The sequence below is a fragment of the Gaetbulibacter aquiaggeris genome, assembly GCF_044003965.1.
GTDB lineage: Bacteria > Bacteroidota > Bacteroidia > Flavobacteriales > Flavobacteriaceae > Yeosuana > Yeosuana aquiaggeris.
Genome location: NZ_JBAWKC010000001.1, coordinates 173,015 through 288,357, shown reverse-complemented (window position 1 = coordinate 288,357; position 115,343 = coordinate 173,015). Strand labels below are relative to the sequence as shown.

At 34.9% G+C, this 115,343-nt stretch carries 80 protein-coding genes, 1 tRNA gene and 1 pseudogene (2 of these 82 running past the window's edge); 55 read left to right on the top strand and 27 right to left on the bottom strand.

What is annotated here, in order from left to right; all coding sequences use genetic code 11:
* From V8G56_RS01120 to V8G56_RS01075, 10 genes are all read right to left on the bottom strand, one after another.
* Window positions 1-1,285, bottom strand: the 5' portion of a protein-coding gene (locus V8G56_RS01120) for a S41 family peptidase (RefSeq protein ID WP_395436602.1). The gene continues 350 nt to the left of window position 1, outside the view; only the first 1,285 of its 1,635 coding nucleotides appear in the window; its start codon is at window positions 1,283-1,285; its stop codon lies off the left edge, out of view.
* Window positions 1,269-1,673: a ribonuclease P protein component gene (gene rnpA, locus V8G56_RS01115; protein WP_395436601.1), complete on the bottom strand. Its 405-nt coding sequence runs from the start codon at window positions 1,671-1,673 to the stop codon at window positions 1,269-1,271. The genes V8G56_RS01120 and rnpA overlap by 17 nt, the downstream gene beginning before the upstream one ends.
* Before the next feature lie 146 nt (window positions 1,674-1,819).
* Window positions 1,820-2,761, bottom strand: coding sequence for an aldo/keto reductase (locus tag V8G56_RS01110; RefSeq protein WP_395436600.1), 942 nt, complete (start codon window positions 2,759-2,761; stop codon window positions 1,820-1,822).
* Between the two features lie 341 nt (window positions 2,762-3,102).
* Window positions 3,103-3,660 (bottom strand): GNAT family N-acetyltransferase, encoded by a 558-nt coding sequence (locus V8G56_RS01105; protein WP_395436599.1) that lies wholly within the window; start codon window positions 3,658-3,660, stop codon window positions 3,103-3,105.
* A 122-nt stretch (window positions 3,661-3,782) separates the two neighbouring features.
* Window positions 3,783-6,920: a glycosyl hydrolase gene (locus V8G56_RS01100; RefSeq protein WP_395436598.1), complete on the bottom strand. Its 3,138-nt coding sequence runs from the start codon at window positions 6,918-6,920 to the stop codon at window positions 3,783-3,785.
* 629 nt (window positions 6,921-7,549) lie between these two features.
* On the bottom strand, window positions 7,550-8,599 hold the full coding sequence (locus tag V8G56_RS01095; protein WP_395436597.1) for a ligand-binding sensor domain-containing protein: 1,050 nt from the start codon (window positions 8,597-8,599) through the stop codon (window positions 7,550-7,552).
* A 175-nt stretch (window positions 8,600-8,774) separates the two neighbouring features.
* Window positions 8,775-9,488 carry a DUF6090 family protein gene (locus V8G56_RS01090; protein ID WP_395436596.1) on the bottom strand — a complete coding sequence of 238 codons (714 nt, stop codon included), beginning with the start codon at window positions 9,486-9,488 and terminating at the stop codon, window positions 8,775-8,777.
* Window positions 9,489-9,651: 163 nt separating this feature from the next.
* On the bottom strand, window positions 9,652-10,386 hold the full coding sequence (locus V8G56_RS01085; RefSeq protein WP_395436595.1) for a DUF6090 family protein: 735 nt from the start codon (window positions 10,384-10,386) through the stop codon (window positions 9,652-9,654).
* A gap of 749 nt (window positions 10,387-11,135) precedes the next feature.
* Window positions 11,136-12,560, bottom strand: coding sequence for a fasciclin domain-containing protein (locus V8G56_RS01080; protein WP_395436594.1), 1,425 nt, complete (start codon window positions 12,558-12,560; stop codon window positions 11,136-11,138).
* A gap of 416 nt (window positions 12,561-12,976) precedes the next feature.
* On the bottom strand, window positions 12,977-13,699 hold the full coding sequence (locus tag V8G56_RS01075; RefSeq protein WP_395436593.1) for a Crp/Fnr family transcriptional regulator: 723 nt from the start codon (window positions 13,697-13,699) through the stop codon (window positions 12,977-12,979).
* 340 nt (window positions 13,700-14,039) lie between these two features.
* Here V8G56_RS01075 and V8G56_RS01070 point away from each other — a divergent pair, with 340 nt between their 5' ends.
* On the top strand, window positions 14,040-14,606 hold the full coding sequence (locus V8G56_RS01070; protein WP_395436592.1) for a DUF4468 domain-containing protein: 567 nt from the start codon (window positions 14,040-14,042) through the stop codon (window positions 14,604-14,606).
* Window positions 14,607-15,060: 454 nt separating this feature from the next.
* Here V8G56_RS01070 and V8G56_RS01065 read toward each other — a convergent pair whose 3' ends face one another.
* From V8G56_RS01065 to V8G56_RS01055, 3 genes are all read right to left on the bottom strand, one after another.
* Complete coding sequence (locus V8G56_RS01065) at window positions 15,061-15,789, bottom strand: DUF6090 family protein (RefSeq protein WP_395436591.1); 729 nt, start codon at window positions 15,787-15,789, stop codon at window positions 15,061-15,063.
* Between the two features lie 566 nt (window positions 15,790-16,355).
* Window positions 16,356-16,862 (bottom strand): hypothetical protein, encoded by a 507-nt coding sequence (locus V8G56_RS01060; RefSeq protein WP_331629468.1) that lies wholly within the window; start codon window positions 16,860-16,862, stop codon window positions 16,356-16,358.
* Between the two features lie 608 nt (window positions 16,863-17,470).
* Window positions 17,471-17,962: a hypothetical protein gene (locus V8G56_RS01055; RefSeq protein WP_395436590.1), complete on the bottom strand. Its 492-nt coding sequence runs from the start codon at window positions 17,960-17,962 to the stop codon at window positions 17,471-17,473.
* 251 nt (window positions 17,963-18,213) lie between these two features.
* Here V8G56_RS01055 and V8G56_RS01050 point away from each other — a divergent pair, with 251 nt between their 5' ends.
* Window positions 18,214-18,363: a PspC domain-containing protein gene (locus tag V8G56_RS01050; protein WP_395436589.1), complete on the top strand. Its 150-nt coding sequence runs from the start codon at window positions 18,214-18,216 to the stop codon at window positions 18,361-18,363.
* Between the two features lie 96 nt (window positions 18,364-18,459).
* Here V8G56_RS01050 and V8G56_RS01045 read toward each other — a convergent pair whose 3' ends face one another.
* The 4 genes from V8G56_RS01045 to mce all read right to left on the bottom strand — a co-directional run bounded on the left by V8G56_RS01045 (window position 18,460) and on the right by mce (window position 20,762).
* Window positions 18,460-19,449, bottom strand: a complete 990-nt coding sequence (locus V8G56_RS01045; RefSeq protein ID WP_395436588.1) for a hypothetical protein — start codon at window positions 19,447-19,449, stop codon at window positions 18,460-18,462.
* Between the two features lie 119 nt (window positions 19,450-19,568).
* Window positions 19,569-20,204 carry a DUF4870 domain-containing protein gene (locus tag V8G56_RS01040; protein ID WP_395436587.1) on the bottom strand — a complete coding sequence of 212 codons (636 nt, stop codon included), beginning with the start codon at window positions 20,202-20,204 and terminating at the stop codon, window positions 19,569-19,571.
* Between the two features lie 27 nt (window positions 20,205-20,231).
* Window positions 20,232-20,305: transfer RNA gene (locus tag V8G56_RS01035), tRNA-Ile, on the bottom strand.
* A 55-nt stretch (window positions 20,306-20,360) separates the two neighbouring features.
* Entirely contained in the window at window positions 20,361-20,762 is a 402-nt protein-coding gene (gene mce / locus V8G56_RS01030) for a methylmalonyl-CoA epimerase (protein WP_395436586.1), read from the bottom strand.
* A 79-nt stretch (window positions 20,763-20,841) separates the two neighbouring features.
* On the opposite strand from mce, the gene rbfA reads away from it, so the two are divergent.
* Entirely contained in the window at window positions 20,842-21,237 is a 396-nt protein-coding gene (rbfA, locus tag V8G56_RS01025) for a 30S ribosome-binding factor RbfA (protein WP_395436585.1), read from the top strand.
* Between the two features lie 87 nt (window positions 21,238-21,324).
* Window positions 21,325-22,530, top strand: coding sequence for an ABC transporter permease (locus V8G56_RS01020; RefSeq protein ID WP_395436583.1), 1,206 nt, complete (start codon window positions 21,325-21,327; stop codon window positions 22,528-22,530).
* A 20-nt stretch (window positions 22,531-22,550) separates the two neighbouring features.
* On the opposite strand, the gene dusB is transcribed toward V8G56_RS01020, so the two are convergent.
* Complete coding sequence (gene dusB, locus V8G56_RS01015; RefSeq protein ID WP_395436582.1) at window positions 22,551-23,546, bottom strand: tRNA dihydrouridine synthase DusB; 996 nt, start codon at window positions 23,544-23,546, stop codon at window positions 22,551-22,553.
* 62 nt (window positions 23,547-23,608) lie between these two features.
* Entirely contained in the window at window positions 23,609-24,772 is a 1,164-nt protein-coding gene (locus tag V8G56_RS01010; protein ID WP_395436581.1) for a T9SS type A sorting domain-containing protein, read from the bottom strand.
* A gap of 606 nt (window positions 24,773-25,378) precedes the next feature.
* Here V8G56_RS01010 and lepA point away from each other — a divergent pair.
* The 7 genes from lepA (at window position 25,379) to V8G56_RS00975 (ending at window position 38,160) form a co-directional block, all read left to right on the top strand.
* Window positions 25,379-27,175 carry a translation elongation factor 4 gene (gene lepA, locus V8G56_RS01005; RefSeq protein ID WP_395436580.1) on the top strand — a complete coding sequence of 599 codons (1,797 nt, stop codon included), beginning with the start codon at window positions 25,379-25,381 and terminating at the stop codon, window positions 27,173-27,175.
* A 355-nt stretch (window positions 27,176-27,530) separates the two neighbouring features.
* Window positions 27,531-28,733, top strand: coding sequence for a glycogen synthase (gene glgA / locus V8G56_RS01000; protein WP_395436579.1), 1,203 nt, complete (start codon window positions 27,531-27,533; stop codon window positions 28,731-28,733).
* 108 nt (window positions 28,734-28,841) lie between these two features.
* On the top strand, window positions 28,842-30,110 hold the full coding sequence (locus V8G56_RS00995) for a glucose-1-phosphate adenylyltransferase (RefSeq protein ID WP_395436578.1): 1,269 nt from the start codon (window positions 28,842-28,844) through the stop codon (window positions 30,108-30,110).
* 26 nt (window positions 30,111-30,136) lie between these two features.
* Window positions 30,137-32,074, top strand: a complete 1,938-nt coding sequence (locus tag V8G56_RS00990; protein ID WP_395436577.1) for an alpha-1,4-glucan--maltose-1-phosphate maltosyltransferase — start codon at window positions 30,137-30,139, stop codon at window positions 32,072-32,074.
* A 2-nt stretch (window positions 32,075-32,076) separates the two neighbouring features.
* Window positions 32,077-33,708 carry a trehalose synthase gene (locus V8G56_RS00985; RefSeq protein ID WP_395436576.1) on the top strand — a complete coding sequence of 544 codons (1,632 nt, stop codon included), beginning with the start codon at window positions 32,077-32,079 and terminating at the stop codon, window positions 33,706-33,708.
* A 3-nt stretch (window positions 33,709-33,711) separates the two neighbouring features.
* Entirely contained in the window at window positions 33,712-35,622 is a 1,911-nt protein-coding gene (glgB, locus tag V8G56_RS00980) for a 1,4-alpha-glucan branching protein GlgB (RefSeq protein WP_395436575.1), read from the top strand.
* Between the two features lie 135 nt (window positions 35,623-35,757).
* Window positions 35,758-38,160 (top strand): glycoside hydrolase family 31 protein, encoded by a 2,403-nt coding sequence (locus V8G56_RS00975; protein WP_395436574.1) that lies wholly within the window; start codon window positions 35,758-35,760, stop codon window positions 38,158-38,160.
* Between the two features lie 37 nt (window positions 38,161-38,197).
* On the opposite strand, the gene V8G56_RS00970 is transcribed toward V8G56_RS00975, so the two are convergent.
* On the bottom strand, window positions 38,198-40,048 hold the full coding sequence (locus V8G56_RS00970; protein ID WP_395436573.1) for a cation:proton antiporter: 1,851 nt from the start codon (window positions 40,046-40,048) through the stop codon (window positions 38,198-38,200).
* Between the two features lie 57 nt (window positions 40,049-40,105).
* The gene (locus V8G56_RS00965) at window positions 40,106-42,310 is read right to left on the bottom strand and encodes an amino acid permease (protein ID WP_395436572.1); all 2,205 of its coding nucleotides are present in this window, start codon (window positions 42,308-42,310) and stop codon (window positions 40,106-40,108) included.
* A gap of 109 nt (window positions 42,311-42,419) precedes the next feature.
* Here V8G56_RS00965 and V8G56_RS00960 point away from each other — a divergent pair, with 109 nt between their 5' ends.
* From V8G56_RS00960 to V8G56_RS00920, 9 genes and pseudogenes are all read left to right on the top strand, one after another.
* Window positions 42,420-43,280: an MBL fold metallo-hydrolase gene (locus tag V8G56_RS00960; protein ID WP_395436571.1), complete on the top strand. Its 861-nt coding sequence runs from the start codon at window positions 42,420-42,422 to the stop codon at window positions 43,278-43,280.
* A 12-nt stretch (window positions 43,281-43,292) separates the two neighbouring features.
* Window positions 43,293-44,900, top strand: a complete 1,608-nt coding sequence (locus tag V8G56_RS00955; RefSeq protein WP_395436570.1) for a S8 family peptidase — start codon at window positions 43,293-43,295, stop codon at window positions 44,898-44,900.
* Between the two features lie 81 nt (window positions 44,901-44,981).
* A complete protein-coding gene (locus tag V8G56_RS00950) occupies window positions 44,982-46,805 on the top strand; it encodes a M1 family metallopeptidase (RefSeq protein ID WP_395436569.1) in 1,824 nt (607 codons plus the stop codon).
* Between the two features lie 207 nt (window positions 46,806-47,012).
* Window positions 47,013-48,689 carry a hypothetical protein gene (locus V8G56_RS00945; protein ID WP_395436568.1) on the top strand — a complete coding sequence of 559 codons (1,677 nt, stop codon included), beginning with the start codon at window positions 47,013-47,015 and terminating at the stop codon, window positions 48,687-48,689.
* A 148-nt stretch (window positions 48,690-48,837) separates the two neighbouring features.
* Complete coding sequence (locus V8G56_RS00940; protein WP_395436567.1) at window positions 48,838-49,617, top strand: redoxin family protein; 780 nt, start codon at window positions 48,838-48,840, stop codon at window positions 49,615-49,617.
* A gap of 323 nt (window positions 49,618-49,940) precedes the next feature.
* Window positions 49,941-50,312, top strand: coding sequence for a transposase (locus tag V8G56_RS00935; RefSeq protein ID WP_395436566.1), 372 nt, complete (start codon window positions 49,941-49,943; stop codon window positions 50,310-50,312).
* Window positions 50,312-50,974, top strand: a complete 663-nt coding sequence (locus V8G56_RS00930) for an IS3 family transposase (RefSeq protein ID WP_395437592.1) — start codon at window positions 50,312-50,314, stop codon at window positions 50,972-50,974. Before V8G56_RS00935 ends, V8G56_RS00930 begins: the two co-directional genes overlap by 1 nt.
* A gap of 15 nt (window positions 50,975-50,989) precedes the next feature.
* A pseudogene (locus tag V8G56_RS00925) lies at window positions 50,990-51,163 on the top strand (integrase core domain-containing protein); the annotation flags it as partial.
* A 620-nt stretch (window positions 51,164-51,783) separates the two neighbouring features.
* Entirely contained in the window at window positions 51,784-52,074 is a 291-nt protein-coding gene (locus tag V8G56_RS00920) for a DUF2188 domain-containing protein (protein ID WP_395436565.1), read from the top strand.
* A 212-nt stretch (window positions 52,075-52,286) separates the two neighbouring features.
* Here V8G56_RS00920 and V8G56_RS00915 read toward each other — a convergent pair whose 3' ends face one another.
* Window positions 52,287-53,840 (bottom strand): outer membrane protein assembly factor BamB family protein, encoded by a 1,554-nt coding sequence (locus V8G56_RS00915; RefSeq protein WP_395436564.1) that lies wholly within the window; start codon window positions 53,838-53,840, stop codon window positions 52,287-52,289.
* 380 nt (window positions 53,841-54,220) lie between these two features.
* On the opposite strand from V8G56_RS00915, the gene V8G56_RS00910 reads away from it, so the two are divergent.
* On the top strand, window positions 54,221-55,159 hold the full coding sequence (locus tag V8G56_RS00910; protein ID WP_395436562.1) for a TerC/Alx family metal homeostasis membrane protein: 939 nt from the start codon (window positions 54,221-54,223) through the stop codon (window positions 55,157-55,159).
* 559 nt (window positions 55,160-55,718) lie between these two features.
* Window positions 55,719-57,638: a tetratricopeptide repeat protein gene (locus V8G56_RS00905; protein ID WP_395436561.1), complete on the top strand. Its 1,920-nt coding sequence runs from the start codon at window positions 55,719-55,721 to the stop codon at window positions 57,636-57,638.
* Between the two features lie 43 nt (window positions 57,639-57,681).
* On the opposite strand, the gene V8G56_RS00900 is transcribed toward V8G56_RS00905, so the two are convergent.
* From V8G56_RS00900 to V8G56_RS00890, 3 genes are read right to left on the bottom strand one after another with little or no spacing between them, the layout of a single operon-like run.
* Entirely contained in the window at window positions 57,682-59,541 is a 1,860-nt protein-coding gene (locus V8G56_RS00900) for a carbamoyltransferase family protein (protein ID WP_395436560.1), read from the bottom strand.
* Window positions 59,542-59,559: 18 nt separating this feature from the next.
* Window positions 59,560-59,709 carry a DUF5989 family protein gene (locus V8G56_RS00895; RefSeq protein WP_395436559.1) on the bottom strand — a complete coding sequence of 50 codons (150 nt, stop codon included), beginning with the start codon at window positions 59,707-59,709 and terminating at the stop codon, window positions 59,560-59,562.
* 18 nt (window positions 59,710-59,727) lie between these two features.
* Window positions 59,728-60,135 carry an SxtJ family membrane protein gene (locus V8G56_RS00890; RefSeq protein ID WP_395436558.1) on the bottom strand — a complete coding sequence of 136 codons (408 nt, stop codon included), beginning with the start codon at window positions 60,133-60,135 and terminating at the stop codon, window positions 59,728-59,730.
* 207 nt (window positions 60,136-60,342) lie between these two features.
* Between V8G56_RS00890 and V8G56_RS00885 the strand changes: the two genes are divergently transcribed.
* The 3 genes from V8G56_RS00885 to V8G56_RS00875 all read left to right on the top strand — a co-directional run bounded on the left by V8G56_RS00885 (window position 60,343) and on the right by V8G56_RS00875 (window position 65,290).
* Window positions 60,343-61,707, top strand: a complete 1,365-nt coding sequence (locus V8G56_RS00885; RefSeq protein WP_395436557.1) for a CotH kinase family protein — start codon at window positions 60,343-60,345, stop codon at window positions 61,705-61,707.
* A gap of 68 nt (window positions 61,708-61,775) precedes the next feature.
* Window positions 61,776-63,752 carry a protein-disulfide reductase DsbD family protein gene (locus V8G56_RS00880; protein WP_395436556.1) on the top strand — a complete coding sequence of 659 codons (1,977 nt, stop codon included), beginning with the start codon at window positions 61,776-61,778 and terminating at the stop codon, window positions 63,750-63,752.
* Window positions 63,753-63,799: 47 nt separating this feature from the next.
* Complete coding sequence (locus tag V8G56_RS00875; RefSeq protein ID WP_395436555.1) at window positions 63,800-65,290, top strand: aminotransferase class V-fold PLP-dependent enzyme; 1,491 nt, start codon at window positions 63,800-63,802, stop codon at window positions 65,288-65,290.
* On the opposite strand, the gene V8G56_RS00870 is transcribed toward V8G56_RS00875, so the two are convergent.
* Window positions 65,291-65,935, bottom strand: a complete 645-nt coding sequence (locus V8G56_RS00870; RefSeq protein WP_395436554.1) for a class I SAM-dependent DNA methyltransferase — start codon at window positions 65,933-65,935, stop codon at window positions 65,291-65,293. It lies immediately after the preceding gene.
* Between the two features lie 209 nt (window positions 65,936-66,144).
* On the opposite strand from V8G56_RS00870, the gene V8G56_RS00865 reads away from it, so the two are divergent.
* The 22 genes from V8G56_RS00865 to V8G56_RS00760 all read left to right on the top strand — a co-directional run bounded on the left by V8G56_RS00865 (window position 66,145) and on the right by V8G56_RS00760 (window position 108,078).
* Window positions 66,145-68,949, top strand: a complete 2,805-nt coding sequence (locus V8G56_RS00865) for a helix-turn-helix and ligand-binding sensor domain-containing protein (RefSeq protein WP_395436553.1) — start codon at window positions 66,145-66,147, stop codon at window positions 68,947-68,949.
* Between the two features lie 204 nt (window positions 68,950-69,153).
* The gene (locus V8G56_RS00860) at window positions 69,154-72,207 is read left to right on the top strand and encodes a SusC/RagA family TonB-linked outer membrane protein (RefSeq protein ID WP_395436552.1); all 3,054 of its coding nucleotides are present in this window, start codon (window positions 69,154-69,156) and stop codon (window positions 72,205-72,207) included.
* 8 nt (window positions 72,208-72,215) lie between these two features.
* Window positions 72,216-73,742: a RagB/SusD family nutrient uptake outer membrane protein gene (locus tag V8G56_RS00855; protein WP_395436550.1), complete on the top strand. Its 1,527-nt coding sequence runs from the start codon at window positions 72,216-72,218 to the stop codon at window positions 73,740-73,742.
* A gap of 16 nt (window positions 73,743-73,758) precedes the next feature.
* A complete protein-coding gene (locus V8G56_RS00850; protein WP_395436549.1) occupies window positions 73,759-75,780 on the top strand; it encodes a hypothetical protein in 2,022 nt (673 codons plus the stop codon).
* Window positions 75,781-75,805: 25 nt separating this feature from the next.
* A complete protein-coding gene (locus V8G56_RS00845; RefSeq protein ID WP_395436548.1) occupies window positions 75,806-76,681 on the top strand; it encodes a glucan endo-1,3-beta-D-glucosidase in 876 nt (291 codons plus the stop codon).
* A gap of 724 nt (window positions 76,682-77,405) precedes the next feature.
* On the top strand, window positions 77,406-80,630 hold the full coding sequence (locus tag V8G56_RS00840; protein WP_395436547.1) for a glycoside hydrolase family 2 TIM barrel-domain containing protein: 3,225 nt from the start codon (window positions 77,406-77,408) through the stop codon (window positions 80,628-80,630).
* A gap of 7 nt (window positions 80,631-80,637) precedes the next feature.
* A complete protein-coding gene (locus V8G56_RS00835; RefSeq protein ID WP_395436545.1) occupies window positions 80,638-82,059 on the top strand; it encodes an Ig-like domain-containing protein in 1,422 nt (473 codons plus the stop codon).
* A 32-nt stretch (window positions 82,060-82,091) separates the two neighbouring features.
* Window positions 82,092-83,027: a glycoside hydrolase family 16 protein gene (locus tag V8G56_RS00830; protein WP_395436544.1), complete on the top strand. Its 936-nt coding sequence runs from the start codon at window positions 82,092-82,094 to the stop codon at window positions 83,025-83,027.
* Window positions 83,028-83,161: 134 nt separating this feature from the next.
* Complete coding sequence (locus V8G56_RS00825; protein ID WP_395436543.1) at window positions 83,162-84,682, top strand: glycoside hydrolase family 30 protein; 1,521 nt, start codon at window positions 83,162-83,164, stop codon at window positions 84,680-84,682.
* Between the two features lie 18 nt (window positions 84,683-84,700).
* Window positions 84,701-86,239 (top strand): sugar porter family MFS transporter, encoded by a 1,539-nt coding sequence (locus V8G56_RS00820; protein ID WP_395436542.1) that lies wholly within the window; start codon window positions 84,701-84,703, stop codon window positions 86,237-86,239.
* Between the two features lie 8 nt (window positions 86,240-86,247).
* On the top strand, window positions 86,248-87,579 hold the full coding sequence (locus tag V8G56_RS00815; protein ID WP_395436541.1) for a glycoside hydrolase family 2 TIM barrel-domain containing protein: 1,332 nt from the start codon (window positions 86,248-86,250) through the stop codon (window positions 87,577-87,579).
* Between the two features lie 19 nt (window positions 87,580-87,598).
* Window positions 87,599-91,057, top strand: coding sequence for a hypothetical protein (locus V8G56_RS00810; RefSeq protein ID WP_395436540.1), 3,459 nt, complete (start codon window positions 87,599-87,601; stop codon window positions 91,055-91,057).
* 12 nt (window positions 91,058-91,069) lie between these two features.
* The gene (locus V8G56_RS00805) at window positions 91,070-93,358 is read left to right on the top strand and encodes a glycoside hydrolase family 3 N-terminal domain-containing protein (RefSeq protein WP_395436539.1); all 2,289 of its coding nucleotides are present in this window, start codon (window positions 91,070-91,072) and stop codon (window positions 93,356-93,358) included.
* Between the two features lie 111 nt (window positions 93,359-93,469).
* Window positions 93,470-94,657, top strand: a complete 1,188-nt coding sequence (locus V8G56_RS00800) for a glycosyl hydrolase family 17 protein (RefSeq protein ID WP_395436537.1) — start codon at window positions 93,470-93,472, stop codon at window positions 94,655-94,657.
* Between the two features lie 21 nt (window positions 94,658-94,678).
* The gene (locus V8G56_RS00795; protein WP_395436536.1) at window positions 94,679-96,166 is read left to right on the top strand and encodes a glycoside hydrolase family 30 protein; all 1,488 of its coding nucleotides are present in this window, start codon (window positions 94,679-94,681) and stop codon (window positions 96,164-96,166) included.
* A gap of 42 nt (window positions 96,167-96,208) precedes the next feature.
* Window positions 96,209-97,639, top strand: a complete 1,431-nt coding sequence (locus V8G56_RS00790; protein WP_395436535.1) for an MFS transporter — start codon at window positions 96,209-96,211, stop codon at window positions 97,637-97,639.
* 22 nt (window positions 97,640-97,661) lie between these two features.
* Window positions 97,662-98,570 carry a glycoside hydrolase family 17 protein gene (locus V8G56_RS00785; RefSeq protein ID WP_395436534.1) on the top strand — a complete coding sequence of 303 codons (909 nt, stop codon included), beginning with the start codon at window positions 97,662-97,664 and terminating at the stop codon, window positions 98,568-98,570.
* Window positions 98,571-98,803: 233 nt separating this feature from the next.
* Window positions 98,804-99,688 carry a glycoside hydrolase family 17 protein gene (locus V8G56_RS00780; RefSeq protein WP_395436533.1) on the top strand — a complete coding sequence of 295 codons (885 nt, stop codon included), beginning with the start codon at window positions 98,804-98,806 and terminating at the stop codon, window positions 99,686-99,688.
* 175 nt (window positions 99,689-99,863) lie between these two features.
* Entirely contained in the window at window positions 99,864-100,802 is a 939-nt protein-coding gene (locus V8G56_RS00775; protein WP_395436532.1) for a glycosyl hydrolase family 17 protein, read from the top strand.
* 493 nt (window positions 100,803-101,295) lie between these two features.
* Complete coding sequence (locus tag V8G56_RS00770) at window positions 101,296-102,621, top strand: T9SS type A sorting domain-containing protein (RefSeq protein ID WP_395436531.1); 1,326 nt, start codon at window positions 101,296-101,298, stop codon at window positions 102,619-102,621.
* Between the two features lie 128 nt (window positions 102,622-102,749).
* A complete protein-coding gene (locus V8G56_RS00765) occupies window positions 102,750-107,519 on the top strand; it encodes a glycosyl hydrolase (protein WP_395436530.1) in 4,770 nt (1,589 codons plus the stop codon).
* Between the two features lie 364 nt (window positions 107,520-107,883).
* Window positions 107,884-108,078: a PID-CTERM protein-sorting domain-containing protein gene (locus tag V8G56_RS00760; RefSeq protein ID WP_395436529.1), complete on the top strand. Its 195-nt coding sequence runs from the start codon at window positions 107,884-107,886 to the stop codon at window positions 108,076-108,078.
* Here V8G56_RS00760 and V8G56_RS00755 read toward each other — a convergent pair whose 3' ends face one another.
* Window positions 108,079-108,669 (bottom strand): riboflavin synthase, encoded by a 591-nt coding sequence (locus V8G56_RS00755; protein WP_395436528.1) that lies wholly within the window; start codon window positions 108,667-108,669, stop codon window positions 108,079-108,081. It abuts the gene before it with no gap.
* Window positions 108,670-108,734: 65 nt separating this feature from the next.
* Between V8G56_RS00755 and pdxA the strand changes: the two genes are divergently transcribed.
* The 8 genes from pdxA to mtgA all read left to right on the top strand — a co-directional run.
* Window positions 108,735-109,781, top strand: coding sequence for a 4-hydroxythreonine-4-phosphate dehydrogenase PdxA (gene pdxA, locus V8G56_RS00750; RefSeq protein WP_395436527.1), 1,047 nt, complete (start codon window positions 108,735-108,737; stop codon window positions 109,779-109,781).
* A gap of 74 nt (window positions 109,782-109,855) precedes the next feature.
* Window positions 109,856-110,398 (top strand): YceD family protein, encoded by a 543-nt coding sequence (locus tag V8G56_RS00745; protein WP_395436526.1) that lies wholly within the window; start codon window positions 109,856-109,858, stop codon window positions 110,396-110,398.
* A gap of 9 nt (window positions 110,399-110,407) precedes the next feature.
* Window positions 110,408-110,611 (top strand): 50S ribosomal protein L32, encoded by a 204-nt coding sequence (gene rpmF / locus V8G56_RS00740; protein ID WP_331629904.1) that lies wholly within the window; start codon window positions 110,408-110,410, stop codon window positions 110,609-110,611.
* Window positions 110,612-110,790: 179 nt separating this feature from the next.
* Window positions 110,791-111,792 (top strand): beta-ketoacyl-ACP synthase III, encoded by a 1,002-nt coding sequence (locus V8G56_RS00735; RefSeq protein ID WP_395436525.1) that lies wholly within the window; start codon window positions 110,791-110,793, stop codon window positions 111,790-111,792.
* A gap of 23 nt (window positions 111,793-111,815) precedes the next feature.
* Entirely contained in the window at window positions 111,816-112,301 is a 486-nt protein-coding gene (accB, locus tag V8G56_RS00730; RefSeq protein WP_395436524.1) for an acetyl-CoA carboxylase biotin carboxyl carrier protein, read from the top strand.
* An 84-nt stretch (window positions 112,302-112,385) separates the two neighbouring features.
* On the top strand, window positions 112,386-113,738 hold the full coding sequence (gene accC / locus V8G56_RS00725; RefSeq protein WP_395436523.1) for an acetyl-CoA carboxylase biotin carboxylase subunit: 1,353 nt from the start codon (window positions 112,386-112,388) through the stop codon (window positions 113,736-113,738).
* 249 nt (window positions 113,739-113,987) lie between these two features.
* On the top strand, window positions 113,988-115,127 hold the full coding sequence (locus V8G56_RS00720) for a saccharopine dehydrogenase family protein (protein WP_395436522.1): 1,140 nt from the start codon (window positions 113,988-113,990) through the stop codon (window positions 115,125-115,127).
* A 92-nt stretch (window positions 115,128-115,219) separates the two neighbouring features.
* Window positions 115,220-115,343: the 5' end (the start) of a monofunctional biosynthetic peptidoglycan transglycosylase gene (mtgA, locus tag V8G56_RS00715; RefSeq protein WP_395436521.1), read on the top strand. Its footprint extends 575 nt past the window's final position; the window shows 124 of its 699 coding nt (coding positions 1-124); its start codon is at window positions 115,220-115,222; the stop codon falls past the right edge of the window.

Here is a 115,343-nt window from a genome sequence, read left to right as displayed (position 1 = left end):
CCAACTTAAAAGCATCAATATTTTCCACTTTGTTTTTATAGTAGAAATTGGTGGCATAATCAAAAATTAGATTATTATTTTCTATAGCCTTGGTCAACGCCGTATTTTTTGAACTATTCATCTCTTCATCAGGAAACACACCACCACCATCAAAAACTTTACGCCCATTTTTGGTTTTAAACTCATTATAGTTTTCTTGTTTTACACGCACGGCTTCACCTTTTTCATTTCGGTGCCAATAATCTAAAGCCTGAATACATCTGCCAGAGGGCGTATAATAGCGCGAAATGGTAATTTTTATCTGCGTGCCATAAGTTAAAAGTTTAGGGCGTTGCACCAGTCCTTTTCCAAAACTTCTTGAGCCCACAATGACCGCTCGGTCTAAATCCTGTAAAGAACCGGATACAATTTCACTTGCTGAGGCACTATTGCCATCAATTAAAACTACTAAAGGAATCTCTGTATCAATCGGCTCTCTTTGTGTGAAATAGGTGCGATTGTATTTTTTAACTTTAGACTTTGTTGTAACTACCAACTGCCCTTTAGGAACAAACATGTTTACAATATCAATGGCTTCATTAACCAATCCACCAGGGTTTCCTCGCAGGTCCAAAACAAGGCGTTTAGCTCCTTGGGCTTTTAAGTCTCTAACCGCATAACTGGTTTGAGAAGCCGCTTTTTCACTAAACTGACTTAAAACAATATACCCTGTTTTTTCGTTAATCATTGAAAAATGAGGCACGGCTTTTATTTCCACTTCAGCGCGTTTAATAGTGGCTGTTTTTGTATTGCCTTGGCGTTTATAGGTAACCTCAGCCGTTGTTCCCGGTGCTCCTTTTAACAACTCACCAGCATCATCTTTATAGTTTTCCAGGAGGATGTTACCTACTTTTATAATTTCGTCACCCGCTTTTAAACCAGCCTTGTCTGCGGGATAATCTTTATAGGGTTCTACAATAACTAATTTATCATTCAGTGTTCTTACTTTAGCTCCAATTCCAATGTAATCACCGGTATTATTTATACGTGCCGCTTCAACATCCTGTTCATTCATAAAATTAGTATAAGGATCCAAATCCTTTAACATACTTTTTATAGCTGTATCCATTAAATCACCAGGATTGGTGTCGTCAACATAATTCATATTGACCTCTTTAAATAGAGTTGTAAAAATTTCTATTTGTTTCGCTATTTCAAAAAAGTCATTTTGAAAGGCGGTTCCGGTTATAAAAACAGTAACGGCCAATAAAAGGATAACAATCTTTTTTTTAAGAATCTGCTTCATTTTCTAAGGGTGTCATATTTGAGGTTACTTTTGAAAATTTATAAAATAACTGAGCCATTTTATTTTCAAGCTGCATTAACGTTGGTATTTCTTTACCAATATACAAAATCATAAACGCATACGGCGTGGAAATGTTGTCAAAATAATGAGCTTTGTTTAACCTAAAAGCTTCACGCATAAGACGTTTTATTCTGTTTCTATCTACCGCACGCTTAAAATGTTTTTTACTAACTGAAACGCCTGTTTTAAAAAGCACGCCATCATCAAAGGGGGTTGATATGTAAACCAGACGCAAAGGAAAAGCGCTTAACGACTGCCCTTCAGAAAAAAGGGTATCAATGAGTTTTTTGCTTTTTAGCTTTTCTTTTTTATTAAAGGTGAATTTCAATGGCGTTGTTTTTAAAAACCAAAGGTAGTAAAATATAAAAGTTACTTTAAGAAACCGATAATTTTTAGAAGTATTCGTTTAACGGTTTGAATAAGCTGCGTTTGGCAGAATGCAGCGTTTCATTTGTAAATTTTAACTGCTTATGTTTACCACGGAAGGTTGAGCAGCTTTACCTCATTTAGATAAAAATCTTCTAGCTTTTGAAAAAGTTCGTCTGAAATGGGGTTATTTATGCTTTCCACATTACTTTTCAGCTGAGCGATATTTACGTTCCCTGGTATCACTGTAGACACAGCATCATATGCCAAACAAAACGAAATTGCTTTTTGTGCAAGCGATTCTTTTGCCTGGATAATTTCATTTACACGATTTACTAGATGTGCTCTTGTTTGAATATCTTGTCTTGACCAGCGGCTTCTGATATCATTAAAAGTACTTTCAGCAGTGTACTTTCCAGATAACCATCCTGAATCGAGAGGAATTTTAGCAATTATACCAACCTCATTTTCTAGAGCCATAGCAAATGCTTGTGCGGCATCCTGATGTAGGATGTTGAAAAAGGCTTCAATCACTTTAGCGTTTGTAGTATTCATTAACAGCTTCATATCCTTGTATGTGTCTAAAGAGGCTCCATATGCTTTTATTTTGCCCTCTTCAATTAATCGTTCAAGGATCTCGTAATGGGCGTTTTTATTACCGTCTAGATACGCAGTAGGTGGATTATGAATAATGAGCGAATCAACATAATTAACTTGTAACCTTTTAAGGCTACCCTCTAAAGACTCCCGAATATAATCTGAATTAAAATTAGTGGTGCCTGAATCCGTATGTCCGAATTTTGTATTGATGACGATTTTATTTCTATCAATACCCTTAAGCGCTTTACCAAGCCTCTCTTCGCCTGTTCCATGTCCATAATTTGGTGCCGTATCAAAAAAATTGATGCCGTATTCCAATGATTTTTCAACAAGTTCCACCGCCTCCTTTTCTGTCATGCTCTGCCAACCGGAATTATGTCCCAACTGCCATGCACCAAGTCCAATTTCAGAAACCAAAATCGAATCTTTGATGTATTTGTTATATTTCATATTATAATTAATGATTACTTTTTAAAAAGTGGATTAGTAAGTTGTCATATTTTATACATTTTTGAGCCTTGTTTTTTAATAATCTGCTCTATTAAGAAATATGTTATAATTCCACTAATTAAATACTTAAAATCAAAAGTCCGATAAATTTTTGAGAACCCAAAAAATTCATAAATAAAGACATAAATTAAAGTCGCTAGAAGGATCTTATTATTTTTTATCCATATTTGAATAAGCTTTAAATGCCAAATAAAAAAGCATAATCCATGAGGGTTTTCTTAACAATGGAGAGAACTAGTAATTAATTATAGTCATTTTGGTCGTTGTTTTTTCTATTCATTTTAAGGTTTCCTTTGAAGATGTTTCATTTTCTTTCCAGTTAACACTTTTCTTCCCACACATTCAAATCCCAATTTCAGGTACAATTTTTCAGCACCAGGATTTTTTTCACCTACCAATAGACCCAGTGTTTGTTGATTTTCGATTGTGTAAGATTTAATTATGTATTGTAATATTTTAGTTCCTACGCCTTTTCCTTGTTGATTTGGGCTTACCCCAAATGTATCAATATAATATTCACCTTGCTGTGTTTCTTTTTCAGGATTAAAATTTATGTTAAAGTGCTTTTTAATATACTGAACGATGGGCGCTCTCAACGCTTCTAAATTAGCTCCGTCATAAATATTAATAGAGCCCAAAATCTCATTCTTATCTTCAGCTACAAAACAATTTTGAAATGAATACTGATTGTTTTCCTTTTCAACAAAGTACAATAAAAACTCCTTTGCTTTCATCTCATTTTTTATTCCAATAAATTCATACAAAAGATCTTCCATTGCTAAGAATAGATGTTCAGAAATAATGGGGGAATCCTGGGTGTTTGCTTTTCGAATTATCATAATGTTTAATCACCCCCAACCAATGGTCTTAGCTATGGTTTCGTTGTGGAATGGTTGGGCAGAACTATTCCGCCGCAGTGAACAATAGCCGTTGTTGTATACCTCTTTCACATCCGTATTTTCTATTTTGTTTGAAGCGCCCCAATACCATGATCCCAAAGTAGCTTATTATAAGTTGGAATAACATTATTTATAAGTTCTTCTGATATACTTTTTAATACTTCCCATTGCTTGTTAAGCTCAACGAGTCTGTCCTTTGATGCTTGGCTTACTTTGGGTAAACTACTATCATTTTGGTTCATAAGGAAAAGATATTCAGCAGTGAATTTATTCGGGAAATTTTCTACATCGTCATATGCCTTCGATTTGCGCTGAACCATATCTTCATCCCAAGATTTAAGCTTTTGAATGATGGCTTCGCCTTGTGATTTCACCTCGGTATATTTTTTTTCTTTGGGCAATTCCTTTAAGATGAGTGCTATCTTGTTTTGCACTTCTTTTAACTTATTAACTCTCCTATGCATATCTGTGAGATTTGCCTCAGTTTTAGTTGTGAAATCATGAGTTTCTTGGTACTCCTCGTTAGTTATGTTATACAATGGGTTAGGCAGTATATTGAATGGCGCTTCAGATAATTGATCTTCTTGCTTGATGGCAGCCGTATAGGCATTTGGCAATGCCTTGTGACCCTTAAAAGATCCTTCAATATAAGCCGTAGGAACTCCTGGCAAACTGTTATATCTCATGTCCCACACAATACGGTTAAGACCAACTTTATTTGAAAGTAAAGGCTCAGGAGAAGGACCACCAGGATATTTTAAATAATCAGGATTTGCTTGAGAACTAATGGTTCTAACTAAATTTCCGTCTTTGTCTTTAATCACTAAAGTCAATTCTTTATCCTTTGTGGCAGTAGGTAAATAATAGTAAAACACAACACCATTGGCAGGATTAACACCTTGGGAATCATCAGTTCCATTAAATATGTCTGAATTACTATTTAGCTGACTCTCCCAATTTCCTATAACGGCATCTTCTGGTTGAAGTAGCACGAAAGATTTATCATTACCTTCAAACTGTCGTATTAATCCCAAATCATCTAATATCCAAAATGATCGACCCATGGTTGCAATACTTAAGTCGTCATGGCTAACCTTCAAATCAGTAATAGGTGTTATAGGTAAATTCAGCTGAAATGGTTGCCATTGTTTACCCCCATTCCAAGATATGTACATCCCTAATTCTGTTCCGGCAAAAAGCAAGTCTTTTCGCTTAGTATCTTCTCTAACTACTCTAGTATATGCGCCTAATGGAATACCAGTACTGATATTGGTCCATGATTCACCATAGTTTGTTGTTTTATATATTGCAGGAGTATAGTCATTAAATTTAAATCTTGTTGTAGCTATATAAGCAGTTGCCTTATCGTGAGGGGAGACTTCAATAGCGTTAATTAAAGTTTCAGGAAGCCCCTTTGGAGTTACATTTTTCCACGTTTTTCCACCATCTTTGGTTAATTGCAAAACACCATCATCCGTTGCTGTCCAGATGAATCCTTTTTCGTGTGGTGATTCAATAACATAAGTTAATGTACCATAATTTTCGGCTCCTACGGCTTCGTTTGTATAAGGTCCACCACCTTTTCCCTGTTTTTCTTTTTCATTGTTGGATAAATCACGAGAAACCTCTTCCCAGCTGTTACCATTATCTCTAGTGCGCAGCAACAACTGTGCTCCATGATAATAAGTATTTGGCTCGTGTTGCGACCTGATGATTGGAGCATTCCAATTGAATCTGTATTTCATATCCTTAGTCTCTCTGCCCAAATATTGAATAGGAGCAGCCATAATCTGGGTACTGGCATTTGCTTTAGTATCTAGAATTTCAATTGTTCCCAAATAACTACCTCCCAATACGTATCGCGGATTGTCAGGGTCAAAAGCTAAAAAGGCACTTTCCCCACCGGCAGAAGGAGACCAATGATGTTCATCTATACCATTACTTGCAAGAGCAATGCTACTAATTTTTACTGATGAGTTATCTTGTTGGCCTCCATACAGGTTGTAAGGAAACAGATTATCGGTATTCACCCTATAAAACTGCGCAGTAGCCATTCTGTTTTGAGGAGACCATGATTTCGCATAATTATATGATACAGCAGCACCACCGTCATTGGCAATGATCATATTTTTACTGTTGTATGGGTTGATCCAAAGATCATGGTAATCTCCATGTGTGCCGGTTAGTGTAGACCAGGTTTTTCCACCATCAATTGAGCGTTGTGCACTGGCATTGAGTACATATATCTTTTCCTCATCATTAGGATCGATAAACAACTCGATATAGTACCACGCCCTTTGAATGAGACTATGGTCTGAGGAAACTTTAGACCACTTTTTTCCTGCGTTATTTGAGACGAATAATCCACCCAACTCCTTGTCAGAATCACTTTCAACTAAAGCATATACCTTATCCGAATTTGAGCGACTCACGGCAATAGCCATCTTGCCTTTCTCTTCGGGCAAGCCTTCGTGAATTTTATTCCAAGTTTTCCCTCCATCCGCAGTTTTGTAAAGACCGCTTCCGGCACCACCGCTTATAACTTTCCAAGGCAAGCGCTGATGCTCCCACATCGCAGCATACATTACTAAAGGATTATTATGGTCCATTGATAATTCGGCACACCCTGTTAGATTATTTATATAAAGTACTTTGCTCCAGCTGGCGCCACCATCTACTGATTTAAAAATGCCTCTTTCTTCATTGGGGCCATATAATGCTCCTTGTGCTGCTACAAAAAGGATATCCGGGTTTTTAGGGTGTATAACTATTCTTGATATATGCTGAGTCTCTTTTAGTCCTAAATAAAGCCATGTTTTACCTGCATCGTTCGATTTATACACACCATCTCCATAGGATGTCATTACGGCTCTAGGCGCATGCTCACCCATTCCCACATATACCGTATTTGGGTCACTTTCAGAAACGGCTATGGCACCAACCGAACTGGTTTTAAAATAGCCATCCGAAATATTTTTCCAGAGCTGTCCGCCGTCTTCAGTTTTCCAAAGTCCTCCTCCGGTATTTCCCATGTAATATGTCATGGGATCTCCAACTACACCAGATGCAGCAACAGACCTACCTCCTCTAAAAGGGCCAATATTTCTGTATTTGACCGATTTAAAAATAGAATCTATGGATTGTGAGAAGGTTACTGTAGCTATAAAGAATAATAGTAAGGAAAATGTAATTTTTTTCATAGTGTTGATTTTAGGTCTAGTTGGTTTTGTTTTTAACAAAATCAAACTCAAACTTAATAAAAATTATCTAGCCTTTATTCCGGAGGAGTCATAATGTTTGCCAACATGTTCGGGTATGGTCAATTGCGTTGGTATGGAACTAAATTAGTAAACACAAATCGAATAGAAAATCAGACGCAATGAATTATAAACATTGTTGGCTACAGTTATTCTTTTTTTAAACTTTTAAAAAGTCAAAATATTTCCCCATTTTAAAAGAAACATTATTAAAGTTGTAAAACCAATACTATATAATATTGCAGCTTGCCAATATGATAATCTCGTTGGCCAATGTTTCCACATTTTTATACCATATCCTTTTTTAGTATAACCACTAGTCAGCCTCCAAAAGAGAAAAATAAATATTAAGAAAATTAGTATTGCTGTTAATAATATCCATTTTTTTTCCATTTGATAAACTTTTTGTTTTGTTCTTAATTGTTGCCAACGGTTCGGTTATGAGTAGTTGGAGATTTTACGCCCTAAATTTTCAGTATAGCCTGATCTTTATTTTATGTTTATACTTTCGTTTTATCACTTATGTCCCAATTACTTATAGCCATTGTATGCTGTCGCTCTTTTTTCATACCTCATTTTTCAAATTTTTCAAATGTTATACCATTGAATTTATATGCTCCGTTTTCGTGTGTTCCAAGCCAAAGGTCGCCATTGTTGTCTTTGTAAATGCTGAATAAAGTAATGTCTTTTGAGTTATCTTGAACTGCATAATGTGTAATGTTCTTTCCGTCATATTTCCAAACACCATCACGATAGGTTACAAACCACAGATTATTAGCGTTGTCTCTTACTGTTGAAAGATACTCGTCTAAATTGCTGTCCTTTTTTCCATCTAAACCGCCTATGCTTTTGTGTCTTGTGTGAAATTTATTGCTTTTTAATGTTGTGCTGTCGTAAACGCTATAGCGAAATTCTGTGTTGAACCAAAAGTCGCCATTTTTGTCTTCCGTAATTGAACGCACTCCATTTGCCCCTTCGTTGCGAAATTCTGTCACATCTTCTTCTGTAATCCATTTAAAAGATTTCCCATCATATCGACAAACTCCAACAGGGTTGGTACCAAACCAAATGTTTCCTTTTCTGTCTTTATAAATGCTATAGACATCAAATGGATTGGATAAATTTGGTGGGTTTGGGAACTGCAATTCAAATAATGTAATGCCATCATAGCGATATACTTTTCTCATGTTTCCATAAGAATATTTAAACCACATATCTGTGGATTCAAGTTTCCAATTTTCACTGGGAACTGCCTTTAAGGTCGTGAAATCATTTCCATTAAACTTTGATATTGAGGATGTTGCGTTTGCACTTGCAAAGTAAATGTTACCAAATTCATCTTCTTTTATTTCATCAATTCTATTGTTAAGCAAACCGTGTTTTGTTGTGTAATTAACTAATTCATTTCCATCGTATTTATATACTCCTGTTTCCCAACTACCAAACCAATAAGTATTTTTCTTGTCTTGATAAATCACCATAATGCTGTTTCCAAGTTGTTTTACGGTGTCGCCCTTTACAATGTTGTCTGTTTTAACTTGTTGTTTAGTGGTCTGTCCATTACAAGATGTCAATAAAACCAATGCGTTGAAAAATATAAATATATTCAATTTTATTGTCATCTGTTTGAAGTTTGTACTGTCGTCATATAGTTACAGCTAAGGTGTTTGAGTATGATTAGTTGCGAGGTTAAACCCGAAATTTAGCAAATAAAAACCGAATAGAAAATCCGTAAGGATTTTCGTAAGTAGGCGAGTACTAGCAATTAATTATACATGGTGTTAGCCTTTCGTTATTTTAATTAAGCTCTAATTCAATTGCTTTAATTAGTTCAACAATCAAATTTTTAATGTCTTTATAAACTTGAATTATGTAATATCTCATGTCACAGTTTAAGATAATTACTGACTTGAATTCATTATTCTTGGATAATTCATCAGCATTAATTGGTTCATATAAGTTTTCAGAACTTAATCTTAAGTGTTTGGTAATTTGAGGGGTAATTTGCTCATATTGAAATTTTTCATCTCTTACTTCTTCTATGTACCTAATGTAATGATATCCTTCTGAATACAATTTTGTGATTTTTATACGTAAACTATCATTTTTTATAATGTTTAGTCCAATTGATTCTAAATTTTTAAAGGCTGAAGTATTTTTAACAAATACAGTATTTCCTTTTATCCTAGTGTAATATTGGTTTAAAGAATCGTGATAAACGCCATTATTTAAACTTTCAAGTACAATTCGGTTGGCTTTTAACAGTTTTTCATTTTTATTAATATCCCATTTCAGACCTTCTAAATCCGATTCTAAATTCGATTTCATTTCAATCAGAAGACTTGTTTCCTTGCTTAGAAGAATGTTTTTGTCATTCCAATTATTGATTCCTAAAGCGATTAGTATTCCAATGACTACAAGAATAATTTCTCCTATAGCATAAATCAGATACTTACTTAACTTATTTCCAGAGAGTAGATTTTGTCGAATTTTTCTAAAGAATTTTATCATTGTCTATTGGTGGGTCATAAATGAAGGCACAACGTTTATGTGCCTGGAAAGTTGCGTATAAAAATGCAAGAACTTCCCCATTCATAAATATATTAAATTAGAAAAGATGGAACAAAGGAAAAGAACAAAACAAGCAATTTTTTTACACGGTGTTGTGCTTTCGTTATTTTTTGATTTCATTATCAATATCTTCAATTGTTTTTTCGATTTTAGGCAAAGCTAATTTTAGCTGACGTCCAGCACTAAGTCCTCTAAAACTAACTCCAGCAATTAGTTGTAAAAAACCTTGACTTTGAAAAAGGTCTTTTGGAACATTGTTCCATCCTATAGAATTATAACCCCTAGAATCATCGACATAACGTTCACCGAACATCTCTAACATAGATTCGATATTCTTTTGATGATTTCTAGTTATATGCGCAATATTATTTCCTAAGATAGGTAACTCAAAATCATATAAATAGGTAATGTCGTTTCTAAGCTTGTCATTAGATATTTTATCTATCCCAGATGATTTTAATGCTTCGTACGGCCCAGAATTATATTGATAATTTATGCTTCGATTCAACTCGAATACTTTGCCGAGTAATGAGTCATAATACTTTATATTCTTCTTACTTAATTCCATAAAATAATCAGATGTTTCATATAACTCATCAAATGTTTTTATCATTTCTTTGAAGTGGAAAACATCGGTTTTTAAAGATGTGCTTATTTCGGAAAGCATTTTAATTTCATATATTCTGTCTTTTCGAGATTCATTCCAATTGTTAATCTGAAGTGCAATCAAAATTCCAATAACAACCAAAACAATTTCACCAACCGCATACCTCATATATTTTATTGGCTTGTTATCGTCTGCAAGTGTTTTACGGATTTTCCTGAAGAATGGTATCATATGGTTGGTTGGGTTGGTTAACTTCAACAAGTTATAAATATACTAATTACCTGATTTCTAGATCATATCAAATAATATTTCTTTTGTAGTAGCGCTTATTATGCTAAATAATTAGTCTTAACTAAAACAAATGGTTATATATATTTTCTCAGCTTCTTAATTATAAAATATAATATTATTAATTATTTTCTATATAAAGGAAAGATGATTCGACTCCCATTGAAGAGCCCAAATACTTAATTTTTAGCTGTATTATTACAACATGAAAAGAAAAATTATAATATCCATTGTGATAATTGTTTTGGTTGTTTCAATTATCTGTGGTGTGATTTACCTAATGGCAATGGGTCAAATGGCCAGTGCATTTGGTGCGTATTAGACACTTTAGAGCCTATTTAAGACACGTTTAATGCGTTGAAATAAGAGAGAAAAGAGTACCAAATCAAAAAAGAACTTGTCCAATGCATAACAGTTAATGCGAATAATGATCATAGTTATTATAAATAAAGAATTTATTTGCATCAATAGCTATCACTACAGGCTCATATTTGCCTGCTTATAAAAAGCTCTGCGAATTTTCATTTAATGTGTACTTACAAATTTATGTACTTAACTGCGCAACTACTCATCACCTAACGGTTAGACCTCATTTTAACGAAGAGTCAACTTTTATAAAATAAAAATAAAAAAAGCAGGATTGTTATAGCGTAACAATCCTGCTTAAACTTTATTTTATTTAATCAAATAAATTATGGAATCAATACGCTGTCAATCACATGAATCACGCCATTTGTTGCTTGAACATTTAACAGACCTGGTACTAACATCGCATTATCATCAATAGTTAATGTGTCTAGATTCAAATCAAAACTCCCATAGAGAGTTGTTACTGGACCGCTTGACAAATCACTTGAATATACGCGACCTGCTACCACATGGTATAATAAGATTGGTGCTAAATCTTCCGCAGTAAGTCCATTCACAGCATCAATAGCCGCCTCAACAGATGCAACTTTAAAGAAATCCATAAAGGCTTGGTTTGTTGGTGCGAAAACGGTAAAAGGTCCATCATTTGTTAAGGTATCAGCTAAACCAGCCTTAGTTGCTGCTGCTAATAGGACAGAAAATTCTGGATCAAAACTACTTGCTAAATCAACTAAATTGCTTGAAGGTGGAAGTAAAACTTTATCTATAACATGCACAACACCATTTGTTGCCTGCACATTGGCACCAATAACATTTGCGTCATTTATCATTACACCAGAGTCTAAAGTAACATTGACCGCGGCACCATTCAGCGTAGGAACAAATCCATTTGATAGATTTGTACTAAACACAACACCATCAACCACATGGTATAATAAGATTGGTGCTAAATCTTCCGCAGTAAGTCCATTTACAACATCAATAGCCGCCTCAACAGATGCAACTTTAAAGAAATCCATAAAGGCTTGGTTTGTTGGTGCGAAAACAGTGTAGGGCCCATTTTTTGCTAAGGTATCAGCCAAGCCAGCATTGGTTGCTGCTGCTAGCAGAACAGAAAATTCTGGATCAAAACTACTTGCTAGAGCAACTAAATTATTTGTAGGTGGAAATAAAACATCATCAATAGCATGTATCACACCATTTCTGGCTTCCCTATCAGCAATAATTACAGTGGCATTATTTATGGTAACGCCAGAATTAACGTTTACTTCAACGAATGCCCCATTTAAAGTAGGAACAAATCCATTAACGGGTAAGTCTCCACTAAAAATCGTGCCACTAACAACATGATATAATAATATAGAAGTTAAGGTCTCTACGCCTAATTCTGAGACAATATTTTTTTGATTTAACCCATATTTTGCAAATGCAGCATCAGTTGGTGCGAAAACTGTTAACCGTTTTGACGACACTGTACCAGCTAAACCAGTTTGAGCCAAGGCAACATTTAATGTTTTAAATGTTGGTTTTTTAACTTTAGACTTACCAAATTCGGCATCTGTAACAGTAGATTCTGAGCCAAAAGCTTCTAAAACTTCTACAATTGTAGGCTGTAAACCTGTTGTTTCAATAATATCGGTATCTTCAGTGTTACAAGAAATTGTAAACAACGATAGTACAAATAAAAGAAGTGTAGGTAATTTTAAAAAAGAAACTTGGGATTTCGAGAAATTCAAACGTAAATTCATTTTATATTAGTTTAAGAGTTTAACGAAACAAATTTAATTATTTTGTTTAATCTTTTTTATTATTTATTAAACATTTAACTTTTTTTGTTAAATATTTCCAAAAAGTTTACAAGAAATAAAGAGGAAAAGCAAAAAACCTATTTGTACAATTTATGTAGTACTTTGGGTTCATTTTTAGAAATAGCGATATTCTTTCAAGAATAAAAAAGGCTTTTTACAAATTTGTCAATTCATGCATTTCTCACATCAACACGGAACATTGTAAATAATCTCATAAAAAATATTTGTGAATACCCTATTGAAACTATTTAAAACTTCATACTTCTCTTATGGCGCTATGTTCTTCATCATAAACAACCTCAACAAATTATTATATAAATATTGAAGATTATCACAAAATATTTTTGACTGTGATTTTAAAACTTGTCAAAATTACTAATATTAGATAGTGTCTTCTTGCCAATTATTTTAATCTTTCTGTCCTTACAATCAATTAGTTTATCACGCTTAAATTCTGATAATGCGCGAATGACATTCGAAGTGGTCATATTTGACAGTTGTGCCATTTCTGATCGCTTTAAGGGTATATCAATGTACCCATCAAAATCTTCTCCTATGTTTCCTTGTAATAGCAATAAGGTATCAGCCAATCTCGCCCTGAGAGTTTTTTGGGTAAGTGACACCAGCCTTTGATCAGCTCTAACCAAACGCTCTCCAATATAACTGAATAACTCCTTATATACACTTGGACAGTAATCCAATATGTTATAAAAATCTTTATTGGGAATTAGACAAATGCTTACATGGTCCAATGCGACAGCCGAAGATTGATATTTAGAACTGGTGGACAAGGCACGTATACCAAGAGTGTCTGGTGGTGATTTTAAATCAATAATCTGCTCTTTGCCATTATGATCTAATTGGGTGATTTTGACCTTACCTTTTTTTAAACACATAAACCCAATTGGGGAAGCACCTTGTTTGAAAATTAACTCACCCGGTTCATAATTTAATTGATCCATTTGGTCGGATAAGCAACTTAATTCCTCAACATTTAAATGACGGAAAACAAATAAGTTTTTTAGATCACAAGACGTGCATTTAGATTTGATGTTTGGTTTATTGAAGGTCGAATCCACAATTATTGAATTTTAATTTCTAAAAACACTATCCCAAAACAAATAATGTTAACAAATGGGTCTTCTAACGCAATATACTTTCAATAGAAGTATTGATTAATAACTCATTAAGTTACAAAAAATTTTGGTTTTAAATAATTAAATGTTGTGAAGATAAAATTTTATAACATATTCTGATATGTTTTATAACACCTTAAATATTGCCAAGATTTAATAATTTTCTTCTCTCAAATACTCGTGTTCATTTCAATTAAGTGCGGGACTTTTAACAATATACGTGCTACTGATTTAATGCTTATTTGATTTTCAAAATATGTCTTACATTTTAAAAACTATTATCATGAAACACAACTTATTAATTTTCACCCTTTTTATGTGTACTTATACATTTTCACAAAATCAATTTGAAGTTAGCGCTGAATCACCTGTTTTTCCTCCTAAAGAAGTTTTTATAGACATTTCTAATTTATCGGCTGAAGATAACTATGAATTAGTTAAAGATTGGATAAGTGTTAACTTTTATTTAGACGATAATATTATTAGAGAACAAGAATGCAACAATGTCATAACTCTTGTCTCTACGGTCGATGATTTATACATGGATCAGATGCATCTTTTAAAAAATGATTATGATGTAAAGTATGAACTAGCATTTCGATGTCTTGACAATAAGATTTGTATAGAAATTAATGACTTTAAAGTTCATTTTCCAGAAACATTATACTCAGGAGGATGGGAAAATGTTTCTATTAACTATGAAGATCTTTTTAGAAACAACGGAAAAATAAATCTTAAAAAGAAAGAAACATTAGAAAAGTTACAAAACCATCTCAACAAAGTTGTATATGGATTAAAAAACCACATTATATCTTCTAATAACCGCATATCTTTTACTCAAAATAAATGATAACATGGTATTTTGGATATAATTAATGATTATCAAATAGTAATCAAAAGGGGCATAAATGCCCCTTTACATTTCAAAAAAAATAATTGATTACCAATAAAATTATATTCTCTTATCTTCAAGATCCTCTTTCTCCGCTTAATAAAATTTTAATGCCTGTAGATCAATTAGTTATATTTTTTATTTTTAATATTAGCCCACATTTAGTCTACAATACTTATAAAAATCTAAATATTTAGTAAATATAAATTGATTAATCAAGTCTTGAAGCATACTTATCCAGACTATGCCCATATTTAAAACTTCTTACTTCTGTTATGGTGTTATGTTCAGCATCATAAACAACCTCAACAAAGAACTTATCTATGGCATAACAGTTAATGCGAATGTTTTTAGTAATGTAGTTTTGTAAGAAAACACTTGGATTTTAGCTTAGTTCATTGTTGTGCTTTCGTTATTTTTCAACTTCTTGATCAATTAGTGTCAGAATGTGATTCAAAGTTTCCAATAATTCGCGCTCTTCAATCAGTCCGTTTCCTCTATAAGTCAAAAATAAACGCTTAACCATAATTCTAAACTCAGAGTTATCATAACGAGCCTTATGATTCGATCCTTGATTTTTACCATCAACGATAGAACTGGTATTGATATATATACTTCTGATATAATCGTCAAATGTGTTATCGATTTTTTCCTGATCTTCCAATGCATCTTTTATTTGATCTTCTAAAGAAGACAATGAGTACATCAGCTCTTTATTGGAGATATTATTGATCTTTCCTGAGGAAATCAATGAATTCAATATCCCGAGTCTCGGGTCAAAAGTATTGGCGTTCACCATTTTGAAAAATTCATCTCTAAATACACTGTCTGGCATCACTTCAAAAGCGGCTCTGTTATCAAACAGATTACCGAATTTTAAAGCCGTTTCATACGATATCTGATGAAACTTAAGGGCATGTTCAAGCGCTTCTATATTGGAAGCCACTTCACCTCGAAGGTCTTTAAGTGAGCTCTGTTCTTCAATTTTCAGTTTTCTATGTTCATTCCAATTATTGATGGAAAGCGCGATGAGAATTCCAATAATGACGAGCAAGATCTCGCCAACAGCATAAAGCAGATACTTACTGAATTTATTTTCAGAGAGTAATTTTTGTCTAATTTTTCTAAAGAATTTTATCATTGGTTAGCGGTTGGTCATGTTGAAATACAACTTGTTATAAGTAGTCTAATATACTCATTTTATTAATTGAAAAAGATTGGTTAATAAAGTCTTGGAGCATACGTATCAAGACTATGCCGGAAATTTTAACTAACATTTAAAAATCAAAAAACAATTTTTTTTGTTATTAAAAGTATTGGACGTCTGCCTAGAAGGCAGATACTCTATCCAGCTGAGCTACGATGTTTATTAGCATTTTTAATCCTAAAGATTGTTTGTGCAAACAATGTGCAAACCTCAACCTAGTTAATAAATTAAGTTTTGTTTATAAAATCAAAAATAATGATTTAAAATTAGAAATTCGTTTGAATATTTGGAGATAAAACTCCTTTAGAAAGATTACATGACCTTCTTAAGGTTTGATAAACACGTGAATGTGTAGCGTATTTTTTTAAAAATATTAAGCTACTCATGCAGGGAGAAAAGAATAGCTCTTTACATTTTTATCAGAAAAATGTAAAGAGCTATTTAGAGCGTTGGAGAGCAGCTATTTTAGCATAATGTGTTGTTATGAAACAATAATATCATTATCTAATACTAATCTGACCTTTTGTTAAATCGTAATAATTACGAGGATCAAATGGCATTTCTTCTATGAAATCACATAAATTATAAAGTCTGTTAATCGGTAAAAAGGCTATTTGGTCAGATGTATCTATATTGGAAGTCCCATTGTCTTTTAAGAATACTACCAAGGACCTACCAGTTATGTCAATTTCACCCCATCTTCCTTTTTTAACAATGCCTCCTACTTTTGCCATATTTCCTTCAACAATCATACAAGTTATTTCTACATGTATTCCTCCATATTCATCTGGCCACATATCAATTAGCTGTCCTTCTACAGTTCCATCAGCATGCATAATTGCAACTAATGAATAGTTTTTATCACATCCAGGTTCTCCACCCAATGCTTCACAAATGTCATTTCCACCAGCTATAACTTGATGTATAATACCTTTATCGTTTGAGTTAATCTTACTAAGGAATTCTTTATTACTAAGGAATTCTTTTTTTGTGTCATTAGATTGCAATTCCTCACTTGTTACAATTTCTTCATTGCTACAACCGAAAAGGAATAATAATGAAAAGGTAAAAAATATTAATGCTTTTTTCATAATGTAAAAAGTTTTTAGTGATTGATAAATTAAAACTAAAAATTCGGGAAAGTAATCCTCTAACAATATTTTTTAGCTAAAAGGGTGTTTTTTCTCCACATAATCCAATTAAATTATTAAAATTCAGCCGAAATTATCTTTAAATTTAATCACATAAATAGAAAACCTTTTTTGAAATTAGCCCTTTCTTTGAGTAAATAAAATTAATTAAGTTTTATTAGATTCTAATACCTCGAAAAGAATGAGGCAACATAATGTAGGTGAAAAGTATTTAAAAGATTTATGACAATAAGTTTTTAAATACATTACTCATACAGGAAGAAAAATAGCACTTTACAATTTTGGTAGAAATTGTAAAGTGCTATTAAGAACGTTGGAGAGCGGCTATTTTACATAATGGCGTTATGTAAACATAGCTTTGGTATTTAAATAATGCTAATAAGTGGGGTTATAAGGTGTTGTTTTATACACCTAGGGGTGTTTATTGAAGGTGGAATCCTATGCTTAACAGGTAAGAAGAGCTATTATAATCTAAACTCTAAACCAATTGAAACTACATCTCTAGACCCTCCAAAAACTACATCATACACCAAAGAACGCTGAGCAATTACTAAATCTATAGAATCTTTAATACTATATTGTAATTTTGGCACGAAATAAAGCCCTTCATTTATACCAATTCCACCAATTCCAATTGTGCCACCAACATCAAGTCCTATAATAAATCTTTTAGACAAATTAAACCGGGTAGCAGCTGCTATAGGCAAGAAAGAAATATAACCATAAGCTTGGTCACCTGTTTCATTTTCAAAATAATGGGAATACCCAGTTATAATTCCGGCATCAAAAATTTTAGATAGTTTCCATAGGCAGTTTACTTCTGCTGTAAGATTATATGAGAAATGTTCTCTTGTTTCTCCTGTGGGTAATCCGGCACTAATCCCTGCATTAAAATTTTGTGAAAATGCTGCAATGCCAAATAATAAGACAATAGCGGCTAATTTTAAACTTTTCATAATACATTAGCTTTTAGTTCTTATAATATTAGATATTACTCAAAGAATAGGAAATGATTAATGTCATTATAAATTTTAGTAGGGGGATAAACAAATTTAACTGAATCAGAAAAGATTAACAATCAATTTGAGGAGCATACTTATCAAGACTATGACCATATTTAAAACTTCTTACTTCTGTTATAGTGTTATGTTCTGCATCATAGGACAACCTTAATTGTTTATATTTGATTTCTAATTAAAATAAGATTATGATTTTAGGAGTTTCAGAATGGCTAAGCGGTAAATTAGGGTGGAATACTTCTCATATCCGTATTGCTTTTGTATTATCAGTATTATTCTTTGGAGTTGGTATTGGGCTTTATTTAATTTTGTGGATAGTTAAAATGTTTTCAAAATAAGAAAAAAGGGAAGCTAACCAATAACCAGACACCTGATATTCATAGCAAGCTATGAAGGGTTCAGGCATCTGGATCGGTTACAATCATATCAATCATCTAAATTGTGATCAAAAATTCCTTGGTTTTTGTGTCAAGAATGAGGAGACTTTCATTAATAGCTTGATTGCCCATCCAACCACCAATTCGGGTAAATGGGGTTACTAAAGGCTGAAGGAAGGCATACATGTCTACACATGAAACGCGATTCATACGTAGTTGAGCACCTCCAATGGTAAGCGGATAATCGCTGGCTTTACTGTTAATGTAGAATTTATCCTCCCAACTTTTAGCCCCAAACCTTTTTACTGGAGTAGCTATATCTGTATATTTTTCAAAACGGTTTTTGGTCGTGATTAAACCAAAGGCTGAACATCCAGAATCGTACAAAAACTCATACTCCTTTCCATCAACTATAGCGGGTAGCATGACACGACGTCCTGGAAAATCAAAAGTTTGGAATCCATTGAGATCCTGCATCCATTCAGGACGCTCTTCAAAAAACTGTATGGTTTTATTCTTAAAATCAATTGACGTGATCCGATCTACAAGAATATCACTACCAATAGTGCCAATTACAATGTTGGTTTTTGGGTTAAATTCAGCCGAAAAGCTATTCCCATAGTTCGGGTATATCTTTACCATTGATAAGGTAACGGGCTTACCCCCCAAATTTAATTTAATGGATTTCACAAATCGAAATCCATCCTTCTGAACTTCCTCAATATCATAGCCCAAATTTCTCAAAGAAATAAGATCTTTTTCATAGAAGAAAGAGTCAGGTGCACCTGTATCAAATTGCATATTCAGATTGTGTTGAAGGCTGCCAATCTGGACAGGTATTAAAAAACCTGACTGATATTCGATGTGTCCTTCATCCACTTTCTGATGAGTCCAATTAAAATCCATGGGTTGAGATTCATGACTGAGTTCTAAATACGCCGGACTTTCTTTAAAATACTTGTTATTGAATTTTCTAATGCCATAAATCCCAAGAATTAATACAAGAGCTAAAAGGCTTAATAAACTGTAACCGATAATTTTTTTCATGATAATTTAAAATTTTTGAATAAATATTTAATATAATTTCATGAGGCAAAGAAATAAGGAATCTCAGTAATATAGCGGGTTTTCATGCCGCCATTTTTACGACAATTTCAGTTTTAGGTCTAAATAAGACGAAAAGGGAAGTTTAAAAAATCCAAATCCTGATGTTGAATCTTTATGGCAGTACGGATGATCACCACGATATTAAAAAGGTAGGCAAAAAGCAATGCAATCAACATTATTGGAATACCAGGTAATAGTTTTGCAACGGTAAATGGTATTAAGATGAGTAATAGACATAGGAACAATGTGAACAAAATTTGAAAATTAACAACCCGTCGGCCTACCTCGTCTACGAGTTGTGAATCGCGGTTATTCCTCCAGATAATAATAGGGAAAATTAGATTTCCGAATGGAATTCCAAGAAAGGATAAGACCGATAAATTTATCATCTTGATTGTTGTAATTTCAGAATCCCGAGAACGTTTTATATTTAGATATTTAGCCTGTAAGGCCGATGGCTCCATATTGAATTCTTCTGCCAGAGCGTTTAAGGTATAACCTTTAGGGACTTTATTTGTGTTTTCTAAACGCTGAATAGTACGTAAAGACAGGCCGGTTTTGGTGGCTAAATCAGTCTGGGTATAACCTTCTTGTTCTCGTATGGATTTAAGAATACTCACAAAAAAAAGTTTATTTGAACAAATATAATTTAGCTTTTTTGAAAGCTTTATATTTTGAAAATAAAAAAACCCCAAAGAACAAACGTTATTCAGGGTTTTTAGTGGTCCCACCTGGGCTCGAACCAGGGACCACCTGATTATGAGTCAGGTGCTCTAACCAACTGAGCTATAGGACCGAAATTGGCTGCGAATTTAATACTTATTTTATAACTCTACAAGAAATTTATTTGTTTAAATGATTTCTTGACAAAGCTCAATGAGCACTCCATTGGTGGTTTTTGGATGCAAAAAGACAACTAGTTTATTATCAGCTCCTTTTTTGGGTATTTCATTAAGAACTACAAACCCTTCATTCACCAATCTTTTTACTTCTTTTTCAATATCCTCTACATCAAAAGCAATATGGTGAATACCCTCGCCTTTTTTCTCAATAAATTTAGCAATAGGGCTTTCTGGATTTGTTGCTTCCAGTAATTCAATCTTATTAGGTCCAACCTTAAAAAAGGAGGTTTTAACTCCTTCACTTATAACAGCTTCCGTTTTATAATGTGCTTTACCAAAAAGTTTAGCAAACAAAAGGTTTGATGACTCTATGTTTTTAACGGCAATTCCTATGTGTTCAATTTTATTCATTTTAATTCGGTTTAAAGGAAGATACAAATTTTGCAAATCAAAAGTAAGATAATCTTTAAATATCCTCTATTTTTGCACCATGGAAGAAAGTCAAAGACAAAAAAAAATAGCGTCGGTATTACAACGTGATTTAGTGGATGTTTTACAAAATGCTGCCACACAAGGCGGTATGCAGGGGATCCTTATCTCGGTTTCAAAAGTAAAAGTAACGGTTGATTTATCTTTTGCAAAAGTGTATTTAAGCATTTTTCCTAGTGGTAAAGGCAAAGAATTGATTGAGGGCATTAAATCAAACGCACCTCTAATCAAGCATGAAATTGCTCAGCGTACCAAACATCAGTTACGCCGAATGCCAAAACTGGAGTTCTTTATTGATGACTCTTTGGAATATATGGATCAAATTGACCAATCATTAAAAGGCAAAGACAATCCTATTAAAGACCCTAGTATTTTAGACAAACGCAAAAAGTCTTAATTGATGCTTCGTCTGTCAGCCTTTATTTTTACTATGGGTCTGATGGATCATTCTTTTGCTTTCTGTTTTTTCATAATAATATAGATTTTGAATATTTCCTTTTACATAGCAAAACGATATCTGCGCTCTAAAAGCAGCAACAATGCCATAAACTTTATTACCATTATTGCAGGCATAGGAGTTGTTTTAGGTGCCGCCTCACTATTTATTGTTCTGTCTGGATTCGCCGGCTTAAAAGACTTTACACTGCAGTTTTCAAGTATTGTTGACCCCGACTTAAAAGCGGAAACCTCAATTGGAAAGTCCTTTGTTTTAACGAATGATCAAACCAACAAATTAAAAGAATTAAAAGAAGTGGCGCTTTACTCAAAAATAATTGAAGAGCGGGTTATTATTGCTTCTGATGATAAAAATGACATTGTCACCCTTAAAGGTGTTGATGAATCATTTCAAAGTGTTACCAGTATAGATTCTGTTATTGTTCAAGGCGGATGGTTTGAGCAACAAGCCAATCAGGTGGTTGTTGGCTGGGGCGTTTCCAACACCCTTTCCCTTGGGGTTTTAGATTATTCCAAAGTATTAAATATTTATGTTCCAAAACCCGGAAAAGGACAAATAACTTCAACCAATAATGCCTTTAATTCTACAAGAGCTATTAACGTTGGTGTGTTTGATATCAATGAGAAAATCAATGATACTTATGTTTATGGTTCTCTGGATTTAGCGCAGCATTTACTGAATTATGATGAAAATCAGATCACGGGTATAGAATTCAGACTTGCAAGTGGTGCTGATGAAAATACCGCCAAAGAAAAAATACAAACTATATTAGGTAATCATGTCATAATAAAAAACCGGTCTCAGCTTAATGATGCCCTTTATAAAATGCTCAACACTGAAAACCTTGCGGTATATTTAATTTTTACCCTTGTCTTAATTATTGCCTTATTTAATGTGATTGGGTCGATTATTATGATGATTCTTGACAAAAAGAAAACATTAAACACCCTTTTTAACCTTGGGGCGACACTTAAAGACATCAAACGCATTTTCTTTTTTCAAGGAAGTTTAATGACTCTTGTGGGTGGACTGATTGGAATATTGTTGGGTTTTATAATTATTCTGTTGCAAAAATCATTTGCATTAGTGATGATAACTTCTACCCTGCCTTACCCCGTTACTATTAAGTTTGATAACTTCGTGGTTGTATTTCTAACCATTTCAGTGTTAGGAGTTTTAGCCTCAAAAATTGCTTCTGTAAGAATTACTAAAGCTTTAGTGGAAGCCCACTAATTGTTTAATAGGTTTTTCTTTTATTCTGTAAATTGATAATCTGAAAAGTGTTCTAAAACCTCATCAAATGCCGCAAATACATCTGCGGACTGATCACTGGTTACCATTTTGGTGCGATAGTCTTTAAAATGCGGGATGCCTCTGAAATAATTAGTGTAATGCCTTCTGGTTTCAAAAACCCCTAAAGTTTCTCCTTTCCAGTCAATAGCCATTTGTAAATGTCTGCGCGCAGCTTCTACTCTTTCTTCTAAAGAAATGGGTGCTAAATGTTCACCTGTTTTAAAAAAGTGTTTTACTTGTTTAAAAAACCAAGGATTGCCAATACTGGCTCTTCCTATCATGGCCCCATCAAGACCATAAACATCTCTCATTTCCATAGCTCTTTCCGGCGTATCAACATCACCGTTTCCAAAAACAGGAATATGCATTCTAGGATTATTTTTAACCTCAGCAATAGGTTTCCAGTCTGCGCTTCCTTTATACATTTGAGCCCTGGTTCTGCCATGAATAGAAATTGCTTTACAACCAACATCTTGTAGTCTTTCGGCAACCTCAACAATTCTAATAGAATCATGATCCCAACCCAAACGTGTTTTTACAGTAATAGGAATATTGGTGCGCTTTACCATTTCTGCAGTCAATTGTTCCATTAAACACACGTCTTTTAAAATGCCTGCACCTGCGCCTTTACTCACCACTTTTTTAACCGGACAACCAAAATTAATATCAATGATGTCTGGTTTTGATTTTTCAACAATATCAATGGTTTGAAGCATGCTCTCCAGATTTGCTCCAAAAATCTGAATCCCAACAGGACGCTCTTTTTCATAGATATCTAATTTCATAACGCTCTTAGCGGCATTACGTATCAAACCTTCGCTTGAAACAAATTCAGTATACACAACATCAGCTCCTTGCTCTTTACATAGCGCACGAAAAGGAGGATCACTAACGTCTTCCATAGGTGCTAAAAGCAACGGGAAGTCAGGTAGTTCTATGTTATCTATTTTAACCAAGCGTTTGTAATTTGTGGCAAAATTAAGGTTTTTTAAATTAAAATATGTGCGGTAATGGTGGACTAATATTTTAAAACCTTTTTGATAAGGGTCCGTTTATCGGCGGTTGTAATTTTAAACAGATACATACCTGGGCGGAACGCCGTTAAATCGACATTGTCCCTGTTGGTGTGTATCAGGCGCTGCGCCTGCATATTATACACCTCTACCTGAGCGGTTTCAGGCATGTTGATATGCACCATTTCCGCCGTTGGATTTGGATATAAGCTGATAGCCTCGGCATCTACATCGTTCAACGCTAAGGCGGAATCGGAAGTGGTGATTTCAATAAGTTTTCCATCATTAGAGGCTGTAAAGCCCATGTAGGTTTCGCTATAATATTCTGAAGTGACGTAATAGGTGTTTTCATCCCTAAAATCAATCGCTTCGGTTTGTTCTCGGGGGAAACTACTGGAGATGTCATACCGGTTATTATTTCCGGAAAACACATCGTTACCAGTAAAGCCACTACATTCATAAATAAAAGGTTGTAACACATCAAATGTGCTCGTATTCCAGGTATAACCTATTAAAACGACTTTATTGGTTACTGGATTATATGTGCCTCCGTTAATTAAATCGTTAGGGTAGCTAGTATCATAAAGTGTGCTACTTAAAGCGCTTAAGTCAAATGTTCCCGGTGTTTTAGGCACAAGGTAGGCCTGAGCCACGTATGTGTCCCAGTTCTTGCTAATAATCAATAAATTGTTGGCGTCTATAGATATTAGTGATTGGGCATCCCAGGGCGTAGTATCCAAATTCCATATAAAATTCGTTTGATTGGCATAGCTAAAATTAATGGTTTCAGCGCTTACAGAGTTGGAAGCATCATAATCGGCTTTACTAATCTTGTAAATTTTTAAATCCTTTCGGTTACCGTAGTTATTCCCAATGTCGCCTATATAAATATAGTTATCATCCTGAGTAATATCTTCCCAATCCACATTACTGGCATTGGAAATCGTCACCGTTCTGGTAACTACGGATGAGGTTGGATCCATTTCATATAATGCATTAGCGCCGCCACCGTCATTGTGGGTGATGATCTTGTTATTGTAATAGATCACACCGGAGGATTGCGAAACTATGGTGTTATCCAAAGCATATTTTTCAACAACACTGGTAACCTGAGCAAAACCAAATTGTAGGCCTAAGAAAAAAGTAATAAAGCGTAATCCTGTTCTCATGAGGTTGATTATAAAAAAGTTAATAGCCCATTAAAAGTAAAGCATTTTTTATCTCGCTTTACTTTTTTTCGTTGTAAAGCACCTAAAGTCCGTAAAATCCTAAAATGAGTTCTCCAAAAGCGCTCACAGTAAAAAGTAGTGATAGTGAACCGTCAAGAATCAGACTTACACACTACCAAACCCCAGGCCAAGCATAAAAAACAACATTACTGATTAGGGCCACATATTGATACGCCGGTTTAAAAATACCAAAATGCCATAAGAATGAAAACCAAGATAGACGGCCATCAAGGATTTTAGGATATTTTGTTGGTCAATTGCTGTAATCGAAATCCTATATAATATGTCAGGGAAGTAGCGGTATACAACGGCCCCCGGAATAACTACAGCTACTGAAATGAGCAAGTAAATTATAGATCGAATTTCCACTTTGAATTTTAGCATTTCCGTTTAAATGAGTGATATCCATATGTACTAAAGATTTCGATTTCTAAAACCCGCTCATTTTTCTTTAAAAATATTCGTGAAAGCTAGAATAAATTCAATAAATTATTCCAGATAAAATCATCTATATTTGCAAATTAAATCTAGGGTTAGATTGTTTTTATGAAGAATATAAGGAATTTTTGCATTATTGCACATATAGATCACGGAAAGAGCACGCTTGCCGATCGTTTGTTGGACTCCACCGGATCTGTAACAGATAGAGAAAAGCAAGATCAGCTTTTAGACACTATGGACTTAGAGCGCGAACGCGGTATTACCATAAAGTCGCATGCTATTCAAATGGATTATACTTATAAAGGAGAGGAATATGTTTTAAATTTAATTGATACTCCTGGACATGTTGATTTTTCATATGAAGTCTCTCGGTCTATTGCTGCCTGTGAAGGCGCCTTGCTTATTGTGGATGCGGCTCAAAGTATACAGGCTCAAACCATCTCTAATTTATATTTGGCTTTAGAACATGATTTAGAAATTATTCCTGTTCTAAACAAAGTAGATTTGCCCAGTGCGAACCCCGAAGAAGTTACTGATGACATCGTAGATTTATTGGGTTGTGATCCTTCAGATATTATACATGCCAGTGGTAAAACAGGTTATGGTATAGACAATATTCTTGCTGCTGTTATTGAAAGAATTCCGGCGCCAAAAGGAAATGTCGATGAGCCTTTGCAAGCCTTGATTTTTGATTCTGTTTATAATCCTTTTAGGGGTGTTGAAACCTATTTTAGAGTTATCAACGGATCTATCAAAAAGAACCAGCTGGTAAAGTTTATAGCAACCGGTAAGACCTATAATGCCGACGAAGTTGGCACCTTAAGGTTAAAACAATTTCCCAGAGCTGAAATCAAAGCGGGTGATGTTGGGTATTTAATTACTGGTATCAAAGAAGCAAAAGAGGTAAAGGTTGGTGACACCATAACCGATGCAAAAAACCCTACTAAAAATGCAATCTCTGGTTTTGAGGACGTGAAGCCTATGGTATTTGCGGGTATTTATCCTGTTGATACGGATGATTATGAAGAGCTTCGAAATTCTATGGAAAAATTACAACTTAATGATGCGTCATTAGTGTTTCTTCCTGAAAGTTCAGCCGCTTTAGGGTTTGGATTCCGTTGTGGCTTTTTAGGAATGCTTCACATGGAAATCATACAGGAACGCTTAGAGCGTGAGTTTGATATGACCGTTATCACTACTGTCCCTAACGTATCTTATCACGCCTTTACCAGAAAACATCCTGACCAAATCATTGTGGTCAACAACCCAAGTGATCTTCCAGATCCTTCTGGTTTAGACCGCGTTGAAGAGCCTTATATAAAAGCATCCATCATAACAAAATCAGATTTTGTTGGGAACGTCATGTCATTATGTATTGATAAACGCGGAGTTATAACCAATCAAACCTATTTAACTCCAGAACGTGTTGAACTTAATTTTGACATGCCTTTGGCGGAAATTGTATTTGATTTTTATGACCGTTTAAAAACAGTGTCTAAAGGCTATGCTTCTTTTGATTACCATCCAATAGGCATGAAACAATCAAAATTGGTGCGTGTTGACATTCTTTTAAACGCACAGCCTGTTGATGCCTTATCGGCATTAATTCACGCAGATAACGCCCAAAACATTGGTAAAAAAATGTGTGAAAAGTTGAGGGAATTAATCCCTCGTCAGCAATTTGACATCCCTATTCAAGCAGCTATAGGCGCCAAAATTATTTCAAGAGAGACTATTAAGGCTTTGAGAAAAGATGTAACAGCAAAGTGTTATGGTGGTGATATTTCCAGAAAACGAAAACTTTTAGAAAAACAGAAAAAGGGTAAAAAAAGGATGCGCCAGGTAGGTAATGTAGAAATTCCTCAGGAAGCATTTATGGCCGTATTAAAGCTTAATGATTAAGGCCTGGCTAAGCCTTAACAAATAATTCCATTAGGTTTTTATAAAAAAATTCTCCAAGCGCTTCAAACTTATTTGAAGCGCTTTTTTTATTAAATTCTTATACAATTCAAAGCAAAATTTCAAAACAGAATTATTAAAAAAATCGATTTAGATGAAATATTCTTAAAAAAACTCGAATTCTAGAAAATTATCAATAATAGTGTAGCGTTCATGCCTTTGATTTGGAATAATATTTTTAAGTTTATAGGCTTATCATTTTAAGCACAAAGGGATTAAAAACAATGGTTTATAAAACAGGTTGTATTTAAAGTCCTTTGGCTAAATGGAATGCACAAAATAACATTATCAGATTATTATGAAGGTACTTTTTTTTACGAGAGAATTTCCACCTTATGTTTATGGTGGCGCGGGTGTACATGTTGAATATTTAGCCGATGAATTAAGTAAACTCATGGAAGTAGATGTGAGGTGTTTTGGTGACCAGGATTTACAAAACGGAAATTTGACTGTGAAAGGGTTTCCTTATGAAAACGAAGTGTTTAATGACAGTAACTCAAAGCTTAAAGCGGTTTTTCAAACCCTGAGCACTTGTATTCAAATGAACGCAAAAGACAGTCATGCAGATATTGTTCATTGTCATACCTGGTATGCCCAGTTTGCCGGTATAGTGGCTAAACTATGTTATGGCATTCCTCTAGTAATAACAACCCACTCTTTAGAGCCGCTAAGACCATGGAAAAGAGAGCAGTTAGGTCGTGGTTATGATGCCTCTTCATGGGTAGAAAAAACAGCTATTGAAATGGCGGATGCTGTTATTGCGGTATCAAAAGAAACCAAAGACGATGTATTAAAATATTTCAATGTTGATGAAAGCAAAATAAAAGTTATATATAACGGAATTAACCTGCAGGAGTACGTTGTTACAAACGAAACCTCCACTTTAAAAGCCTATGGCATTGACCAAACAAAGCCTTATGTCCTTTTTGTGGGCAGAATTACCAGGCAAAAAGGAATCATTCATCTGGTAAATGCCATAAAATATATCGATCCAGAAACACAGATTGTTTTATGTGCCGGAGCTCCAGATACTGCAGACATTGCAAAAGAAATGGAGGAGAGTGTGGCTGAAGTTAAAAAGACCAGAAAAAATGTAATTTGGATTGATAAAATGCTTGACAAAAAAGAAGTTATTCAGCTGTATTCTCATGCCGATGTGTTTTGCTGTCCGTCAATCTATGAGCCTTTTGGTATTATAAATATTGAAGCCATGGCTTGCAAAACAGCCGTAGTAGCCAGTGCGGTTGGTGGCATTAAGGAAGTTGTTGTTGAAGGTGAAACGGGCATATTAGTGCCTTTAGAACAGCAAAGTACAGCGCCTTTTGAGCCCGTAAATCCAGATAAATTTTCAAGAGATCTTGCAGACGGTATTAACAAATTAACAAGCAATAAGGCGTTGAGAGAAACCATGGCTTTGAACGGCAGAAAACGTGTGGAAGATTATTTTGATTGGACTGCTATTGCCAAACAAGTAGAAAACCTATATGAATCATTAACCTAATACTGTTATCTATAATTAAAATTTTAATTGTAAATTAACGCAATGCGTTCTCTGATTAAAAAACACATTAAAAAGGACATACATTTATAATTTCTTAAATTAACATACATGATTAACGACAAGGTATTAGCCATCATTTTAGGCGGTGGTCAAGGATCAAGACTGCATCCTCTTACACATGAAAGATCAAAACCCGCTGTTCCAATAGCAGGGAAATATAGGCTTGTTGATATTCCTATATCCAATTGTATTAATTCTGATATTAAACGCATGTTTGTGTTAACTCAATTTAATTCAGCTTCCTTAAACAGACACATAAAAGACACCTATCATTTTAGCTTTTTTAGTTCTGCCTTTGTTGATGTACTGGCTGCTGAACAAACACCACATAATAAAACCTGGTTTCAAGGTACTGCAGATGCGGTAAGACAAAGTATGCATCATTTTTTAAGACATGATTTTGATTATGTTTTAATCCTGTCTGGTGATCAATTATATCAAATGGACTATGAATTGATGATTGAGGCTCATATGAAAAATAATGCCGAAATATCAATTGCCACCATTCCTGTAAACGCCAAAGACGCGACTTCCTTTGGTATTTTAAAAGCTGATGATCAAAATGTGGTCACTTCTTTTATAGAAAAACCAAATGCCGATTTATTACCTGAATGGTCGTCAGAAGTAAGTGATGAAATGAAATCTCAAGGTAGAAATTACTTAGCCTCAATGGGTATTTACATATTTAACAGAGAGTTGCTTGTTGAATTAATGAATGATCCAAATACTAATGATTTTGGAAAAGAAATTATTCCTCAAAATATTGAAACGCATAAAACATTAAGTTATCAATATGAAGGTTATTGGACAGATATAGGAAATATAGATTCATTCTTTGAGGCAAATATTGGCTTAACCAATGACATTCCACAATTTGATTTATATAATAAATCAAAGCGTATTTATACAAGAGCCAGAATGTTACCCACGTCAAAAATAGAAGGCACCTTATTAAATAAAGCTGTTATTGCTGAAGGCTGTATTATTAGCGCGGCGAAAATTGAGCGATCTGTTATTGGTATTCGTTCAAGAATTGGTAAAGAGAGTACCATTGTAAACACCTACATGATGGGTAGTGATTCTTACGAAACACTTGAGGAAATTGAAAATTATAAAATTAAAATCCTTATGGGCATTGGTGAGCGCTGCTTCATTAATAATGCCATTGTCGATAAAAACTGTCGAATTGGTGACGATGTTCGAATAAATGGAGGAAGCCATTTGGAAGATAAAGAGACCGATATGTATGTTATAAAAGAAGGCATTGTGGTTATTAAAAAAGGAGCGATCATTCCTGTAGGATACACCATTGAATAATTTATTGACTCAAATCTAAACAAATAATGCAAAATCAAAAAAGGGTTGTCATTGATTATGTTTACCCAAAAATAAATAACGGCGACTTTTATATAAAACGGGTTGTTGGTGAAGTAGTAGCCGTTGATGCGAACGTTCTTGGTGACGGACACGATATTATAGCTGCTTCTGTACTATACAAACATGAATCAGAAAAAAAATGGAGTGAAACCCGGATGAACCTTATTGGTAATGACGAATGGAAAGCCGCATTTACTGTTGAAAAACAAGGTTATTATGCTTATAAGGTTGAAGCTTGGGTTGATTATGCGCTTAACTGGCAACATGGTATTCAAAGAAAGATAGAAGACAATCAACACGTTAAATCTGAATTGCTTGAAGGTATGGAATTCCTAAAAACTACAAGCAAAAAAAGTAATGATGCTGAAAAAAAATATCTTGATAGATTAAAAGAGGTGTTTGAAAATGAACAACACTATCAAGAGGCCATTAAAGAAGCCACCAGTAAAAAACTTCATGATATTTTTACAAAATATCCAGAAAAAAAATTAGCAAACAACTCCAAAGAATACCCAGTTTATGTTGATAGATTAAAAGCAAGGTTTAGTACCTGGTACGAATTTTTCCCGCGCTCAGCATCTCAACAGCCTGGTGTGCATGGCACTTTTAAAGACTGTGAAAGGTTGTTGCCTAAAGTTGCTAAAATGGGTTTTGACACTTTATACTTTCCGCCAATTCACCCAATAGGAGAAGTTAACAGGAAGGGCAAAAACAACACCACAACAGCCTATGAAGGAGACGTAGGTTCTACATGGGGCATAGGTTCTCAATACGGTGGTCATAAAGACATTAACCAGCAATTAGGTTCTATTGAAGATTTTAAAGCTTTAATTAAAAAGGCTAAAGAACTTAATATTGAAATCGCGATGGATTATGCCCTTCAGGCAGCTCCAGACCATCCTTGGGTAAAGGAACATCCGGATTGGTTTAAGTGGCGCCCAGATGGCACCGTTCAATATGCTGAAAATCCACCAAAAAAGTATCAGGATATTTTGCCTATTTACTGGGAAACCAAGGACTATAAAAACCTGTGGCAAGAATGTTTAGACACCTTATTTTATTGGATTGATTGCGGTATCAATGTGTTTAGAGTAGATAATCCACATACGAAACCCTATTATTTCTGGAATTGGATAATAAATGAAGTAAAAGCGAAACACCCTGATGTTTTGTTTTTAGCAGAAGCCTTTACAAGACCAAAAGTAATGCAGCAGTTGGGAAAACAGGGATACACCCAATCTTACACTTATTTTACCTGGAGAAACAACAAACAAGAACTCATAGAATATATTGAAGAATTAACAAAAACGGAGCAACGTGAGTATATGCGTCCAAATTTCTGGCCTAATACGCCGGATATTAACCCATACCACTTACAAGGAGCCAATGAATCAAAATACATTCAACGCTATGTTTTAGCCGCCACATTAAGTTCCAATATAGGAATCTATGGTCCTGTCTTTGAACAAATGATTGATGCTGCCATACCCGGGAAAGAAGAATATTTGAATTCTGAAAAATTTCAGTTATGTTATTATGATTGGTATAAAGAAAATAAGCTCACCACTATTATTACCAAAGTCAATCAATTAAGACATCAAAACGAAGCGCTTCAGCAAACAAATAACATTAAATTCTGTTATATAGAAAATAATAACTTAATGGCTTTTTATAAGTGGAATGATGCTAAAACTAATGAGCTTTTAATTATAATAAGCCTGGATCCTTATTATTCACAACAAGGTTCCGTGAAAGTTCCTTTGAATGATTTAAAAATAAATCAAGAGCGCGCTTATCAAATGCATGATTTAGTAACCGAAAGCGTTTATAATTGGTATAATGAATGGAATTATGTTGAATTACATCCAACGCTGCCTTTTCATATTTTTAAGATCACTAAGTAATCATGTCTAAAAAAAATGACATAAAAACTCCTGCGCCAAAATCATTAAATTTCGATGATAATTGGGAAGATTTATTGGATAATAAAGCTTTTGTTAAAGTTTTTCTGTCAGACGTTTTAGGTGATTATATTTTAAAACAACGCTGGTATGGTGGAAAAGCAAGCGTTATTAAATACATAGAACTAGCCGAATATTTTCGAATTCAGCAATTCGGTGAGGTGTATTATGGTTTAATTCTTGAAATTGATTTTGTTGAAGCCTTTTATCAGCATTATTTTTTGCCAATTGCTTTTGTAACAGATGAAGATTTTGCGCCAAAGGACCGCATTCTTCCCATTAGCATCAAAGGAAACCAAGGTTATATAATTGACGCCACCAATTTAGAATCGTTTAGAAAATTAGTTTTTGAACGTATTCTTACGGCGCTTCCAAAAGACACCACCAAAGTACAATACCAAAAAAGCCGGTTTTTTACAAATGTCTCCTATGAGTCTTCAAGGTTTATGGGCTTAGAACAAAGCAATACTTCTATAATTTACAATGACAAGTATGTTTTAAAGTTTTTCAGACGCCTTTACGCCGATAAAAATCCTGATTTTGAAATGAGCCAGTTTCTATCTGAAAAAAAGGGTTTCAAAAACACTCCTGCTTATTTAGGTTGTATTAATGTAGTAGATTCGGATAATGATAATATCACTATAGGTCTATTACAAGAACTGGTGCCAAATGACGGAGACGCCTGGGACTACATGCTTAAAGAGCTACATAAAGTGTTTTCTAATTTAGAATACAAAAACATTAAAATTGATTCCTTACCCAATACTGCCTTGTTTCAGCGTCTTAATATTCGTGATATACCACCACAAATTATTGACTGGGCCGGCTTAAACTTGTTTTCAAAAATTAAAACCTTAGCAAAGCGCACCGCAGAAATGCATATTGCACTGGGGTCTGAATTTGAAGAAACGGCTTTTACCCCAACCCATTTTAATGATGATTATACGGTTTGGTTAAAGAATAGAATGCTTTACCAATTCCAAAACAGATTAAATACTATTGAAAATAATTTACATAAATTAGACGGTTTAGCCCTGGAATTAGCACATGAGTTTCTCAACAAGAAAAACATCATTAGAAAGCGCTTTGTTACTTTTGACTGGACTAAACTTAAAGGAGAGCGTATTCGTGTTCATGGCGATTATCATTTAGGGCAGGTTTTAGTAAAAGATGATGATTTTTATATTTTAGACTTTGAAGGCGAGCCTGAAAGCACTATCAGAGACAGAAAAGTTAAACAGCCTCCTTTAAAAGATGTTGCCGGGCTGTTTAGATCATTTCATTATGCTATTTATGCTACTATTTTTAACAATATAAACCATTATAAAGCCCCTCAAGAGGATTTGTTTAAAGCGGGCGAAATACTTTATCGCTACATTACAGGTTTATTTTTAGGAACCTATGTTACTGAAACACAAAATGCCAATTTAAATTTAGGCTACAATCAAGAACGTCTATTTATATTAAAATACTGCCTGCTAGAAAAAGCAGTTTATGAATTAGGTTATGAACTTAATTCGCGCCCACAATGGGCTGTCATTCCTTTGAAAGGAATTTCTAATATCATTAATCATTAATACATGGCACAAGTAAAAGCTTACAGTCTGTTTACAGACTTCGACATTAATTTATTCAAAGCAGGAAAACATTATAGACTTTATGAAAAATTCGGGTCTCATCTGGCGACTGTTGATGGTATTGAAGGAACCTATTTTGCGGTTTGGGCACCCAGCGCTAAAAAAGTCTCTGTTATTGGTGATTTTAACTTTTGGATTGAAGGGGAGCATCAATTAAACGTTAGATGGGATGGAAGCGGTATCTGGGAAGGTTTTATTCCCTTTGTAGGTAAAGGGAATACCTATAAATATAAAATTCATAGTCATCATAATGACATAAAAACAGAGAAAGCAGATCCTTATGCAAGACGCTGTGAACATCCACCAAAAACAGCTTCCATTGTTTGGGATGACTCCTATAAATGGAAGGATAAAACCTGGATGAAAAAACGAAAAAAACACAATGCGCTTGATGCACCATACTCTGTTTATGAGGTTCATTTAGGGTCGTGGAAAAAACATCTGGAAGAGGATCGTTTTTTATCCTATTATGAATTGGCAGATGACTTAGTAAGCTATGTCAAAGATATGAATTTTACACATGTTGAATTGATGCCCATTATGGAATTTCCATATGACCCATCTTGGGGTTACCAAATTACGGGTTACTTTGCACCAACTTCAAGGTTTGGATATCCAGAAGAATTTAAATATTTAGTAGATAAACTACATCAAAGCGATATAGGGATTATTTTAGATTGGGTACCTTCTCATTTCCCAGAAGATGCGCACGGTCTTGGCTTTTTTGATGGCTCATCCCTATATGAACATCCAGATAGAAGAAAAGGCTATCATCAGGACTGGAAAAGCTTGATTTTTAACTATGGCCGTAATGAAGTAAAATCATTTTTAATTAGTAACGCTGTGTTTTGGCTAGAACAATATCATGCGGACGGTCTGCGTGTTGATGCGGTAGCCTCTATGTTGTTTTTAGACTACTCCAGAAAAGATGGAGAATGGGAGCCTAATATTTACGGAGGAAGAGAAAACCTTGAAGTCATAGATTTTCTAAAAGAATTAAATGAAGAGGTTTATAAATCTTTTCCAGACGTACAAACCATTGCCGAGGAATCAACAGCGTTTCCTATGGTTTCAAAACCAACGTTTATTGGAGGGCTTGGTTTTGGAATGAAATGGATGATGGGCTGGATGCATGATACTTTAGAATATTTTGCAAAGGATTCCATTTACAGAAAATACCATCAGAATGAAATCACATTCAGTTTAGCCTACGCATTTACTGAAAACTTTATGTTGCCATTATCACATGATGAAGTGGTTTATGGCAAGAAATCAATCTTAGGAAGAATGCCTGGAGATGAATGGCAAAGATTTGCCAATTTACGCTTGCTTTATGGATATATGTTTACACATCCTGGCACCAAATTACTGTTTATGGGTGGTGAGTTTGGACAATCTAGCGAGTGGGATTTTGAAGGTAGTTTAGACTGGAATTTATTAGAATACAAATCCCATAAAACGCTTCAAAATTATTTTAAATCCTTAAACTCTTTTTATAAAACGACGCCGGCATTATTTGAAAAAGCCTTTAGTGGTGAAGGCTTTGAGTGGATAAGTTATGACGATCATCAAAATTCGGTCATTTCTTATATTAGAAAAGGCTATAAAGAAGAAAACAATGTCGTGGTCGTTTGTAATCTTACCCCTAAAGTTCACGAAAAATACCATATAGGTCTTCCTGTAAAAGGAAAACTTTCTGAAGTGTTCAATAGTGATGCTGAAGAATTTGGCGGCAGTGGCGTTTCCAACAAAAAATCCATAACAATAAAGAAACAGCCATGGAATGGTAAAGAATATTCTGCTGAGGTTGTTTTACCTCCTTTAGGCATGTGTGTTTTTAATATAAAACCATAGATTGTTAGAGTTTGATTAATATTTTACCTCTAACATTACAAAATACACAATAAAGCGCCTTTCTTTTTGTAAAAAAAAGGGGCGCTAAATTTATTAAATTTAGTATTTTCGCCTTCTTACTAAATTGCATTATTCATGATATTAAATACTGAATTAGAATATAAAGGGAACCTGTTTCCGTCCAAAATAATTTCATACAAAAAAAACTTAGATACGCTGGCTTTTACTACTGAAAACAATGTGATATTGCATATCACAGTTGTAAGAGATAGTGTTTTAAGATTCAGATATACAACTCGAGGTAATTTTGATAAAGATTTTTCTTATGCCATTACAAAATATGCCAGCAGAGGGTATAATTTCCTTGAGGTTACAGAAGATCCTGATAAGTATATCATCACGACTTCAAAATTAATTTGCCATGTCTCAAAAGCTGACACACGCACAGCTATTTTTGACAGCAAAGATAAATCACTTATATGTGAAGACGAAATTGGGTTTCACTGGGAAGAAAGCTATGAATTTGGTGGGGACATTGTTAAAATGTCAAAAACATCTCATACAGGTGAAGCATATTATGGTTTAGGAGACAAGCCGGTTGATAACAATTTAAAGGGTAAACGCTTTGAAAACTGGGTTACTGATTCTTATGCTTTTGGAAAAGATACCGATCCCATTTATAAAGCCATCCCGTTTTATACTGGTCTTTTACAAAACAAAAATGCCTACGGAATCTTTTTTGATAACACCTTTCGTTCTTTCTTCGATTTTTGCCATGAACGTAGAAATATAACTAGTTTTTGGGCTCAAGGCGGTGAAATGAACTATTACTTTTTTTATGGTCCTGACATGTCTGAAGTGGTTACAAACTATACAGACTTAACAGGAAGACCTCATGAAATGCCCGCATTATGGACTTTAGGATATCATCAGTGTAAATGGAGTTACTATCCAGAATCTAACGTTAAAGCCATTGCCGCAAAGTTCAGAAAATTAAAAATTCCTTGTGATGCCATTTATTTAGACATTGATTATATGGAAGGCTTTAGGTGCTTTACCTGGAATAAAGAATACTTTCCAGACCCTAAGAGAATGGTAAAAGAATTGGCTGATGACGGATTTAAAACCATTGTTATTATTGATCCAGGGATTAAAATTGACGATGATTATAGTGTGTTTAAAGAAGGTCTGGATAAGGACTATTTCTGTAAACGAGCTGATGGCCCTTATATGAAAGGAAAGGTTTGGCCTGGAGAATGTTATTTTCCAGACTTCACAAACCCAGAAGTTCGTGAATGGTGGTCAGACTTATTTAAAGAACTTGTCGAAGATATAGGTGTTAAAGGGGTGTGGAATGATATGAATGAGCCGGCCGTTATGGATGTGCCAGGGAAAACTTTCCCAAATGATGTAAGGCACGAATATGATGGAAACAGATGTAGCCACAGAAAAGCTCATAATATTTATGGCATGCAAATGGCCAGGGCCACCTACCAAGGTTTGAAAAAATTCTCTTACCCTAAGAGGCCTTTTGTCATCACACGTGCAGCATATTCTGGAACACAACGTTATACCTCTACCTGGACAGGAGATAATGTGGCCACATGGGAACATTTAAGTATTGCTAATATACAGGCACAACGCATGTGTATGTCCGGCTACTCTTTTGTGGGTTCTGATATTGGAGGTTTTGCAGAGCAACCAAACGGCGAATTGTATGCGCGCTGGATTCAGTTGGGTGTTTTTCATCCGTTTTGTAGAACGCATTCATCGGGGGATCATGGTGATCAAGAGCCTTGGGCTTTTGGCACTAACATAACCAATGTGGTTAGAAAATTTATTGAATTAAGGTATGAATTACTGCCTTATTTATATACTGCTTTTTGGAGGTATGCTAATGAAGGTATTCCAATATTAAAATCTTTAGTCTTATTTGATCAACAAGACCCACATACGCACTACAGAAATGACGAATTTGTCTTTGGTGAAAAAATATTGATATGCCCAATATTAGAACCAAATGCTAAAGGCCGAAGAATGTACTTACCCGTTGGAAATTGGTATAATTTCTGGACAGATGAAGTAGTTGAAGGCGGACAAGAATTATGGGTAGATGCTGATTTAGACTCAATGCCCATTTTTATTAAAGAAGGCGCTATTATTCCAAAATACCCGGTACAACAATATGTAGGAGAAAAGGAAATTGAAGAAGTTGTGCTTGATATTTACTTCAAAAGAGGAAAAGAAACTTCTCAAATTTATGATGATGCCCATGATGGGTATGATTATATTAAAGGAAGGTACAGTCTTAGGGACTTAACACTCATTGGTAAGGAAAATGAATTAATCATTCAACAGTACAAATCTGGGAAATATACTGCTCCTTATGAAACATTTAAACTCAGATTACATGGATTGCCATTTAAAGTAACCAAGTTAGAAATTGATAAAGAAGGGTTTATCTGTGAGGATATAAAAGACAACGGAGAGACTACTTTAATTATCAGCAAAGACTTTACAGAAATTCATATTAAATAATCTTAACGTTATTTAATCTATAAATGACCCCTAGGTTTTAATTTAACTTAGGGGTTTTTATTTCATTAATTCGTTTTCCTAAATACACGAACTTATAGCCTTTTTCCACTTTACTAATCGCTTTGTTATAAGAAGAAATAATTTCTAATACCCCTCTTTTATCTTTAACTAAAAGCGGAATTCTATCTGGGTCGGCATTAGTGATCTCAATTAACTCTTCATAATGCGCTCTGTCTTTAATTTCAATTTCGTGAATTTTAGGATATTTACGAGCTACTTCTGTTAGTTGAATGAAATCATCGGTGTGCGAAAACAAACCTTCTTTAGGAGTGTTTTCTTCTGGACCATTCATTTCTTCGACGGTAATTAACCTAAAGGAACCGTTTTCTCCAAATTGTGCTTGAAACTTGCTAATTGCATATTTATTAATGTCGGCACTGCCTGTTAAAGCCATTAAAAAACCCACGTCATTAAGCTCAATATTATCCTCTAATGTATCAGAATAAATATCAACATTAATCGCTTCTAAATCTAGTTCTTGTGCTAATTTTATATTGGTTTGGTTGCTGTCTATTAAGACTACATGTCGTCCATTATCTTCCAAATATCTGCCAATTAATCTAGAAAATTGAGAGGCTCCAACAATTAAAATACCTTCCGATCTCACAAGAAAAACACCTATTAATTTAGCAAAAGGTCTGGCTGTTGTTGCGTTAAGTAAAACCGTCCCCAGAACAATCATAAATACCAAGGGCGTGATATATTGTGCATCAACTATCCCTTTTTTAGCAAGTGTTAAACCAAATAAAGAGGCAATCCCTGCTGCCACGATTCCTCTTGGGCCAACCCAACTAATAAAAAGCTTTTCATTAAATTTTAGTGTTGACTTGTGTGTGCTAATAAATACGCCTAAAGGACGTATTAAAAAAACCACTAAAGCAAACAATATAACCGCATTCCAATTATAAATTAAGAATAAATCATCAATATTAATATTCGCTGCAAGGAGAATGAATAAAATAGAGATTAGTAAAACACTTAATGATTCCTTAAAATAAAGCAGTTCCTTTAAATAAGGCGATTTGGAGTTTCCTAATACCATACCCATAACCACAACTGCCAGCAAACCCGATTCATGAGCAAAGACGTCAGACAAAACAAAAACACCTAAAACAGCAGCTAAAGCAAATACATTCAATAGATAGTGTGGTATTAACTTTTTGTTGATGGAAAAATTCAAGGCATGTGCAAAAGTAAATCCGAATGTAGAACCGAACAATACAATCTTACCAAATTCTATTAATGCCGTTTTTGTAAACTCGCCTCCAGCTTCAACACTAATAAATTCAAAAACAAGTACGGCAACCAAGGCTCCGATAGGGTCTATTAAAATACCTTCCCATTTTAAAACTGCCGACACATCCTTTTTTAGTGGTATATTTCTTAAAATAGGTGTAATTACTGTTGGGCCAGTAACGATTATCAAGGCCGCAAATAAAAAACAGATTTCCCAGCTTAAATAGAATACATAATGCGCGGCAATTGCTGCACCAAAAAAAGTAACTAAAGAACCTATTGTAATGAGCTTTGTAATAATTGGGCCTACATTTTTTATCTCTCCCAGCTTTAGTGTCAAACCCCCTTCAAATAAAATAATACTGATGGCAAGGGATACAAAATAAAATAAGCTTTCTCCTGGAAAAAGCCCTTCATTTCCGTCCCAAATAGGTTGAATCCATTTGGTCCCGTCAGCCGACAAGTATTCAGAAGCAACAGGCCCTACTAATAAGCCAATAAGGATTAAAGGTAAAATGGCTGGTATTTTCAATTTCCAAGCGACCCATTGGGCTAAAATTCCTAAAATAACAATACCCGCTAATGCTAACATAAATCTTTTTTTGCTTGTTTTGAGTAAAGGTAAATAAGAATAACTAAAATAAATAATTTAGTTATCTTTCATGGTAAGTCTTAATACAGAACAAGCTGATTTTTCTGTAAATTTATCTTTACCTGTTCCAAAAAGCACATTAATCCAATTATCTTTTTGAGGCGTTCCAAGGATTAGTAAGTCATACCCTGCGGAGGTTTTAGAAATCGCATTGATAGAATCATCAGATTTTAAAATAATCAAATCAGTTTTAGAGATCGATTTATTTAATATAATAGATGAGCTCTCTTCTATTTTAGTAATGTCGTCCTTAGTAAAATGTGCTGGAACAACATGAAGTAGTGTTAAAGACGCCCCATAAAATTGAGAAATACGGTCTGCTATAGCAATAAAATTTTTGTCTTTTCTTCCCGGGCGAAGCGCTATTAATACTTTACCAATATGCCTGACCCCGTTATCTTTAAACAAAGCAAAATCAGAATTGATATTTGTAACCAGCCAGCCAATGGGGTTTCTTACAAATATCCCGCTGTGGGCCTTGCCATTCCATCCCATGACCAACCAATCGCAATTAGTTTGATTACTCAATTCGTCAATGGTTTCAGAAATATCATGTGTTACAACGGCTTCAAAATCTATATCTAAATTTTTGGCCTTTGCTAAGCCCGAAATTCTTCTGGCCAACGAATGAATTTTAGGGTTGTCGTCCATAAAAGCGTCTAAATACGTTTGATTTGGAACCTCAGTAATGTTAATCGCTTGTATTTGTAATCTTCTATTAATTGCGGCGCCTATCTCAACAAGCATCTCAGGTGAATTTTCATTCCCTAACAAGGCCACAACAGCACCAGCGTCTGACACTAATTTACCATCTAAAACACCTTCATTTAAACTATTAATTACCGTTAAGTTTTTCTTTTCTTTATTCTTTCTTTTATATAATAAATATAAAGCTGGCCGGTGGCCATATTTTCTTAAAACCCCGGTTCTACGTGTTTTGTTTCCGAAATTAAAATAGATGGCAACACCTATAATAAAAATGGCTATTATTGATAAAAAGGGCAACCATCCCAATAGAACAAGTAGTATAATGCCACTAATAATTCCGAAAATCTGAACAAAAGGATACAATGGCGACCTGAATGGTGGATTGTACCACTGGGCAGATGTTTCTCTTAAAACCACAACAGCGGCATTTACCAGTATAAACATCATCACCATAAAGGCACTTGCTAGCTTGGCTATTTTTTCAACATCTAAAAACAGTATAACCAAAGCCATAGTCACGCAGGTCAATATTATTGTTGACGTTGGTGTTAAATATTTAGAATGGATCTTACTCATAAATGAAGGTAAGAGCTTATGTCTGGCCATAGCAAATGGAAACCTCGAGGCAGCTAAAACCCCAGAATTTGCCATAGATATTAGTGTAATAACACCTATTACTGCCGCGGCGTAACCTACATATTGGCCGCCCAAAATATTGGCAATGGTATAGATGGGTTTTATATCCTTTTCTAAGGCCTCTAAGGGAATATTTCCCACCAAAATAAAAGCAATAGAAACGTAAATAGTGGTCATGATAAACAAAGACAAAATCATAGCCCGAGGAAGGTTTTTATCCGGATTTTTAATTTCGCCCGCAATAGCTGCTACTTTTGTTACTCCAGCATATGAAATATAAACAAAGGCCACGGTAGACATAAGTCCCGTCTGGCCATTTATTAAAAACGGCTTTAAAAAAACAGTGTTTACTTTTGGTAGACCAAAAAAAAGGATTAAGGTTAGGCAGGTCAGACTCAATGTTACAATTACAATTTGCACTTTCCCTACCTTTTTTACACCAAAAATGTTTAAAAGTAAAATCAAGCCAAGAAAAAATACGGCCACTATTCTGGTAAGGTCTGGGTCTATACTTATTAGTATTGATAAATAAGCGCCGAAGCCAACCAAAGCAAAAGAACTTTTGAGTAACAATGAAAGCCAAAGGCCTATACCCGCAACTGTTCCTAAAATTGGGCCAAACGCACGTTCAATATATACATACGTTCCTCCGGATGAGGGCATGGCTGTTGCCAATTCTGATTTAGAAAGCGCAGCAGGTAAAATACAAAGAGCTGCAATTAAATAGGCCAACCAAACAGAGGAACCTGTTTTTGCGGCAGCCAACCCTGGTAGTACAAAAATACCACTTCCAAGCATCCCGCCAATACTTATTGCTATAACAGTGATTAACGATAAGCTGCGTTCTAATTTTTTCAAATCTTAATATTTAGCAACTAAATTAGGCTTTTTTTTATAAGCCTAAAAATCACAATAAATTCTTAACAATTAGCGCTTATTCTAGCTGTTTTACTAATTTTGTGTACTTATGAATTTATACCCCATTAATTCAGGAAATTTTAAGCTTGATGGCGGCGCCATGTTTGGCGTTGTTCCAAAATCTTTGTGGCAAAAAACCAATCCGGCTGATGCCAATAACATGATTGATTTAACAGCGCGCTGTTTATTAATTGAAGATGACAATCAACTGGTACTTATTGACACAGGAATGGGCAACAAGCAATCCTCTAAATTTTTTGGCTATTACTATTTATGGGGTAATAATACTTTAGAAAAATCCTTAAAACAATTTGGTTTTCACCCTAATGACATAACCGATGTGTTTATGACGCATTTGCACTTTGATCATTGCGGCGGAAGCATTCAATGGAATGCTGATAAAACAGGTTATGAGCCCGCTTTTAAAAATGCCCATTTCTGGAGCAATAAAGATCATTGGGCCTGGGCCACTCAACCTAACAAGCGTGAAAAAGCTTCTTTTTTAAAAGAAAACATCTTACCAATGGAAGAAAGTGGTCAGCTTAAATTCACTTCTATCCCTAAAGGAGATACTCTGTTTGACTCTGAGCTTGGCTTTGATGTTTTTTTTGCTAATGGGCATACAGATAAGCAAATGATTCCTATGATAAAATATAAAGGAAAGACCATTTGTTTTATGGCTGATTTATTACCAACCTTAGGGCATCTGCCGCTTCCATTTGTAATGGGTTATGATACCAGACCCTTATTAACGCTTGATGAAAAGGAAATCTTTTTAAACCGTGCTGCTGATAACAACTATTTTTTGTTTTTAGAACATGATGCTCATAATGAAATTATTACCGTACAGCGCACTGAAAAAGGCGTGCGGCTTAAAGATATTTATACAACTTCTGAAATTTTTAATTAATATTTAACTCAAATGAAATCGTTCAAACCCCTATTCTTATCGGCGTTACTAACGTCTTTATTATTTAGTTGTGGAAGCACAGCTATTATTTCAACACCAATAGAAAATATTGATAGTTCCCCTTTAAAAACAGCTGAATTAACGCTTGCAGAAAAACACAATTGGGGACATTTAGACCTTTTAAAAGACACCATTCCAGGAATGAGCGTTGATAAAGCTTACACTGAAATTATAAAAACTAAAAAGGGCAAAAAAGTCATCGTAGCTGTAATAGATTCAGGTATTGATATTGACCATGAAGATTTAAACGAAGTTATTTGGACTAACAAAGGAGAAATTCCAAACAATGGTATTGATGATGACAAAAACGGTTATGTTGATGATGTTCACGGATGGAATTTTCTGGGAGATGGTTACGATGAGCAATTAGAATATGTACGCATTTTGGCAAGTGGTGATACAAGCAATCCAGAGTATGAAAAAGCTAATGCGGAATATGAAAAAGAATACCAACTATGGTCGGGCAGAAAAATGCAATATGATCAAATTTATCAACGGATAAAAAGTGCTGACGAAGCGCTTTCTAATCACTTAAATAAAAAGGATTACACAAAAGAAGATGTTCAAGGGATAAAAACAGACGACCAAGAAGTAACTCAAGCAGTACAGATGATGAACTATATGTATAGTAATGGTTTAGATTCTATTAAAGATGCCTATGAAGAAATTGAGGGTGGTTTAGAAAGTATTAATGATCGTCTAAATTATAATTTAAATAAAGATTTTAAAGGGCGTATTAACGGAGACAACCCTGATGATATGAGCACTAAATATTATGGCAATGGAAATGTGAAACCTGTAAAGAAAAGTGAGAGCCACGGAACACATGTTGCAGGTATAATTGCCGCTGAGAGAAATAATGGTTTAGGCGCTAATGGTGTAGCAAACAATGTTGAAATCATGGCAGTTCGTACCGTTCCTAATGGTGATGAATATGATAAAGACGTTGCTTTAGCTATTCGTTATGCGGTTGATAACGGTGCTAAAATAATTAATGCCAGTTTTGGTAAATATTATTCACCTTATAGTGACTGGGTAAGAGAAGCTATTACCTATGCTGGTAAACATGATGTACTATTTGTAAATGCTGCCGGAAATGAAGGTGAAGATTTAGATGCTGTGGCTATTTATCCAAATGATCAAGTTGATAATGGCCCAGAAGTGTCTGATACTTTTATAACTGTTGGAGCTTTAGAACCAAAATACGGCTCTAATATGGTGGCTGGTTTTTCAAATTACGGAAAAATAAATGTTGATGTCTTTGCTCCGGGAGCAAAAGTATATTCAACAACGCCAGAAAATGAATATGATACTAAAGGGGGGACTTCAATGGCTGCTCCTGCTGTTGCTGGTGTAGCGGCTTTAATACGCTCTTATTATCCAGGTTTAACAGCAGCCCAAGTTAAGCGTGTTTTAATGGATTCTGGTTTGGTTGTACAAACGAAAGTGGTTGCCGGAGGCGACACTAATAACGTGAAACCATTTGCAGATTTAACCAAATCCGGCAAAATGGTAAATGCCTACAATGCCTTAATTATGGCCTCTCAAATGGCTAAATAAAAACCTAAACAAATAACAAAAAGGGGAATTATCCCCTTTTTGTTTTAAATAAACATTCATAATAAAAAGAAATCTTACTTTATGAAACGATACTTTTTTACCCTGCTTGCTATAACGTTTACCGCGTTTTGTAATGCCTTTAGCAGCATAAACCAACCCATTAAAACCATTCAAGATCCCAGTTATTGGCAACAACACGTTGACTATACTATGGCGGTTGATATGGATGTAAAGACCTATCAATACAACGGAACACAGCGCTTAGTTTACACCAATAATTCTCATGATATATTAAACCGTGTGTATTACCATTTGTTTTTTAATGCCTTTCAGCCCGGCAGTGAAATGGATGTGCGTTCTTTAACAATTGCAGATCCTGACCCAAGAGTCAAAGACCGCATTAGTAAATTGGCGCCGGAAGATATCGGGTTTTTGAAAGTGACTTCCTTAAAACAAAACGGGGAGGATTTACAATATGAAACGGTTGGGACTATTTTAGAAGTCAATTTAGCAACCCCTATTCAACCGGGAGAACAAGTAACTTTTGATATGGTTTTTAATGGCCAGGTGCCTTTACAAATTCGTCGTGCAGGTAAAAACAATCAAGAAGGGGTAGCTTTATCAATGGCGCAATGGTATCCTAAATTGGCTGAATATGATTTTGAAGGCTGGCATGCCGACCCTTATATAGGTAGAGAATTTTTTGGTGTTTGGGGAAATTTTGATGTAAGCATCACCATTGATAAAAATTATACTATTGGCGGAAGCGGATACCTGCAGAACCCAGAAGAAATTGGCCATGGTTACACACAAGAAAAAATAAAAAAGACTAAAGGAGATAAATTAACCTGGCACTTTTTGGCTCCTAATGTTCATGATTTTACCTGGGCCGCAGACCCCAATTATGCGCATGATACGCTGCAGGTTCCTGATGGCCCCTTATTACACTTTTTCTACAAAAACACCATGTCTAAAGAGAACTTAGACAACTGGAAAAATGTACAGTCAAAAACCGTTGAATTGATGCAGTATTACAGTTCAAATGTAGGAATGTATCCATATAATCAATACTCGGTTATTCAAGGGGGTGATGGCGGTATGGAATATGCCATGTGTACCCTTATTACTGGCGAAGGCAGTTTTAATAGTTTATTTGGCGTCATTGCTCATGAAATGGCCCATACCTGGTTTCAGTTTTTACTGGCATCCAATGAGTCAAAACATGAATGGATGGATGAAGGGTTTACAAGCTACATGAGTGATTTAGCTGAAGACTTTGTCCTAAACAAAAACCTGGAAAACCCTACAAAAGGCGCCTATAGAGCTTATATTTATTTAGCAAAATCCGGTAAAGAACAGCCCCTTACCACACATGCAGACCGCTATGCCTACAATCAGGCCTATGGCATTTCGGCATATTCAAAAGGAGAAGTGTTTTTAGCGCAATTAAGCTATATCATTGGTGCTGAAAACTTAAAAGCAACTATAAAGAAATATTTTGAAGATTTTAAATTTACACATCCAAAACCTTTAGATATTATCCGCACGGCGGAAAAAGTGTCTGGTTTAGAACTTGACTGGTATTTAATAGATTTTGGGCAAACCACCAACACGATTGACTATGGTGTAAAGGCTGTTGAAGACAATAAAATTACTTTAGAGCGTATTGGTTTAATGCCTATGCCTATTGACCTAACAGTAACCTATACCGATGGCGGTACTGAAAATTTTTATATTCCATTACAAATGATGCGCGGTGAAAAACCAACCTCAGCAACCCTTATTTCTGACTGGGCCTGGGCCTACCCAACTTATACTTTTACAGTTTCAAAACCTGTTGCACGTGTACAGATTGACCCGAAAGAAGCTATGGCAGATATTAATAAAGCAAACAACTCAAAATAATTCAGTAACTTATATATTGCATAACAAAGCCTTTTAGAATTTACTAAAAGGCTTTGTTGCTTTTATACGTTTTTAAATAATTGTATTTCAAAAGCAGAATGCTATATTTGAGTATATATAATGCAGATATAGTTAATAACTATATCCAACTGTTAACCTTCATTGTAGCCAGAATTAAAATTATTTATAAAAAAACACTAAAGTCAAATGAAAATAACCACCGTCATTCTTCCTCTTTTTTTAACGCTCTTTATGAGCTGTCAAACTGACAATAAAGAAAAAACCACAGCGACCCACAATAAAACAGAAAATTTCACATCTAAGGAGTATCCAGCCTTGGTTGCCTTATTTAAAGAATGGAGAACATTTGAAAAACCACCACTCCTCGACGGAGCCCCTGATTATACAAATGAAACCTTTGAAAAGCGTTGGTCAAAATTTAAAGAATTACAGTTAGGATTACAATCCATTGACACCACAAATTGGCCTGTAGAAAACCAAGTGGATTGGATGATTGTTTGGGCTGAAATGAATGGGTATGATTTTAACCATCGTATTTTAAAACCTTGGGCGCGAGATCCTGCTTTTTATAAATCGGTTTGGGCCTATAGAAGCGATGTGCCCGCCCATGAAGGTCCAACCCATCATGGTACAACAGAACTATGGACTTATACGTTTCCTTTATCAACAGAAGAAAGAACTAGATTTTTAACTGACTTAAAAGTAATCGTACCACTCAATAACCAAGCAAAGAAAAATTTAACAGGAAATGCAAGGGATTTATGGATTACCGGTATTAGAGATATTCAATACCAAAGTGTGGAACTTAACGATCTAAAAAAACAAGCTAGCATAAAAGATGATGTAGCTTTAGTTTCAGTAATTGACGAAGCCATAGCCTCAACAAATGATCTTGTTTCTTGGTTGCAGGCTCAATCCAAATCAAAAACGGGTTCATCAGGAATCGGCAAAGACAATTATAATTGGTATTTACAAAATGTACATCTAGTTCCATTATCATGGGATGATGAAGTGATGATTCTAAAACGCGAGCTCGCACGTGCTTGGACTTCTTTAAAATTAGAAGAACACAGAAACAGAAATCTACCAGAGTTGGTTGATGCAGGCTCACTTGAGGCCTATAGTAAAATGGCAGATGAGGCAGCTAAAAGCTTGATTACCTTTTTAGATCAGGAAGAAATCGTTACTGTAAAACCCTATTTCGATCCTGCATTACGTGAGCATTTAGGTGAATTTATTCCCAAAGAGGAAAGAAATTTTTTCACTATAGGTGAGCATTACGACCCTAGGCCTTTATATTCCCACTTTTACCATTGGTTTGAATTAGCGCGTATGGATAATGAGCCACATAAGAGTGAAATAAGAAAAGGCCCATTATTATATAACATTTTCGATTCAAGAAATGAAGGGACAGCAACAGCTGTTGAAGAAATGTTTATGCAAGCGGGTTTGTACGATGATAGCCCAAGAACCAAAGAGATTGTTTATATAATGATTGCTCAGCGTGCAGCAAGAGGTTTAGGGTCGTTATACGCGCATGCTAATGAGATGACCATGGAAGAAGCTGGTGCTATTCACAGCGAATACACACCTCGTGGTTGGATGAAAACCGAGAAAGAGCTACTCGTTTTTGAGCAGCATTTGTATTTACGTCAACCAGGATATGGAACGAGTTATATCACGGGTAAATATTTACTGGAAAATACATTGGCTGATTATGCCAGATTACAAGAATTACAGGGCAAGTCATTTGTTTTAAAAGACTTTTTTGACACCCTAAATGGAATCGGGAATATCCCTATTTCATTGGTTAATTGGCAAATAACTGGCTCAAATAATCATTTGAAAATCATTAATAATTAAAAAAGGGTAAGAAATAATAAACGATAGGTTAACAAGATGTATAGGTCATAACCTTCCTTTGGTCGGCAACGCCCCATACACAAAAACGTTAGAGTTAATTAATGATAAACATTGAATAAATAACTAACATTTTCCAAAAGAAAACACTATGAAAAAGCTAAAAAATATACTCCGTGGAATTATGGCTTTAGCAGCCTTTGCAGTTATGCTACCGTGTACCTCACAAGTTCCCACAAATGAAAAGCAGAAGATGGGCCTCTTAATGGCAGACTCCGTTAAAAACTATGTAACGGTGATGTCTTGGGAGCACAAACGCGAACTTTACATTGCGGATGGAATGCCTGAGGCTAAGGCGGATTCCTTGATCGCGAAGGGTCTAGCGTTCCTATCAGTAATGGATCGCACTGCGGGTGATGACCGCATTGGTATTAAAGCACCACCATTCAAGTTTGACGGATGGCTCAATTCCATACCGCTTACTTTGGAAGATCTTAAAGGGCATGTTGTGCTGGTTCGTTGGTTTACCGACACCTGTCCCTACTGTGCAAGTAGTACCCCTGCACTTCGCCAGTTGTACGAGGAATACACAGACAAAGGCCTTAAAATGATTGGGGTTTTCCATCCTAAGGCCGGAAGAGATGACTCATTGGACATACCGCGTGTGGAGCGTGTGGTGGAAGCCAGAGATTTTAAGTTTCCTATTGCGATTGATTGGGATTGGCGCAATAAAACACTAAAGGACTGGTGGTTAACAGGCCCTAAGCGACCAGCTACATCGGTGACATTCATCTTAGATAGGTCCGGGGTAATACAATTCATTCATCCCGGCATGGAATATCATGAAGACAACGGCTCAGAGCTGCACACAATGTGCGTGAGTGACATGGGTCGTATTCGAGCCGCAATAGAGAGGCTCATCGCTGAATAAATCGTCAGCGGTGACAGCTTTTACATTCTTGGTGGAACCATCAAGCCTGTCGGTCCAAACATACCCCTGCGCGGATATAGAATCAATTACACTTTGACGTTGGTTGGGGTGGAAGTGAGTATAAGGAACTAACAAAAATAACTACCTCTAACACCGTGTAAAAAAATTGCTTGTTTTGTTCTTTTCCTTTGTTCCATCTTTTCTAATTTAATATATTTATGAATGGGAAAGTTCTTGCATTTTTATACGCAACTTTCCAGGCACATAAACGTTGTGCCTTCATTTGACCCGTCCTGAAATAAGGCTACATAATTTTAAACATTATGTATAGAAATGACAAAGTAATCAGACGGTATTCAGAACCTTTTAAACTGAAAATTTTAGAAGAAATTACAACAGGAAAACTAAACAAAAATCAACTAGGTAAACTCTATGGTATTGCGCCTACCACCATTAATGAATGGATTAGAAAGTATAACCGTAAAGACCTAATGAACACCAGAGTAAAAGTGGAAACAAAAGACGAAATAACTCGAATTAAAGAACTTCAAAAAGAGATTGAACAGCTTAAAAAGCTACTCTTAAAAAAGGATTTAGATGCCTTGGTATTAGATTCATATCTTGAAGTAGCTGCTGAAGATCTAGGCTACAAATCTGTTGCTGAACTAAAAAAAAAGCTAAGTATAAAGCCTTAATAAAAGCCAAAGAAAAAGCTAAGGGATTTGCTTCTTTAACTACTATAACCAATTGTTTTGGGCATAAACGCAATGCTTTCTATAAGTATAAAAATAGAGCCGATAAGCGGTTAAAACAAGAACAACATATTATTGAGATAGTTAAGAAAAGACGCAAGTCCCTGCCTAGAGAAGGCGTGCGTAAACTCACAAAATCACTAGATGACGACTTTATTAAAGCTAACCTTAAAGTTGGTAGAGATACTTTATTTAATGTCCTTAGAAAACATCAAATGCTAACACTTAGAAAGAAATATAGTTCTAGAACAACGAACTCATACCATCGATTTTATAAGTATAACAATATCATAAAAGATGTTGAAGTTACTAGACCTAACCAGGTTTGGGTCTCTGATATTACCTATATCAGAACTGTAAAAGGGTTTTGTTATCTAGCACTCATTACAGACATGTATTCTAGAAAGATTGTGGGTTATGACCTTAGTGATAGTCTAGAACTAAACGGATGTGTGAGAGCACTTAAAAAAGCTTTATACCAAGCTAAAAACACAAAAGGACTCATTCACCATTCAGATAGAGGTATTCAATATTGCAGCAATGTATATACACAAATCCTGAAAAGAAATAAGGTAGAAATCAGTATGACTGAAGAAAATCATTGATATGAAAATGCCCTAGCAGAAAGGGTTAACGGGATTCTTAAAGATGAATTTTATCTTGATCAAACCTTTACTAGCATGGAGCACGCGAAAAGAGCCACAAAAAATGCAGTTAATTTATACAATGAAATAAGATTACATTTATCTTTAGATTTTAAAACACCGAATATGGTATATAAATTAACAGCGTAAAATCAATTTTAACCTGTAGCCATATTTCAGGACTAGATATTAAGAACAAAACAAAAAGTTTATCAAATGGAAAAAAAATGGATATTATTAACAGCAATACTAATTTTCTTAATATTTATTTTTCTCTTTTGGAGGCTGACTAGTGGTTATACTAAAAAAGGATATGGTATAAAAATGTGGAAACATTGGCCAACGAGATTATCATATTGGCAAGCTGCAATATTATATAGTATTGGTTTTACAACTTTAATAATGTTTCTTTTAAAATGGGGAAATATTTTGACTTTTTAAAAGTTTAAAAAAAGAATAACTGTAGCCAACAAAGAACTGAGTTAAAAAGCAATGCGGATATGAGAAGTGTTCCACCCTAATTTACCATTTAGATATTCTGAAACTCCTAAAATCATAATTTTATTTTAATTAATTTTAAATCAAATATAAACAATTAAGGTTGTTCTGTGATGCAGTCTACTCAAGTTAGTTGTGCAAGTGTTGTTCAATAAGGGTTAGTTTGGAGATGGAGAACTTTAAGGGAAGTTATTTGAGTTAGATGAAGTAGGTTAGGTCGCTAAACAATTATTAAGAAAAATAGTATTTTAGAGATTCAAAAGAATTAATAAATGGCAAAAAGCAACAACTCACAGTCTTGGTTAGGTATTCTAATAGAGTTACTTGAAGCTTTTTTTAAAAGTTCACGCAGTACTTCACGCCCTAGAACCTGGAATCAACATGTGGTCCCTTATGAGGATGGTTGGGCGGTACGCCGTGAAGGTAATAAACAGATTACATCAAAACATATAAAACAAAGTACCGCTATTAAAAAAGCCAAGGTGTTGGCTAAAAAATACAAAGCAAATTTAATCATCCACCGAGAGGATGGAACTATTAGAGACCATGTTGATTTTGATTAGGGAAAACTTACTCGATTAAGTATAGGAATATGACACATTACTAAAGACATTAGAGTCAACTGTTATGCCATAGATAAGTTCTTATTAAGTTTGTATTTCATTATTTTATTTCTGAAAGCACTTTTTTGGCATTACCAAATACTGAGACTCATCTTGACAGATTCTTTATGAGATATCGCTTGGGTAACGTAAATAACCCCGTTTTAAAGTCCTTATAAAATACCTAAGTCATTTATAGCTATTTCAATCAAGCTTTCACCATCTATTGAATATAATTTGTCCTCAAAAATATAAAGGTAATTAGGGACTTTAATCCTAGCAATTATGTGATTGTCTTTATCAGAAATTATTGTTTCTTCACGGAAACCTTTTGAATAGAGTTTATAATCTTTAAAATCATTATAATAAAAGTATAGATCGCTTATATTATAATGATACCCAACTTTAAATTGGTCGTCTAATTCTAATATTATGCTTTTCGTGGTTTGAACGAAATGTTTAGTTGTATCTGATAACACTAAATTCGATAAGACGGAGTCTTCTTTTTTAAAGATAATTCGACTTCGAACAAAAATATTCAATTCCCCTAAATCAGCTAGATCAATAGGTTTTTCTTCAAATTCATTCATATTAGACAGAGATAACTTTAAGATTTTATCTTTTAATACAAGAAACAAATTATCTTCTATTACTTTATAATCCATAATAAAATTATCATCGGTACCAATCGATTTTGAATATTCTTTTTTGCCTGTTTCAGTATTTAAAACTAAAATAAAAGGATCACCGAAATTAATTTGTTTGTTACCAAAATTGGCATATCCACGGTTTACCAAATAGATCATACCGTCCTTTAAAAAAATGGAAGACTTACTGGTCGTCTTTTCATCCAATGGATAAGTCCAACTCACTTCCCCGCTATTCTTATTTATTTTCGATAATTTTTCTTTTGAAGCAAAATAAACAAAGTTACTATCAAGTAGCACGTTAGAAGCGACATCTCGCACTAAATTAGGCCCTGAGGAGGTAACAACAACACCTGTCATAAATCCGACGACCACTCCTGCTGCATTTTTAGCAATTGTTTCTGTATAGTCCTTTTTCCCGGTAACGGTATTATAGTCCCAACCCATTCCATTTTTAATATTAAGTGAATGCAATCCTGCTGCAGCAATCAAAAGGGTAGAATCGTTCATTCTAATAATTTTATTCCAGCCATATTCTCTGCTTAAATCTCGTTGCCATAAAACATTTCCATTATTTAAGTCGACTCCTTGTATTTTGTTTTTTTCGTTTTTTATGTATTGAACACCAATATTATTTTCTTCATTTATGTAATAAACATCATTTTTATCGTTCCATAGCTCAATGCCAGTTTCATTGTTTATATATTGAATTTTATTATTACGGGAAAGCCTAATAAGACTGCCTATTTGATTTACATCATTGATGGAATAATCAATTTTTTTTGACCATTTTATCCCAGATGAGCGCAAATTAAAAACAATGATTTGACCCTGTAGAGATAATACTTTTCCATTTTTGCTTAATTTTCTTAATTGTAAAGTTATATTACCCGTAGCCGAGTCCAAATAACGCTTATAGATATGGTTAGGGAATTGGTATTCCTTTGCCAAAATATCTTGTTGTGTCAGTAAATTTTGACCAATAATCTTTTGGTTTTGAATTACTTTTATGTCTGACGATTGCCCTATAAGTTCCAAACTCATCAGAGCAATAAGACTAATAATTATTTGTGTTTTCATGTTAAAATTATTTATAAATTGATTAAAACATAAATTGGTTTGTTACTTTAACAAGTCTATTAAATTTACGATAATAAATTTAATTTAATTGCATGTTATTAAGACATTTAACCTAAGGTTTATGCCATTTAAAATATTCTCATAAACAGTCTAATTCTATTTTAAATTAGTAAAACTATAGTCAAATAATTTTGAAAAGACGAGTATTTTTGTGTTTGGTAGAGATTGAAATGACATATAGTAATTAACCTACCAAAACGACCTTATACAAGTTTAATAACTAATTAAATATTTAATATATTAGTGTTATAGTGCGGATATAGTTAATATCTATATCTACTTGTTGGCAACAAGCTAAAAAAGAACACTTATAGAAAAATATGGGCAATATTACACCTTGGATTATTTTAATAAGCTATGTACTTGTACTTCTGTTAATTGATTTCTTCATATTGCATAAAAAGAATCGAGACACATCGGTAAAACGAGCTATTTTTGAAACTATTTTCTTTATTACTAATGCTTTAATATTCTCTGGTTTTATTTATTGGTTTTATAATATTTCTCTTGTTGACAATGTAAATAACCTTGAACCAGCTCAAGCAGTAGTAAAATACTTGACAGGCTACATTATTGAATTATCCTTAAGTGTCGATAATCTATTCGTGATTGCAATCATTTTTACTTCTTTTAAAATTCCAAGACAATATCAACACAATTTGCTTTTCCTTGGAATTCTCGGAGCAATCGTATTTCGCGCAATTTTAATAAGCGTTGGACTTATTTTAATAAATAGAGTCCACGGAATGAACATTGTTTTTGGATTATTTCTTTTGTTTACAGCCTTAAAAATGTTGAAAAAAGAAGCAGAACATAAAGAAGTTAAAGAACCGAAAGGGATTATAAAATTATTTCGATTCAGCAATGAGTTGCATGACGGAAAATACATTACCAAAGTTAATGGAAAAACAGTCTTTACGGCACTTTTTGGAGCGCTGATAACAATAGAATTAACTGACTTACTATTTGCATTAGATAGTATTCCAGCTATTTTTGCGGTTACGACAGACCCTTTTATTGTGTTTAGCTCAAATATATTTGCCGTGATGGGTTTGAGATCACTTTACTTTTTCCTATCAAAGATGTTAGAGAAATTTGTTTATTTGAAGTACAGTGTTTTTGCTATACTTTTATTTGTTTCACTTAAATTGATGACGGCTAGCTTGACTGAAATTCCTGAATGGTTTTCTCTACTATTTATCGGAATTTCACTAGCTATTGGAATTTACATATCAACAATTAATATAAAATCAAAATAAAGGCAGTTGCCACACCGTGTAAAAATAATTGCTTGGTTCTAGTCTACTCGGAAAATCCATAGGATTTTCCTCTGGTTCGTTCCATTTTTAGTAAGTTAGTTGCTTAAACACGCTACTATCCTTACACAAACACGTTGTGCTTCATTATGACCCGTCCTTGAAAAATTACAATTGAGAAAGAACACACAGAGATATAAGGCTTTTTTATGCAATTAATTTGCATATTAAATGGCTGGCCTTGGGTTGACTTGATTTTATTTCTTTTATTATGGGAAATATGAAACTGGAATTTTCTTCTGAGATAAATATTTTATTACTACATCAAAAATGATTTGTTCGATTGATATCTAAGACACGCTTTCAACTTCCTTCCTGTCCTTTTTGGGGTGTTGTTTAATATTTGTAATTTTGCTTTTATGCTGAGATTAGTCATATAGAATAGACTTGTTGTCTGCAAAAAAAATTACTTAAAAATGTTTGACCGCAAAAAGGCATACATGTTTTGCAACAGCTTAGTGGCTGTGTTGATTCTCTGTGCATTGCTCCCAAAAGATTGCTTATGAAGACCGATTTTTTAAAGAATCTTGCATTGGGCTTTGGTGTTGCCTTCTTATTCTTCATCCTGATGGAGTTGATTCTAATGACAGCCGGAGTGAAATCTCTTTACGAGCGCACCGATCCCGCAGTTGGATTCGCTGGCTATGCGCCACTGTTTGTCAAGCATACGCAGCCTAACGGAGAGGAAATCTATAGTACCGCGGCCAACAAGATGCAGTGGTTCAACATGCAGAGCTTTCCGGCTAAAAAGGCTAAAAATGTTACCAGAGTCTTCTGTATAGGTGGGTCGACAACTTACGGTCGCCCATACGACGACCGCACCTCGTTTTCCGGCTGGCTACGCCGCTTCCTTCCGGCTGTTGACTCTACTCGTAACTGGGAAGTCATTAACGCGGGTGGCATTAGTTACGCGAGTTATCGCGCAGCCCGGCTTATGGAGGAACTTGCAGATTATGAACCAGATTTATTCATTGTTTATTCGGGGCACAACGAGTTCCTTGAATCACGGACATACAACAAGCTTCTGAAAGTACCCAAGTTTTTACGCAGTCTTGCGGTATTGGCCTCAAGGACACGGATATATAGTCTGCTTTCGGACTTTATTAACAAAAGTGACGCTGTTCTTCCTACGGAGGTTACAGCCTTGCTTGACCATTCTGTTGGCCCAGATGATTACCACAGGGATGACAAGAAACGTGATGCCATACTTGACGATTTTAAAACCAGCCTGTTTCGTATGACCTATATTAGCGAGCAGGCCAAAGCCAAGTTGATATTTGTTACGCCTGCATCAAACATTGGAGACTTTTCTCCTTTCAAATCAGAGCCCAGTAACAATCTGAGCGCTGATGAGGTAAGTGAGGTTGACGATCTTAAGCAAACTGTGACTAAGGCTTTAGGCGAGGGCAATCAAGAACACGCAGAGGCGATTGCCCGAGAAGCGCTGGCTATTGATGGCCGTGACCCCGAATTGCTTTACTTGCAGGCACAGGCTTTTTTAGCCCTCGGAAGGATAGATGACGCACGAAGTGCTTTCATACAGAGCAGGGACGAGGACGTTTGTCCTTTGCGGGCCTTAACTCCAGTCCGCGGGATTGTAACCGATGTTGCACAATCAAAAAACGCAGGATTTGTGGACTTCGCACAAATCGTTAACGAAAACTCGCCTAACGGAATTCCCGGATCAGAATTGTTCTTAGACCATGTGCATCCAACAATTGATGGTAACCAAATGCTAGCGCTGGCCATTGTTAAGGAGATGTTGCAGGAGAGAATGCTCACTCAGACAGGCACTTGGAATGAAGATATAATTGCTGATATCAGTAATGAGCTGAAAAACAGTTTGGATAAAAAAACCCATGCTATCGCACTCAGGAACCTATCAAAAGTGTTAATGTGGGGCGGAAAGAATGAGGAGGCCAAACGTCTTGTCGATCGTGCAGCATCTATGATTCCCGAGGACAGTGAATCACAGGCTCAAGAAGGGATTCTACTCTGGCGAGCAGGAGACAAGGAAAAAGCAATAGTTCATTTTCGGGAGGCCGCACGCTTAGCCCCATGGAACGCCATCATCCATCATAAATTAGGGGTGCTATTGTCAGAACTTAGTCGTATGAACGAAGCGGAAATAGAGTTGGAAGAGGCCGTCCGTCTGGACCCCAAACTACCCAATTTACATTACGATTTAGGAATTGTGCTGCATGCGCTTGGGAAGAATAAACAAGCAGAATCTGCTTACCGGAGGGCCCTCAAGATGAATCCCAACCATGCCGAAGCTTATAATAATCTGGGGACTATATTCGGGCAGAGCGGAAACCATAGGGCAGCTTCTGAGATGTTTGCCGAGGCTTTACAACTTGATTCTGACTATGAGGCCGCAGCTGCTAATCTTGCACGTGCACGCAATGCTCTTGGCCAATAATCAAAAAAGGAAAAGTAATAAACGGAATATCATATATTATGACTCAATCCAATTTGAATTGCTCTTTCCAATTAGAATCATTAATTAATTTTTCCTGTTGATTCTTATCAAATAAGTAATTGCCAATGACCAGAAAATCCATTTCTGTTCGCATAAAACATCTGAATCCGTCATCAGGATTGCAAACAATGGGCTCCCCACGAACGTTAAAACTTGTATTTACAATAACGCCGTAACCAGTTTGTTTTTTAAATGCATTTATTAAATTCCAATATTTTGGATTTGTATTTTTATTCACACTCTGTATTCTGGCTGAAAAATCAATATGTGTAATTGCAGGGACATCAGAACGTAGATGATATAATCTCTCATAGAGCTCCATTTCGCTATACCCTGCAGGCAAAGGTTTTAATCTTTCCTCTTTTACAGGGATAACATGCAACATATAGGGAGAAGGAGAATCCATAACAAAATAATCTTGGGTGTCTTCTTCTAATACTGTTGGTGCAAATGGCCTGAAGCCTTCCCGGTATTTAATTTTTAGATTCATTTTCTTTTGCATTTCAGGATTTCTAGCATCTCCAAGAATACTTCTATTACCCAGAGCCCTGGGCCCAAATTCCATTCGTCCCTGAAACCACCCGATCACATTTCCTTCAGAAATTTTTTCTGCAACCACTTCTGTTAACTCATTAAAATGTTCAAAATATTTGTATTGAGCATTATGCTTTCTGATAATCCCTAAAATGTCTTTATTATTAAATTCAGGGCCTAAATAAGCCCCTTTCATGCCGTCGGGTTTGTTATTTACATGTCTTTTCTCTCCTTTCCATAAATGCCAACCCAGATACGCAGCCCCTAATGCCCCACCGGCATCACCCGCAGCCGGTTGTATCCATATGTCTTTAAATAATTTTGATTCCAATAATTTGCCGTTAGCAACACTATTTAATGCAACCCCACCAGCCATAACCAAGTAATCACTGTTAGTTAACTTTTTCGCGGTTTTTGCAAGTTTTAAAACGATCTCTTCGGTAATTTGTTGAATTGCCAAAGCCATATTCATGTATTCCTGTGAAATCTCTGACTCCGCATTTCTGGGAGGAATTCCAAATAAACGCGTCCATTTTTTATCCGCTGTCATTTTTAAGCCGGTGGCGTATTTGAAATACTTCATATTAAGCAAAACAGATCCGTCTTCTCGTATATCAACCATTTCACCTAATATTTTCTCTTTATAGTTTTTTGTTTGTTGAGAATTAGGATTTCCATAAGGAGCCAACCCCATTAACTTATATTCTCCACTATTGACCCTAAACCCGATATATTGTGTAAAAGCAGAATATAACAATCCTACAGAATGAGGAAAATGTAATTCGCTAATTATTTTAATAGTATGATCATTTCCATATCCAATAGCGGTTGTTGCCCATTCTCCAACACCATCAATGGTTAAAATGGCAGCCTCTTTAAAAGGAGAAGGATAAAAGGCACTGGCAGCATGTGATAAATGATGTTCGGGAAATAAAATTGGTATTTTTTTATCACCTAAATGCTTTAGCTCGTCTCTGAGCATCTTTTTCATAAAAAGCTTTTCCTTGATCCAAACAGGAACCGCTGAAAGAAAACTTATTAAGCCTTTTGGGGCAAATGCATGATAGGTTTCAAGTAACCTTTCAAATTTAATATAGGGTTTGTCATAAAATGAAATAGCTGTCAAATCATTATAATCTATTCCGGCTTCACTTAAAACGTATTTTGCAGCATTTATAGGGAATGAAGAGTCATGCTTTTTTCTGGTAAAGCGTTCTTCATGCGCTGCTGCAATTATTTCTCCATCAATAATTATAGCTGCTGCACTATCGTGGTAATAAGCTGAAATGCCTAGAATAGCTGTTGACATAATTCCAAAATTAAAAGTTTAAAATATGGAATAAATAAATGGAGCTATGGCTGAACCACTTGTTAATACGATTAATACTCCAAATACTAATAACACAATAATGATTGGTAATAACCAAAATTTTTTGCGGGCTTTTAAAAAGGCCCAGAGGTCTCTTAAGAATTCCATGATTAAAATTTTATTATATTAATAAGGGTTTTCAATATCTTCTGATACAAAAGTATGATTTCGTGTCTGCATTACAGAGGTCTTACCTTTTTTAAATTGAGATAATTGTAATGAATCTTTACCGAGGAGTCTTCTGAATACGCCTACTGGAATAACCAAAATAAAGTATATAATGCTTAATATGATTTTTGAGACAATGGTTCCTAATAATTGTGATAAGCCAAGCCAAATAATTGCAAATGGATAATAAAACATTGGGAATGTCATATTCATAATCAAAACAGGAATGGCTATTTTATAATAAAGATTATTATGTGAAAACAATCCAATTAACAGTAATAGAAGCACTGCGGCCATACCCGTATCGGCAGCCTGTTTCGTTGAAATTGTTCGAGGGAAATAACCCCATAGATCTTTTTTTTTCATATTACATTTGTTTCAATCCTATATTAATCTAGGGGTATCCATATTATCTGTCTAAGATAGTAAATCTTTAAGGGTCGTTAATGATATATTTACTCTATAGGCTCATATTTTCGTTGTTTTAACCGAATGATGACCTAACAATAAATTAACTGCAAATTTAGATACTAGTGAAAATTGAAATATCTTTATAGTTTAAACAAAATGATTATGAAAACGTTACTTAGGTTTATTTTCATTGGGTTTCTTTTGGCAGGTTTTTATACTTGTAATAAAGAAAACCCTTCAATAGATGAAGAAAATCTGCCCATTGCTAAAGTTGAATTGCCTCAAATTAACATAATCACTAATGGTGTAGAAATTGTAGATGAGCCTAAAATTACAGCGGGAATGCTTGTTTCTGCTGATGATGTTATTGATTTTTCAGGAATCATAGGTATTGAAATCAGAGGGTCTTCGTCACAAATGTTCCCTAAAAAACAATACGGAGTGGAAACACGGGATGAAGCGGGTGACGGCCTTGACGTCTCTATACTTGGTTTTCCCGAAGAAGAAGACTGGATTTTATATGCGCCATATAGCGATAAGTCCTTAATAAGAAATATTCTTATTTATGATTTATCAAGAGACATAAACCGATATGCAAGCAGAGCTAAGTTTGCAGAAGTAAGTATTAACGGGTCGTACAACGGCCTATATGTTTTTATGGAAAAACTCAAAAGAGATTCGAACCGAATAAATATTAATAAATTAAATGTGGATGAAAATAGCGGAGAAGATCTTACGGGAGGTTATATTTTAAAAATTGATAAAGCCTCTGGATTTGATGAAACACTATATACCTCAAATAATTCAATAACTTCAAAATATGCTCCTAATAACGCTTTGTTAAACCAAAAAATATACTTCAATTACGACACGCCTAAAGAGGAAGACATTACCCCTGAGCAAAAAGAGTATATAACGAATTACATGAATATTTTTGAAGATGCTTTAGCTGGAGAAAATTATACTGACCCCAATGAAGGCTATTCAAAATATATAGACACCAATAGTTTTATAGACTTTTTTCTGCTTAATGAATTATCAAATAACGTGGATGGGTATAGATTAAGTACTTGGCTTACAAAAGATAAAAACGAAAAACTTAAAATGGGCCCAATATGGGATTTCAACTTAGCTTTTGGAAACGCTAATTATTGTGGAGGCGGAGAAACTAATGTTTGGGCATATAAGTTTAATGGGCGTTGTTCCAATGATTTTTGGCAGATACCATTTTGGTGGGATCGCTTACTTACAGACCCTGCATTTATTGTTCAAGTGCAGGCGCGCTGGCAGGAATTGCGCAGCGGAGCATTTTCAAATCAAGCCATATCAAATAAAATAGATAGTTATACGGAAATGCTTAATACTTCTGGTGCTGTGGAAGCAAATTTTCAAAAATGGCCAGTTCTAAATGAATATGTTTGGCCAAATAATTATGTAGGAAATTCTTATCCTGCAGAAATCAATTATATTAAAAATTGGATTGATCAAAGATTGTTATGGCTTGACACAGAAATTATGGCATTATAATAAAACTGTCTTAAATTATTCTATTTGACAGCTTAAACCTTTATTTTTGATCCATTAATGAGTAAATAATGAAAAAAGTAACCTTATTTATTGCACTTTTAACAATTTGGTTAGGACAAGCCCAAATTTTAGAACCGGTTAAATGGTCAACCTCCGTTGAAAAAGTTTCAGATTCCGAATATAAATTAATTTCAAAAGCTACTATTGAATCAGGCTGGCATTTGTATTCACAAAATGTGCCGGAAGACGGCCCAATTCCAACATCATTTGTATATGATGATTTTAACGGAGCCTTTAAGTTTATAGACAATACATCAGAAGAAACAGGACAAACAATAGACGATCCTGTTTTTCAAATGAAAATTAAATTTTTTGAAAAATCAGCTATTTTCATTCAAAAAGTGGAAGTTTTAGGAGAAGAAACTGTGGTTAATGGTTTAGTAGAGTTCATGGTGTGCGACGATAGTAGGTGTTTGCCTCCAACGGAGGTTGAGTTGGTTTTTAATTTATCAGAATCCAAAAATGCCATAACTACCAGTACTGATGAGCAAAATATAAAATCTGATACTATAGAATCATCATCAACCCAAAACGAATCACAAAAAGGTCTTTGGGGGATTTTCTTTATAGCTTTTCTGTCGGGTTTTGCCGCTTTGTTAACGCCCTGTGTGTTTCCGATGATACCCATGACCGTAAGTTTTTTCACCAAACAAAGTAAAACGAAGGCCGCTGGCATAAAAAATGCCATTATTTATGGAATTTCTATTATTGTGATTTATGTGCTTTTAGGTACAGCGGTTACCGCTGTTTTTGGTGCCGATGCTTTAAATGCATTAGCTACGAATGTATGGTTTAATATCATCTTCTTTTTATTATTAGTTGTTTTTGCAGTATCCTTTTTGGGTGCTTTTGAAATTATGTTACCAAACTCATGGGCCAATAAAGTGGATTCAAAGGCAGATAGAGGCGGACTTATTGGGATTTTCTTTATGGCACTGGCATTAGCAATTGTATCATTTTCATGTACAGGTCCCATTGTTGGAACTTTGTTAGTGCAAGCGGCCTCAAAAGGAGGATTAGCTCCTATTATTGGGATGCTAGGCTTTTCACTGGCCATTGCGCTACCCTTTGCATTATTTGCGGCGTTCCCGGGTTGGTTAAATTCATTGCCAAAATCAGGAGGCTGGTTAAATACAGTAAAAGTGGTATTAGGTTTTTTAGAATTAGCCCTGGCTTTTAAATTCCTTTCACAAGCAGATTTGGTTTTACAAACACATATTTTAGAACGAGAAGTTTTTCTAGCCATCTGGATTGCTATTTTCGGGACTTTAGCTTTGTATCTTTTTGGAAAACTTCAATTACCGCATGATGCGCCATTAACTCATATTTCTGTTGGAAGACTTAGTTTAGGTCTCATAGTTTTATCATTTACTATTTACATGATTCCGGGGCTCTGGGGCGCACCATTAAATCTTATAAGCGCTTTTCCACCACCACAAAACTATAGTGAGTCTCCATACGGAGTGGGATTTTCAAAAGTTGGTGAAGCAAGTTCACAGTCCAATACCAATCACGATAATTTACCGGAAGGGGCCCACCTGTTGGCTCCTCACGACATTTTAGCCTTTAATGACTATGACAAAGGCCTGGCCTATGCCAAACAAGTTGGAAAACCTGTAATGATTGATTTTACCGGATGGGCTTGTGTAAATTGCAGAAAAATGGAACAAAAGGTGTGGCCTGATCCAAATGTTTTAAATATTTTAAAAAATGAGCTGGTGCTGATTTCTCTTTATGTTGATGACAAACGAAAACTTGAAGCGGATGACGTTGTAGAATCAAAACTAAAAGAAGGCAAGCAGTTAAAATATATTGGACAAAAATGGAGTGAGTTACAAACGCTTAAATATAAAGCCAATTCACAACCATTTTATGTGTTGATGGACCACAATGAGGAAAACCTTATTGATCCTATTGCTTATACGCCTAATGTTGATGATTATTATAACTGGTTAACAGAAGGTATTTCTAATTTTAATGATTAAAGAAATTATTAAGGAAACATCTTTTTTAGAAAAAATATGAACAGGTAATGGTTAATGAAAAAGAAAATAACACCAGTCTTGAGACTTATTTTTCCACTTTTAGAGATAACATTGTTGGCGTCGATCAAGAGTTTGAATCTCCATATGGTAAGAAAAAGATCATTTATGCTGACTGGACGGCGAGCGGCAGGTTGTATAGGCCTATTGAAGATAAATTATTAAATGAAATTGGTCCTTTTGTTGCCAACACGCATACCGAAACCTCTATAACAGGGTCGGCCATGACCACGGCGTATCATGATGCCAGAAACATTATTAAAAAACACGTCAACGCTTCTAAAGATGATGTATTAATAACCGTTGGAACAGGTATGACGGGCGCCATTAATAAATTCCAGCGGATTCTTGGGATTAGGCTGAATGAAAACCTGAAAGACCATACCCAAGTGCCTGATGAAAAAAGACCAATTATATTTGTGTCTCATATGGAACACCATTCTAATCAAACGTCTTGGTTAGAAACGATTGCTAAAGTTGAAGTCATCCAATCAAATGAAGAAGGATTGCCGTGTTTAAAAAATCTGGAAGATTTATTGGAGAAATATCAACATGTACCTTTAAAAATGGCAGCTATTACAGGCTGTTCTAATGTCACGGGAATCAGAACAAATTATCACCAAATAGCCAAAATAATGCATCAAAATAATGGCCTTTGCTTTGTAGATTTTGCCTGTTCTGCGCCGTATGTTGATATTGATATGCACCCAGAAGATGAAGAGCAATATTTAGATGCTATTACCTTTTCACCACACAAATTTTTAGGCGGGCCTGGTTCCTCAGGGGTTTTAATTTTCAACAAAAAACTGTATAAAAATTTGGTGCCAGACAATCCTGGAGGTGGAACCGTATCGTATACAAACCCATGGGGGAATCATGACTATATTGATGATATAGAAACCAGAGAAGATGGCGGAACCCCAGGGTTTTTACAAGCTATAAAAATTGCTCTGGCTATTAGGCTTAAGGAGCAAATGGGGGTACAAAATATTTTAGACAGAGAGCATGAACTCAATGCCATTATTTTTAAAAAACTTTCTAACATCCAGAATCTAACAATTCTTGCGCCAGAGCATACTGAAAGGTTAGGCGTGTTTTCTTTCTTTATTGAAGATGCCCATTATAATTTAGTGGTCAAACTTTTAAATGACCGATTTGGCGTCCAAACCAGAGGCGGTTGCTCTTGTGCAGGTACTTATGGTCATTATTTACTGCACGTAGATCAGCTTACCTCCAGAGCCATTGAACAAAAAATACTGGAAGGCTGTTTAATGGAACGCCCGGGATGGATTAGAATGTCTATTCATCCAACAATGACCAATGCCGAAATAGAATTTATTTGTGAGGCTATAAAAGAGGTGGCCAAAAACTTTAAGGAGTGGCAAAAGGATTACAGCTATGATTCTATAAAAAACGAATTTATACACAAAGGAAACCATAACATTGAGCAGAAAATTGTTGGTGATTGGTTTAACATGTAATTAGCTTTCAGAGATTTTGCTCACTATTATGATGGTATGAATTTCTTCCGTATGATCAATTTTAATATAATGTTTGTGAATGAGATGCTCTGTTTTAAAACAATTTGCTTTAAGAGTTTCTTGCAACAGGTCTAAAGGATGATAATAAAAGTACATTTTATCACCATTACTACCAACCTGATACCCCGATTGATTATAGTCACCTTCTACAAAACTCAAGTAAAGGATGCCTGTTTTTTTTAGCAGGTTTTTACAGTGAGCAATTAAATTTATTAAGTCAGATTGTGACAAATAAGGTATACAAAAACCACAAATAATGCCAGTATATTCCTTTTTCAAACGGGATATTTCTCTTATATCCATTGTAAGAAATTCTGCTGACGGACTATTTCTATTAGCTAATTCAATCATATTTGAAGACACATCAATAGCTGTAATTTGTAATTCAGGATTTTTTGTTAGCAGATATTTACAAATGTTTCCTGGGCCACAACCAAGATCAATAATATTTAACCCTTGTTGTTTTTTTACCAAACTTAAAAATTTATCATAAGTATCATTGTACAAGTCTAGGTGCATAAACTTGTCTTGATAAAGCGGCGCCAATTTATTCCATGTTTTAAAAGTCTCTTGGTATCTATCCACAATAATGGTTTTTATTATAAATTTAATTCATTTTACAATAGGGTTTATTTCGTAACCCCTTTGTTTTTTATAATTGATATGATGTAGTGGTGTGATATATCTGGTTTATGAACCATACAAATGATGGTTATTTTTTAAAAATACCTTGTTTTTCATATATTTAAATTATATTAGTAACTTAACATTATAGCTTATTAACCAATACTATTATGAATAGGTTTTTTTTGTTTGTAACCTTTATGTTGCTTGTGTTTTTTGAATCACCTGCTCAAGAAACGCCCCCAATAGAAATATTTACGCCCAAAGATTATGGTGCAGAAAATCAAAATTGGGGCATTTCACAATCAAAGGATAAAAACATATACATAGCAAATAACAAAGGATTGTTGGAGTATAATGGAGCCGCCTGGAAATTGTATGATTCTCCAAATGAAACTATTATGAGGTCGGTTAACGTGATTGATGATATCATATATACGGGTTGCTATAGAGAATTTGGGTATTGGAAAAAGAATGATTTTGGAACCTTAAACTATACCTCATTATCTCAAAGATTAAACATTTCGTTTTTAGATGATGAGGAGATCTGGAACATTATTGATGTTGATGAATGGGTATTGTTTCAATCTTTAAAAAGAATATATATTTATAATAAAAGGGAAAATAATTATTCTGTTATTGATTCCAACACCACTATCTATAAAATCTTTAAAGTTAACGGAAGTATTTATTATCAAAAAACTAAAGACGGGATCTATAAAATTGAAAACGGTAAATCTACTTTAGTTATAGATGATAATGTAGTAAAAGAAAATTTACTTGTTAATATGTTTTATCATTTAGGGCAATTATTGATTGAGACGGAAGACAATGGTTTTTATTTTTTTGAAAATGATACTCTTAAAAAATGGGAAATTCCGGCCAACAATGTCATTTCAAGTGTCAGTGTTTATAGAAGTGTTCAATTAAGTGATAACAGTTTTATTTTAGGAACGATTGCTGATGGGATTTTTCATTTATTGCCTAATGGAGAGCTAGATTATCAAATTAACAACTTTAATGGCTTAAGTAACAATACGGTTCAATCTATTTACGAAGATTTAGAAAGCAATATTTGGCTTGGATTAAATAATGGTATCAATTGTGTTAATATTAATTCACCGTTTAGTATTTATAATGAGATAAATGGAAAAATTGGAACAGTCTATGCCTCTTCGGTTTTTAATGATATGTTGTATCTGGGAACCAATCAAGGATTGTTTTATAGGCCCTCAATTTCAAAGTCCGAATTTAAATTTATTGAAGGGACACAAGGACAAGTGTGGTGTTTGGTTCAATATGATAATGCCTTGTTTTGTGGACACAATTCAGGAACCTTTATAGTTAATGGAAATAAAGTTAAATTGATTTCAGATATTCAAGGTGCCTGGAATATGATCCCGATAGAGGGCAATCCAAATATCATGTTGCAAGGCAATTATGACGGGTTATATGTTATTGAAAAGAAAAATAATGAGTGGAAACTCAGAAATAAAATTCGGGGCTTTGATATTTCTAGTAAATTTTTTGAAATGGTTGATACTAACCAGTTTCTGGTGAATCACGAATATAAGGGAGTTTTTAAAATTAAGTTAGATAAAGAACTAATAAATGTTTTGGAAGTCTCAAAGGACACGTCAGTTGAAAAGGGTATAACATCAAGTCTTATTAATTATAACAACCATATTTATTACGCGTATAAAGAAGGCGTTTTTAAATATAATAATGATAAGCAAACCTTTTTGAAGGATACCTTATTGAGTAATTTAGTAGATGAGGTTGAGTATTCTACTGGGAAACTTGTTTACGATAAAGAAAGGAACAAACTTTGGGGTTTTTCTTCCAGAAATTTAAATTTTATTGCGCCAGGTAAATTAAGTAGTACTCCAAAAGTCAGGAATATTCCGTTCTCAAAAGTTTTACCTAGAGGACTGACTGGCTATGAAAATATATCCTATTTACAGGATCAAAAATATTTAATAGGTGCCTCTTCCGGATATGTCATACTTGATTTGGATAAGATTCAGGAAAAAACGTATAAGGTTAATATTTGTTCGGTAACAATAAGCGATTTGGATTCTAATCTGGAGAGTGTAAAAATCGCTGAAGAAGGCAAATTTGATAACAACTTTAACAATGTAGAATTCACTTTTAGCGTCCCTGAATTTGATAAATATTTAGACACAGAATATCAATATCAATTGGAAGGTATTGATACCCATTGGAGTCCATGGTCTAAAGATTCAAACGCTACGTTTAAATATTTGCCATTTGGAAACTACACGTTTAATGTAAGAGCAAAAACCGGAAATACTCTTTCCAGTAATATAGCCTCCTTTAATTTTAAAATTGAAAGACCATGGTTTTTATCAAACACAATGATATTTATTTATATCATAGCGTTATGGTTATTTTCATTAATTGTTCACAATGTTTACAAACGTTACTATAAGAAGCAAAGGGAAAAATTGTTATTTAAAACCCAGCAACAATTAGAGCTGAAGGAATTAGAAAACCAGAAACAGCTTATGAAGTTTAATAATGATAAGTTACGTCAAGACATAGAGACTAAGAACAGAGAATTAGGAATTTCAACAATGAGTTTGATAAAGAAGAATGAATTTTTAAATAATATAAAAAAGGAATTAAAAAACGCAGAGGATTCCAAAAACCTAAAGCATGTGGTTAAAATCATTGATAAAAATTTAAACAATTCTGATGATTGGAATTTATTTGAAGAGGCTTTTAACAATGCTGATAAAGATTTCTTAAAAAAGATTAAAAATAACCATTCTACTCTTACTTCAAATGATTTAAGGCTTTGCGCTTATCTTAGGCTTAATTTATCATCAAAAGAGATTGCCCCACTTTTAAATATATCACCAAGAAGTGTTGAGGTTAAACGCTATCGTTTGCGCAAAAAGATGGGCTTATCGCATGAAGATAGTCTTTCAGATTATATTTTAGAAATATAAAGGACAAAACAGTCTCTTTTTACCTATACATTACCACAACAAACCTCTTTATTGATTTATATACAATTTCTTGGAAGGACTGTTATTGTTAACGTTATGTTAATTAAGCTATTTTTTAAACCGTGTATGTTTTTTGTTGAGGTGTTTTATATATTTCTTTTGTTAATGATTTATAAATTTATCTAAACCTTAAATTATTATTTTATGAGACATACGCTCTTTAAATTTCTTGCTTTATTTTGTATGGCATATACCAGTGCTCAAAATGTAGACATAAGCGGGACTGTTCAGGACGAAAGTGGAATACCTATTCCTGGAGTTAATATAATTGTAAAAAACACGTCTAGAGGATCAGTTTCTGATTTTGATGGTAATTTTACAGTAACAGGTGTTGAAATAGGTTCAACGCTTACCTTTAGTTACATTGGTTACATTACAAAAGAACTGGTTATAGCGAATAGCAATAATGTATCCGTGACATTGCAAGAGGACATTGCTAAGCTTGATGAAGTAGTTGTTATTGGTTATGGTACTCAAACCAAAAAGGAAATTACGGGCGCGGTCAGTGTTGTTTCAAGCGAAAGTATTGAGGCATTAAATCCAACAAGAATTGAACAGGCATTGCAGGGCCAGGTTGCAGGGGTTAATATTACCACTCAGTCTGGAACTCCAGGTGGAGCTTCAACTATTAGTATAAGAGGGGTTTCAACTAACGGTGATAACAGACCTTTAATTTTAGTTGATGGAAACATTATTGAAGACCTCAGCGTTTTAAACCCAAATGACATTGAAAGTATGAATATACTTAAAGATGCTACTGCGGGTATATATGGTGTTAGAGCAGCAAATGGTGTTATTCTGATCACAACAAAAAAAGGACGCAGAGAAATGCCAATTACTGTTGAGTATAATGCTTACGGAGGGTTTCAACAAACCACTCGTAAAATTCCTGTTTTAAATGCCACAGAATATGCTGCTATTGTTAATGAAGCTTATGCGGCTGGAGGAAATACACCTCCTTTTACAGATTTGTCAAGTTTAGGAAAGGGAACAGATTGGCAGGATTTATTATTTGAAGATGCACCAACTCAAAATCACAATATTCTTTTTAGAGGAGGTGGAAAAAACTCTACATATTCTTACAGTGGTTCTTTTTTAACACAAGACGGGATTGTGGGCGGATCAAAGTCTAATTTTACGCGTTTTACGAATAATGCTAGCTATAGTTTAGAATTTCTTAAGAATTTTAAATTTACTACGGGTCTTACATTAATGAGGACTAACAAAAGAAACCTACCGGAAAATTCAAATTCTTCACTGCTTTCTAATGCTATTAATATGGCACCTACCTTTACGGTTTATGATGAAAACGGAGACTATACATTAGCAGAAGGCTTAGGAGGTGAAGTTATAAACCCTTTAGCTCAAATAGATGACACTTTCAATAGAGGCAAAGTTATGAAGTTAAGCGGAAACGCAGGATTATCTTATAAATTTCTTGATCATTTTACGGCCCTATCGAGTATTCAGTGGAATTATGCAGAGGTAGCAGGTAAAATTTTTGAACCTATCGCGTATTTTGGTAGTGGAAAAAACAGTAACGTTTCAAGAAGTAGTGTTAGAGAGACTTTAGATTATTATAAAGATTACACATTTGATGCCACTATTAGTTACGAAAACCAATTTAATGATGTACACAATATAAGTGCTGTTTTAGGTACTTCCGTAGTAAAATCTACTGGAGAATTTATGGGAGCTACTGGATATGATATTATAGACAATAGGTTTGAAAATGCGAGCATTGAGCTAGCAAGTGATGTTGAATTAGATAGTAGGTTCACAGGAAGAAATGGGTTTTTTGATACTAGATTATTGTCCTATTTTGGTAGACTACAATATAATTATGATGGAAAGTATTTGATATCAGCAGTAGTAAGACGTGATGGATCCACAGCATTTGGACCAGAAAACCGTTTTGCTATATTACCTTCAGGTTCTATTGGATGGATAGCCTCTGATGAAAACTTTTTAAAAGACAGTAATTTTATTAATTTCTTAAAGATAAGAGCTTCTTACGGAATTCTTGGTAATGATAGAATTCCAGGGTACAGATATATTTCCCTCCTTAATGGAGAAGGCACTTATATCTTTGACGACGAGGAACTTATTGGTAAAGCCAGTGGTGGTATTGCTAACCCAGAGATAAAATGGGAAAAGCAAAAAACTTTTGATATTGGTTTAGATATGAGATTTTTAGATAACAAACTGGATATCACTGCAGATTATTTCAAAAGAAGAACGGATGATTTACTAGTAATCCCTCAAGTTTCAGGTTTACTAGGTACAGGAGGGCCACCGGTTGTTAACGGAGGTGAAGTAGAGAATGAAGGTCTGGAATTTGCCATTGGTTACTCAGATAACTTTAGCGAAAACTTTAAGTTTAGTATTAAATACAATGTAACCTATCTTAGGAATGAGGTGTTATCTGTAAATACAGATACAGGTTTTTTAACTGGAGGAGAATTTGGTATAAGCCAACCTACTCCATCTAGAATGGAAGCCGGATTCCCGATGGGATATTTTTATGGGTATCAAACAGCTGGAATTTTTCAAAATCAAGCAGAGATTGATGCCTCACCAATTGGAGATATAGTCCCACAGCCTGGTGATATAAAATATGTGGATCAGCTAACGGTTGACACTAATAACGACGGTATTCCAGACGCTACTGATGGAGTTATTACTTTAGCCGACAGAGTCAATTTAGGTAATCCAATACCAGACGCCACGATGGGTCTTAACATCTCTTTAGATTACAAGAATTTTGATTTTGGGGCTTTTGTATTTGCGTCAATAGGAAATGAAATTGTACGTAATTATGAGCGAGGTCAACAGAAAACAAACAGAACAATCTCATATTTAGACCGTTGGACTGGAGAAGGAACAAGCAACACGTTCCCAAGAGTTACAAATGGGGCTACACCTAATGGTTTATTCTCAGATTTTTATGTTGAAGATGGTTCTTTTGTACGATTACAAAATGTACAATTAGGATATACCTTCTCAGATAAATTACTCGAAGATTTGAATATTAGCAGATTACGCCTTTATGTTTCAGCAAGTAATTTATTTACACTTACTGAATATAAAGGATATGATCCTACAGGCTCTACTGGTGCGCCTATAGGAGGTGGAATAGACCAAGGGTTTTATCCTAGTGCTAAAACATTTTTATTAGGAATTAACTTAAAATTTTAATAAGTATTATGAAAAATTTAAAAACTAAAAATATCTTGATATTATTTGCTTTTATCGCGATGTTTTCTTGTGCTGATGATTTTATTGATGTGCCTTCACTGGATGAAAACTCAGAGGATTTTTTCAATTCAGAGGAGCAATATCAAGAGGCTTTAATTGCCGCATATGATTATTTACAGGCAACCGCTCAACAAGTTCAAGTAGGTGAAATAGCTTCAGATAACACGCTGGCCGGTGGAGAAAGCGCTACAGATACACCTGGTATACAAGAAATTGACGACATGATTCATACACCGGTAAATCCTATATTAAGAAATATCTGGACCTGGATGTATACAGGGGTAAATCGTACTAATTATATTATGGAGTTTCAGAATAAGATAGAAGATTTCCCTGGTAAAACGAGTGTTTTGGCTCAGACAAGATTTTTAAGAGCTTTCTATTATTTTGAATTGGTAAAATGGTTTGGAGATGTGCCATTAGTACTTGATAAACGAATGAAATTTGGCGATCAATTTAATGTAGACAGAACACCAAGAGATTTAATTTACAAACAAATTGTAGATGATTTAAGTTATGCGGTAGCAAACCTTCCATATACGCAAAGTCAAACAGGAAGAATTACAAAAGGTGCTGCAGAAGCGCTTTTAGGTAAAGCTTATTTATACTGGGCAGAGCAACCTTGGTCTAAAATTGAATTATCCGAATTGTCTGATAGCGAAAAATTTTCTAAAGCGGCTACAGCTTTGGAGAATGTCATAAATAACGGACCTTACCAGCTATTACCTTCTGCTACGGCCCCATTAATGTGGGAAAACGATTATGAGAATAATATTGAATCCGTTTTTGAAATTCAATACTCTGATGTTGATGGAGGTTCTTATGGTTGTTTCGAATGTCTTGAAGGGAATTACGCGGTTGGTTTTAATGGCCCAAGAGGCTATGTAGGGCCTGTGTTTGATTTTGGATATAGTTTTAATGTTCCTACTCAAGATGTGGTAGATGCTTTTGAAGATGGCGATATCCGTTTAGACTATTCTATTTTGGATATGCAGAAGTGGCTTAGTGAAAACCCAACAGCCTCTTATGATGCAGACGCTGGTTATGAACAAACCGGCTATTTTAACAGAAAATATATTGCACGCTTGGGAGATAAGAACATTCCGGATGCAGCGCTTACAAACCCTAATAACTACAGAGCCATAAGGTATGCTGATGTGTTATTAATGGCTGCTGAAGCTTTAAATAGAGGCAGTATCAGTGACGATAGAGCAAGAGGCTATTTAAATGAGGTACGAAATAGAGCTACCCTTGCAAATGTAATAACTTCAGGAGCTAATTTAACAAATGACATTTATAAAGAACGTCGTGTTGAATTGGTAGGAGAAGGACATCGTTTCTTTGATCTGGTAAGAACAGGAAAAGCAGCTGGAACCATTCCGGATTTTCAAGCTGGAAAACATGAGTTGTTCCCGATACCTATTGAAGAAATAGAATTGTCTGGAAATAGATGGCAACAAAATCCTGGATACTAAATTTAAAAAAAGAACTATGAGAACATTAAAATATTTATTAAGTTACAGTTTGGCCTTGTTTGTACTTTTTAGTTGTACAGAGGACGAAAATAATTTAGATTTTTTGACCACAGCACGAGCCCCTTCAGAAGTATCTGCTTTTTTTCAGATAACGCCGGATAATTCAGGGCATGTAACCATTGTCCCTAATGCTATTGGGGCTGTGTCATATAGCGTTACACTTGGAGATGATGCTATTACAGAACCTGTTGTGGTTGCACAAGGAGAGAGTATAGAACACATTTATGCAGAAGGAACATATCCTGTTACTATTGAAGCCACAGGATTAACTGGGTTAAAAAATAAAGTAACACAACAATTAGTTGTTTCATTCCGTACACCTGAGAATTTGGCTATAACCGCTAGTATAGATGATTCAAATCCTTTTAAAGTAAATGTTTCTGCCACGGCTGATTTTGCAGCATCTTTTGAGGTGTATTTTGATACTTCAAATCCAGATGAAGAACCAACACCATTAATGTTAGATGGCACTGTAAGCTTTATATATCCTGCCGTAGGCGATTATACTATAAAAGTAGTGGCCTTAAGTGGCGGAACAGAAACTTCTGAACTTACTGAAGTAGTAACAATTTCTTCACCCGTAGAATTACCAATCGATTTTGAAGTTTTTGATGCGAGTAAGTTTATTGGATTTGGCGGGGCTTCTGCATCTGTAGTAGATAACCCAGATACAAATGGGAATATTTCTGCTAAAGTAGGTCAAATAATCAAAGACGGCCCAGAACCATGGGCAGGAGATGTAATTATTTTATCTGCACCTATTGATTTGAGCACCAAAAAGATTATTAAGTTAGATGTATGGTCTCCTCGTCCCGGAGGAAAGCTAACGTTTAAATTGGAAAATTTAGATGATAACACCATTGCTCTTGAGAAAGAAGTCACTTTAATTGGAAATAGTGCATGGGAAGAAGTGCTAATTGATTTCAGTGATATTGATGTGACAAAAACCTATCAAAAACTGGTTTGGTTCTTTGATATCGGTACAGTTGGTACAGGAGGTTCAGACTGGACATTTTATGTAGATAACATAAAACAAGTGGCTCCAAGTTCAGGACCAACAGTCTTTCCCTTAAATTTTGAGGCACCATTTCAATTAAGTTCTTTTGATGGCGGTGAAATTTCTGTGATAGCAAATCCTGATACTAATGGAAATCCTTCAAGTATGGTTGCTAAAATGGTAAAAGGAGCAGGACAAGTTTGGGCAGGCTCCAAAATCACTTTGGATTCACCATTTGTTTTAGGAGCAACGGAGTCAATAACCGTAAAAGTATGGTCTCCAAGAGTGGGATTGAAGTTATTAATGAAATTTGAAGATGCGGTGCCGTGGCCGGCAGTTAGTGGAACGGCAGAAATAACCGCCACAACAACAGTGGCTAACGCTTGGGAAGAATTAACTTTTGTTTTTCCTAGCATAGATACCGCTATAGATTGGTACAATATGGTGTTGATTATGGACAATGGTACGGTAGGAGATGGTTCAGCAGATTTCACTATATATGTTGATGATATCTCTACAAATCCAACTTTAGATTTTGAACCAAAGTACGCATTAAGTTCTTTTGATGGTGGTGAGATTTCTGTGATTGCAAACCCTGATACTAATGGTAACCCATCAAGTATGGTTGCTAAAATGGTAAAAGGACCAGGACAAGTTTGGGCAGGCTCTAAAATTACAGTGCCTATTCCTTTTGATTTGGGTAGTTCAGTAACAATTACAGCGAAGGTATGGTCTCCAAGAGTGGGATTGAAGTTATTAATGAAATTTGAAGATGCGGTGCCGTGGCCGGCAGTTAGTGGAACGGCAGAAATAACTGCAACATCAACAGTAGCTAATGCTTGGGAAGAATTAACTTTTGTTTTTCCAACGATAGATGCCGCTATAGAATGGTACAACATGGTATTGATTATGGACAATGGTACTGTAGGAGACGGTTCAGCGGATTATACTATATATATTGATGATATTTCAAATAACTAAATTCAAAATTTTTAAAGATAGAATTATGAAAAACTTAAAATATATACTCGGTGTTTTTTTAGCACTTTTAGTATTTACTTGTCAAGATGATGAAGCGGAACTGGGCGCACTTATAGCGCCGACAAACATCGATTTAACTGTTGATATTGTTGGAGCTGATGCCACTAATCCAAATGGAGATGGAAGTGGAACGGTGAATTTTACAGCAAACGCAGATAATGCAACAGCAATTCATTTTGTAATACAAAATATAACCAAACTGGCAAAAGGCGGTTCTGTTTCTCATGACTTTACAGTACTGGGACTTAATACCTATCCGATAACGGTTATTGCTTATGGAACCGGAGGAATGTCTTCAAGTAAAACATTTGAGGTTGAAGTATTATCTCTTTATGAACCACCTGCAGACTTACTAACTATGCTTACCTCTAATTCTTCAAGAGTATGGAGAATTAAAGGCGAGGCTAAACCTCACTTCGGTTTAGGACCGGTTGGAGGATCAACTCCTTTTGAATGGTATAGTGCTGGTGCAAATGAAAAAGATGGACTCGGTATGTATGATGACCGCTATACTTTTAATATTGATGGAACATTTACGGCTGTGACTAATGGCGACGTATTTGGACGAATTACACTTATCGATGAATTAGGAGGTTCTGGAGGTACGATAAACAGCAATGACGTTGAAAATTATCTTTATGATGATTATACCGAACAATGGTCTTTATCGGCTCCCGCAGGCGTAGAAACCCTTAGCTTAACTGGTTTGGGCTTCGTTGGTTATTATGCCGGTGGTAATCATAAATATATCATCTTTAGTCGTTCAGCTGATGAAATGGTATTAACTACAACTGATGGGAATAATGAATTTAATTGGTGGTTTACATTAGTACCTGAATAGGAACTAATTGTTTATTGCTAATGAATAAAAAAAGGGGTGTTTAACACTCCTTTTTTTATTCATTATATAATCAAAATTTTTAATTATCGAGTTAGAGAAAAGAAAGACACTATTTATTTTTTATTGTATCAATTCCTAATGGATGCGATAATGGTCTTGATGCCTGAATTCTTTTGTTAGGAACTATGCCTATAAATTTTAACCAATTGGGAAGGAAAGCGATTGCTTTAGTTTATATCATTAATCTCAAGTTCTATGTTTATTTTTTAAGGTCCATACCTTTTTAATAAAGCCTTAAAATAGATTTATTAGGATTTCAGAATGACCGTTAAATTCTATAATTAATTCATCCGATAGAACCGTATTGAACGCAATAATAATAAGACACAGATTTTATTGTTAAAATATAGGCCACAACACATAGGTCTATTTCCCATACATTACCACAACATATCATATTCTTTTATTAATTCAAAAAAGAAGAATTACCAATAAAGCGTTGCTATTGTTAATATTTCGTTAATACTCAGTTGGTTTTGTAAGATGTATGTTTTTTGTTGAGGCGTTTTAAGTAAAGTTGATAATATTATATTTTATCTTTAAATTTATACAAAATGAGAGTTGAAGCGACTCTTATTAATGGCCAAATATTCTTTATATTCAAAAATTGATTACAAAGGATTTGAGAATGTTTGTAATGGTTAACTAAAAATCAAATAGAATTATGAAAAACAATTTTCTAGGATTAGTACTTTTCTTGTTTACAATGACTGCGTTTGCTCAGGCGGACAAAGTGAAGGTTGTAAAGGATGATAAAGGGATGAAATTAGTAGTCAATGGGAAGGATTTTATGATTAACGGTATGAATTGGGATTATGTTCCAATTGGCACCAATGTAGTAGATGCTAAATTCTATGAAAAGACAGACGACATTATTAAAGCAGGACTAGATGCTGAAATGGCACTTTTACAGAACATGAATGTAAATGTAATACGTCAATATACTGGTGTTCCCGCTAAATGGGTTAAATATATTTATGAGAGGTATGGTATTTATACCATGCTAAACGACTCTTTTGGAAGATATGGTTTAACTATTGATGGAGTATGGACTCCAATTACTGATTATAAAGATCCTCGTACAAAAGAGTTATTAATGTCAGAAATAACAAATATGGTGACCGAGTACAAGAATGTACCAGGTATTTTATTGTACTTAATTGGTAATGAAAATAATTATGGCCTGTTTTGGCAAGGAGCTGAAACAGAAGATTTCCCTGAAGGTCAAGAAAAGATAAACGCTGTTGGAGAACTTAGAGGTAGGCCTATGTATAAATTAATGAACGAAGCAAGTAAAGCTATGAAAGCTATAGATTCAAATCACCCTGTTGCTATTTGTAATGGAGATGTTTTATTTATAGATATCATTGCCGAAGAATGTAAAGACATAGATATATATGGTACAAATGCCTATAGGGGCGTGTCTTTTGGAGATATGTTTCAAGTAGTTAAAGATAAACTTAACTTGCCTATCATGTTTACCGAGTTTGGTTCAGATGCTTACAACGCCATTGAGAACGCCGAAGATCAAAAAATGCAAGCTTATTACAATGTAGAAAACTGGAAAGAAATTTACCAAAATGCGGCAGGTTTAGGAAAAGCGGGCAATTCCATTGGAGGTTTTACTTTTCAATTTTCTGATGGCTGGTGGAAAGCCGGATTTGATGACAGAAAAGATGCCGATACGCACCAAACTGAATCTACCTGGAATGCAGGTGGATACACTATTGATATGGCATATCCAGGTGCTAACAACATGAATGAAGAATGGTTTGGTATCTGTGCAAAGGGACCAACTAACGAAAGAGGCTTATATACATTATATCCTAGAGCTTCCTATTACGCTTTAAAAGACGTACATAGTCTTGATGTATATGCAGAAGGTGTTGATGCCGAGTTTGTAGATAATTTCTTCAAGAAAGTGAATTTAATGGATGCCGTGTTAAGGGCACGTGGAGACAAAGCTGCCTTAGGTGGTGGAGATACAGAAAAGTTAAGACTTAGTGAATTCAGTGCTAGATTTAGCACGTTCAATACTGGAGGTTCTTTATTAACCACTCCTACATTAGTTGACCCTGATGAGCCAAATAGCTTTCCTAGTAGAACCGGATTTGATCATATGCAATCTTATTTTATTGGGGTTGAAGCAAAACCTACAGCTAGCATGAGAGCGAACGTAAATTTCAATATTGTAGGAAATGTAGCTGCAAATCCAATTAATGAAATATTTTATGAAAATGTTTCCAGACCTGTATCTGTTCAAGGATCTACAGGAGAAGACCTTATTTTAAATGATAATAATAGAGTTCGTGTTTATCAAGCAGAGTTTGAATGGAATACTAAGAAATTTGATTTCAGAGGATTCTATAGAACGGGTCATTATCACTGGGGTTATGAAGGAGATTTCTTTAGTTTATATCCTGAATCAAACTACGGTCCTAATTTAGACATCTATAATGGTGAAATTTTAGGGATGGAAATTGACGGTAAAGGCTCATTAGCAGGATTAAAGGCCGCCATAGGACCTCAATTATGGTGGGGAGCTAACCCAGCCATGTTGTTAAAATATAGAAAGAAATTAGGGCATTGGGATGTAACAGGTATATATCACAAAGATTTTGATGAGTCACTAAATTCTGTGCTTTTCTTTGGAGGAGGTAAAGATGTGCCTTTAGATGCAAATGGGAGACGTGTATTAAACGCGGATCAAGTTCGAAGTGGTGTAATTCCAGCGTGGCCAACAGAAAGAGCGACTCTTGTTTTTGAAAGTGAGTTCGGAAAAGTAGGGTTATCAGTAGGAGGAATTTGGGGAGGACGTCCTTTAAATGGAATTTCTTACCAAGATATAGATGACAATGGAAATGTTGTAGTAGACAAAATTAAATCTAGTGATAATTGGGGAGGTAAAGGAAAAATCACTTACTCAGGAGGCAAGTTTAACTGGTATGCTCAAGGTTCTGTAATGGGACTAGTTGCCAATGGTGGTTTTGATCAAACTCAGACTTTTACAGGCTGGAAATTAAAGGATAGTGGTAGTGGAAATATGGCAAACTTTTTAACAGGGTTTACATATTCTATTGGAGATATTCAAATAGCCCCTAATTTTATGTATCAACAACCTTTAGTTGATCCTATGCCAAACGGTGGAGATGCACCTGGTAGATTAAGAAACGTAATTGACGATCCTTTCGCGGTCAGAAATGGTAATAGAGAAACGACTGCTGGTGAAATTTTATTTACCTATGACCCGACACCTGGTACTTGGATGTATTCATGGGATAATGATAGAGCTGAAGACGCAAAATTTGCTATGAATGCTGGATTTGTTTTCCGCAGACAACCAACAACCATGGATGCTCATATTGGATTCCTTGCTAATCGTCAATTCTTTGCTTTTGGAGAATCTGTGCCAGCTCAAAATTTATGGGAAGTACATTCAAGAATGGTTTCAAAACTTGGTCGTGACTTTGGAATTATAGGAAACTTCTATTATGGTAACGGTCAATCAAATGGAGACTCTGACAGAACGATTACAAGATTTGGAGCTGACGTTAGATCGATTTATAAGAAAATGAAAGTAAATGCTCATGTAAAAGTTAATGATTGGGGTCCTTTTGATTATCATAGAGATTTCAACTTAACGTTCCCATTGCAATTGATGTTAGACATATCTAGTACTATTAGCAAACCAGATTGGTTTATTCTACCTAGTACTCAAATAGGAATACGTGGTACTTGGAGATCATTAAATCAATTTTCGCCAAGATATACTCCAAATGCAACCACCGAGGACACATTTCCCCCTCAACAAATAATTAGTGCGGTCGGATTTCCTAATGGTTCTGAATGGGAAATAATGACTTACATTCATATTAACTTAGGAAAATAAAAAAACTATGAAAACAATAAAAAATATAACAACAAAAATGGTCTTTTCAGCTGCAATACTTTTATTGACCATGCTAAGTTGTGAAAGAGACCTTTCTAATGATGTTGTTCCAGCAACATTTAATAATAGTGCCGAAATATTTACTGATGCGCCTGTTGGACTTACAGATCAATTCTTTGTATCATTTGATCCTGCAACTGGAGCTAACGTAGACGGATTTGGTGTGGATGATAATGTGGCTTATAAGGGAAAATCATCAATAAGAATTGATGTTCCTGCTGAAACGGATCCTGCCGGAGGCTATATAGGTGGTATTTTTAGAGACCGAGGAGAGGGAAGAAATTTAACCGGTTATAATGCCCTTACTTTTTGGGCAAAGGGCTCTACCACAGCAACAATTGGCGAGGCAGGTTTTGGGACAGCTTTTGGGGATGATTTTCCGATAGGTGTTGTAGAAGACAAGTATGCAGTAGCGATAAGAAATATTCAACTATCTACAGATTGGAGAAAATATACGATTCCAATTCCTGATCCTTCTAAATTAGTTCAAGAAAAAGGAATGTTTCTGTTTGCGGCTGGATCAGCTAGTACTGCTGGTATGGGATACACTTTTTGGATAGACGAACTTAAATTTGAAAACCTTAGTAATATAGGTCAATCAAGACCAACAATGCTAGGAGGTTCAACAGCTGACTTCATTTCAGTTCCTGGACAAACTTTAAATATATCTGGTTTTACTGGTACTTATAATTTGTCAAATGGTCAGGATGTAACGGTAATAACTACACCTAATTATTTTTCATTCTCATCATCAAACCCTAGCGTAGCTTCAGTTTCAGAAGAAGGCTTAGTTACTGTGAAAACAACAGGTACTGCGGAAATCACCGCTACTTTAGATGGTGTTTTAGTTAAGGGAGCTGTTAATGTACAATCTTTTCCTGATGCAAGAATTATTTCAATTTTTAGTGATTTTTACGCAAATGTGCCTGTTGATGGTTATAATGGGTTTTATGAACCTTTTCAAACCACTTTAGGGGGTGCAACTATTGAAGATGGTAATAACATTATAGATTATACATTACTAAACTTTGTTGGAATTGAGTTTTATGGAAGGTATGGGGGCCCAGGAGTTGCTCCTATTGACGCTACTCAAATGACACATTTTAATATTGATTTCAGGGTCAATGAAGCTTTAAGTCCATCTGATTTTATTAGAATTGAATTAATAAACAATGTTAATAATGGTCAAACAGGTCATTCATTTACCGTCCCTGCTAGTAGCTTAGCAAGTAATCAGTGGGTGTCACTTAAAATACCATTATCCAGTTTTCCTGGTTTACAAAGAAATGCACTTGGGATAATATTGTTTGATACTGGTGGTAACATAAAAAACTTATCAGTGGATAATATATTTTTCTCAAAAGAATAATTAAGTCAAGCATAATTAAAATTAGATAAAAAATGAAATATTTAAATAGATATACTAGATTCAGTTGGATTAGCAAAAGTAGATTGGCTATGATAGCTTTTGTCTGCATGACCTTTTTAGGGTTAACTAGTTGTAATAAAGATGAGATACAAACAGTAACGACTTTAACCAATCTTGTTTGGAGTGATGAGTTTGATGCAGATGGAGCTCTAGATCCTACCAAATGGGCATATGTTATTGGTAACGGAGCCGCCGAAGGTATTCCTGGATGGGGCAATCAGGAATTGCAGTATTATACAGATAGAGCAGATAATGTTGTTGTTGAAAATGGGATGTTGAAAATTATTGCCAAGCAGGAGTCTTTTATGGGTTCTGGTTATACATCAGGTCGCATAACAACAAAAGGTTTGTTTAAACAAAAATATGGACGTTTTGAAGCGCGTATCAAATTACCCTGGAGTAAAGGTTTATGGCCTGCGTTTTGGATGTTAGGTGATGACATTGCCGGAGGAGATGTATGGCCCGAAATAGGTGAAATTGACATCATGGAAAATAAAGGAAGTGAACCTACAATAACACATGGTACAGTTCATGGTCCTGGTTATTCAGGAAGTAACCCAATTACAAAAACTTATGAATTGCCTTCAGGTCGTTTTGATACTGAATTTCATGTGTTTGGTGTAGAATGGGGACCAGACTACATCAATTATTATGTTGATGATGTGTTATACAATCAAATAACCCCTAATGATTTACCTACAGGTAACCCGCCAGAGAATATCTGTGAAGGACTATCAGAATCGGAATGCTTTGGTATAAACAGAACATGGAATCAATGGGTCTTCAATGAAAATCCATTTTATATGATTTTAAATCTAGCTGTTGGAGGTTCTTTTTCTGGTTTTCCAGATGCAAGTTCTGTATTTCCTCAAACCATGTTGGTTGATTATGTAAGAGTATATAAATAATAACTTTAAGGAGTAGTTTTTTAAATAAATGACTGCTCCTTTTTTATTATTCTTTTAGTTGATGTTTTTGATGAGTTTATATGTTTCAAACTCCTTTATTATTCATTTACATTAGCAAACTAAACTTAAATTATATGAGGTCCATAAAGACTAATGTTTTATCAAGTTTAACAAAAGTATTGTTTTTAACAATGCTTTTGTTAACTAATTGTAAACAGAAAACGATGGAAACAGTTAATGACCAACCAGCTGAAACCTCTGCGTATATAAATGTAGTTGATATGAAAAGTGAAGTTTTCACAACAGCCCATAATTCTGAATTAAAACTAAAATTAACGGGTTCACTTGTGTTTCAAGAATTTCAACAACCAAAAGAAACAGAGGTGGCAATCAATGTCGATCCGAGCAAACAATTTCAAACTTTTTTGGGAATTGGAGCAGCTTTAACGGATGCCTCTGCGGAGACATTTTATAAACTTCCTCAAGAAAATCAAGATCTTTTTATGGAAGCTTATTTTAATCAAGAGAGGGGAATAGGATATACTTTAGCAAGAACACATATACACAGCTGTGATTTTTCAAGCGGAAGTTATACTTATATCGAAGAAGGAGATTCAGAATTAAAGACATTTAATATAGATCATGACAAAACATTTAGAATTCCATTTATAAAAAAAGCCATTGAAGCAGCAGGTAATCATTTAACAATGTATGTGAGCCCTTGGAGTCCACCAGCTTTTATGAAGACTAATAATGATATGCTTCAAGGCGGCAAACTGGCTCCTGACTATTATCAATCTTGGGCCAATTATTACGCTAAGTTTATTAAGGCTTATGAAAAGGAAGGAATTCCAATATGGGGACTTACCATTCAAAATGAACCTATGGCGGTACAACGTTGGGAATCTTGTATTTATTCAGCTGAAGAGGAACGAGATTTTCTAAAAAATTATTTAGGACCAACTTTAGAAAAGGAAGGTCTGGGTGATAAAAATATTATTGTTTGGGATCATAATAGAGATTTGTTATTTCAAAGGGCCAACGTCATTTTAAATGACCCGGACGCCTCAAAATATGTTTGGGGAACAGGTTTTCATTGGTATGAAGATTGGAAAGATGGGGTGCCTATGTTTGATGCTGTAAAACGAGTCCAAGAAACCTATCCGGATAAAAATTTAATTTTTACTGAAGGCTGTAATGAGAAATATGAGCTTATTAGAATAGAGAATAAAGATCCAAAATTGGCTGAGCGTTATGGAAAATCAATGATCAATGATTTTAATAACGGAGTTGTTGCCTGGACGGATTGGAATATTCTTTTAGACCAAACAGGAGGACCAAATCATGTTGGCAATTTATGCTTTGCTCCGGTTCATGGAGATACACAAACAGGCGCGCTTACTTTTACTAATTCTTATTATTATATGGGGCATTTTTCAAAATATATTCGTCCTGGGGCGAAACGAATAGCGAGTGCTTCATCTTCAAATAACTTACTTACTACGGCATTTCAAAATAAGGATGACAGTATTGTAATTATAGCAATGAATCCCAGTGATAAGGCATTTGAATATTCCATAACCTTAGATTCAAAAACAGCCTATTTAAATACTTGGCCGCATGCCATACAAACAATCATTTTAACTAAACCATAATGTAAATCAGAATTTACCATGTCTAAAAAATTAGTGCTTATTGCATTTGTCGTCTCTTTAGGAGGATTTTTATTCGGATTTGATGCGGGTATTATTTCTGGGGTCATGTCTTACGCTGGTCCAGAATTTGATTTAACAGAAGGACAAGTGGGCTGGGTAGTAAGTTCACCTTCATTCGCTGCCATGTTAGCGATGTTATTTTCGGGGAGATTAAGTGATATTATAGGTAGAAAAAAAATACTGTTGATTGTGGCTTTTCTTTATGCGGTGTCAGCATTATTTTCCGCATATGCCATTTCTTATGAAATGCTTTACATTGCGAGAATGATTGGTGGATTGGCTTTTGGAGCTGCACTGATACTGGCTCCAATGTATATTGCTGAGGTAAGTACACCAGAAAACAGGGGTAAATTAGTCTCTATCCAACAATTAAACATTGTTCTAGGCTTTTTTGCAGCATTTTTGAGCAATTATTTTTTTAATAAATACAATACACCAGAAAGCACTTTTTTAAATGATGAAAATGTATGGCGATGGATGTTGGGAGTGGAGTTAATTCCGGCCTTATTGTATTTCTTCGCTTTATTTTTTGTTCCCAGAAGCCCACGTTGGCTGTATTTAAAAAATAAATTTGAAGAGGCGAAAAAGGTACTTAGAGCGATTCACGGAGAAGTTAAAGCTGAGGAAGAAATCGTATCAATTGAGCATAATATTAATGCCGAAAAAAACCTGTCAAAAGTTGCTATTAAGGATTTATTAAAACGCTCGTTGCGTTTTATTTTAGTGGTAGGCCTGGTTGTAGGGATTCTTCAGCAAATTACGGGTATTAATGCAGTTTATTTTTATGCAACGTCCATTTTTAAACAGACAGGAATTGGAACAGATGCTTCATTTTCTTCAGGCGTTTTATTAAGTACCATCACAGTAATTTTCACTTTTGTTGCTATGTATTTAATTGATAGAACGGGACGAAGACCTTTATTGTTAATTGGTACAGCAGGAATTGCCTTAAGTTTATTATTGTGCGCTTATGGCTTTAAACAGGCAAAATATGAATTAACTTCTGAAGAGATCAATAGTTTTGAGTTTTCTGATGCAAATAAATTGCAGCCTTATGCTAATCAGGTTTTTGAGAATGACATAGATTTTAAAAATGCCATGAAATTGGCATTAGGAAATCAAATTTACAGTAAGAATGATGGCGCTATTTTAGAAGCAGCTACAAGCATGAATGCTACATTAGTGCTGATTGGTATTTTAGGTTTTATTGCTTGTTTTGCATTTTCCTTAGGACCAGTCATGTGGGTGCTTTTATCAGAATTATATCCAATTAAATACAGAGGATTAGCCATTGGGGTTATTGCCTTTATAAATTCGTTTATCAGTTCAGTAGTTCAATTAATTTTCCCTTGGGAACTATCTAATCTGGGGAATGCCATGAGCTTTTTCTTGTTTGGCGCTATCGCCTTTATCGGGTTTTTCGTATTATTGAAAATATTGCCTGAAACTAAAGGAAAATCATTAGAACAGATCGAAAATGAATTTGTTAGAAACTAATAAAACGAATGAAAAGGTATTTAATAACATACTTAATTTTGCTTTTTATTGTTGGATGTAAAGAGAATAGAGAGGATAAAAACATGGCGAAAGCCGAATTGGAAATGCAAGAAACAAGAATACCTTCAAAGGTTGAATTGACCCACGTAAATGGGAAATACCAATTATTGGTAAATAAGGAACCATTTTATATAAAAGGTGCTGGATTGGAGTTTGGAGAGATTACTTCACTAGCTAAACACAAAGCGAATTCATTCAGAACTTGGCGAACTGAAAACGGATTGCAATCTGGGAAAGAAGTTTTAGATGCTGCTGAAAAAAACGGTTTAATGGTAACCATGGGGATAGAGGTGGCTAGAGAGAGACATGGATTTGATTATGACGATGAAGCGGCTGTAAAAGAACAAAAGCAAAGAATAAAAAGGGAAGTATTAGGGTTGAAAGACCACCCGGCTTTATTAATTTGGGCTATCGGGAATGAGTTAAATTTGCGGGCAACAAATCCAAAAGTCTGGGATGCTGTAAATGACATTTCTAAAATGATTCATGAAATTGACCCTAATCATTTAACGACCACCACACTTGCTGGGATTTCACTTAAGGAAATAAACCTAATTAAAGAAAGATGTCCAGATGTTGATATTTTGTCGGTTCAATTATATGGTGCCATAGTGAATTTACCAAAATATTTAAAGGATTGTGATTGGACAGGTCCTTATATCGTTTCAGAATGGGGAGCTACTGGGCATTGGGAAGTTCCAAAAACATCATGGGGTGTTCCAATTGAAGAGAATAGTACTATAAAGGCCGCTAATTACCTAAAGAGGTATCAAACGGCGATAGAACCGGACACTACGCAATGTCTTGGGTCTTATGTGTTTTTGTGGGGTCAAAAACAAGAAAGAACGCCTACCTGGTATGGGGTATTTTTAGAGAATGGAAATGAAACTGAATCAGTTGAAGTGATGCATTATATTTGGAATGATTCATGGCCTCAAAATAAAACACCGCAAATAGTATCATTTACATTGAATGACAAGACGGCTTATGATAGCCTCGATATAAAATCGGGTGATGAACTTAATGCGGTTCTTAAAATTGAGGATATTGATCATGACCCCATTAATTATGCTTGGGAAGTCTTGCCGGAAAGCACCGATTTAAAAGATGGGGGCGACAAAGAAACAAGACCTGAAAAAGTTGATGTTTTAGAAATTAATAATCAAAATGGCGTATTGAAATTTATAGCTCCAGCGCCGGGGCAGTATCGCTTGTTTGTTTATGCGGATGACGGATTTGGTCATTCAGCAACTGCAAACATTCCATTTATAGTTAAATAAAAAATTAAAAATAAAATTAATGAAGCATAGTGAAATATATATAGGAGAAAATAAGGCTTCTATAAACATGGAAAAAATAACAGGAGAAGTTGTGAGTTTTGAAAATGAAATGTTTTATAAAATCTCCAACAGTAATGCCATGCGTCCTTTCTTTATGAGTATTGTGAGTGACTCAAATCACTGGATGTTTATTTCAAGCAATGGTGGGTTATCGGCAGGAAGAAAGGATTCTGAATCTGCCTTATTTCCTTATTATACCGATGATAAAATTACGGAATCGGCTGAAATGACTGGCAGTAAAACTATCCTTCAAATTCATAAGGGCGATAAAACAATTTTATGGGAACCTTTTTCAATGAGGTATCAAGGCTTATATAATATTACCAGAAATTTATATAAAAGCATATTTGGCAATAAAGTGGTGTTTGAAGAAACCAATCATGATTTAAAATTAACCTTTAGATACCAATGGAATTCTAGCGATTCTTTTGGCTTTGTAAAAAAGTCGACCCTTTTGAACAACAGTTCGTCGCCAACAAGTGTAACGATTTTAGATGGGCTACAAAACATTTTACCTTCCGGCGTTAACTCGGCCTTACAAAATGCCAGTAGTAATTTGGTGGATGCCTACAAAAAATGTGAATTAGAAACTGATTCTGGCATAGGGATTTTTGCCTTGAGTGCCTTTATTGTGGATAAAGCAGAACCTAGCGAGGCTTTAAAGGCTAATGTTGTATGGTCTTTAGGTCTTGAAAATCCAACCTATTTATTGTCTTCTTTACAACTTAATGCTTTCCGTCAAGGAAAAACAGTGCAACAGGAAGTTGATATAAAGGCTGAAAAGGGGGCCTACTTTACTTGTACAAAATTAAATATACAACCAGCGTCAGAAAAGGCTTGGATGACAATTGCTAATGTAAACCAATCAATTACAGGGGTTAATTATATCTCAAATTTAATTAAAAGTAACTCTAATTTAACAAAATTGGTTCAGGAGGATATTGATAAGGGGACAGCTAATTTAATTAAGTTGACGGGTGCTTCAGATGGGTTGCAATTAACGGCGGATTCTTTAACTAATACAAGGCATTTTGCCAACACGCTTTTTAATATCATGCGTGGTGGAATTTTTGATGATGACTACAACATTGAAAAGGGAGATTTTATTAAGTATATGTCAAATGCCAACAAAAAAGTTTTCAAGAAAAAAGAGGAAAAACTGCAAGGATTGCCTGAAAGCTTTGATTTAAAATTCATTAAATATTTGGCAGAACAAGATGAAGACAAGAACTTTAAGCGGCTTTGTTTTGAATACTTGCCTTTAAAATTCAGCAGAAGACACGGGGATCCCAGCAGACCTTGGAATAAGTTCTCAATTAATACAAGAAGCGAAATAGATGGGTCTAAAATTTTAGACTATGAAGGTAACTGGCGTGACATTTTCCAGAACTGGGAAGCATTGGCACACTCGTATCCTGAATTTATTGAGAGTATGATTCACAAGTTTTTGAATGCGACTACATTTGAAGGCTATAATCCATATAGGGTTACAAAAGGCGGATTTGACTGGGAAGTGATTGAAGAAGATGATCCATGGTCATATATAGGCTATTGGGGAGATCACCAAATCATTTATTTATTAAAGTTTTTGGAGTTTATTGAAAATCATTATCCAAATAGGCTAGAAAATCATTTTAACCAAGATTTGTTTGTTTATGCCAATGTACCTTATAAAATAAAGAGCTATCAGGACACGCTTCTTAATCCAAAAGACACGATTGATTTTGACCATCACTTAAACGAAGAAATTTTAAAGAAAAAAACAGAACTTGGAGCAGATGGGTCTTTACTAAGAGACAAAACATTTTTTATTTATAAAGTCAATTTAATCGAGAAATTATTAGCAACGGTTTTAGCAAAAGTGTCAAATTTTATTCCAGAAGGCGGTATTTGGTTAAATACGCAACGCCCAGAATGGAATGATGCCAATAATGCCTTGGTAGGTAATGGTGTTTCTATGGTGACACTCTATTATTTACGTAGATTTTTAAGCTTTTTTGAAGGCATAGTATCGAAGGCAACTGTAGAAAATGTTGAAGTTTCTGAAGAACTTGTTCAATTTTTTAATGAAGTGGTCAATACGCTTAATACCCATAAAAATATTCTATCTGGGAAAGTTTCAAACAGAGATAGAAAATCAGTTCTTGATGGATTGGGTATGGCAGGAAGTGATTACAGGTTAAAAATTTATGAAGACGGATTTTCAGGGAACAAATTGGATATCAGCAAATCCGATATTTTAAGTTTTATATCTGTAACATTAAGTTATTTAGATCACAGTATTGAAGCTAATAAAAGAGCGGATAAGCTATATCATGCCTATAATATTATGACGATACAAGATGATGAGGTTTCTATTTCGTATTTAGCTGAAATGCTAGAAGGGCAAGTGGCAGCATTAAGTTCCGGTTATCTGTCTCCAAAAGAAGCTTTAGAATTATTAGATGCCTTAAAATCTAGTACGCTATTCAGACCAGACCAATACAGCTATATATTATATCCAAATAAGGAGTTACCAAGATTTGATAAAAAGAATAATATCCCATCTGCAAAAGTTGAGAAATCAGAACTTTTAAAGAAATTAATCGGAGCCGGCAATTCACAAATTGTTGAAAAAGATGTTTTTGGTAACTACCATTTCAGCGGAAGTTTTCACAATGCCAATAGTTTGAAAGAAGCTTTGGAAGCCCTTCCAGAGGAAACCTATAAATTTCTTGTTGAAAAAGAAAGAAAGTTTCTATTAGAAGTTTTTGAAGAAATCTTTGACCATAAATCATTTACTGGTCGTTCAGGAACATTTTATGGTTATGAAGGCTTAGGCTCTATCTACTGGCACATGGTTTCAAAGTTATTATTAGCCGTTCAGGAAAACTGTTTATTGGCTTTAAATACTAATGAAAGTGCAGTTGTTACTGGAAAGCTTTTAGATCATTATTATGAAATAGAAGCGGGCATTGGGGTTCATAAATCACCAGAATTATATGGTGCGGTTCCTACAGATCCGTATTCACATACGCCGGCAGGAAAAGGCGCTCAACAGCCAGGAATGACAGGGCAGGTAAAAGAAGATATCCTTAGCCGAATAGGTGAATTGGGGGTGTTTGTTAACAATGGCTCAATAACTTTTAATCCACGATTATTAAGAAAGAATGAATTTTTAAATGAACCAAAAACCTTTAAATACACCAACATAAATAAAGCAGATATGTCCATTCAATTAGGAAAAGGATCGCTTTGTTTTACCTATTGTCAAGTTCCGGTTATCTATAAATTATCAGATGATGAAGGATTAGAAGTCGTTTTCAACCAAGGGCCAACCACAAAGTTAAAAGGGTTGAGTTTAGACAATAAAACAAGTAAAAAAGTTTTTGAAAGAACAGGAGAAATTAATCAAATAACAGTTTTTATTAAGAATTAGTAAAAAACCTGAATGCAGAGAGTAACCATAATACTATTTATAATCTTGTCATCATTGAGTTGTTCTAAAAAAGAAAAGGAGCTAAGTTCATTAAATGAGCATGATACGGTAATTGAAGAAAAAGTAGAACAATTACTTGCCAAAATGACCCTACAAGAAAAGGTCAGTCAAATGGTAAATATTGGGTTGCCTTCATTGCTAAAAGGGGATTATTGGGATGAGCGTGATAGTACTGTTTTTGCACCTAAAAAGTTTCATAAATTTATAACTAAATATGCCGTTGGGTCTATTCATAATACCCCTGGATATTTACTTGGTTCAAAAGAATGGTATAAAATAGTTAAAGAAATTCAGGACTCTGCATTAACAAAAACGCGTTTGGGGATTCCTTTAATCTATGGTATTGATAATATTCATGGGGCTAATTATGTAAAAGAGTCTGTACTTTTTCCACAACAAATTGCGCTGGCAGCCACCTGGAATATAGAACTTTCAAGAATGAATGGCAAGATTACAGCTTATGAATCAAGGGCAGCTTCTCTGCCATGGAATTTCAATCCAAATATTGATGTAGCCATGAACCCTCTTTGGGGCAGGATAGCCGAAAGCTTTGGAGAAGACCCCTATTTAATCTCTGAAATGGGGTTGGCTTACATGAATGGCTCTCAAACTGATGATCTTACAAATCCTGAAAGCTGTGCTGTTTGTTTAAAGCATTTTGTAGGGTATGGTGCGGGTAGAAATGGCAAAGACAGAGCCAATGCTTTAATCCCGGAAAATAGTTTAAGGCAGTATTTTTTACCGCCATTTGAAAGAGCTATTAAAGAAGGCGCGGCAAGTGTGATGATAAGTTCTAATGCAGTGAATAGTATTCCCTGTCATATAAACAAGTATTATATCACAGATATTTTAAAAGGAGAATTGGGCTTTAAAGGGGTTGTGATCTCTGATTTTAGTGATGTTGATTTTTTAACTGAAGTTCATGAAATAACCAGTGATAAAAGAGAAGCAACTAAATTGGCAGTGAATGCAGGGGTAGATGTTTTAATGAATCCTTATGACATTGATGTTGTGGATTACATTGTTGAAATGGTTGAAAGCAATGAAATTTCAATAGATAGAATAAATGATGCAGTAACCAGGGTTTTAAGACTTAAATTTCAATTAAATTTATTTGAAAAACCCTATAACAATCCAGAAGATTTTCCAGATCTAGGAAGTGAAAAGCATATTGCAGAGAATTATAATACGGCTGCAGAAGCGATTACTTTGCTTAAAAATGACGAAAATATTTTACCCTTAAAGCCGGGTAAAAAAATATTAGTTACAGGGTATGCCGCTCATTCAACTAATATCTTAAACGGTGCCTGGTCAAGAACATTTTTAGGGAGAGACACGCAATACAATGACCCAACCAAACTAAGTATTTTTGACGCTATCAAAAAAGAAGTTGGAGACACTAATGTTGAGTTTGTTGAAGGCACAGATTATACAGAAGACATTAATACTTCTTCAGCGGCTTCTAAAGCTAAAAAAGCAGATTATATTGTAGTGTGCATAGGGGAAATTCCGGCAACTGAAAAACCTTCAGATATTAATGAATTAGAAGTGCCTGAAATTCAACAAGAATTAGTAAAAAAACTAGCGGTATATAATAAGCCAATTATTTTGGTCATGGTACAAGGTCGCCCAAGAATTATTAGAGATATTGAGCCACTTTCCAAAGCGATCGTGATGGCCTATTTACCAGGTGAAGAAGGCGGAAGAGCTATCTCAGATGTGCTGTTTGGACACATAAATCCAAGTGGAAAGTTACCTTATACGTACCCACTATATTCAGGGAATGCGCTTACGTATTATCATAAAAAAGCAGACATCAGAGACATTACATGGGCTTATAATGGGTTCTATACCCAATATGAATTTGGGCACGGTCTTTCCTATACCACTTTTAAGTATTCAAATGTTAAAATGGATAAGGATACCATCACGGGGAGTCAAGAACTTAAAATTGCAGTAAATATAAAAAATACAGGGAATGCGGAAGGGAAAGAAGTGGTTCAGTTATATGCCAAAGACCTTTGGGCCTCTTTAGCTCCAGATTCAAAAAGACTCATTCGTTTTGAGAAAATCAATCTGAAACCTGGCGAATCAAAAACAGTATCATGGACTATTGATAAAGACGATTTTAAATTTGTTGGAATAAACAATAAATGGATTGTGGAAGCGGGCGAATTTGAATTACAAATAGGGGGCAACCCAAAAGAATTAATAAAAAAACGAATTAATTACAAACAATAAGTTTTGCAAATAATATTTAATAATAACATGATGAAAAAAAGGAGTAAAGTGATAACGGCGCTTTTTGCCGTTATTATATTATTTTCATGTGTTAATAAACCAACCAACATTATGTCAAAAACGGCAGCTGAGATTTTAGGTAATCCAGACTATTTAGCAATTTCTTATGGAGGCTACAGGCAAAATACGAGAGATGTGCAACCAACTATTAAGGAGTTAAAAGAAGACATGAAGATTCTTTCAGCTATGGGGATTAGAATATTAAGAACCTACAACGTGCAGCTACAACAAGCACCTAATATTTTAAAAGCAATAAGTGAATTAAAGGCAGAAGACCCAAATTTTGAGATGTATGTGATGCTTGGCGCCTGGATTGATTGCCAAAACGCATGGACTGATTTAGAACCAAACCATGATGTTGAAAGTGAAGCCAACGCAGCAGAGATTCAAAGAGCTGTAGATTTAGCCAATAAATATCCAGACATTGTAAAGATTATTGCCGTTGGGAATGAAGCGATGGTAAAATGGGCTACAAGTTATTTTGTGCAACCTAATGTTATTTTAAAATGGGTGAATCACTTGCAAGACTTGAAAAGGAAAGGGAAACTTTCAAAAGACCTATGGATTACAAGTTCAGATGATTTTTCATCTTGGGGCGGAGGCGATTCCCTTTACCATGTGCCAGATTTAGAAAACCTTGCGACGGCTGTAGACTATGTGTCTATGCATACCTATCCGTATCATAATACCCATTATAATCCCGAATTTTGGGGCGTTCCTGAAGAAGAAGACAAATTATCGGATATTGAAAAAATTGATGCGGCAATGCTTCGTGCCAGAGAGTTCGCTATGAAACAATTCGATAGTGTTTCAAATTATATGAAAAGTATAGGAGTTAATAAGCCAATTCATATTGGGGAAACTGGTTGGGCAACGATTTCAGATGGGCATTATGGCCCAAAAGGTTCCAGGGCAACTGACGAATATAAGGAAGGGTTGTATCATAAACTGTTAAGAGAGTGGACCAATGAAGCTGGGATATCATGTTTTTATTTTGAAGCCTTTAATGAAAAATGGAAAGATCATCATAATAAGAAAGGATCAGAAAACCATTTCGGATTATTTACTATAGACGGACAGGCAAAATATGCCTTATGGGATATGGTTGATAATGGCGTTTTTGATGGATTAAAAAGAAACGGAAATGCCATAAAAAAAACATATAATGGTGATAAGAAAAAACTAATGAAAGATGTATTGGTACCACCAAGATTGAGTGAAATACCTTCACTGCATTAGAATAATTATGAAAAATAAATTATGAAAAATTTAAAACTTTATATAGTTAGTTTTTTAGTATTTATGATGATGAGTTGTAACGAAAATAAATTGTCTGTTGATGTTTATGAAACGTCTGCAAGTGGTAATAAACTAAAACAAATCACAGCATTTGTTTCTGGTAATAATCCGGCTATAATTACATTGATCCCGGAAGAAACCTTTCAAACCATTACGGGATTTGGAGGTTCATTCACAGAAGCCTCAGCCAGCCTTTTAAATAAATTAAGTAAAGAAAACAGAGAAAAAATTTTAGAAGCTTATTTTGGAGAAGATGGTGCACAGTATTCATTAACACGTACACACATGAATTCATGTGACTTTTCATTGAGCAATTATTCTTATGCACCAGTAGAAGGTGATCTAGAGTTAACAAACTTTTCAATTGAAGAAGATCGTGATGATATTATTCCCATGATTAAAGAAGCCATGGCAATATCAAGAGATGGCTTTAAAATTTTGTCTTCACCCTGGACAGCGCCACCATGGATGAAAGACAACAAAGATTGGAGAGGCGGTAAACTATTACCGGAATACAATGATACCTGGGCTTTATTCTTTTCAAAATATATAAAGGCATATAAAGCGGAAGGTATTGACATTTGGGGGTTTACAGTTGAAAATGAGCCTTTAGGCAACAACAATAACTGGGAGAGCATGCATTTTTCAGCAGAGGAAATGACCAATTTTGTTGAGAATCACTTAGGGCCAAAACTTAAAGCAGAGGGTCATGATGTTAAAATTCTGGGATATGATCAAAATCGTGGCGAAGAGTTAAAAGAATGGATCGATGTGATGTATAGAGATGAAGCCTCTTCAAAATATTTTGATGGTACGGCTATACATTGGTATGCCAGTACCTATGATTATTTTCCGGAGTCATTACAATATGCGCATGAAAAGGTACCGAACAAATATTTAATACAAACGGAAGCATGTGGGGACTCTGAGGTGCCTAAATGGCAGGACGACCAATGGTACTGGTCTAAAGAAGCAACAGATTGGGGCTGGGATTGGGCGCCAGAAGACCAAAAGTATCTGCATCCTAAATATGCGCCTGTCAATCGATATGCAAGAGATATCATAGGGTGTTTAAATAACTGGGTTGATGGCTGGATTGACTGGAACATGGTTCTTGATAAACAAGGAGGGCCAAACTGGTTTAAAAATTGGTGTTTAGCGCCTGTAATTGTTGATCCGGAACTTGACGAGGTATACTTTACGCCAATTTATTATACCATGGCTCATTTCAGTAAATTCATTAGACCAGGAGCTGAACGAATAGGTTTTACTAATTCAGATGAGCATTTAATGCTTACTGCGGCTAAAAATCTTGATGGGTCTATCGCTGTTGTGATTTTTAATCAGGATACTGAATCAAAAAACATGAGTATTAAATTAGGGCAAAGTACAAAGGATTTGCAAATAAACGGACAGGCTATTCAAACGATAATCATTCCGCAACAATAACAAACAGAAATCTAAATAATAACTAACTATAAACTAAATAAGATGGCACATCACAAAACAAATCCCAAAGATATAGTTCCTATAGGTCAGAAAATGGCTTTTGGAGCAGGGCATTTAGTTCTCAATTTATTACCAGGCGCTCTAGGAATCTTTATGTTCTTTTTGTTAACGGCCTTTGGCATGGATCCATTTTTAGCAGGGTTGCTGGGCGGTCTTCCTAGAATATTTGACGCCATTACAGATCCTATCATGGGTTTTATTTCTGACAATACAAAATCAAGATGGGGTCGCAGAAGACCGTATATTTTTGTGGGCGCTATTTTAAGTGGCATATTCTTTATTGTTTTATGGCAATTAGACCCCGAAGATTCAGTAAACTATAATTTTTGGTATTTTCTAATCATGTCTATGGTATTCTTAGTTGGAAACACCATGTTTGCAACGCCCTTAATTGGATTAGGTTACGAAATGACCTCTGATTATAACGAGCGTACGCGCATTATGGCGTTTTCTCAAACAATAGGTCAAATTGCCTGGATGATAGTGCCTTGGTTTTGGGTACTTATAGCGAATCCGGATCTTTTTGAAACACAGGCTATTGGTGTCAGACGACTTTCTATAATTGTGGGAGCGGTTTGTTTAATTTTAGGCCTATTACCCGCCATTTTTTGTAAAGGAATTGATTCTGCACATATGGAAAACAGAAAGAAAATTACTTTTAAAACCATGTTTTCTAATTTAAAAGATCTTTTAGATGGCATTGTGCAGGTTTCTAAAAACAAACCTTTTATGAAACTTTGCGGAGCCACATTTTTAGTTTTTAATGGATTCCAGTTGGTGGCCTCTTTTAGTTACTTTATTATTGTTTACTATATGTTTAATGGTGATTTTGGAGCTGCAGGTAATTGGCCAGCTTGGTTTTCAACTATTACCGCTGTAATCACAGCTTTTGGAGTAATTCCTATTGTGACTTGGATGGCTAATAATTGGGGAAAACGTAATGCTTTTGTGATTTCAACAGCCATTTCTATTTTGGGTTATATTTTAAAATGGTGGGGATTTAATCCAGATTATCATTGGCTTATATTTTTACCGGTGCCATTTATGGCTTTTGGTTTAGGAGGTTTGTTTACTTTAATGATGAGCATGACGGCCGATGTCTGTGATTTGGACGAATTAAGAAACGGAATGCCACGTAAAGAAGGTACCTTTGGGGCCATTTACTGGTGGATGGTAAAATTAGGACAGGCTTTAGCCTTAGTTTTAGGAGGCTTGGTTTTAAAAGTGGTGGGATTTGATGGCAATGCGGCTGTTCAAACCGCGGAAACTATTAGAGACCTTCGTATTGCTGATATCGTTATTCCAGCAGTTACTGCAGGTTTAGCTATTGTTATTATGTGGAAATACAGCCTTAATGAAACAAGAGCTGCAGAAATAAAACAAATATTAGTAGATCGTAGAGGAGAATTATAAATTAATATTAAAATAAATTACAATGTCATATAGAAAGGAACGTCAATTTTCGCTTAGCGAAGCAGACTATTCAGATTATGCTGGAGTTGATTTCAGTAAATTATCATTAAAGAAATTAGAAGAACTTTGGAGGGAAACCCTCGAAAACGGCATGCATGGTTTATGTTTTAGTATGTATGAAGACGGCCAAAAGCCAGGAGATATCATTACCGAAGAACAAGTGAGAAGAAGAATGAAAATCATAAAGCCTTATACTAGTTGGGTGCGTTCGTTTTCTTGTGTTGAAGGGAATGAACATATTCCGCGCATTGCGCATGAACAAGGGATGAAAACACTAGTTGGGGCTTGGTTAGGAGACGATCTTGAAATGAATGAAGCTGAAATAGAAGGACTGATAACTTTGGCTAAAGAAGGATGTGTTGATGTGGCGGCTGTTGGTAATGAGGTGATGTATCGTAAAGAATTAACAGAAGATCAATTGATTGGTTATATTAACAGGGTAAAGGAGGCTTTACCGGGAATACCCGTAGGTTACGTTGATGCGTATTATGAATTTTCTCATCGTCCGAGAATTACCGAAGCTTGCGATGTTATTTTAGCAAATTGTTATCCTTATTGGGAAGGATGCCCACAGGAATATGCCTTAAACCACATGAGAGAAATGTATGGTCAGGCTGCTGCTGCCGGTAATGGCAAAAGAGTTATTATTACAGAAACAGGTTGGCCAAGTGAAGGGGGTAGTTTGGGAGGCGCAGTGTCATCAGCCGAAAATGCTATGAAATATTTTATCAATGCACAGGCATGGTCAGCAAAAGATGATATAGAAATGTTCTATTTTTCGTCCTTTGATGAATCTTGGAAAGTTGGAGCTGAAGGTGATGTAGGTGCCTATTGGGGGCTTTGGGATAAACATGAAAAGCTCAAATTTTAATCGTCAAAAACTAGTATTTGTCTAATATTTTGAGTTAATTGAGTGCATGTTTTAATTAATATAGTTGTTTTTATAGCTAGTTGCCAAGTTTATTTTTGGCGATCATAAAAACACGGTATACTTTAAAAACGAATTGTAGAAAAGTTGTTTAAAAAGGAATATAGAATTGATTAATAGAAAATTATAAATTCTACTATTATAAAATTGAAGTAAATAAAATAATATAAAAGAGAATGTCAGTAAGAGCAGGAAAAATAAAGGCCTTAGTAGGAATCGATCATGCTAATAAAACTTCAGAAGAGTTAAAATCATTGTTCAAAAAAGTACTTGAAAATGGCATGCATGGATTATGTTTCAGTACATATGAGGATGGACAAGGACCGGGCACTCAAATTACAGAAGCGCAAATCCGCAGGCGTATGGAAATTATTAAACCTTATACAAAATGGGTGAGATCATTTTCATGTACCGAAGGGAATGAGTTAATTCCGATTATCGCAAAAGAATACGGAATAAAAACTTTGGTAGGTGCCTGGTTAGGAAATGATGATGAAATAAATGAGAAGGAAATTTCTGGACTTATTAAGTTAGCTAAGGAAGGCTATGTAGATATTGCTGCTGTTGGTAATGAAGTTATGTACCGCAAAGATTTAACAGAAGACGAATTACTAGGATTTATGCATCGGGTCAAAAGGGAAATTCCAGACATTCCTATGGGTTATGTAGATGCCTATTATGAGTTTTCCCACAGGCCAAAAATCACAGAAGCTTGTGATGTTATTTTAGCCAATTGTTATCCTTATTGGGAAGGCTGTAGTTTAGAATACTCGTTGTTATATATGAAAGACATGTACAATCAAGCAGTAAGCGCAGCAAACGGTAAAAAGGTAATAATTACTGAAACAGGTTGGCCTAGTGTAGGCGAGTTGTTTCATGGGGCGCAGCCATCACATGAAAATGCTTTAAAATATTTTATTAACGCTCAAAAATGGTCTGAACAGGATGATATAGAGATGTTCTATTTTTCATCATTTGATGAATCTTGGAAGGTGGGCTCAGAAGGTGATGTAGGTGCCTACTGGGGGCTTTGGGATAAAAACGAAAAACTAAAGTTTTAAATGCCCCAATTCTTGACTAAATTATCATATATTTTTATCAATGTATTAACAGTTTTTTAGACACTTTTTTTCAGTGGTGGGTTAAAATAGCTGTCTTAACGAATTTCTATGTTCAAATTTGATTTCAAAAATTATTTATTATTTATTGCGAACTATACTTACTAATCAATATTAAATGAGATATGCTAAAGAATTAAACATTAAACCAGGTAAGGCTATCTGCTATTCAGGTTTTAGAGAAGGTCAAAGACCCGGTGATGTGTTTCCTAGTTATGAAGAAATAAAAGAAGATCTTTTAATACTGCAAAATGAATGGACATACCTGCGCCTTTATGATTGCGATAAACATTCTGAGATAGTTCTTGAAGTCATTGAAAAGGAAAACTTTAATTTTAAAGTGATGCTTGGGGCTTATATAGGCGCAGAAGTAAATAATTACGGATGCCCCTGGGGCGGCGCGTATCCTGAAGAGCAGCTAGAGTTAAATAAAGTAGCCAACTTACGCCAGATAAATAAGTTAATAAGGCTAGCCAACAGATATCCGGAGATTATTTTTTCTTTGTCAGCAGGAAATGAGGCATGTGTAGATTGGACGGATCATTATGTACCCGTTGAAAGTGTTATTAAATACGTAAGGATGATTAAAAGGGAAACCAAACAACCGGTAACCTTTTGCGAAAACTATCTGCCGTGGCTTGATAAACTTAAACATTTAGTAGATGAAGTCGACTTTATTTCTATTCATACTTATCCTGTCTGGGAATATAAAAATATCCATGAAGCTATGGAATATACCAAACAAAACTTTTATTCGGTAGCGAACAAATATCCCGATAAATTAGTGGTTATAACAGAAGCTGGTTGGACAACCTATTCTAACGGTAAAGGCATTTGCCCCAGCAATGTGAGTGAAGAACATCAAACTATTTATTATAACGACTTAATGGACTGGTGTGAAGAAGATGCAGTTATGACCTTTATTTTTGAAGCTTTTGATGAACCCTGGAAAGGATCTGAAGAGGCCCTTGAACCAGAAAAGCACTGGGGCTTGTTTAAGGTAGACAGAACGCCAAAACTGGTAATGAGCCAACGTTACAAGGAACATTTAATTTAATTATAGAGACCCTTTTTTAAGATTGAACTAATTAAAACTCGTATTTATACATTTATAAATACGAGTTTTTTTGCATTTAAAGCAGGCAAGGATTGTCTTTTTGCTAAAGCTAATATGCAGAATTATTGTCCAAATGCGCTCTGCTATATAAAGGATGATTTTTTGTATAAAAAAAATGTTATAGGTCTTAATTTGAAGCATTTAACTCAAATTGTAAGAAAAATATGCGCGACAATGTTTTGTTTTACCCATACATTACCACAACATGCCTTTAAACGCGTATTGTCTTTTAACATATTACGGCTAAATCACACAACTATAATCGATAAAGTGAATTATAAATCTGATAAAACGTAGAATCTTATATGAATTAAGTTGTTTTTAGCATTGTATGCTTTTTGTATAGGCATTTGTTTAAAATTTACATCTAATTGTCTTATATTTAGGTAATTCGAAAAAATAGAAAAATATTAACTCTTTTAAACAAAAAATTATGATGAAAAAAATTACTTTTTTATTTATTATGCTAACGGTCTCTTTTGGGTTTTCCCAACAGATACTCATTGAAAATTTTGATGGAACCGAACCTGCATTTGCTGGTTTTGAAGGATTAGCAAGTGCTACTATTGAAGCTGCACCAGCAGGATCCAATGGTAATAGCTTAAAACTTGTTAGTCAAGCGTCAGGTAACCCATGGCAGGGCGCTGAAGTTATCATGCAAACATATAAAATTAAGTTAACTACTGATAAAACGGCTAAAGTTGATGTTTATTCTACACAGGCCTTTACTTTATTGGGTAAAGTAGAAAATGGTGGGCCTGCTTCTGCAGCAGCACAATCTTATACAACACCTGGTGCATGGCAAACCCTAACATTTACGTTTACTCAAGCTTTGGATGGCACGGCAGCAGCCGATGGAGAATATTTAAAAATAGTGTTTTTCCCTAATTGGAAGGCGGATAACACAGGGTTTAATGTGCCTCCTGGAGATTTTACTATCTATGTAGATAATATTACTGCAGAAGCAACAGCTATAACTCCAGAGCCAGCTCCAACTACTGCTGCTCCAACACCACCGGCAAGAAATGCTGCTGATGTTTACTCACTTTTTAGTAATGCGTATGCTGCAAGAACAGTTGAAAACTGGAATGCAAGTTGGGATTCGGCAACATCATCAGATGTTGTGATTGAAGGTAATGATACTAAGAAAGTTACAGGATTTGGTTTTCTTGGAGTTGAATTTATCAATAATAGAATTGATGCAGCTACTTTTACTGGTTTCCATATTGATATTTGGACGGCTACTGCTACATTGGATAAAAGTTTCAATTTGAAGTTTTCTCATTGGGGAGGTACTAGTTCAGAGGTTTCAGCTATAGAATTCTCAACAACTAATGCCAGCAATCCGGCATTACCTAATCCTAATCCAGGAACATGGATCTCTTTAGACATGCCTTTATCTGCATGGACAGCTGGTGCTAGAAATGATTTGGCACAATTTATCATTACATCTGATTTAGGAACTGTATATTTTGATAATCTTTATTTGTATAAGGGAACACCTCTTAGCAACAAAGATTTTGAAATCGCCGGTCTTAATGTATACCCAAACCCAACTCAAAATAGCTGGACAGTGAAGACACAAAATATCAAGATGTCTACTATTCAGGTCTTTGATATTTTAGGTAAACAAGTATTATCTTTAGCTCCTAATGCAATTGAAGCTAAAATTGATGCGTCTCAACTAAAATCAGGATTATACTTTGCTAAAATCAGCACGGCTAATGGGTCTTCTAGCTTGAAATTAGTAAGACAATAGTAATTATTTACAGATGTAATATCTGAATAAAATATAAAGGAGTGGCTTGTTTAAATGTAAACAACCACTCCTTTTTTTATGTCCCAAAACGTAAAACGCACCTATTTATAATACATAAAAAACTGCTTATGAACAGAAAATTAATGGGCTTCAAACTTTTGTGTTTGAGTATATTGTTATTTACAATAAACTCACAAGCGCAAGTTCCTGTAGGGAGCGGAAGCTATACAACCACGTATCCTGGCGCCGATAGTGCCGGTAGAAATTCTTTCCCGTCAGGCACGCCTCAATTAAGCGGAGCAGCGGTTGGAAAGCCGGTTCCTACTAACGACTGGTGGTCTAAACTGGTAAAAGAAAACCATGCGGATAATCTGTTTAATTATCCCATGACCATGAAAACTACCAATACAGGTTTAATTGTAACCTACATTCCTTTTGGAGTTATTGGAGATTCTGCACCTATTCAAATAGGCTTGTCTGGTTTGAATGCTACACAAACAACGGTATCAGATTATTCAGACTGGACCGTTACCATGAACTGGAATGATGGTTCACACCATTTAAGCACAACTTCGGGCATTGGAATGCCTTTTTTATACTTTGAAAAGGACAGCAATGATGTTTTAGAAATAAAAGTAAATGCTGGTACGGCAACTATTTCATCTGAATTATTAATCATTGAAAATGCCAGTGGAGGTGCAGACTTTGTTTTTTATGCCCCAACAGGAAGTACCTGGACTCAAAATGGTTCTACTTATTCATCAACATTAAACAACAAAACCTATTGGTCTATGGCGATGTTGCCTCAAAGCACAAGTAATGTGGCAGCCGTAGCAAATGAATATAAAAAATATGCTTACGTGTTTCCAACAAACACCACAACTACATGGAGTTATGACGAAAGCACTTCAAAAGTATTAACTACATTTTCTGTTTTAACCCAAGCAAAAGAAGGCACTGAGACCAATGTATTATTAGGTTTATTACCTCATCAATGGACCAATTTAGCCCTAGGTTCGCCTGCACCAGACAAATATAGCTATGCGGGAATACGTGGTGAAATAAAAACTATGGATGGTAATACCTTTAGTGTTGAAAACACTTTTAAGGGTATTTTGCCTACCATGCCCTATTTAGCAAATTATAGTGCAGGATTTAATCCTTCTCAATTAGACGCTAAGATTTCACAAATTGAAAATGATGGGTTATCAACCTGGACAGATTCTTACAATGAAGGACAAGTGATGAACCGATTGATTCAAACCGCAAGAATTGCAGATCAAACAGGTAATATAGTGGCCAGAGATAAAATGATCGCAACCATTAAAGAACGCTTAGAAGATTGGTTAACCTATCAATCAGGTGAAGTGGCTTTCTTGTTTTATTATAACAGCGATTGGTCGGCTATGTTAGGGTATCCTGCAGGCCATGGTCAGGATAGTAATATAAACGATCACCATTTCCATTGGGGTTATTTTATTCATGCCGCAGCCTTTATGGAACAGTTTGAACCAGGTTGGGCAGCACAGTGGGGCGATATGATCAATTTATTGGTTAGAGACGCCGCTTCAGATAATAGAAACGACGACCAGTTTCCTTTTTTAAGGAATTTTAGTCCGTATGCAGGGCATTGTTGGGCTAATGGTTTTGCTACGTTTCCACAGGGGAATGACCAGGAATCAACCTCTGAAAGTATGCAGTTTAATTCCTCATTAATTCACTGGGGAACGATTACAGGTAACGATGCCATTCGTGATTTAGGAATATATTTATACACTACCGAGCAAACCGCTGTTGAAGAATATTGGTTTGATATGAATGAACGTAACTTTCAGCCATCACAACAATATAGTTTAGTATCCCGTGTTTGGGGAAATTCTTATGATAATGGCACCTTTTGGACAGGCGATATTACGGCATCTTACGGTATTGAGCTATACCCTATTCATGGCGGTTCTCTCTATTTAGGGCAGAATAAAGCCTATGTTCAGAAAATTTGGGATGAATTAAAAACCTATACGGAAATATTAAGTACATCAAGTACGAATCCTAACTTATGGCATGATACCTTTTGGAAATATTTATCTTTTATTGATCCACAAGCGGCTATTGATATGTATGATGCTTATCCAGATAGAATCCTCAAATTTGGTATTTCCGATGCACAAACCTATCATTGGTTACATGCTATGAACGCTATGGGAACTTTGGAGGCTACCTTAACAGCTAATTATCCTATTGCGGCTGCTTTTAATAATAATGGAGAGATTACCTATGTGGCTCATAATTATTCAAATGCACCTATTACGGTAACTTTTTCAGACGGGTATACTTTAGACGTTCCGGCCAATCAAATGGCAACCAGTAAAGATGCCAATGTGTCTGGTACGATGGTTTCAGATTTTAAGCAAGCATTTCCAAACGGTAGTGTAAACCTGACCGTCACTACTCAAGGTTCTGGTGTTACTAAAGTAGAATTTTATGATGGGACCACCTTATTAGGTGAAGATACCACTGTGCCTTACCAATTTAAAGCTACCAACTTGGCTTTAGGAAAGCATGGCATGTATGCTAAAGTTTTTGAAGGCAGTCAGTTTAACCTTACTAATATTGTGACGATTCAAGTAGGTGAACAAGTGCCTTATTCAGGAACAGCCATAGAAATACCCGGCATTATTGAACCAGGCCTTTACGATACTTTTGAAGGTGGTGTTGGTCAAAATATAGCTTATGTGGATGTTTCTCAAAATAACGAAGGCGACTTTAGAACAGAAGAGTATGTAGATTCGGCGACAGATACTAACGAAGGCAAAATTATTGGTTGGATATCGGCAGGTGAATGGATAGAATATACGATTGACGTACAAACAGCAGGAAATTACGATGTGTCTTTTAGATATGCTTCCGGAAATGCCAATGGTGGCGGACCATTTCATTTAGAGGTTGAAGGGAATACTATTAGCACAGATATTTCGGTAAATTCAACGAGTACCACAAATTGGACAACCTGGGCTACGAAAACCGTTAGTAATATTGAGTTAAACAAAGGCGTTCAAGTGTTAAGACTTTCTTTTACCAGCGGGGAATTTAATTTAGGAAAATTAACATTTTCATATAACAGTCCGTTGGCCTACAATCCTCCGGTTGTCCATGCAGGTGATAATGTGGTTGTGATATTACCGGCTTCAACAGCCAGTTTAGACGGTTCATTAAGTACAGATGCAGATACGCCAACTCTAGATTATGCGTGGGAACAAGTATATGGTCCGTCTGTAATAAGTTTTTCAGATAATACGGATGTAAAGCCAAGCATTTCAAATTTAGAAGAAGGTATTTATAAATGTAAACTTACGGTAAGTGATGGCACTCACGAATCATCAAGTACGGTTTTGGTTATTGTTTCCACTACGGGGAATACCAATCCGGTAACCAATATTACGTCTCCGGCAAATAATGCATCTTTTAAACAAAATACAGATATTTTAATAACGGCCTCTGCAAGTGATTTAGATGGTACGGTTTCATTGGTAGAATTTTTTGATGGAACCACCAAACTAGGAGAAGATACCACCCAACCGTTCTCTTATTTGTGGAGTGGCGCGAGTCTCGGAAATCATGAGCTAACAACCAAAGCAACAGATAATAATGATGCTACAAGCACCTCACCCACTGTGAATATAACCGTACAGCCTGTTAAAATATGTACCGAAACATCTACGCAAGCACAACAAGGCTCCTTTTCAATAGGGTATAAAAGCACTTTTGAAACCATAGGGACTAATGTGATTGTTACCTTTGAACTACTAGATACCGATAAAGCTGGTGTTGTTGCCTATTTATGGCAGCAAACACCATTTGCTGAATCTTCTATGAATCAGGTATCTGGAAATATCTTTAGCAAAACCTTAAGTGGTTTATCGGCAGGAACAACCATTAGTTATGCCTGTAAGTTTGCTTATTCCGGAGGGCTATCGGCAACAAAATACATAAGTTATGTGGTAGATACCGATTGTAGCGGCGCTAACGATGTGGAAGCACCGGCTAACTTTACAGCGACTTTGGGTACCGTTACAGCGACTTCTGTTGAATTACTTTTAAATGGGACAGACGATTCGGGATCTGTTATTTATGCGGTCAACTATGGTGCAAATAACACCTCAACAACAGGGACTTCAGGAAGTCAAAAATCATTTAATATTAATGCTTTAACACCAGATACGGCTTATACGTTTAATATATCAGCAAGTGATTTAGCAGGAAATACAGCGGCTAATAATCCTATAGTAGTTCAGGCAACCACTTTAGTAAGTACAAATACAAATTGCTCAGGGACTAGCACGGCAGCTTTACCTGGACAAGGTTCTTTTTCAACAGGGTATAACTATAGTTTCACTACGTCTGGTACCGATGTTACCTTTACGTTTGAATTACTCGATAATAAAACGGGTGTTATTGCCTATTTATGGAAAGAATCACCTTTTAGTGAAGTACCAATGACTAACACTTCTGGTAAAATTTTTACCAAAACAATTACTGGGCAAACACCAGGAGCAACTTTGCGTTATGCCTGTAAGTTTGCCTTTGCCGGTGGATTGGCGGTAACCAAGTATTTTTCGTATGTGGTTGGCGATGCTTGTGCTTTGAGTACTAATGATAACCTTTGGAAAGAAGGTTTGAAAGTGTATCCAAACCCAACTCAAAATAGCTGGACGGTTAAAACACAAAACACCAAGATGTCTTCTATACAGGTATTTGATATTTTAGGTAAACAAGTATTATCGCTAAAACCTGAAGCTATGGAAGCTACAATTGATGGTTCTCAACTAAAATCAGGATTATACTTTGCTAAAATCATTACAGATAATGGTTTATCTAGCTTAAAATTAGTGAGACAATAAAGCAGTGTTATAAATTAAATATTTCAAAAGGGAGAGGTTCTTAAAACCTCTCCCTTTTAATTTTAAAGCATGGAATGATATGATGCATTGAGAGCCGTTTTGTGTTTGCAATATTTTTAAAAACAAGAAACTAACTAAACTTTGAAATTGGTTATAATTATCTATATTTGTTTAGATATAAAAAATTGAAGGATTATTCATTCAGACTAGTATAATTTTATGAATAAATTGACGTTTTCTAATAAAGATTGAACAATTCTAACGGTATTTTATCGATGAAATAGCTCCTTTTGTAGACGTTTTTTTAGATGAAAATTGCTTATTTTTATTGTTTACTCGCTTTTTTTTATATTTTTGCGACGGAATGAAAATACAAAATAAAAGACTTTTTGCCTCAATCTTATTTGTATTAATAAGTGTGCTGTGTGTAGCTCAAGGCCCTCCATATCCTGGCGGCGGCCCTCCGGGTCCACCGGGTTTTCCAATTGATGGTGGTATCTTAATGGGTGTTGGTGTTGCTTTATTTTATGGTGTAAAAAAAATATTGGGTAACAAATAGTTACTTTTTCAATTCAAGCAGCTTAGAGACATACTTCCCTAAAACATCAAATTCTAAATTGACTATGGAGCCTTTTTTAAAGGTAGAAAAATTGGTGTGTTCATATGTATATGGTATAATAGCTACGCTAAAACTATCCTTTTTTGAATCCACCACGGTTAAACTGGTGCCATTAACAGTAATAGAACCTTTCTCTATAGTGATGTTATTTAATTTTGAATCATAATAAAAGCTGAACATCCAGCTGCCATTGGTTTCTTCAACCATGGTGCAAACCGCGGTTTGGTCCACATGCCCCTGAACCATATGGCCATCAAGCCTGTCTCCAAGTTTCATGGCGCGCTCTAAATTTACTTTATCATGAATTTTTAAAGTGCCAAGATTTGATTTATCTAAAGTTTCTTTTATTGCAGTAACTGTATAAACATCGTCCTTAATATTAACAACTGTTAAGCAAACGCCGTTATGAGCCATGCTTTGGTCAATTTTTAATTCTGGTGTGAGATTGCTTTTTATTGAAATATGGAGATTGCCTAAATCCTGCTTTAATCCCGTAACAATTCCCATATCTTCAATTATTCCTGTAAACATAATATTGTCTGTTTATTTGGTTAAATTTGCAATAACAAAATTACAAACAAAAGTTATCTTTTTTAATGAAGAAAGCAGAAAATATAATAGTTGGAATATCAATAGGAGACTTAAATGGGATTGGCGGAGAAGTTGTTTTAAAAACGTTTGAAGACGCAAGAGTTTTAGAGTTTTGTACTCCGGTAATTTTTGCTTCGTCAAAAGCGATGGCCTTTTTAAAGACTCATTTTAAATCTGAAATTAACTTTAATGATATTAACGACATAAATCAAGTTGTTTTTGGCAGAGTTAATGTTTTGAATTGTTGGAACGAACCTGTAAAAATTGAATTTGGAAAGGAAGATTTTAAAATAGGCGAATACGCTATAAAATCATTACAAGAAGCAACAAAGGCCTTAAAGAACAACAGCATTGATGTCCTGGTTACGGCGCCAATTAATAAACATAATATCCAGTCAAAGGATTTTAATTTCCCTGGACATACAGATTATTTGGCACAACAACTTGAAGGTGAAAGTTTAATGTTAATGGTAACAGAAAATTTACGAGTAGGCTTATTAACAGATCACGTGCCCGTAAAAGATGTTGCTGTAAAGATTTCAGCAGACTTAATTGAGCAAAAAATAAATACGGTTTATGAAACCCTGCTTAAAGATTTTAAAATAAACAGACCGAAAATAGCCGTTTTAGGCATTAATCCTCACACAGGTGATAATGGCGTGATTGGCAATGAAGATGATGACATTATGCGCCCTACTCTTAAAAAAATTAAAGATTCAGGCAAGCTGGTTTTTGGGCCTTACGCCGCTGATAGTTTTTTCGGGTCTAATAATTATAAAAATTTTGATGCCATCATTGCTTCTTATCATGATCAGGGATTGATTCCGTTTAAAACCTTATCTTTTGGTCAAGGAGTTAATTTTACAGCGGGATTAAACAAAATTAGAACCTCTCCAGATCACGGAACAGCCTATGAAATAGCGGGAAAAGGTATAGCTGATGAGAATTCTTTTAAAGAAGCCGTATTTACAGCATTGCAAATATTTAAAAACAGATTTGATTATGAACAGCTTACGTCAAATTCGTTAAAACAGGCAGGAAAAAAATTATAAACAAAAAAATGTTTATAAGTACTGTAGCATAAATTAAAAATTTATATATTTGCAGGCTCAAATTAGAAGTGATAATGAAGCCATTAAAAGAGTTTACAATTCCTTTTATAGGGTTAAAAATAGGAACTCATCATTACGACTATAAAATTGAGAAAGCGTTCTTTGAATATTTTGAGTATGAAGATTTTAATGATGCCAATGTAAAAGTTGATTTGACCCTATTGAAAAACACAACATTACTGGAGCTGAATTTTAAAATTTCAGGAACTGTTAATATTAATTGTGACATCACCAATGAGCCCTTTGATCAAAACATTAAAAATGAATTTGATTTGGTGGTGAATTTTGGAGATGAATATAATGATGAAAATATTGATATTTTAGTGCTTCCACATGGAGCTTATGAAATCAATGTTCAACAGTACATATATGAGTTAATTGTATTATCAGTGCCAATTAAACGCATTCACCCAGGAGTTGAAGACGGAACTTTAAGTTCTGACATACTTGAAAAATTAAAAGAGTTAAGCCCAAAGCTTGACGACGAACAAAAAGAAGATAATAAGGAAATTGATCCTCGTTGGAATACATTAAAGAAACTATTAACGGATAAATAAATATAGAAAATGGCACATCCTAAAAGAAAAATCTCGAAAACAAGAAGAGATAAAAGAAGAACTCATTACAAAGCAACTGCGCCACAGATTGCAACTTGTCCTACAACAGGTGAGGCTCATTTATATCACAGAGCGCACTGGCATGAAGGTAAACTTTATTACAGAGGTCAAGTTTTAATTGACAATACTGAAGCGGTAGAAAACGTAGCTTAAAAAATTGAAACTGAAATAATCAAGCGCTCCTTTGTGAGCGTTTTTTTTATGATAAGTTTTTCTATAAGTCAAAAACGTCTTAATTTGCACTATATTAGACCAAAATTTAGTATTTTGAACAAATTTTTTAATGTTTTTGTCAATTTTTACGATTTTTTGGTCAAATTAACTATAAAGTTATGAGTAAAATATCAGCAGCAATTACAGCTGTAGGAGCATATGTACCTGAATATGTATTAACTAACCAGATTCTTGAAACCATGGTTGATACAAATGATGAATGGATAACTTCTAGAACCGGAATTAAAGAACGTCGAATTCTTAAAGACGTTGGCAAAGGTACTTCCTACTTAGCCATTAAAGCAGCCCAAAATCTTATTAGTAAAAAAGGAATTGACCCCAAAGATATTGAATTAGTCATAGTAGCTACTGCAACACCAGACATGAAAGCAGCATCAACCGCGGCTTTTACAGCTTTTAACATTGGCGCTATCAATGCCTTTTCATTTGATTTAGATGCGGCCTGTTCTAGTTTTTTATATGGAATGTCAGTGGCGGCTAAATATATTGAATCTGGCAGATATAAAAATGTGCTTTTAATTGGTGCCGATAAGATGTCTTCAATGGTTAATTATGAGGATAGAGCTACTTGCATCATTTTTGGAGATGGCGGTGGTGCCGTATTATTTGAACCAAACACAGAAAACTTAGGGCTACAAGATGAGTATTTGAGAAGTGATGGATCTGGTAGAGAATTTTTACAAGCTACTTTTGGAGGGTCTTCTTATCCTTCTACAGTAGAAGCTATAGAAAATAAAAAACAATTTGCTTTTCAAGAAGGACAAACAGTATTTAAAAATGCCGTATTTAATATGGCGGATGCTGCAGTAAAAATTTTAGAGAGAAATAAATTGACTAAAAATGATGTCAACTGGCTGGTTGCTCATCAGGCAAATAAGCGCATTGTTGATGCTACAGCCAAGCGGATTGAGTTAGAGGATGACAAGGTGATGATGAATATAGAAAAGTATGGAAATACAACTTCTGCTACTTTACCGTTATTATTAAACGATTACGAATCACAACTAAAAAAGGGAGATAATTTAATTTTTGCTGCCTTCGGAGGCGGATTTAATTGGGGATCCATTTATTTAAAATGGGCATATAATTCAAAACACTAACTAACTAATTTAAAACCAAAACTATGGATTTAAAAGATATTCAAAACTTAATCAAGTTTGTTGCTAAATCAGGAGCAAGTGAAGTTAAACTTGAGATGGAGGATATTAAAATCACTATCAAAACAGGTTCAGATCCAGAAACTACTACATTACAATATGCACCGGTAGCCACACAAATGCCGCAAGCATTTGCGCCTTTAGCAGAATCTAGAGCTCAAACGGAAACACCCCCTGCTTCAACTGCGGCTAAAGCAGATGATAATTCAAAATACATTACTATAAAGTCGCCAATTATTGGGACTTTTTATAGAAAACCTGCGCCAGACAAACCTTTGTTCGTAGAAGTAGGACAAACTATTGCAGAAGGAGATGTGCTTTGTATTATTGAAGCAATGAAACTTTTCAACGAAATAGAATCAGAAGTTTCTGGAAAAGTTATAAAAATACTAGTTGATGATTCTTCCCCTGTAGAGTTTGATCAACCATTATTTTTAGTAGATCCATCATAACCATTAAAAATTCCAATACCAGATCTCGAAATCCAATATTTGGAATTGGGCGATTGGAATTTGAAATTTTTAATATAATAAGTTATGTTTAAAAAAATATTAATTGCCAATAGAGGAGAAATAGCGTTACGTGTTATCAGAACCTGTAAAGAAATGGGCATTAAAACGGTGGCGGTTTACTCTACGGCAGATGCAGAAAGTTTACACGTTAAATTTGCTGATGAAGCAGTTTGCATAGGCCCACCATCCAGTACGGAGTCTTATTTAAAAATGTCAAACATTATAGCTGCTGCAGAAATCACGAATGCAGATGCTATCCATCCAGGATATGGATTTCTATCTGAAAACTCGAAGTTTTCCAAAATTTGTGGCGAACATGGCATCAAATTTATTGGAGCCTCTCCAGAAATGATAGACAGAATGGGAGATAAAGCTTCTGCAAAAGCGACTATGAAAGCAGCAGGAGTGCCTTGTGTTCCAGGAAGTGATGGCATTATAGAAAACTTTGAATCTTGTGAAAAATTAGCACTAGAAGTGGGCTATCCGGTAATGCTTAAAGCAACAGCTGGTGGCGGAGGAAAAGGGATGCGTGCCGTTTGGAAACCCGAAAAATTAAGAGATGCCTGGGATTCTGCACGCCAAGAAGCTAAAGCGGCTTTTGGGAATGACGGTATGTACATGGAAAAACTTATTGAAGAACCAAGGCACATTGAAATTCAAGTGGTTGGGGATTCAACTGGAAAGGCCTGTCATTTATCAGAAAGAGATTGCTCTATACAACGACGTCATCAAAAATTAACAGAAGAAGTGCCTTCTCCTTTTATGACTACAGAATTGCGTACTAAAATGGGTGATGCAGCTGTTAAAGCGGCAGAATACATTAAATATGAAGGAGCCGGAACCATTGAATTTCTAGTAGATAAAAACAGAAATTTTTATTTTATGGAAATGAATACGCGTATTCAGGTGGAACATCCTATTACTGAACAAGTGATTGATTTTGATTTAATACGCGAGCAAATATTAGTAGCTGCTGGAGTGCCTATTTCTGGAAAGAATTACACACCAAAACTTCATGCTATTGAATGCCGAATTAATGCAGAAGACCCTTATAATGGATTCAGACCATCTCCGGGCAAAATCACTACGCTACATGCGCCGGGAGGCCATGGGGTGCGTTTAGACACACACGTTTATGCCGGGTATACTATACCTCCAAATTATGATTCTATGATAGCTAAGTTAATCACCACGGCTCAAACGCGTGAAGAGGCTATCAATAAAATGAAACGTGCTTTAGAAGAGTTTGTTATTGAAGGGATAAAAACAACCATTCCTTTTCACAGACAACTTATGGAGCATCCGGATTATTTGGCAGGTAATTATACTACCAAGTTTATGGAAGATTTTGTCATAGAAAAACAAATAGAAGAATAAATACTAAAAACTCCGAATGAAATTTCGGAGTTTTTTTATGCCTTTTATTGTAAAAACAAAATGTAAATATGCCCAATAAATATTCCAAGGAACCCCTGTTTTATTAATCAAATAATCAATACATTTATCAAATGTTAGAAAACAAAATAACTAAAATAAATGAAATGCCTTGGGTCTTGATTCCGGGATTATAGCTGTTTATGACTTCCAGAGTTATTTTAATTTTATACTCCTTTAAAAAGCAACAACATGAGTAATATAATAGTATTAGGTGGCGGTATGGTTGGTAGTGCCATGGCGATTGATCTTTCAACAAAACATAAGGTTACCTTAACCGATCTTAATCAAAAGGTATTAGACAAGGTCAAGCAAAAATGCCCGGTTTTAAGTGTTGAGCAACTTGACGTCACAAATAAAGAAACTCTTAGAAAAGCGATTATCAAACATGATTTAGTGATATGCGCAGTTCCTGGTTTCCTAGGCTTTGAAACCTTAAAAACCATTATAGAAAGTGAAAGGGATGTTATAGACATTTCTTTTTTTCCGGAAAACTCTTTGGATTTAGATGCTTTGGCAAAAGAGAAAAAGGTAACAGCTATTGTGGATTGCGGCGTTGCTCCTGGAATGGATAATATTATTTTAGGCTATTATAATGAGAAAATGAAATTGACGGATTTTGAATGTTTGGTTGGAGGACTACCAAAGATAAAAAAATGGCCATTTTGTTATAAAGCACCTTTTTCTCCAATTGATGTTATTGAAGAATATACGCGTCCGGCCAGATATGTAGAGAACGGACACGAGGTTATTAGAGAACCCTTAACAGATTGTGACTATGTGGAATTTGAAAGAATCGGGACATTAGAGTCTTTTAATTCTGATGGGTTAAGATCCATTATTCATACCATGTCCCATATTCCAAACATGAAAGAAAAAACGTTGCGTTACCCAGGACATGTTGAATATATAAGGGTTTTAAAAGAAAGTGGGTTTTTTAGCAATGATAAAATTGAAATTCAAGGAAAGGCAATATCTCCGTTAGATTTTACCAGTAAAATTCTGTTTCATGAATGGAAGCTTGGAGAGAAAGAAGAAGAATTAACTGTTATGAGAGTCACGGTAAAGGGTAAAAATAAAAATGGTCAATTGGAAGAAGTCGTTTATAATTTGTATGATGAATATAATTCTGAGACAAATACAGCGTCCATGTCCAGAACAACCGGATATACAGCAACAGCCGCAGCCAATCTATTCTTAGAGGGTCTTTTTAATGAGAAGGGCGTTTTTCCTCCAGAATTAGTTGGGAAACACGAAGTATGTTTTAATTATTTCATGAATTATCTGGAGGAAAGAAATGTAGTTTATAAAAAATCTTCCAGATTACTTTAAAAATAGTTATTGAGTTTATAAATTAAATGAATTACTTTGTGAACGCTGTTAAAGGCAATCAATAATAGTCGTTACTCCAATATTAGATCAAAATGATTAAGAGATTCTTTAAATACATTTTTAAATTAATGCTTTGGTTATTTGGGTTTTCAATAGTCATAGTTATAGTATTCAAGTGGGTACCCGTGCCCATTACCCCTTTAATGTTAATCAGAA

Bases quoted from the DNA above. Each gene is read 5' to 3' on its own strand.
- mce (WP_395436586.1), bottom strand. From the start codon at position 20,762: ATGAATAAAATTGAACACATAGGAATTGCCGTTAAAAACATAGAGTCA.
- V8G56_RS00910 (WP_395436562.1), top strand. From the start codon at position 54,221: ATGGGCAATATTACACCTTGGATTATTTTAATAAGCTATGTACTTGTA.
- glgB (WP_395436575.1), top strand. From the start codon at position 33,712: ATGGCACAAGTAAAAGCTTACAGTCTGTTTACAGACTTCGACATTAAT.
- V8G56_RS00830 (WP_395436544.1), top strand. From the start codon at position 82,092: ATGAAATATTTAAATAGATATACTAGATTCAGTTGGATTAGCAAAAGT.
- V8G56_RS00820 (WP_395436542.1), top strand. From the start codon at position 84,701: ATGTCTAAAAAATTAGTGCTTATTGCATTTGTCGTCTCTTTAGGAGGA.
- V8G56_RS00975 (WP_395436574.1), top strand. From the start codon at position 35,758: ATGATATTAAATACTGAATTAGAATATAAAGGGAACCTGTTTCCGTCC.
- V8G56_RS00770 (WP_395436531.1), top strand. From the start codon at position 101,296: ATGATGAAAAAAATTACTTTTTTATTTATTATGCTAACGGTCTCTTTT.
- V8G56_RS00765 (WP_395436530.1), top strand. From the start codon at position 102,750: ATGAACAGAAAATTAATGGGCTTCAAACTTTTGTGTTTGAGTATATTG.
- V8G56_RS00895 (WP_395436559.1), bottom strand. From the start codon at position 59,709: ATGGAATTCTTAAGAGACCTCTGGGCCTTTTTAAAAGCCCGCAAAAAA.
- rpmF (WP_331629904.1), top strand. From the start codon at position 110,408: ATGGCACATCCTAAAAGAAAAATCTCGAAAACAAGAAGAGATAAAAGA.
- glgA (WP_395436579.1), top strand. From the start codon at position 27,531: ATGAAGGTACTTTTTTTTACGAGAGAATTTCCACCTTATGTTTATGGT.
- V8G56_RS01085 (WP_395436595.1), bottom strand. From the start codon at position 10,386: ATGATACCATTCTTCAGGAAAATCCGTAAAACACTTGCAGACGATAAC.
- V8G56_RS00835 (WP_395436545.1), top strand. From the start codon at position 80,638: ATGAAAACAATAAAAAATATAACAACAAAAATGGTCTTTTCAGCTGCA.
- V8G56_RS01090 (WP_395436596.1), bottom strand. From the start codon at position 9,488: ATGATAAAATTCTTTAGAAAAATTCGACAAAATCTACTCTCTGGAAAT.
- V8G56_RS00785 (WP_395436534.1), top strand. From the start codon at position 97,662: ATGTCATATAGAAAGGAACGTCAATTTTCGCTTAGCGAAGCAGACTAT.
- V8G56_RS00945 (WP_395436568.1), top strand. From the start codon at position 47,013: ATGAAAATAACCACCGTCATTCTTCCTCTTTTTTTAACGCTCTTTATG.
- V8G56_RS00880 (WP_395436556.1), top strand. From the start codon at position 61,776: ATGAAAAAAGTAACCTTATTTATTGCACTTTTAACAATTTGGTTAGGA.
- V8G56_RS00755 (WP_395436528.1), bottom strand. From the start codon at position 108,669: ATGTTTACAGGAATAATTGAAGATATGGGAATTGTTACGGGATTAAAG.
- V8G56_RS00940 (WP_395436567.1), top strand. From the start codon at position 48,838: ATGAAAAAGCTAAAAAATATACTCCGTGGAATTATGGCTTTAGCAGCC.
- V8G56_RS00840 (WP_395436547.1), top strand. From the start codon at position 77,406: ATGAAAAACAATTTTCTAGGATTAGTACTTTTCTTGTTTACAATGACT.
- V8G56_RS00875 (WP_395436555.1), top strand. From the start codon at position 63,800: ATGGTTAATGAAAAAGAAAATAACACCAGTCTTGAGACTTATTTTTCC.
- V8G56_RS00860 (WP_395436552.1), top strand. From the start codon at position 69,154: ATGAGACATACGCTCTTTAAATTTCTTGCTTTATTTTGTATGGCATAT.
- V8G56_RS00800 (WP_395436537.1), top strand. From the start codon at position 93,470: ATGTCAAAAACGGCAGCTGAGATTTTAGGTAATCCAGACTATTTAGCA.
- accC (WP_395436523.1), top strand. From the start codon at position 112,386: ATGTTTAAAAAAATATTAATTGCCAATAGAGGAGAAATAGCGTTACGT.
- V8G56_RS01100 (WP_395436598.1), bottom strand. From the start codon at position 6,920: ATGAAAAAAATTACATTTTCCTTACTATTATTCTTTATAGCTACAGTA.
- V8G56_RS00815 (WP_395436541.1), top strand. From the start codon at position 86,248: ATGAAAAGGTATTTAATAACATACTTAATTTTGCTTTTTATTGTTGGA.
- V8G56_RS00780 (WP_395436533.1), top strand. From the start codon at position 98,804: ATGTCAGTAAGAGCAGGAAAAATAAAGGCCTTAGTAGGAATCGATCAT.
- V8G56_RS01095 (WP_395436597.1), bottom strand. From the start codon at position 8,599: ATGACAATAAAATTGAATATATTTATATTTTTCAACGCATTGGTTTTA.
- V8G56_RS00950 (WP_395436569.1), top strand. From the start codon at position 44,982: ATGAAACGATACTTTTTTACCCTGCTTGCTATAACGTTTACCGCGTTT.
- V8G56_RS00720 (WP_395436522.1), top strand. From the start codon at position 113,988: ATGAGTAATATAATAGTATTAGGTGGCGGTATGGTTGGTAGTGCCATG.
- V8G56_RS00935 (WP_395436566.1), top strand. From the start codon at position 49,941: ATGTATAGAAATGACAAAGTAATCAGACGGTATTCAGAACCTTTTAAA.
- V8G56_RS00805 (WP_395436539.1), top strand. From the start codon at position 91,070: ATGCAGAGAGTAACCATAATACTATTTATAATCTTGTCATCATTGAGT.
- V8G56_RS00970 (WP_395436573.1), bottom strand. From the start codon at position 40,048: ATGTTAGCATTAGCGGGTATTGTTATTTTAGGAATTTTAGCCCAATGG.
- V8G56_RS01050 (WP_395436589.1), top strand. From the start codon at position 18,214: ATGATTTTAGGAGTTTCAGAATGGCTAAGCGGTAAATTAGGGTGGAAT.
- V8G56_RS01010 (WP_395436581.1), bottom strand. From the start codon at position 24,772: ATGAGAACAGGATTACGCTTTATTACTTTTTTCTTAGGCCTACAATTT.
- V8G56_RS00990 (WP_395436577.1), top strand. From the start codon at position 30,137: ATGCAAAATCAAAAAAGGGTTGTCATTGATTATGTTTACCCAAAAATA.
- V8G56_RS00995 (WP_395436578.1), top strand. From the start codon at position 28,842: ATGATTAACGACAAGGTATTAGCCATCATTTTAGGCGGTGGTCAAGGA.
- V8G56_RS00985 (WP_395436576.1), top strand. From the start codon at position 32,077: ATGTCTAAAAAAAATGACATAAAAACTCCTGCGCCAAAATCATTAAAT.
- V8G56_RS00905 (WP_395436561.1), top strand. From the start codon at position 55,719: ATGAAGACCGATTTTTTAAAGAATCTTGCATTGGGCTTTGGTGTTGCC.
- rbfA (WP_395436585.1), top strand. From the start codon at position 20,842: ATGGAAGAAAGTCAAAGACAAAAAAAAATAGCGTCGGTATTACAACGT.
- V8G56_RS01110 (WP_395436600.1), bottom strand. From the start codon at position 2,761: ATGAAATATAACAAATACATCAAAGATTCGATTTTGGTTTCTGAAATT.
- V8G56_RS01070 (WP_395436592.1), top strand. From the start codon at position 14,040: ATGAAACACAACTTATTAATTTTCACCCTTTTTATGTGTACTTATACA.
- accB (WP_395436524.1), top strand. From the start codon at position 111,816: ATGGATTTAAAAGATATTCAAAACTTAATCAAGTTTGTTGCTAAATCA.
- pdxA (WP_395436527.1), top strand. From the start codon at position 108,735: ATGAAGAAAGCAGAAAATATAATAGTTGGAATATCAATAGGAGACTTA.
- V8G56_RS00825 (WP_395436543.1), top strand. From the start codon at position 83,162: ATGAGGTCCATAAAGACTAATGTTTTATCAAGTTTAACAAAAGTATTG.
- V8G56_RS00790 (WP_395436535.1), top strand. From the start codon at position 96,209: ATGGCACATCACAAAACAAATCCCAAAGATATAGTTCCTATAGGTCAG.
- V8G56_RS00775 (WP_395436532.1), top strand. From the start codon at position 99,864: ATGAGATATGCTAAAGAATTAAACATTAAACCAGGTAAGGCTATCTGC.
- V8G56_RS00795 (WP_395436536.1), top strand. From the start codon at position 94,679: ATGAAAAATTTAAAACTTTATATAGTTAGTTTTTTAGTATTTATGATG.
- V8G56_RS00745 (WP_395436526.1), top strand. From the start codon at position 109,856: ATGAAGCCATTAAAAGAGTTTACAATTCCTTTTATAGGGTTAAAAATA.
- lepA (WP_395436580.1), top strand. From the start codon at position 25,379: ATGAAGAATATAAGGAATTTTTGCATTATTGCACATATAGATCACGGA.
- V8G56_RS01105 (WP_395436599.1), bottom strand. From the start codon at position 3,660: ATGATAATTCGAAAAGCAAACACCCAGGATTCCCCCATTATTTCTGAA.
- V8G56_RS01055 (WP_395436590.1), bottom strand. From the start codon at position 17,962: ATGAAAAGTTTAAAATTAGCCGCTATTGTCTTATTATTTGGCATTGCA.
- V8G56_RS00955 (WP_395436570.1), top strand. From the start codon at position 43,293: ATGAAATCGTTCAAACCCCTATTCTTATCGGCGTTACTAACGTCTTTA.
- V8G56_RS00900 (WP_395436560.1), bottom strand. From the start codon at position 59,541: ATGTCAACAGCTATTCTAGGCATTTCAGCTTATTACCACGATAGTGCA.
- V8G56_RS00760 (WP_395436529.1), top strand. From the start codon at position 107,884: ATGAAAATACAAAATAAAAGACTTTTTGCCTCAATCTTATTTGTATTA.
- V8G56_RS00915 (WP_395436564.1), bottom strand. From the start codon at position 53,840: ATGAAAACACAAATAATTATTAGTCTTATTGCTCTGATGAGTTTGGAA.
- V8G56_RS00845 (WP_395436548.1), top strand. From the start codon at position 75,806: ATGAAAAACTTAAAATATATACTCGGTGTTTTTTTAGCACTTTTAGTA.
- V8G56_RS01045 (WP_395436588.1), bottom strand. From the start codon at position 19,449: ATGAAAAAAATTATCGGTTACAGTTTATTAAGCCTTTTAGCTCTTGTA.
- V8G56_RS00850 (WP_395436549.1), top strand. From the start codon at position 73,759: ATGAGAACATTAAAATATTTATTAAGTTACAGTTTGGCCTTGTTTGTA.
- V8G56_RS00920 (WP_395436565.1), top strand. From the start codon at position 51,784: ATGGCAAAAAGCAACAACTCACAGTCTTGGTTAGGTATTCTAATAGAG.
- V8G56_RS00735 (WP_395436525.1), top strand. From the start codon at position 110,791: ATGAGTAAAATATCAGCAGCAATTACAGCTGTAGGAGCATATGTACCT.
- V8G56_RS00885 (WP_395436557.1), top strand. From the start codon at position 60,343: ATGAAAACGTTACTTAGGTTTATTTTCATTGGGTTTCTTTTGGCAGGT.
- V8G56_RS00960 (WP_395436571.1), top strand. From the start codon at position 42,420: ATGAATTTATACCCCATTAATTCAGGAAATTTTAAGCTTGATGGCGGC.
- V8G56_RS00890 (WP_395436558.1), bottom strand. From the start codon at position 60,135: ATGAAAAAAAAAGATCTATGGGGTTATTTCCCTCGAACAATTTCAACG.
- V8G56_RS00810 (WP_395436540.1), top strand. From the start codon at position 87,599: ATGAAGCATAGTGAAATATATATAGGAGAAAATAAGGCTTCTATAAAC.
- V8G56_RS00865 (WP_395436553.1), top strand. From the start codon at position 66,145: ATGAATAGGTTTTTTTTGTTTGTAACCTTTATGTTGCTTGTGTTTTTT.
- V8G56_RS01065 (WP_395436591.1), bottom strand. From the start codon at position 15,789: ATGATAAAATTCTTTAGAAAAATTAGACAAAAATTACTCTCTGAAAAT.
- V8G56_RS00855 (WP_395436550.1), top strand. From the start codon at position 72,216: ATGAAAAATTTAAAAACTAAAAATATCTTGATATTATTTGCTTTTATC.
- V8G56_RS01080 (WP_395436594.1), bottom strand. From the start codon at position 12,560: ATGAATTTACGTTTGAATTTCTCGAAATCCCAAGTTTCTTTTTTAAAA.